General features: G+C 56.6%; 126 protein-coding genes, 1 tRNA gene and 4 pseudogenes (2 of these 131 cut by a window edge). 84 read left to right on the top strand and 47 right to left on the bottom strand.

What is annotated here, in order from left to right; genetic code table 11:
- Positions 1–1,495 carry the 3' portion of a RelA/SpoT family protein gene (locus tag H3L94_RS10515; protein WP_182121957.1) on the top strand. Its footprint begins 716 nt before the window's first position, so the window shows 1,495 of its 2,211 coding nt (coding positions 717–2,211); its start codon lies beyond the left edge, outside the window; it ends in the stop codon at positions 1,493–1,495.
- Positions 1,496–1,562: 67 nt separating this feature from the next.
- On the opposite strand, the gene H3L94_RS10510 is transcribed toward H3L94_RS10515, so the two are convergent.
- The 3 genes from H3L94_RS10510 to H3L94_RS10500 all read right to left on the bottom strand — a co-directional run bounded on the left by H3L94_RS10510 (position 1,563) and on the right by H3L94_RS10500 (position 4,118).
- Positions 1,563–1,904, bottom strand: coding sequence for a YbaB/EbfC family nucleoid-associated protein (locus H3L94_RS10510; protein WP_009119047.1), 342 nt, complete (start codon positions 1,902–1,904; stop codon positions 1,563–1,565).
- A gap of 76 nt (positions 1,905–1,980) precedes the next feature.
- On the bottom strand, positions 1,981–3,939 hold the full coding sequence (gene dnaX / locus H3L94_RS10505; protein ID WP_182121956.1) for a DNA polymerase III subunit gamma/tau: 1,959 nt from the start codon (positions 3,937–3,939) through the stop codon (positions 1,981–1,983).
- Between the two features lie 103 nt (positions 3,940–4,042).
- Positions 4,043–4,118: transfer RNA gene (locus H3L94_RS10500), tRNA-Asn, on the bottom strand.
- A 124-nt stretch (positions 4,119–4,242) separates the two neighbouring features.
- Between H3L94_RS10500 and H3L94_RS12795 the strand changes: the two genes are divergently transcribed.
- The 7 genes from H3L94_RS12795 (at position 4,243) to H3L94_RS10465 (ending at position 8,159) form a co-directional block, all read left to right on the top strand.
- Positions 4,243–4,635, top strand: a complete 393-nt coding sequence (locus tag H3L94_RS12795) for a type IV pilin protein (RefSeq protein WP_280525469.1) — start codon at positions 4,243–4,245, stop codon at positions 4,633–4,635.
- Positions 4,636–4,710: 75 nt separating this feature from the next.
- Positions 4,711–5,181 carry a type IV pilin protein gene (locus H3L94_RS10490; protein WP_009119050.1) on the top strand — a complete coding sequence of 157 codons (471 nt, stop codon included), beginning with the start codon at positions 4,711–4,713 and terminating at the stop codon, positions 5,179–5,181.
- Between the two features lie 96 nt (positions 5,182–5,277).
- The gene (locus H3L94_RS10485) at positions 5,278–5,592 is read left to right on the top strand and encodes a hypothetical protein (RefSeq protein ID WP_182121955.1); all 315 of its coding nucleotides are present in this window, start codon (positions 5,278–5,280) and stop codon (positions 5,590–5,592) included.
- 40 nt (positions 5,593–5,632) lie between these two features.
- Positions 5,633–6,406, top strand: coding sequence for an exodeoxyribonuclease III (locus tag H3L94_RS10480; protein ID WP_182121954.1), 774 nt, complete (start codon positions 5,633–5,635; stop codon positions 6,404–6,406).
- Between the two features lie 225 nt (positions 6,407–6,631).
- On the top strand, positions 6,632–6,829 hold the full coding sequence (locus H3L94_RS10475) for a DUF1737 domain-containing protein (protein WP_182121953.1): 198 nt from the start codon (positions 6,632–6,634) through the stop codon (positions 6,827–6,829).
- Positions 6,830–6,986: 157 nt separating this feature from the next.
- On the top strand, positions 6,987–7,415 hold the full coding sequence (gene yiaA, locus H3L94_RS10470; RefSeq protein WP_009119054.1) for an inner membrane protein YiaA: 429 nt from the start codon (positions 6,987–6,989) through the stop codon (positions 7,413–7,415).
- Between the two features lie 216 nt (positions 7,416–7,631).
- Entirely contained in the window at positions 7,632–8,159 is a 528-nt protein-coding gene (locus tag H3L94_RS10465) for an alpha/beta hydrolase (protein WP_182121952.1), read from the top strand.
- A gap of 93 nt (positions 8,160–8,252) precedes the next feature.
- On the opposite strand, the gene pyrI is transcribed toward H3L94_RS10465, so the two are convergent.
- Positions 8,253–8,711, bottom strand: a complete 459-nt coding sequence (pyrI, locus tag H3L94_RS10460; RefSeq protein ID WP_182121951.1) for an aspartate carbamoyltransferase regulatory subunit — start codon at positions 8,709–8,711, stop codon at positions 8,253–8,255.
- A gap of 52 nt (positions 8,712–8,763) precedes the next feature.
- On the opposite strand from pyrI, the gene H3L94_RS12690 reads away from it, so the two are divergent.
- A complete protein-coding gene (locus H3L94_RS12690) occupies positions 8,764–8,913 on the top strand; it encodes a lipoprotein signal peptidase (protein ID WP_083813989.1) in 150 nt (49 codons plus the stop codon).
- Between the two features lie 5 nt (positions 8,914–8,918).
- Here H3L94_RS12690 and H3L94_RS10455 read toward each other — a convergent pair whose 3' ends face one another.
- Positions 8,919–9,467, bottom strand: coding sequence for an acyl-CoA thioesterase (locus H3L94_RS10455; RefSeq protein ID WP_182121950.1), 549 nt, complete (start codon positions 9,465–9,467; stop codon positions 8,919–8,921).
- 4 nt (positions 9,468–9,471) lie between these two features.
- Positions 9,472–10,392 carry an aspartate carbamoyltransferase gene (gene pyrB, locus H3L94_RS10450; protein WP_182121949.1) on the bottom strand — a complete coding sequence of 307 codons (921 nt, stop codon included), beginning with the start codon at positions 10,390–10,392 and terminating at the stop codon, positions 9,472–9,474.
- Positions 10,393–10,599: 207 nt separating this feature from the next.
- Between pyrB and H3L94_RS10445 the strand changes: the two genes are divergently transcribed.
- Positions 10,600–12,132, top strand: a complete 1,533-nt coding sequence (locus tag H3L94_RS10445; RefSeq protein WP_182121948.1) for a helicase HerA-like domain-containing protein — start codon at positions 10,600–10,602, stop codon at positions 12,130–12,132.
- Positions 12,133–12,258: 126 nt separating this feature from the next.
- Here H3L94_RS10445 and H3L94_RS10440 read toward each other — a convergent pair whose 3' ends face one another.
- From H3L94_RS10440 to galU, 4 genes are all read right to left on the bottom strand, one after another.
- Entirely contained in the window at positions 12,259–12,489 is a 231-nt protein-coding gene (locus H3L94_RS10440; RefSeq protein ID WP_009119038.1) for a DUF2798 domain-containing protein, read from the bottom strand.
- Between the two features lie 195 nt (positions 12,490–12,684).
- Positions 12,685–13,536: an RNA polymerase sigma factor RpoH gene (rpoH, locus tag H3L94_RS10435; protein ID WP_040660859.1), complete on the bottom strand. Its 852-nt coding sequence runs from the start codon at positions 13,534–13,536 to the stop codon at positions 12,685–12,687.
- A 210-nt stretch (positions 13,537–13,746) separates the two neighbouring features.
- The gene (gene lnt, locus H3L94_RS10430; RefSeq protein WP_182121947.1) at positions 13,747–15,330 is read right to left on the bottom strand and encodes an apolipoprotein N-acyltransferase; all 1,584 of its coding nucleotides are present in this window, start codon (positions 15,328–15,330) and stop codon (positions 13,747–13,749) included.
- A 207-nt stretch (positions 15,331–15,537) separates the two neighbouring features.
- Positions 15,538–16,428 carry a UTP--glucose-1-phosphate uridylyltransferase GalU gene (galU, locus tag H3L94_RS10425; RefSeq protein ID WP_182121946.1) on the bottom strand — a complete coding sequence of 297 codons (891 nt, stop codon included), beginning with the start codon at positions 16,426–16,428 and terminating at the stop codon, positions 15,538–15,540.
- Positions 16,429–16,698: 270 nt separating this feature from the next.
- Between galU and rpsL the strand changes: the two genes are divergently transcribed.
- The 34 genes from rpsL to typA all read left to right on the top strand — a co-directional run bounded on the left by rpsL (position 16,699) and on the right by typA (position 37,014).
- Entirely contained in the window at positions 16,699–17,070 is a 372-nt protein-coding gene (rpsL, locus tag H3L94_RS10420; protein ID WP_002218431.1) for a 30S ribosomal protein S12, read from the top strand.
- Positions 17,071–17,198: 128 nt separating this feature from the next.
- Positions 17,199–17,669, top strand: coding sequence for a 30S ribosomal protein S7 (rpsG, locus tag H3L94_RS10415; protein ID WP_009119033.1), 471 nt, complete (start codon positions 17,199–17,201; stop codon positions 17,667–17,669).
- Between the two features lie 24 nt (positions 17,670–17,693).
- Positions 17,694–19,796, top strand: a complete 2,103-nt coding sequence (gene fusA, locus H3L94_RS10410; RefSeq protein ID WP_009119032.1) for an elongation factor G — start codon at positions 17,694–17,696, stop codon at positions 19,794–19,796.
- Positions 19,797–19,887: 91 nt separating this feature from the next.
- The gene (tuf, locus tag H3L94_RS10405) at positions 19,888–21,072 is read left to right on the top strand and encodes an elongation factor Tu (protein ID WP_182121945.1); all 1,185 of its coding nucleotides are present in this window, start codon (positions 19,888–19,890) and stop codon (positions 21,070–21,072) included.
- Positions 21,073–21,090: 18 nt separating this feature from the next.
- A complete protein-coding gene (rpsJ, locus tag H3L94_RS10400) occupies positions 21,091–21,402 on the top strand; it encodes a 30S ribosomal protein S10 (RefSeq protein WP_002642322.1) in 312 nt (103 codons plus the stop codon).
- A gap of 141 nt (positions 21,403–21,543) precedes the next feature.
- Positions 21,544–22,188, top strand: a complete 645-nt coding sequence (rplC, locus tag H3L94_RS10395) for a 50S ribosomal protein L3 (protein ID WP_182121944.1) — start codon at positions 21,544–21,546, stop codon at positions 22,186–22,188.
- Positions 22,188–22,808 (top strand): 50S ribosomal protein L4, encoded by a 621-nt coding sequence (gene rplD, locus H3L94_RS10390; protein ID WP_009119030.1) that lies wholly within the window; start codon positions 22,188–22,190, stop codon positions 22,806–22,808. The genes rplC and rplD overlap by 1 nt, the downstream gene beginning before the upstream one ends.
- Positions 22,805–23,119 carry a 50S ribosomal protein L23 gene (rplW, locus tag H3L94_RS10385; RefSeq protein WP_182121943.1) on the top strand — a complete coding sequence of 105 codons (315 nt, stop codon included), beginning with the start codon at positions 22,805–22,807 and terminating at the stop codon, positions 23,117–23,119. Before rplD ends, rplW begins: the two co-directional genes overlap by 4 nt.
- Before the next feature lie 5 nt (positions 23,120–23,124).
- Positions 23,125–23,958 carry a 50S ribosomal protein L2 gene (gene rplB, locus H3L94_RS10380; protein ID WP_009119028.1) on the top strand — a complete coding sequence of 278 codons (834 nt, stop codon included), beginning with the start codon at positions 23,125–23,127 and terminating at the stop codon, positions 23,956–23,958.
- 5 nt (positions 23,959–23,963) lie between these two features.
- A complete protein-coding gene (rpsS, locus tag H3L94_RS10375; RefSeq protein ID WP_009119027.1) occupies positions 23,964–24,242 on the top strand; it encodes a 30S ribosomal protein S19 in 279 nt (92 codons plus the stop codon).
- Between the two features lie 10 nt (positions 24,243–24,252).
- A complete protein-coding gene (rplV, locus tag H3L94_RS10370; RefSeq protein WP_009119026.1) occupies positions 24,253–24,582 on the top strand; it encodes a 50S ribosomal protein L22 in 330 nt (109 codons plus the stop codon).
- A 10-nt stretch (positions 24,583–24,592) separates the two neighbouring features.
- Positions 24,593–25,288 (top strand): 30S ribosomal protein S3, encoded by a 696-nt coding sequence (gene rpsC, locus H3L94_RS10365; protein WP_182121942.1) that lies wholly within the window; start codon positions 24,593–24,595, stop codon positions 25,286–25,288.
- A complete protein-coding gene (gene rplP / locus H3L94_RS10360; protein WP_040660254.1) occupies positions 25,272–25,688 on the top strand; it encodes a 50S ribosomal protein L16 in 417 nt (138 codons plus the stop codon). Before rpsC ends, rplP begins: the two co-directional genes overlap by 17 nt.
- The gene (gene rpmC, locus H3L94_RS10355; protein ID WP_182123160.1) at positions 25,688–25,879 is read left to right on the top strand and encodes a 50S ribosomal protein L29; all 192 of its coding nucleotides are present in this window, start codon (positions 25,688–25,690) and stop codon (positions 25,877–25,879) included. The genes rplP and rpmC overlap by 1 nt, the downstream gene beginning before the upstream one ends.
- Positions 25,879–26,142: a 30S ribosomal protein S17 gene (gene rpsQ, locus H3L94_RS10350; RefSeq protein ID WP_182121941.1), complete on the top strand. Its 264-nt coding sequence runs from the start codon at positions 25,879–25,881 to the stop codon at positions 26,140–26,142. Before rpmC ends, rpsQ begins: the two co-directional genes overlap by 1 nt.
- 222 nt (positions 26,143–26,364) lie before the next feature.
- A complete protein-coding gene (gene rplN / locus H3L94_RS10345) occupies positions 26,365–26,733 on the top strand; it encodes a 50S ribosomal protein L14 (RefSeq protein ID WP_040660252.1) in 369 nt (122 codons plus the stop codon).
- 10 nt (positions 26,734–26,743) lie between these two features.
- A complete protein-coding gene (rplX, locus tag H3L94_RS10340; RefSeq protein ID WP_009119021.1) occupies positions 26,744–27,067 on the top strand; it encodes a 50S ribosomal protein L24 in 324 nt (107 codons plus the stop codon).
- Positions 27,068–27,079: 12 nt separating this feature from the next.
- Positions 27,080–27,619 carry a 50S ribosomal protein L5 gene (gene rplE, locus H3L94_RS10335; protein WP_009119020.1) on the top strand — a complete coding sequence of 180 codons (540 nt, stop codon included), beginning with the start codon at positions 27,080–27,082 and terminating at the stop codon, positions 27,617–27,619.
- Between the two features lie 2 nt (positions 27,620–27,621).
- Positions 27,622–27,927 carry a 30S ribosomal protein S14 gene (gene rpsN / locus H3L94_RS10330; RefSeq protein WP_009119019.1) on the top strand — a complete coding sequence of 102 codons (306 nt, stop codon included), beginning with the start codon at positions 27,622–27,624 and terminating at the stop codon, positions 27,925–27,927.
- A gap of 13 nt (positions 27,928–27,940) precedes the next feature.
- Positions 27,941–28,333: a 30S ribosomal protein S8 gene (gene rpsH / locus H3L94_RS10325; RefSeq protein WP_009119018.1), complete on the top strand. Its 393-nt coding sequence runs from the start codon at positions 27,941–27,943 to the stop codon at positions 28,331–28,333.
- 15 nt (positions 28,334–28,348) lie between these two features.
- Positions 28,349–28,882, top strand: coding sequence for a 50S ribosomal protein L6 (gene rplF, locus H3L94_RS10320; RefSeq protein WP_040660250.1), 534 nt, complete (start codon positions 28,349–28,351; stop codon positions 28,880–28,882).
- A 17-nt stretch (positions 28,883–28,899) separates the two neighbouring features.
- Entirely contained in the window at positions 28,900–29,253 is a 354-nt protein-coding gene (gene rplR, locus H3L94_RS10315; RefSeq protein WP_009119016.1) for a 50S ribosomal protein L18, read from the top strand.
- Positions 29,254–29,285: 32 nt separating this feature from the next.
- The gene (gene rpsE / locus H3L94_RS10310) at positions 29,286–29,807 is read left to right on the top strand and encodes a 30S ribosomal protein S5 (RefSeq protein ID WP_009119015.1); all 522 of its coding nucleotides are present in this window, start codon (positions 29,286–29,288) and stop codon (positions 29,805–29,807) included.
- Complete coding sequence (gene rpmD / locus H3L94_RS10305; protein WP_040660248.1) at positions 29,800–29,985, top strand: 50S ribosomal protein L30; 186 nt, start codon at positions 29,800–29,802, stop codon at positions 29,983–29,985. Before rpsE ends, rpmD begins: the two co-directional genes overlap by 8 nt.
- A gap of 1 nt (position 29,986) precedes the next feature.
- A complete protein-coding gene (gene rplO, locus H3L94_RS10300) occupies positions 29,987–30,418 on the top strand; it encodes a 50S ribosomal protein L15 (RefSeq protein ID WP_182121940.1) in 432 nt (143 codons plus the stop codon).
- Between the two features lie 14 nt (positions 30,419–30,432).
- Positions 30,433–31,740 carry a preprotein translocase subunit SecY gene (gene secY / locus H3L94_RS10295; protein ID WP_182121939.1) on the top strand — a complete coding sequence of 436 codons (1,308 nt, stop codon included), beginning with the start codon at positions 30,433–30,435 and terminating at the stop codon, positions 31,738–31,740.
- A 26-nt stretch (positions 31,741–31,766) separates the two neighbouring features.
- Positions 31,767–31,985, top strand: a complete 219-nt coding sequence (infA, locus tag H3L94_RS10290; RefSeq protein WP_009119011.1) for a translation initiation factor IF-1 — start codon at positions 31,767–31,769, stop codon at positions 31,983–31,985.
- Between the two features lie 18 nt (positions 31,986–32,003).
- Positions 32,004–32,117, top strand: a complete 114-nt coding sequence (gene rpmJ / locus H3L94_RS10285) for a 50S ribosomal protein L36 (protein WP_003697674.1) — start codon at positions 32,004–32,006, stop codon at positions 32,115–32,117.
- A 72-nt stretch (positions 32,118–32,189) separates the two neighbouring features.
- The gene (gene rpsM, locus H3L94_RS10280; protein ID WP_009119010.1) at positions 32,190–32,552 is read left to right on the top strand and encodes a 30S ribosomal protein S13; all 363 of its coding nucleotides are present in this window, start codon (positions 32,190–32,192) and stop codon (positions 32,550–32,552) included.
- A 23-nt stretch (positions 32,553–32,575) separates the two neighbouring features.
- Complete coding sequence (gene rpsK, locus H3L94_RS10275; RefSeq protein WP_002216249.1) at positions 32,576–32,971, top strand: 30S ribosomal protein S11; 396 nt, start codon at positions 32,576–32,578, stop codon at positions 32,969–32,971.
- An 18-nt stretch (positions 32,972–32,989) separates the two neighbouring features.
- Positions 32,990–33,610: a 30S ribosomal protein S4 gene (gene rpsD, locus H3L94_RS10270; RefSeq protein ID WP_040660241.1), complete on the top strand. Its 621-nt coding sequence runs from the start codon at positions 32,990–32,992 to the stop codon at positions 33,608–33,610.
- Positions 33,611–33,637: 27 nt separating this feature from the next.
- Positions 33,638–34,621: a DNA-directed RNA polymerase subunit alpha gene (locus tag H3L94_RS10265; RefSeq protein ID WP_040660239.1), complete on the top strand. Its 984-nt coding sequence runs from the start codon at positions 33,638–33,640 to the stop codon at positions 34,619–34,621.
- A gap of 25 nt (positions 34,622–34,646) precedes the next feature.
- Positions 34,647–35,036 carry a 50S ribosomal protein L17 gene (gene rplQ / locus H3L94_RS10260; RefSeq protein WP_040660237.1) on the top strand — a complete coding sequence of 130 codons (390 nt, stop codon included), beginning with the start codon at positions 34,647–34,649 and terminating at the stop codon, positions 35,034–35,036.
- 169 nt (positions 35,037–35,205) lie between these two features.
- Positions 35,206–37,014, top strand: a complete 1,809-nt coding sequence (typA, locus tag H3L94_RS10255) for a translational GTPase TypA (RefSeq protein ID WP_009119006.1) — start codon at positions 35,206–35,208, stop codon at positions 37,012–37,014.
- 231 nt (positions 37,015–37,245) lie between these two features.
- Here the strand turns inward: typA and argA are convergent, their stop codons facing one another.
- The 3 genes from argA to prmA all read right to left on the bottom strand — a co-directional run bounded on the left by argA (position 37,246) and on the right by prmA (position 40,567).
- A complete protein-coding gene (argA, locus tag H3L94_RS10250; protein ID WP_182121938.1) occupies positions 37,246–38,565 on the bottom strand; it encodes an amino-acid N-acetyltransferase in 1,320 nt (439 codons plus the stop codon).
- A 1-nt stretch (position 38,566) separates the two neighbouring features.
- Positions 38,567–39,568, bottom strand: coding sequence for a zinc ribbon domain-containing protein (locus H3L94_RS10245; protein WP_182121937.1), 1,002 nt, complete (start codon positions 39,566–39,568; stop codon positions 38,567–38,569).
- A gap of 105 nt (positions 39,569–39,673) precedes the next feature.
- Positions 39,674–40,567: a 50S ribosomal protein L11 methyltransferase gene (gene prmA, locus H3L94_RS10240; protein WP_040660235.1), complete on the bottom strand. Its 894-nt coding sequence runs from the start codon at positions 40,565–40,567 to the stop codon at positions 39,674–39,676.
- A gap of 107 nt (positions 40,568–40,674) precedes the next feature.
- Here prmA and H3L94_RS12685 point away from each other — a divergent pair, with 107 nt between their 5' ends.
- From H3L94_RS12685 to H3L94_RS12680, 3 genes and pseudogenes are all read left to right on the top strand, one after another.
- Positions 40,675–40,845, top strand: a complete 171-nt coding sequence (locus H3L94_RS12685) for a lipoprotein signal peptidase (RefSeq protein WP_244958753.1) — start codon at positions 40,675–40,677, stop codon at positions 40,843–40,845.
- Between the two features lie 95 nt (positions 40,846–40,940).
- Positions 40,941–41,528: an RDD family protein gene (locus H3L94_RS10235; protein ID WP_182121936.1), complete on the top strand. Its 588-nt coding sequence runs from the start codon at positions 40,941–40,943 to the stop codon at positions 41,526–41,528.
- Positions 41,494–41,688: pseudogene (locus H3L94_RS12680) on the top strand (hypothetical protein); the annotation flags it as partial. The gene H3L94_RS10235 and the pseudogene H3L94_RS12680, both read left to right, overlap by 35 nt.
- A 23-nt stretch (positions 41,689–41,711) precedes the next feature.
- Here the strand turns inward: H3L94_RS12680 and hflX are convergent.
- On the bottom strand, positions 41,712–42,917 hold the full coding sequence (gene hflX / locus H3L94_RS10230) for a GTPase HflX (RefSeq protein WP_182121935.1): 1,206 nt from the start codon (positions 42,915–42,917) through the stop codon (positions 41,712–41,714).
- Positions 42,918–43,064: 147 nt separating this feature from the next.
- On the opposite strand from hflX, the gene H3L94_RS10225 reads away from it, so the two are divergent.
- Entirely contained in the window at positions 43,065–43,499 is a 435-nt protein-coding gene (locus tag H3L94_RS10225) for a PaaI family thioesterase (RefSeq protein WP_182121934.1), read from the top strand.
- Positions 43,500–43,638: 139 nt separating this feature from the next.
- Entirely contained in the window at positions 43,639–43,902 is a 264-nt protein-coding gene (gene rpsT, locus H3L94_RS10220) for a 30S ribosomal protein S20 (protein ID WP_009118998.1), read from the top strand.
- Between the two features lie 87 nt (positions 43,903–43,989).
- Here the strand turns inward: rpsT and H3L94_RS10215 are convergent, their stop codons facing one another.
- Positions 43,990–44,655: a glutathione S-transferase gene (locus H3L94_RS10215; RefSeq protein WP_182121933.1), complete on the bottom strand. Its 666-nt coding sequence runs from the start codon at positions 44,653–44,655 to the stop codon at positions 43,990–43,992.
- A gap of 12 nt (positions 44,656–44,667) precedes the next feature.
- Here H3L94_RS10215 and H3L94_RS12675 point away from each other — a divergent pair, with 12 nt between their 5' ends.
- Positions 44,668–44,850: a lipoprotein signal peptidase gene (locus tag H3L94_RS12675; protein ID WP_244958900.1), complete on the top strand. Its 183-nt coding sequence runs from the start codon at positions 44,668–44,670 to the stop codon at positions 44,848–44,850.
- Positions 44,851–45,227: 377 nt separating this feature from the next.
- Here the strand turns inward: H3L94_RS12675 and grxD are convergent, their stop codons facing one another.
- From grxD to murI, 5 genes are all read right to left on the bottom strand, one after another.
- Positions 45,228–45,539: a Grx4 family monothiol glutaredoxin gene (gene grxD, locus H3L94_RS10210; protein WP_182121932.1), complete on the bottom strand. Its 312-nt coding sequence runs from the start codon at positions 45,537–45,539 to the stop codon at positions 45,228–45,230.
- Between the two features lie 26 nt (positions 45,540–45,565).
- Entirely contained in the window at positions 45,566–46,834 is a 1,269-nt protein-coding gene (locus H3L94_RS10205; protein WP_182121931.1) for an RsmB/NOP family class I SAM-dependent RNA methyltransferase, read from the bottom strand.
- 233 nt (positions 46,835–47,067) lie between these two features.
- Complete coding sequence (locus tag H3L94_RS10200) at positions 47,068–47,757, bottom strand: DUF3108 domain-containing protein (RefSeq protein WP_182121930.1); 690 nt, start codon at positions 47,755–47,757, stop codon at positions 47,068–47,070.
- A 161-nt stretch (positions 47,758–47,918) separates the two neighbouring features.
- Positions 47,919–48,545, bottom strand: coding sequence for a phosphoribosylglycinamide formyltransferase (gene purN / locus H3L94_RS10195; protein WP_182121929.1), 627 nt, complete (start codon positions 48,543–48,545; stop codon positions 47,919–47,921).
- 43 nt (positions 48,546–48,588) lie between these two features.
- Entirely contained in the window at positions 48,589–49,404 is an 816-nt protein-coding gene (murI, locus tag H3L94_RS10190) for a glutamate racemase (RefSeq protein WP_182121928.1), read from the bottom strand.
- Positions 49,405–49,464: 60 nt separating this feature from the next.
- On the opposite strand from murI, the pseudogene H3L94_RS13095 reads away from it, so the two are divergent.
- Positions 49,465–49,677: pseudogene (locus tag H3L94_RS13095) on the top strand (hypothetical protein); the annotation flags it as partial.
- Positions 49,678–49,701: 24 nt separating this feature from the next.
- Here the strand turns inward: H3L94_RS13095 and H3L94_RS10185 are convergent.
- The 10 genes and pseudogenes from H3L94_RS10185 to ribF form a co-directional block, all read right to left on the bottom strand.
- Positions 49,702–50,568, bottom strand: coding sequence for a DUF808 domain-containing protein (locus H3L94_RS10185; RefSeq protein ID WP_182121927.1), 867 nt, complete (start codon positions 50,566–50,568; stop codon positions 49,702–49,704).
- Between the two features lie 52 nt (positions 50,569–50,620).
- Positions 50,621–51,202 carry a methyltransferase family protein gene (locus H3L94_RS10180; RefSeq protein WP_182121926.1) on the bottom strand — a complete coding sequence of 194 codons (582 nt, stop codon included), beginning with the start codon at positions 51,200–51,202 and terminating at the stop codon, positions 50,621–50,623.
- Between the two features lie 82 nt (positions 51,203–51,284).
- The gene (gene gluQRS, locus H3L94_RS10175; RefSeq protein WP_182121925.1) at positions 51,285–52,190 is read right to left on the bottom strand and encodes a tRNA glutamyl-Q(34) synthetase GluQRS; all 906 of its coding nucleotides are present in this window, start codon (positions 52,188–52,190) and stop codon (positions 51,285–51,287) included.
- Between the two features lie 3 nt (positions 52,191–52,193).
- Positions 52,194–52,424, bottom strand: a complete 231-nt coding sequence (locus tag H3L94_RS12895) for a hypothetical protein (RefSeq protein ID WP_342355410.1) — start codon at positions 52,422–52,424, stop codon at positions 52,194–52,196.
- Between the two features lie 25 nt (positions 52,425–52,449).
- Positions 52,450–53,061 (bottom strand): uracil-DNA glycosylase, encoded by a 612-nt coding sequence (locus H3L94_RS12670; protein ID WP_244958898.1) that lies wholly within the window; start codon positions 53,059–53,061, stop codon positions 52,450–52,452.
- 293 nt (positions 53,062–53,354) lie between these two features.
- A pseudogene (locus H3L94_RS10170) lies at positions 53,355–53,439 on the bottom strand (uracil-DNA glycosylase family protein); the annotation flags it as partial.
- The gene (gene rimI / locus H3L94_RS10165) at positions 53,433–53,876 is read right to left on the bottom strand and encodes a ribosomal protein S18-alanine N-acetyltransferase (RefSeq protein ID WP_182121924.1); all 444 of its coding nucleotides are present in this window, start codon (positions 53,874–53,876) and stop codon (positions 53,433–53,435) included. The gene rimI and the pseudogene H3L94_RS10170, both read right to left, overlap by 7 nt.
- A complete protein-coding gene (gene tsaB, locus H3L94_RS10160; RefSeq protein WP_182121923.1) occupies positions 53,873–54,559 on the bottom strand; it encodes a tRNA (adenosine(37)-N6)-threonylcarbamoyltransferase complex dimerization subunit type 1 TsaB in 687 nt (228 codons plus the stop codon). Before tsaB ends, rimI begins: the two co-directional genes overlap by 4 nt.
- A 34-nt stretch (positions 54,560–54,593) precedes the next feature.
- Positions 54,594–55,226: a uracil phosphoribosyltransferase gene (gene upp / locus H3L94_RS10155; RefSeq protein WP_182121922.1), complete on the bottom strand. Its 633-nt coding sequence runs from the start codon at positions 55,224–55,226 to the stop codon at positions 54,594–54,596.
- 170 nt (positions 55,227–55,396) lie between these two features.
- Positions 55,397–56,326, bottom strand: a complete 930-nt coding sequence (gene ribF / locus H3L94_RS10150; RefSeq protein ID WP_182121921.1) for a bifunctional riboflavin kinase/FAD synthetase — start codon at positions 56,324–56,326, stop codon at positions 55,397–55,399.
- On the opposite strand from ribF, the gene H3L94_RS10145 reads away from it, so the two are divergent.
- From H3L94_RS10145 to ftsZ, 11 genes are all read left to right on the top strand, one after another.
- Positions 56,303–56,560: a hypothetical protein gene (locus H3L94_RS10145; RefSeq protein ID WP_182121920.1), complete on the top strand. Its 258-nt coding sequence runs from the start codon at positions 56,303–56,305 to the stop codon at positions 56,558–56,560. The genes ribF and H3L94_RS10145 overlap by 24 nt on opposite strands.
- Before the next feature lie 53 nt (positions 56,561–56,613).
- The gene (locus tag H3L94_RS10140; RefSeq protein WP_009118981.1) at positions 56,614–57,378 is read left to right on the top strand and encodes an amino acid ABC transporter permease; all 765 of its coding nucleotides are present in this window, start codon (positions 56,614–56,616) and stop codon (positions 57,376–57,378) included.
- A gap of 123 nt (positions 57,379–57,501) precedes the next feature.
- Complete coding sequence (locus tag H3L94_RS10135; RefSeq protein ID WP_182121919.1) at positions 57,502–58,338, top strand: 23S rRNA (adenine(2030)-N(6))-methyltransferase RlmJ; 837 nt, start codon at positions 57,502–57,504, stop codon at positions 58,336–58,338.
- Between the two features lie 55 nt (positions 58,339–58,393).
- Entirely contained in the window at positions 58,394–59,020 is a 627-nt protein-coding gene (locus H3L94_RS10130; protein WP_182121918.1) for a DUF2459 domain-containing protein, read from the top strand.
- A gap of 172 nt (positions 59,021–59,192) precedes the next feature.
- A complete protein-coding gene (gene murC / locus H3L94_RS10125) occupies positions 59,193–60,599 on the top strand; it encodes a UDP-N-acetylmuramate--L-alanine ligase (RefSeq protein WP_182121917.1) in 1,407 nt (468 codons plus the stop codon).
- Positions 60,596–61,627 (top strand): hypothetical protein, encoded by a 1,032-nt coding sequence (locus H3L94_RS10120; protein ID WP_182121916.1) that lies wholly within the window; start codon positions 60,596–60,598, stop codon positions 61,625–61,627. The genes murC and H3L94_RS10120 overlap by 4 nt, the downstream gene beginning before the upstream one ends.
- Before the next feature lie 231 nt (positions 61,628–61,858).
- A complete protein-coding gene (locus H3L94_RS10115) occupies positions 61,859–62,863 on the top strand; it encodes a hypothetical protein (RefSeq protein WP_182121915.1) in 1,005 nt (334 codons plus the stop codon).
- Positions 62,864–63,177: 314 nt separating this feature from the next.
- A complete protein-coding gene (locus H3L94_RS10110; RefSeq protein ID WP_182123159.1) occupies positions 63,178–64,089 on the top strand; it encodes a D-alanine--D-alanine ligase in 912 nt (303 codons plus the stop codon).
- Positions 64,073–64,843 carry a cell division protein FtsQ/DivIB gene (locus H3L94_RS10105; protein WP_182121914.1) on the top strand — a complete coding sequence of 257 codons (771 nt, stop codon included), beginning with the start codon at positions 64,073–64,075 and terminating at the stop codon, positions 64,841–64,843. The genes H3L94_RS10110 and H3L94_RS10105 overlap by 17 nt, the downstream gene beginning before the upstream one ends.
- A 69-nt stretch (positions 64,844–64,912) precedes the next feature.
- Positions 64,913–66,145: a cell division protein FtsA gene (ftsA, locus tag H3L94_RS10100; RefSeq protein ID WP_009118973.1), complete on the top strand. Its 1,233-nt coding sequence runs from the start codon at positions 64,913–64,915 to the stop codon at positions 66,143–66,145.
- A 101-nt stretch (positions 66,146–66,246) separates the two neighbouring features.
- Positions 66,247–67,419, top strand: a complete 1,173-nt coding sequence (gene ftsZ, locus H3L94_RS10095; protein WP_182121913.1) for a cell division protein FtsZ — start codon at positions 66,247–66,249, stop codon at positions 67,417–67,419.
- 118 nt (positions 67,420–67,537) lie between these two features.
- On the opposite strand, the pseudogene H3L94_RS12665 reads toward ftsZ, so the two are convergent.
- Positions 67,538–67,711: pseudogene (locus tag H3L94_RS12665) on the bottom strand (lipoprotein signal peptidase); the annotation flags it as partial.
- Between the two features lie 147 nt (positions 67,712–67,858).
- Between H3L94_RS12665 and parC the strand changes: the two are divergent.
- The 7 genes from parC to H3L94_RS10060 all read left to right on the top strand — a co-directional run bounded on the left by parC (position 67,859) and on the right by H3L94_RS10060 (position 75,868).
- Complete coding sequence (gene parC, locus H3L94_RS10090; RefSeq protein WP_182121912.1) at positions 67,859–70,162, top strand: DNA topoisomerase IV subunit A; 2,304 nt, start codon at positions 67,859–67,861, stop codon at positions 70,160–70,162.
- Entirely contained in the window at positions 70,159–71,757 is a 1,599-nt protein-coding gene (locus H3L94_RS10085) for a two-component system sensor histidine kinase NtrB (RefSeq protein ID WP_182121911.1), read from the top strand. The genes parC and H3L94_RS10085 overlap by 4 nt, the downstream gene beginning before the upstream one ends.
- Entirely contained in the window at positions 71,750–73,309 is a 1,560-nt protein-coding gene (locus tag H3L94_RS10080; protein ID WP_182121910.1) for a sigma-54-dependent transcriptional regulator, read from the top strand. The genes H3L94_RS10085 and H3L94_RS10080 overlap by 8 nt, the downstream gene beginning before the upstream one ends.
- A 63-nt stretch (positions 73,310–73,372) precedes the next feature.
- Positions 73,373–74,125, top strand: a complete 753-nt coding sequence (locus tag H3L94_RS10075) for a class I SAM-dependent methyltransferase (protein WP_182121909.1) — start codon at positions 73,373–73,375, stop codon at positions 74,123–74,125.
- 2 nt (positions 74,126–74,127) lie between these two features.
- Entirely contained in the window at positions 74,128–74,571 is a 444-nt protein-coding gene (locus H3L94_RS10070; RefSeq protein WP_182121908.1) for a hypothetical protein, read from the top strand.
- 5 nt (positions 74,572–74,576) lie between these two features.
- Positions 74,577–75,467, top strand: coding sequence for an NUDIX hydrolase (locus H3L94_RS10065; RefSeq protein ID WP_182121907.1), 891 nt, complete (start codon positions 74,577–74,579; stop codon positions 75,465–75,467).
- Positions 75,468–75,577: 110 nt separating this feature from the next.
- The gene (locus H3L94_RS10060) at positions 75,578–75,868 is read left to right on the top strand and encodes a hypothetical protein (protein ID WP_009119767.1); all 291 of its coding nucleotides are present in this window, start codon (positions 75,578–75,580) and stop codon (positions 75,866–75,868) included.
- A gap of 151 nt (positions 75,869–76,019) precedes the next feature.
- Here the strand turns inward: H3L94_RS10060 and H3L94_RS10055 are convergent, their stop codons facing one another.
- Positions 76,020–77,276, bottom strand: coding sequence for a D-amino acid dehydrogenase (locus H3L94_RS10055; protein ID WP_182121906.1), 1,257 nt, complete (start codon positions 77,274–77,276; stop codon positions 76,020–76,022).
- A gap of 134 nt (positions 77,277–77,410) precedes the next feature.
- Here H3L94_RS10055 and H3L94_RS10050 point away from each other — a divergent pair, with 134 nt between their 5' ends.
- Positions 77,411–77,878, top strand: coding sequence for a winged helix-turn-helix transcriptional regulator (locus H3L94_RS10050; protein ID WP_156787046.1), 468 nt, complete (start codon positions 77,411–77,413; stop codon positions 77,876–77,878).
- Positions 77,879–77,966: 88 nt separating this feature from the next.
- Here the strand turns inward: H3L94_RS10050 and H3L94_RS10045 are convergent, their stop codons facing one another.
- Positions 77,967–78,800, bottom strand: a complete 834-nt coding sequence (locus H3L94_RS10045; protein ID WP_182121905.1) for a DNA ligase — start codon at positions 78,798–78,800, stop codon at positions 77,967–77,969.
- A 32-nt stretch (positions 78,801–78,832) separates the two neighbouring features.
- The gene (gene bioH, locus H3L94_RS10040; protein ID WP_182121904.1) at positions 78,833–79,591 is read right to left on the bottom strand and encodes a pimeloyl-ACP methyl ester esterase BioH; all 759 of its coding nucleotides are present in this window, start codon (positions 79,589–79,591) and stop codon (positions 78,833–78,835) included.
- Between bioH and H3L94_RS10035 the strand changes: the two genes are divergently transcribed.
- The 3 genes from H3L94_RS10035 (at position 79,590) to H3L94_RS10025 (ending at position 81,752) form a co-directional block, all read left to right on the top strand.
- A complete protein-coding gene (locus H3L94_RS10035) occupies positions 79,590–80,312 on the top strand; it encodes a ComFC family protein (RefSeq protein ID WP_182121903.1) in 723 nt (240 codons plus the stop codon). The genes bioH and H3L94_RS10035 overlap by 2 nt on opposite strands.
- Before the next feature lie 130 nt (positions 80,313–80,442).
- The gene (gene trmL / locus H3L94_RS10030; protein WP_182121902.1) at positions 80,443–80,907 is read left to right on the top strand and encodes a tRNA (uridine(34)/cytosine(34)/5-carboxymethylaminomethyluridine(34)-2'-O)-methyltransferase TrmL; all 465 of its coding nucleotides are present in this window, start codon (positions 80,443–80,445) and stop codon (positions 80,905–80,907) included.
- 41 nt (positions 80,908–80,948) lie between these two features.
- Positions 80,949–81,752, top strand: coding sequence for a septal ring lytic transglycosylase RlpA family protein (locus tag H3L94_RS10025; RefSeq protein WP_009118940.1), 804 nt, complete (start codon positions 80,949–80,951; stop codon positions 81,750–81,752).
- 97 nt (positions 81,753–81,849) lie between these two features.
- Here the strand turns inward: H3L94_RS10025 and H3L94_RS10020 are convergent, their stop codons facing one another.
- The 3 genes from H3L94_RS10020 to metK all read right to left on the bottom strand — a co-directional run bounded on the left by H3L94_RS10020 (position 81,850) and on the right by metK (position 85,079).
- Positions 81,850–82,590 carry a beta-ketoacyl-ACP reductase gene (locus H3L94_RS10020; RefSeq protein WP_182121901.1) on the bottom strand — a complete coding sequence of 247 codons (741 nt, stop codon included), beginning with the start codon at positions 82,588–82,590 and terminating at the stop codon, positions 81,850–81,852.
- 70 nt (positions 82,591–82,660) lie between these two features.
- Positions 82,661–83,734, bottom strand: coding sequence for an AI-2E family transporter (locus tag H3L94_RS10015; RefSeq protein WP_182121900.1), 1,074 nt, complete (start codon positions 83,732–83,734; stop codon positions 82,661–82,663).
- Positions 83,735–83,909: 175 nt separating this feature from the next.
- Positions 83,910–85,079: a methionine adenosyltransferase gene (metK, locus tag H3L94_RS10010; protein WP_182123158.1), complete on the bottom strand. Its 1,170-nt coding sequence runs from the start codon at positions 85,077–85,079 to the stop codon at positions 83,910–83,912.
- A gap of 3 nt (positions 85,080–85,082) precedes the next feature.
- On the opposite strand from metK, the gene H3L94_RS12660 reads away from it, so the two are divergent.
- The 7 genes from H3L94_RS12660 to H3L94_RS09980 all read left to right on the top strand — a co-directional run bounded on the left by H3L94_RS12660 (position 85,083) and on the right by H3L94_RS09980 (position 94,654).
- Positions 85,083–85,334, top strand: a complete 252-nt coding sequence (locus H3L94_RS12660) for a hypothetical protein (RefSeq protein ID WP_425325919.1) — start codon at positions 85,083–85,085, stop codon at positions 85,332–85,334.
- Between the two features lie 62 nt (positions 85,335–85,396).
- Positions 85,397–86,284 (top strand): lysophospholipid acyltransferase family protein, encoded by an 888-nt coding sequence (locus tag H3L94_RS10005; RefSeq protein ID WP_182121899.1) that lies wholly within the window; start codon positions 85,397–85,399, stop codon positions 86,282–86,284.
- Between the two features lie 302 nt (positions 86,285–86,586).
- Positions 86,587–87,984, top strand: coding sequence for an ATP-dependent RNA helicase HrpA (hrpA, locus tag H3L94_RS10000; RefSeq protein ID WP_182121898.1), 1,398 nt, complete (start codon positions 86,587–86,589; stop codon positions 87,982–87,984).
- Between the two features lie 85 nt (positions 87,985–88,069).
- Positions 88,070–88,480 carry an SRPBCC family protein gene (locus tag H3L94_RS09995; RefSeq protein WP_085417670.1) on the top strand — a complete coding sequence of 137 codons (411 nt, stop codon included), beginning with the start codon at positions 88,070–88,072 and terminating at the stop codon, positions 88,478–88,480.
- Positions 88,481–88,665: 185 nt separating this feature from the next.
- Positions 88,666–91,533, top strand: coding sequence for a DUF3418 domain-containing protein (locus H3L94_RS09990; RefSeq protein ID WP_182121897.1), 2,868 nt, complete (start codon positions 88,666–88,668; stop codon positions 91,531–91,533).
- 60 nt (positions 91,534–91,593) lie between these two features.
- Positions 91,594–93,216: an ATP-binding protein gene (locus tag H3L94_RS09985; RefSeq protein WP_220457305.1), complete on the top strand. Its 1,623-nt coding sequence runs from the start codon at positions 91,594–91,596 to the stop codon at positions 93,214–93,216.
- Between the two features lie 895 nt (positions 93,217–94,111).
- Positions 94,112–94,654 carry a carboxymuconolactone decarboxylase family protein gene (locus H3L94_RS09980; RefSeq protein WP_182121896.1) on the top strand — a complete coding sequence of 181 codons (543 nt, stop codon included), beginning with the start codon at positions 94,112–94,114 and terminating at the stop codon, positions 94,652–94,654.
- 262 nt (positions 94,655–94,916) lie between these two features.
- On the opposite strand, the gene efeB is transcribed toward H3L94_RS09980, so the two are convergent.
- The 9 genes from efeB to H3L94_RS09935 all read right to left on the bottom strand — a co-directional run bounded on the left by efeB (position 94,917) and on the right by H3L94_RS09935 (position 107,026).
- A complete protein-coding gene (gene efeB / locus H3L94_RS09975; protein ID WP_182121895.1) occupies positions 94,917–96,209 on the bottom strand; it encodes an iron uptake transporter deferrochelatase/peroxidase subunit in 1,293 nt (430 codons plus the stop codon).
- 117 nt (positions 96,210–96,326) lie between these two features.
- Positions 96,327–97,493 (bottom strand): iron uptake system protein EfeO, encoded by a 1,167-nt coding sequence (efeO, locus tag H3L94_RS09970; RefSeq protein WP_182121894.1) that lies wholly within the window; start codon positions 97,491–97,493, stop codon positions 96,327–96,329.
- A 13-nt stretch (positions 97,494–97,506) separates the two neighbouring features.
- Entirely contained in the window at positions 97,507–98,364 is an 858-nt protein-coding gene (gene efeU, locus H3L94_RS09965; RefSeq protein WP_182121893.1) for an iron uptake transporter permease EfeU, read from the bottom strand.
- A gap of 303 nt (positions 98,365–98,667) precedes the next feature.
- The gene (locus tag H3L94_RS09960; RefSeq protein ID WP_182121892.1) at positions 98,668–100,122 is read right to left on the bottom strand and encodes an alanine/glycine:cation symporter family protein; all 1,455 of its coding nucleotides are present in this window, start codon (positions 100,120–100,122) and stop codon (positions 98,668–98,670) included.
- Between the two features lie 214 nt (positions 100,123–100,336).
- On the bottom strand, positions 100,337–100,492 hold the full coding sequence (rpmG, locus tag H3L94_RS09955; RefSeq protein ID WP_009117634.1) for a 50S ribosomal protein L33: 156 nt from the start codon (positions 100,490–100,492) through the stop codon (positions 100,337–100,339).
- A gap of 31 nt (positions 100,493–100,523) precedes the next feature.
- Positions 100,524–100,757: a 50S ribosomal protein L28 gene (gene rpmB / locus H3L94_RS09950; RefSeq protein ID WP_040660207.1), complete on the bottom strand. Its 234-nt coding sequence runs from the start codon at positions 100,755–100,757 to the stop codon at positions 100,524–100,526.
- 286 nt (positions 100,758–101,043) lie between these two features.
- Positions 101,044–102,465: an efflux transporter outer membrane subunit gene (locus tag H3L94_RS09945; protein WP_182121891.1), complete on the bottom strand. Its 1,422-nt coding sequence runs from the start codon at positions 102,463–102,465 to the stop codon at positions 101,044–101,046.
- 121 nt (positions 102,466–102,586) lie between these two features.
- Positions 102,587–105,796: an efflux RND transporter permease subunit gene (locus H3L94_RS09940; RefSeq protein WP_182121890.1), complete on the bottom strand. Its 3,210-nt coding sequence runs from the start codon at positions 105,794–105,796 to the stop codon at positions 102,587–102,589.
- A gap of 12 nt (positions 105,797–105,808) precedes the next feature.
- Positions 105,809–107,026 carry an efflux RND transporter periplasmic adaptor subunit gene (locus tag H3L94_RS09935; RefSeq protein WP_182121889.1) on the bottom strand — a complete coding sequence of 406 codons (1,218 nt, stop codon included), beginning with the start codon at positions 107,024–107,026 and terminating at the stop codon, positions 105,809–105,811.
- A 302-nt stretch (positions 107,027–107,328) separates the two neighbouring features.
- Between H3L94_RS09935 and mtrR the strand changes: the two genes are divergently transcribed.
- Together mtrR and H3L94_RS12655 are read left to right on the top strand one after the other, a co-directional pair.
- A complete protein-coding gene (gene mtrR, locus H3L94_RS09930) occupies positions 107,329–107,982 on the top strand; it encodes a multidrug efflux system transcriptional repressor MtrR (RefSeq protein ID WP_182121888.1) in 654 nt (217 codons plus the stop codon).
- A gap of 19 nt (positions 107,983–108,001) precedes the next feature.
- Entirely contained in the window at positions 108,002–108,181 is a 180-nt protein-coding gene (locus H3L94_RS12655) for a lipoprotein signal peptidase (RefSeq protein WP_244958896.1), read from the top strand.
- A gap of 62 nt (positions 108,182–108,243) precedes the next feature.
- Here H3L94_RS12655 and H3L94_RS09925 read toward each other — a convergent pair whose 3' ends face one another.
- Positions 108,244–108,450 carry a (2Fe-2S)-binding protein gene (locus H3L94_RS09925; RefSeq protein WP_009118919.1) on the bottom strand — a complete coding sequence of 69 codons (207 nt, stop codon included), beginning with the start codon at positions 108,448–108,450 and terminating at the stop codon, positions 108,244–108,246.
- Between the two features lie 170 nt (positions 108,451–108,620).
- Here H3L94_RS09925 and lspA point away from each other — a divergent pair, with 170 nt between their 5' ends.
- Positions 108,621–109,133, top strand: a complete 513-nt coding sequence (gene lspA / locus H3L94_RS09920; protein ID WP_182121887.1) for a signal peptidase II — start codon at positions 108,621–108,623, stop codon at positions 109,131–109,133.
- 22 nt (positions 109,134–109,155) lie between these two features.
- On the top strand, positions 109,156–109,461 hold the beginning of the coding sequence (ispH, locus tag H3L94_RS09915) for a 4-hydroxy-3-methylbut-2-enyl diphosphate reductase (protein ID WP_182121886.1). 624 nt of this gene lie beyond the right edge of the window; 306 of the gene's 930 nt are visible here — the first part of the coding sequence; its start codon is at positions 109,156–109,158; its stop codon lies off the right edge, out of view.

The raw sequence follows: 109,461 nt of genomic DNA, 5'->3' as shown, positions 1-109,461 counted from the left end.
CCTCCAACAGCTGCGCAGCGAGCTCGAGTGCTACGGCATCCGCCACTACGACGTGGCCGGCCGCCCGAAACACATCTACTCCATCTACCGCAAGATGGAAAAGAAAAAACTTGATTTCGACGGCCTCTACGACATCCGCGCCGTGCGCATTCTGATGGACAGCATTCCCGAGTGCTACACCACACTCGGCCTGGTGCACAGCCTGTGGCAACCCGTGCCCGGCGAATTCGACGACTACATCGCCAATCCCAAAGGCAACGGCTACAAAAGCCTGCATACCGTCATCGTCGGCCCCGAAGACAAAGGCGTGGAAGTGCAAATCCGCACCTTTGAAATGCACCAATTCAACGAATTCGGCGTCGCCGCCCACTGGCGCTACAAAGAAGGCGGCAAGGGCGACGCCGCCTACGAGCAGAAAATCGCCTGGCTGCGCCAGCTGCTCGACTGGCGCGAAAACATGGCCGAAAGCGGCAAGGAAGACCTCGCCGCCGCCTTCCAAACCGAGCTGTTCAACGACACCATCTACGTGCTCACTCCGCACGGCAAAGTGCTTTCCTTGCCCGCCGGTGCCACTCCCATCGATTTCGCCTACGCCCTGCACAGCAGCCTCGGCGACCGCTGCCGCGGCGCCAAAGTGGACGGCCAAATCGTGCCGCTGTCCACCCCGCTGGAAAACGGCCAGCGCGTGGAAATCATCGCCGCCAAAGACGGCACACCCTCCGTCAACTGGCTGTATGAAGGCTGGGTGAAAAGCAACCGCGCCATCAGCAAAATCCGCGCCTACATCCGCCAGCAAAACGCCGAAAGCATCCGCGAACAAGGCCGCCTGCAGCTCGACAAAACCCTAGCCAAAATCCAGCCCAAACCCAATTTGCAGGCATTGAGCGAAAAAGTCGGCTACAAAAAACCCGACGAGCTCTACACCGCCATCGCCCAAGGCGAAGTGACGCCGCGCGCCATCCAGAAAGCCTGCGGCCTGCTCAATGAGCCGCCGCCCGCTCCAGTGAGCGAACACAGCATCGTCAAGCGCTCCAAAATCAAAGCCGGCAACAAAAACGGCATCCTCATCGACGGCGAAGACGGCCTGCTCACCACCTTGGCCAAATGCTGCAAACCCGCCCCGCCCGACGACATCGTCGGCTTCGTCACCCGCGGCCGCGGCATTTCCGTGCACCGCAGCAGCTGTTCGGCCTTCCGCCACTTGGCCGCCCAAGCGCCCGATAAGGTCTTGGCCGCTGCTTGGGCCGGCCTGCAGGAAGGCCAAGTGTTTGCCGTCGATATCGAAATCCGCGCCCAAGACCGCGGCGGCCTGCTGCGCGACGTTTCCGAGGCCCTCGCCCGCCACAAACTCAACGTGACCGCGGTACAAACCCAATCGCGCGACCTCGAGGCCAGCATGCGCTTCACCCTGGAAGTGCGCCAAGTCAACGATCTGCCGCGTGTGCTGGCCAGCCTGGCCGAAGTGAAAGGCGTGATGAGCGTGTCCCGCCTTTAATGCCCGAAGCAAGGCCCTCAGCTCGCGCCCGTCCTCCTTTCAGGTAGCCTTTGCCGTCTCCATCCGATTACTTGAAGAAATCGCCCATGCCCGGCGGCAAACCCATGCCTTGGGTAACTTGCGCCATGTGCGCCTGAGTGGCGCCTTCCACCTTGCGCGCAGCATCGTTGAAAGCGGCAGCGATCAGGTCTTCCAGCATTTCTTTATCGGAAACGGCATCGGCAGCCAAAGCGTCGTCGATGTGGATGCGTTTGATCTGGTGGTGGCAGGTGAGGGTGATTTTCACCATGCCGCCGCCGGCTTCGCCTTCCACTTCGATATTGGCCAATTCGGCTTGCGCCTGTTTCATTTTTTCCTGCATTTTTTGCGCCTGCTGCATCAGGCCGCCCAGTCCGGCTTTGCCAAACATATGCTGACTCCTATGGATGTTGAATGGAATAAATAATGGGGAAGGGTATCTTCCGCGTTTTGTCTATCAAGCGGCCTTAGGGCGCGCTATTTTCGTGCAATTCTAAAGTATCGGGCAACCAGCGTGCGCCGAATAATGACAGAATATCCTGTGCTGCGGCATCCGCTTCCAGCGCCGCTTGCGCACGGTGGCGGTTTTCGGCCTGAATTCTGACTTGGCGCATGGCCGGGGTTTCTTCATACCGCCCCTCCTGCCAATCACACAAACGGATGTGTACCGGCCGCCCGTAGGCTTCGCTTAGTCTGTGCTCAATGCGCTGTATTTGTTCGCGTCCGCCAACCGCTTGGCCGGCTTCGGCCACCGCCAGCTGCAACAGACCGGTTTCGGCGTCAAAGCCGACAAAAGCCATGTGGCGGGCGGGCATTTGGGCGGCGCCGATTTTGCGCGCCAAAATAGAAACTATGGCATGCCAGTTGCTTGAATGGAGTTCCGGCAGCTGCAAAGCGGTAAAGTCGCCAACCGGTTCTTCGTCCGCTTCCATGTCGGCTTGTTCGGCTTGCAGCGGCACTGCTTCGGCAAACGGTGCCTCGGAAGGTTCGGCAGACAAACTATCTTGAACCGGCGGTAACGATGGTTTATCCGTCTCGGCCGGCATCGGCGCAGATTCGAACTCGCGCGGAATGTGTCTGTCCTCATCGTGCAACCACGGCGGCGTATCGTTTTCAGGTAGCCTTTCGGCTTCCGCCTCAACGGCAATGGGAACCGCAACAACTTCTACTTCAGCAGAAGCAGACGGGGATTCCGCTTCCTTAACCGCTACAACGGTTGACATCGCTTCTGCCGGCGGCAGAGGTGATTGGGTCGCTTCGCCAAGTGCCGACGCCGGTGCCGCGAACACAGGCTGATGCAATTCGGTGCCGTGGATTTCGCCGTCCGCCGGACAGGCCTCGGCAGCCAGCGGCGAAAACGCCAACATGCGCAACAAGGTCATCACGAAACCGGCGTATTCGTCGGGCGCGAGCGGCAAATCCTGCTTGCCGTGAATTGCACATTGGTAATACAGCTGAATCTGTTCCCCGCTCAAATGCGCGCCCAAGCGGCTCAAAGCGGCGTGTTCCGGGTCGTGCAGCAAGGTAGCCGGCACGGTTTTCCACAGCGCCAAGCGTTGCAACAGCAGGGCCAACTCGCCCAAAGCATTGTCGAAACCGATGGCGCGCGCGGCCATATCCTGCGCTTGGGCAATCAGGGCGGCGCCGTCTTGGGCAATCAGGGCCTGCAGCAGTTGGTACAGATACTGCTTGTCCACCGCGCCGATCATCTGCCGCACATCGGCTTCGCCCACCTGGCCGGAGCCCATGGCAATCGCCTGATCCAGCAGGCTTAAGGCATCGCGCATCGAGCCGGCGGCCGCCCGCCCCAACAGTGCCAAAGCTGGAGGTTCGTAGGCAATCTCTTCGCTGTCGAGCACATGCGCCAAATGGTCGGACACCTGTTGGGCGGTCATGTTGCGCAAGACAAACTGCAGGCAGCGGCTGAGCACGGTAACCGGCACCTTGTGCGGATCGGTAGTCGCCAAAATGAATTTCACATGCTCGGGCGGCTCTTCCAGAGTTTTCAGCATGGCGTTGAAAGCCGATTTGGACAACATGTGCACTTCGTCAATAATATAGACTTTGTATTTGCCGGCCGTGGGCGCGTATTGCGCGTTTTCCAGCACTTCGCGGATGTTGTCGATGCCGGTGTTGGAAGCGGCGTCGATTTCCAGCAAATCGACAAAGCGGCCTTGGTCGATATCGAGACAGCTTTGGCAGACGCCGCAAGGCTCGCCGTGCTGCGGCGCGGCGCAGTTGAGGCTCTTGGCCAAGATGCGGGCGATGGTGGTTTTCCCCACCCCGCGCGTACCGGTGAGCAGGTAGGCATGGTGCAGGCGGCCTTTGTCCAACGCGTTTTGCAGGGCCTTGACCACATGCTCCTGACCGACCAAATCGGCAAAAGTTTTCGGACGCCATTTGCGGGCAAGCACTTGATAAGCCATCGGCAGGCTACCTGAAAGACAGTTTGAAAGGCGGCGATTTTAGCATTTTTCCCCCGCCGCCACAGACAAAATAAAACCCCCGCCAAGGCAGGGGTTCGGTATCTGGCTCCCCGACCTGGGCTCGAACCAGGGACCTGCGGATTAACAGTCCGTCGCTCTACCGACTGAGCTATCGGGGAATGGGCCGGTATTATAAATGAAACCGCCCAGCGGTCAAGCCTTGCATGTGCCGGGCCGCATCGGCATCAATGCTATAATTTTCTTGTCGCCCCTCGCTGGGCCAATCTGATTTAAGGTTGATTTATGAACACTTCAAACATGCGTGGTTTTACCCTGATCGAACTGATGATTACCATTGTCATTTTAGCGATCTTGGCCTCCATGGCTTACCCCAGCTACGATTCTTTCGTCCGCAAAGCGCGAATGGAAGAAGCCAAATCCAGCATCATGACCACGGCCAAAGAGATGGAGCGCTATTATTCCCGCAACCGCACCTTCACCAACGCCCCCGATCCGGCCGATACCGACTATTTCGACATCGCCTTTGCCGCCAGTAGTCCCCAAGACAGCAGCTACGAAATCATCGCCACGCCCAAAGCGAACCATGTCCGCGAAGACAAAGCCATTTCCTATAACAGCATCGGCATTTTGGTCCGCTGCGACAAAGCCACCATGAGAAACTGCGAACACTACTGAGCAACTATTCAATTCGCGCCGAAAGCCGTTTATACTGAAACCTCCTCCACCGGCACAGACAACAGGAGCAACAGCATGAACGGCTTATCTTTTTCCCGAAAATCCGGCTTCACGCTCACCGAGCTGCTGATCACGATTGCCGTATTGGCCATTCTGGCCGCCATCGCCTATCCCAGCTACCAGTCTTTCGTGCGCAAATCCCGCCTGGAAGAGGCCAACGCCGCCCTCTTGGAAAACAGCCGCTTTATGGAACGCTTCTACAGCCGCCAGCGCAGCTTCAAAGCCAACTCCACCACCTGGCCGGCGCTGCCGGTAACGCAAACCGGCCACTTCTGCATCAAATTTCAAGGCAATGCCCGCGGCGTCCTGGGCGACAAATACACCATCAAAGCCGTCGCTTTCGACCCACAATATGAGCCCCGCGTGCTGTTGATCAACCAAGACCAAAGCGTGCGCGTGTGCGAAAGCAGCCGCAGCCGCTGCGACAGCCGTGACACCTTTTCCGGCGGCAGCGGCATAGACCGCAACTGCACCCTGTTGCATTAACACCGGCCGCCAACCAACCGACACTTTGCCACATCAGAACACCGGGCAATCGGCTATAATCCCCCCCCCTTTTTTTTTCAACTTTCAGGTAGCCCCATGGATCTCACCGAACTGCTGGCCGGCAAAATCGCCAATGCCGACTGCCTGCGCCTGATCGAGCGCGACCGCGCCGGCTTCAGCGCCGCAGAAACCGAGTTGCTGGCCGAAATACTGCGTGAGCACAGCTTCGACGTGGTGCAGCAGCAGGCCCTTGCCCAAGCCGTTTCCCAACAGGCCCGCTTCGATCCCGACGCCCTACACTACGAAGAAGACGACGAAGACACCACCGCCATCTGCCCGCACTGTCTCAACCCGCCGGTGCCGCCCCTGCGCGACTATCTCATGTGGCGCCAGCAGCAGGCACGCAGCTGAGCGCCCACACAGGCTACCTGAACCCGATTTGGAATCCCCCATGCGCATTATTTCCGCCAACCTCAACGGCATCCGCTCCGCCTACAAAAAAGGCTTCCACGATTACCTCGCCGAGGCCGGGGCCGACATCGTTTGCGTCCAAGAACTCAAAGCCCAAGAGGCCGACCTCTCCGCCGATATGCAACGCCCGCACGGCATGCACGGCGTGTGGCACTGCGCCGAAAAACGCGGTTACAGCGGCGTAGCCGTTTACAGCAAACGCCAACCCGACCAAGTACAAATCGGCATGGGCATCCCCGAATTCGATGCCGAAGGCCGCTTCGTGCGCACCGACTTCGGCAAGCTGTCCGTGATTTCCCTCTACCTGCCCTCCGGCAGCAGCGCGGAAGAGCGCCAGCAGGTGAAATACCGTTTTCTCGACGCTTTCTACCCCATGCTGCACGACATGAAACACAGCGGGCGCGACATCGTGGTGTGTGGCGACTGGAACATCGCCCACCAAAACATCGACCTGAAAAACTGGAAAGGCAACCTGAAAAACTCAGGTTTCCTGCCCGAAGAGCGCGCATGGCTCGGCAAAGTGATTGCCGAGCTCGGCTGGGTGGACATGTGGCGCACCCTCTACCCCGAAGTGCCCGGCTACACCTGGTGGAGCAACCGCGGCCAAGCCTATGCCAAAGACGTGGGCTGGCGCATCGACTACCACATGGTTACCCCCGAACTGGCCGCAAATGCCCGCAGCGCCCATGTGTATAAAGAGCAGAAATTTTCCGACCACGCCCCGCTGGTGGTGGATTACGATTACCCGTTCTAGGGTCTGTTGACATTTGGCTGATGCAGCGGTTTTTGAGTGGCAATTTTCGCATACCAGGTTCACTCGAAGAGGGCGGTTTGACACGCTGCGCTAGTCAAACCAGCCAGCGCAGCAAGATTAAACATCTTGCGCGCATTTTGGCCGCAGTAGGCGGAGATTTACGCCAGAAATACCGCCATCATACCCATTGTCAACAGACCCTAATCCCCGCAAGGAAAACACAATATGCAGGTTTACCGCTACCTAACCGGCCCCGATGACGCCTCTTTCTGCGCCCGCGTCAGCGCCACCCTGCAAAACGGCTGGCAGCTGTACGGCAGCCCGACCTTGTCTTTCAACGGCGAACGCATCATTTGCGGACAAGCCATTGTGAAAGAAGTCGGCGACGCTTACCAACCCGACCGGCCGCTGGATACCTATTGACGACGCACCCAACAAGCGGCCGGCGCAGGGCGCCGAGAACACACAACGCAAAATGGCACGGCAGGCCTGATTGGCCAAAGCCCCGGGCTAGCTGAAACCCCACCTCCGGCTTTGCCTGCCGCCCACACCCAATGTCTACACCCAAGGAGAATCTGTCATGAACCGTCGTCCGCGCCCCACTCTGCGTCCGCCCACGCCCGCCTACGTCATCGCCTCGTGGGCGGCACTGGCCATCGGCATGCTGGCTTATCTGATCGGCCTGTGGCGCGCCGAGATGCAGCTCAACGAAAAAGGCTACTATCTGGCCGTGCTGCTGTTCGGCCTCTATGCCGCCGTCAGTCTGCAAAAAACCGTGCGCGACCGCGAAGAAAACCTGCCGGTTTCCGCCCTCTATTTCAACATCAGCTGGTTCGCCCTGGCAGCCGCCATCTGCCTGCTCGGCATCGGCCTGTTCAATGCCGAACTCCTGCCCAGCGAAAAGGGCTTTTACCTGATGTCCTACACTCTAAGCCTGTTTGCCGTGGTGACCGTACAGAAAAACACCCGCGACTTGGCCGCCGCTCCCCGCTTTGCCGACGACGATTAACTAACTGAAACTTTTGCAACCCCCAGATACGGATGACGCTCAAGGCGTAGCAGCACAGCGGGTGCAAACGCCGGAAATGCCCGTGGGGCGGCCACATTCCAAGCTAAGCGAGTACGCCACCCCCACGGAGCAACGCACCAGGCAAAAATGTGCCGCAGATGATAACGATGCAAGCAAGCCCTCAGGCTACCTGAAACCACCTTCCCGTCTTTCCTCATGCCCACCGACGACCTTACCCTGTTTCTGCTGCGCGATGCCGACGAACCCGAGATGTGGATCGACCGTTGGGCCGTCAGTTACCCTTTGGTGCAGACGCTGGCCTGCCGTCGCAGCGACGGCATTGCCCTGTGGCAACGGCAGGTGCAGCAGGCTTGGGACGGCATTTCCGGCCAAGTGATGGCGGTGGCGCACGGCGCCGGCGTGTCGGCGCTGATGGCCTGGCAGTACCGCAGCAGCCTGCTCGACCAGCGGCGCATCCGCGGCATGATTCTGGTGTCGCCGCTGCCCGATGCCTGCCCCGACGATGCCGAACACACTTTCCTGCGCAGCCGCGCCAACTGCCCCGCCGCCTTGGTCTTGGGCCGCGCCGGCAGCAGCCCGCGTGGTACCGAAACTTGGGCCGCCGACGCGGCCGCCCGTTGGGGCGCCCGCCTGCTGCACGCCCCCCAGCCGGGTCGGCTGAATACGCCGCTGCACGGCTGGCAGTGGGGCATGAAGCTGATGCAGGAAATGCTGCTGGCGTAATTTTCCTGCTCCATTGCTTCCCGCCGAAACATTTTCAGGTAGCCCGAGGGCTACCTGAAAATGTTTTTAGTGTCCGTTTAAGGCGTGTCGAATCTATGCTTCGGCCACCGATTCGCGGGCATAGGTTTTTTCGCAGTAATGGCATTTCAGCTTGGTCTGCCCGCTGCCCTGGCGCACATAGAAACGGCTTTTTACCGGCTCGCCGTGGCTGGCGCAGTTTGGGTTGGGGCAGCGGAACACTTCGCTGATGGTGTCCGGCAGCTTGAGGTGCATTTTGCGCACCACTTCGAACTGTTTAATCACGTTCACCGTGGCCTCGGGCGCAAACAATGCCAGCCGGTTGGCGGTGTGGTCGTCCATCTGCACGCCGGTGATTTTGATGATGTCTTTTTGGCCGTGGCGGCCGCTGGGCAGGTTGAAGCCCACGGTGACCGCGTTGCCGTAGTGCAGCAGTTTGAATTGGCGCAGAATCGCCAGCGCCAAACCGGCGGGGATGTGGTCGATCACGGTGCCATCTTTAATCGCTTCGACACTCAGTTTTTGCATGCTCATGGTGTGCTTATCCTTGTGGTATTGGGTAAGGCTTTCAGGTAGCCTGAGACCTTTGCAAAACCCTCATCTGCGGCGCATTTCTGCGTTGTGCGCTGCTCGCTCACTTGCCTATCTATATGATATGTCTGCGTTCGCTGCGCTGCTACGCCTTGAACTGCATCCACATCTGCGGGTTTTGCAAAGGTCTCAGCCTGGCCGGTAGCCGGTTTAGCCGAAACGCTGTTGGGCGCGTTGCAAAAGCTGCTTCATCAGCGCGGTGCTGTCGTCCAAAAGGCCGTCGATGCCGGCCGGAGGCGGGGTGAAGGTCAGCCCCACCGTATTCAGCAGTTCGTCCACATCCAGCGTGCTGCCGCGGCGGACGGCGCGCAGCTCGATCACGGCCACGGCATACAGTTTGCCGTGCCGCTCGATGGTCTGCTCGACAAACAGACTCTGGCCGCGGCGCGCCACCAATTGCGTGTGCACGTTGAAGGTTTGCAGCGGGCCGAGCGAGCGGCGGTACACAATGGCGGTGTTGAGCACCGGCGCCATGATGCCGTTTTTCAGGGCGTATTTGAGAAAACCGGAACGGATGTTCAAATCCCAACGCGCCAGCTCCATATAGTTCAGGTAGCGGCTGTTGTTCATGTGCAGGTTTTCGTCCAAATCCAGCGGCCATACAAAAAAGCGGTGGCTCAAGGGCGTGCCCAACTCACGGATGCGCGGGTGGAAAAAGCTGCGCAGCCACAACCAGATTTTCAGAATCAGCAAGCCCATCGGTTTACACCTCCGGATTCAGAATCAGCGACAAAATCGCCTGCCGCGCAAACACGCCGTTGGTGGCCTGCTGGAAATAATAGGCATAGGGCGTGGCATCGACATCGGGATGGATTTCGTCCACCCGCGGCAGCGGATGCAGCACCCGCAGATTCGGTTTGGCGCCGGCCAGCATGGCGGCGTTCAGGTTGAACTTGCCTTGGATTTTGGCGAACTCTTGCTCGTCGAAGCGTTCGCGCTGCACCCGCGTCATGTAAAGAATATCGGCCCACTCCACCGCAGCTTCCAACGTGGGCAGCACTGCATAGCGGCAGCCGGCTTCGTCGAGTTCTTCGGTGATGTATTCGGGCATCGCCAAACTAGGCGGCGACACAAAGGCGAATTCGCAGCCCCAGCGCTTCATCGCCTGCGCCAGCGAATGCACGGTGCGGCCGTATTTCAAATCGCCGGCCATGGCGATTTTCAAACCCTGCAAGGTGCCTTGTGTTTCGTAAATGGTCACCAAATCGAGCAGGGTTTGGCTGGGGTGCTGGTTGGTGCCGTCGCCGGCATTGATCACCGGCACGGCGGAAAATTCCGACAACACGCGGGCGGCGCCGTCTTTAGGATGGCGCACCACAATCGCATCGGTGTAGCTGCTGATGATGCGGGCGGTGTCGGCCAGCGTTTCGCCTTTCTTGGCGCTGGTATTGGCGCCGTCGGCAAAACCGATCACCTTGCCGCCCAGTCGCTGCACTGCGGTTTCAAACGACAAACGGGTGCGGGTGGAGGGCTCGAAAAAGCAGGAACCGATCAGGCGGCCTTCCAGCAGATGCGCCTGCGGCTCGGCTTTGAGGCGCAAAGCGGTTTGCAGCAGGCACTCGAGCTGTTCGTTGCTCAAATCGGGAATCGAAATCAGATGTTGGCCATAAAGCGGATTGGGCATGGCAAAACCTTTTCGGCAGTCAAACAAAACGGGCGGCATTATCCGCTGTTTGCCGCCGAAAGGCTACCTGAAAGCCCGCCGATGGCATTACAATAAGCAGCCGCCGACTTGTGCGCCGCACCGTCTTAAGCCGCTGATTGCGCGGCAACAGTTTCCCCTTTTTCAGGCCGCGCATCCTGCCGCCGGCCGACCACAAGGAGTCTTGTCATGACCCGTTTCACCATCGCCAAAACCGCCGCCGGCCTGCACAGCCTAGACCTGCTGGGCAAAATGGCCAACCGCCACGGCCTGATTGCCGGCGCCACCGGCACCGGCAAAACCGTGACCCTGCGCAAAATGGCCGAAAGCTTCAGCGCCGCCGGCATCCCCGTGTTTCTGGCCGACGTGAAAGGCGATTTGTCGGGTATGGCAGAAGCCGGCGACGGCCAAGGCAAAGTGGGCGAACGCATGGCCGAATTCGGCATCGAAGCCGCAGGCTACCTGAAAGGCTTTCCCGTGCGCTTTTGGGATGTTTACGGCGAAACCGGCATCCCCGTGCGCGTTACCGTTTCCGAAATGGGCCCCATGCTGCTGGCCCGCCTGATGAACCTCAACGACACCCAAGAGGGCCTGCTCAATTTGGTGTTCAAAGTGGCCGACGACAAGAGCTGGCATCTGATCGACCTCAAAGACCTGCGCGGCATCCTGCAGCACGTCAGCGACAACGCCAAAGATTACCGCGCCCGCTACGGAAATGTTTCCGCCGCCAGCGTCGGTGCCATCCAGCGCCAGCTGCTGCAGCTGGAAAGCGAAGGCGCGGACCACTTCTTCGGCGAGCCGGAAATCAACCTGCAAGACTGGCTGCAAACCGAAGGCGGCCAAGGCGTGATCAACATTTTGAACGCCGAAAAACTGATGCGCTCGCCGCGCCTCTACAGCGCCTTTCTGCTGTGGTTTTTGGCCGAACTGTTTGAAACCCTGCCCGAAGTGGGCGATTTGGCACAGCCCAAATTCGTCATGTTTTTCGACGAAGCCCATCTCTTGTTCGACAACGCCGCCAAAGTGCTGGTGGAGCAAGTAGAACAAGTGGTGCGCCTGATCCGCTCCAAAGGCGTGGGCGTGTATTTCGTTACCCAAAACCCGCTCGACCTGCCCGACACCATTCTCGGCCAACTCGGCAACCGCGTGCAGCACGCCCTGCGCGCCTTCACCCCGCGCGACCAAAAAGCCGTGCGCGCCGCCGCCGACACCTTCCGCAGCAACCCCGATTTAAACGTCAGCGCAGCGATTACCGAATTGGGCGTGGGCGAGGCACTGGTGTCTTTTCTTGATGAAAAAGGCATGCCGGGCATCGTAGAACGCGCCTTTGTCTTGCCGCCGCAATCCCAACTGTCGCCGCTGAGTGCCGATGCGCGCAACCAGCGTTTCCAAAACGACATCCTCTACCGCCATTACCGTGACGTGGTGGACAACTTCTCTGCCTACGAAGCCCTGCAGCAACTGGCTGCCGAACAGGCCGCCGCCGAGCAGGCGGCACAAGCCGCCAAGACGCAGCAAAGCACCGCCGCCGCCACACAAACCAAACCGGCGGCCGGCGGCATAGTCGACGGCTTTCTCGGCGGCCTGTTCGGCGGCCGCAAACGCGCCAACCAAGGCGTGGGCTACAACATCGCCGACTCAGTGGGCGACCAGATCAACAAGCAGGTTACCCGTGCCATTTCCCGCAGCGTAATGGGCGTGATCCGCAACATCATCAAATAACGTGCTAAAGGGTACCGTCAGCTAGCCTGCGGATGTGTTTGCGGTCGAAAGGTTGGTGCAGCAGTTTTCGGCTTCGTAAGTCGGCTTTGCCACCGCGAGAAAATCTGCAGTTGTAGTAGAAGCTGTCTAGCTCTCTACGGTGGCATTGACCAATTTAACCACCAAAGGGCGAACGGCCAGCAGGCTGCAAAACGCAATCGGCCAAGTGATCAAATAAGATTTCAACAGGCGCATGGGATAGCCTGCATCTATCCCTGTGTTCAGAACCAGCAACACACTGCTGACGATGAGTACCATAATGGCCGATGCATAAAATGAAAATGCAATGCCTGCCCATTTTTTGGGGAGTTTGTTCATAAAGAATTCCTGAATGGATAGCACAAAATTTTGAATGGCTGCGGGCAATGAAAATCAAGGAAGCCCCTTTGCATTGCAGCAATATTAACAGATGCAACGGTTACCCGGGCTACCTGAAAACCGTGCAATCAATCATCCCCCAATATTTAAAATATTGGGGGATGATTTTTGTATGGCTAAACGGATTGTTTAAGCTTACTCATCTTCCGTGAGGAAGCCGCGCAGCTTCTGCATGGCTTTGACTTCGATTTGGCGGATGCGTTCTGCCGATACGCCGTATTCCGCCGCCAGCTCGTGAAGCGTGAGGCCGCCATCATCCTGCAACCAACGGCTTTCCACGATGCGGCGACTGCGGTCGTCGAGTTGGGCCAGCGCATTTTGCAAGCCTTCTGTTTGCAGCAGGTGATGGGCTTTTTGGGCGATTTGCTGGGTGGGCTCGTTGTGGTTGTCGGCCAGCCAATCGATGGGGGCGTAGCTGTCCTCATCGTCGCTGTTGTCGGCCAGCAGAGCCACATCTTTACCGGTCATGCGTTGTTCCATTTCCAGCACTTCGCTCATTTTTACGCCCAAATCGTCAGCGATGGTTTGCGCTTCTTCCGGAGACAGGGCGCTCAGGCTTTTGCGCATGCTGCGCAGATTGAAAAACAGTTTGCGTTGCGGCTTGGTGGTGGCCACGCGCACCATGCGCCAGTTGCGCAAAATGAATTCATGGATTTCGGCTTTGATCCAGTGTACGGCGAAAGAAAACAGACGTGCGCCGCGACCGGGTTCGTAGCGTTTGACTGCTTTCATCAGGCCGATGTTGCCTTCTTGGATCAGATCGGCTTGATTCAAGCCGTAGCCATCGTAGCCACGCGCAATCGATACGACAACGCGCAGATGGGAAAGAATCAGCTGCTTAGCTGCTTCTAAGTCGCCCTGCTGCTGACGCACGGCGAGAGAGTGTTCTTCTTCGGGGGTGAGTAGAGGAATGCTGTTTACGGTGTGAATGTACTGCTCCAAGCTGCCGTGGCCACTGGGTACGGGCAAAGCAAAGGCGGTGTTCAGAGTCATATATACTGCTTCCTTCTTGTTTGTGATGTGGTTCGGTGGATGCCGAACGGGGCATTCTAACACCATTTCCACGAAGCCATATTAAACACCAAAACCCTGTGAGCTTGGTTTATCAATAGGTAAAATTTTGTATTTTTATAAATACTATTTATTTTTTAAATTTGATTGAATCACTCGGGAATTTGGGATGATGGTGGGTGTGCCCTAGTTGAACGGCTGGTTTGGCTTATTCGATGGTGCCGCTTGCTTTCGCCCAAGCAGGAGCAGCGTAAGGGCGAGGGCCAAGCAGAAGCCGATGAAAGGCAGCGAGCCACCCATGCGCATAAAAGGGGTCTGGCCTTGATAACCTTGGACGGTGCCTTCCAGCACCATGCGGGTGTCGGCTTTGGCGGCAGCGACGATGCGGCCTTGCGGGTTGATGATGGCAGTGGCGCCGGTGTTGGTGGCGCGTACCATGTAGCGGCCAAGCTCGAGGGCGCGGGTTTGTGATTGTTGTAGGTGCTGGAACATGGCGTTGGATCGGCCGTACCAAGCCATATTGCTGACGTTGGCCAACAGGCTGGATTGTTTGGCCGAGGCGATGAGTTCGTCGCCAAAACCGTCTTCGTAGCAGATATTGAAGGCGACTTTTTGCCCGGCCAGCTCCAAAGGAGCTTGACTGGTCCCGCCGCGGTCGAAGTCGGCCAAGGGCATGTTCATCATTTTATAGAGCGGCTCAGTCAGCGCGGGCAGGGGCTTGTATTCGCCGAAGGGCACCAAATGGTCTTTGGCATAGTAGGGAATGTCGTCCGGCCGGTCGGGATGGTAGTGGCTGAGGTTGAGTACGGCGTTCAGGTAGCCTGTGCGCTCGGCATTGTATTGTGCCATGCCGATGGCTAAGGCGCTGCCGTTGCGTTGGGCTTCGTAGGCAAATTGGTCGAGCACGCCCGGATGATGGGTTTGTAAATCCTGCCGCATAAGAGGGAGGGCGGTTTCAGGTAGGATGAGGATGTCCGCCTGTGTGCGGGCTACCTGTTCGTAGTAGTTTTGAATGGTGGCGGAGAGTTGTTCTGGCTGCCATTTCAGGGTTTGCGGTACATTGCCTTGGGCTAGGGCGACGCTGTTGCTGCTGCCGTCGGGCGTGGTGAATGCGGTGTGGCGCAACAACCAGCCGCCGCCGAAGAGCATGCCGAGCAGGAGTGTGTAGAAAAAGCGTTGACGCCAAAAATGGCTGCGCAGGCAAAGGAACAGCCAAGCGCCGGACAGGGCGCAACCCAAGGTAACCAAATGCAGGCCGCCGACAGGAGCGTAGCCGGCCAGAGGGGAGAAGTCGGCAATTTGGCTGTACCCCAAGGCACCCCAGCCGAAGCCGGTAAGGGCGCGTTCGCGGGCAAATTCGGTCAATGTCCATAATAGGGGCAGCAGCAGACCGATGCGCCAAGGGTGAGATAAGGCCGATTTTTCCAGTAGCCAAAAGCAGGCGGCGGGATAGAGGGCTAAGTAGGCGGGCAGCAGCAGGGTAAGGGGCAGGGCGTATAGGTTGGGCAGGCCGGAGACATCGTGCAGTGCGGTGTGTACCCAATAAAACTGGGCGGTATAGCCGATTAGACCGAAGAGGTAGGCGCTGCGGACGCTGATGGTCGGGTGTAGCTCGGTCAGGAAAATAAGGGCGGCCAACAGCAGGGGCATCAACCAAAACTGGTAGTAAGGAGCAAAAGCGAGCGGGGTGGCGGCGGCAATCAGAAACAATGACGGCCAATAAGCAAGCGGACGGCGGAAGCAATCATCCAAGCGGGCGGCTGGGCTCATGTTTTCAGGTAGCCTTTTCTGATGAAGGAAGATGAATTCCGATTTTTATAGATCATTCGGTGAGGTGTCGGATTTTTATCAAGATATCCGGAGGAACCGAAGCGTGGCTGTTCTGGGCTTTTTCTCTATAAATAAGGCCAGTTAACAAATAAGGCCAGTTAACCGTGCAGGATGAGCGGGAGGTTGGCCGCCTCCCGTTTGGATACTTTAAGCAGGGTCTGCGGTGTAAGACTTCAGTAAACCTCGGAAAGCTTCGGCGGTCTCCGAGTGTTTCAAGCCATAGGCCAATGTGGCTTCCAGGTAGCCCAGTTTGCTGCCGCAGTCGTAACGTTTGCCTTCAAAGGCATGTGCCAATACCGGCTCGTGCTCCAGCAACTTGGCAATGCCGTCGGTGAGTTGGATTTCGCCACCTGCTCCGCGACCGATGGTGGTGAGCAAGTCGAAAATGCGCGGCGTGAGTAAGTAACGGCCCACTACTGCCAGATTGGAAGGGGCTTCCTCCGGTTTGGGTTTTTCCACAATACTGCTGATGCGTTGGTGTTGTTGCCAAGAATGGACTTCCACGATGCCGTATGAGCCGGTTTGCGACGGTTCCACGGTTTCCACGCCCAAAACGCTGTTGCCGGTTTGTTGGTAAATTTCCACCATCTGACTGATGGCGCCCTGCGGGGCGTCGATCAAGTCGTCAGCCAAAATCACCGCAAAAGGTTCGTTGCCAACCGCTGCCTGTGCACACAATACCGCATGACCCAAACCGAGTGCTTCGGCCTGGCGGATATACATGCAGGTTACGCCCGCAGGCAGAATATCTTGGACATGTGCCAGCAAGGCGGTTTTATTGCGTTGCGCCAGCTCGCTTTCGAGTTCGTAAGCTTTATCGAAATGATCTTCAATGCTGCGTTTGTTACGGCCGGTTACGAAAATCAGCTCCGTGCAGCCGGCGGCCACGGCTTCTTCTACGGCATATTGAATCAGCGGCTTGTCAACAATCGGCAGCATCTCTTTAGGGCTGGCTTTGGTGGCGGGCAAAAACCGGGTGCCCATGCCGGCTACGGGGAAAACCGCTTTTTTAATATTTGGAAAAGCATTTGTCGGCATATGGATTCTCTAGTTTCGTTGATTTTAAGTGGTAACGGATGGCAAACTGGGCGCGGATTATAGCAGAAGGCTACCTGAAAAACTGTGCTGGATAAAACTAAAGATTGGTGAGTGGGTGCGGGCGGATGTGATGAGGTTTTGTGGTTAAAATACCGAGAAATCGACGTTTTTTGATTTCGTTCGTTGACCCACTCTTGCTTGGCGGCATATAATTCCGCTCTTGTCGGCATGGTGCCGGCAGAATATTTTAACTCAACAGGACGAGAAAATATGCCAACTATCAATCAATTGGTACGCAAAGGCCGTCAAAAGCCCGTGTACGTCAATAAAGTGCCCGCACTGGAAGCGTGCCCGCAAAAACGCGGCGTATGTACCCGTGTGTACACTACCACCCCTAAAAAGCCGAACTCTGCTTTGCGTAAAGTGTGCAAAGTTCGCCTGACCAACGGTTTTGAAGTGATTTCCTACATCGGCGGTGAAGGCCACAACCTGCAAGAACACAGCGTAGTGCTGATTCGCGGCGGTCGTGTGAAAGACTTGCCTGGTGTGCGTTACCATACCGTTCGCGGCTCTTTGGATACCGCTGGCGTGAAAGACCGTAAACAAGCCCGTTCCAAATACGGTGCCAAACGCCCCAAGTAAATTAAATAAACCATGGCACGTCGGCTTTACCGTTTAGCATGATGTAAATGTGCGGCCGAGTAAGTGAATGCTTGTGTATGGGCATTCATGGGGTTGCCCCAACTGAATAGATATTTTAAGGAATTAAAATGCCAAGACGTAGAGAAGTTCCCAAGCGCGATGTATTGCCGGATCCGAAATTCGGCAGCGTTGAATTGACCAAATTCATGAACGTGTTGATGATTGACGGTAAGAAATCCGTTGCTGAGCGCATTGTTTACGGTGCTTTGGAACAAATTGAAAAGAAAACCGGCAAAGCTGCCATTGAGGTGTTCAATGAGGCCATCGCCAATGCCAAGCCCGTTGTAGAAGTGAAGAGCCGCCGTGTCGGTGGTGCCAACTACCAAGTTCCTGTTGAGGTTCGTCCTTCACGCCGTTTGGCTTTGGCGATGCGTTGGGTGCGTGATGCGGCCCGTAAACGCGGTGAAAAATCCATGGATTTGCGTTTGGCTGGTGAGTTGATGGATGCGGCTGAAGGCCGTGGCGGCGCCATGAAGAAACGTGAAGAAGTACACCGTATGGCTGAAGCCAACAAAGCATTCTCACACTTCCGCTTCTAATCCATATTTAGAAAGGCGACCAAAATGGCTCGTAAAACCCCAATTAGCCTGTACCGCAATATCGGCATTTCTGCCCATATTGATGCGGGTAAAACCACTACTACCGAACGTATCCTGTTCTATACCGGTCTGACCCATAAACTGGGTGAGGTGCACGATGGTGCGGCCACCACCGACTACATGGAGCAAGAACAAGAGCGTGGTATTACCATTACTTCTGCTGCTGTTACCTCTTACTGGAAAGGTATGGCCGGTCAGTTCCCGGAGCACCGTTTCAACATCATTGATACTCCCGGACACGTTGACTTTACCGTGGAAGTAGAACGTTCTATGCGTGTTTTGGACGGTGCGGTTATGGTGTACTGCGCTGTAGGTGGTGTTCAACCCCAATCTGAAACCGTGTGGCGTCAAGCCAATAAATACCAAGTTCCCCGCTTGGCTTTCGTGAACAAGATGGATCGCCAAGGTGCCAACTTCTTCCGCGTGGTGGAGCAAATGAAAACGCGTCTGCGTGCCAATCCTGTGCCCATCGTGGTGCCGGTAGGTGCGGAAGACAGCTTTGAAGGCGTAGTTGACCTGCTGAAGATGAAAGCCATCATTTGGAATGAGGCCGATAAAGGCACCACTTTCGAATACGGCGATATCCCGGCTGATTTGGTGGCTACTGCCGAAGAGTGGCGTCAAAACATGATTGAAGCCGCTGCTGAAGCCAGCGAAGAGCTGATGGATAAATACCTGGGCGGCGACGAGCTGAGCGAAGAAGAGATCATCGCCGGCTTGCGCCAACGTACTTTGGCTGGCGAAATTCAGCCCATGTTGTGCGGCTCAGCTTTCAAAAACAAAGGTGTGCAACGTATGTTGGACGCGGTTGTTGAGCTGCTGCCTGCTCCTACTGATATTCCTCCGGTACAAGGCGAAACGCCCGATGGCGAAAAAGCCACCCGTGAGGCAGACGACAATGCAAAATTCTCTGCTTTGGCGTTCAAAATGCTCAACGACAAATACGTTGGCCAGTTGACCTTCATCCGTGTTTATTCAGGCGTAGTGAAATCCGGTGACAGCGTGATCAACTCGGTTAAAGGTACCCGTGAGCGCATCGGCCGTTTGGTGCAAATGACTGCGGCAGACCGTACCGAAATCGAAGAAGTGCGTGCCGGTGATATTGCCGCAGCCATCGGTTTGAAAGACGTGACCACCGGTGAAACCCTGTGTGCTGAAGATGCTCCCATTATTCTTGAGCGTATGGAGTTCCCTGAGCCGGTGATTCACGTGGCGGTAGAGCCGAAGACCAAAGCCGACCAAGAGAAAATGGGTATTGCTTTGAATCGCCTGGCGAAAGAAGACCCTTCTTTCCGCGTGCGTACCGATGAAGAATCCGGTCAAACCATTATTTCCGGTATGGGCGAACTGCACTTGGAAATTATTGTTGACCGTATGAAGCGTGAGTTTGGTGTGGATGCGAATGTAGGTGCGCCGCAAGTGGCTTACCGCGAAACCATCCGCAAAGAAGTGGAGTCCGAAGCCAAGCACGTGAAACAGTCTGGCGGTAAAGGTCAATACGGTCACGTGGTGATCAAAATGGAGCCTTTGGAGCCGGGTGGCGAAGGTTACGAATTTATCGATGAGATTAAAGGTGGTGTGATTCCGCGTGAATTCATCCCCTCTTGCGATAAAGGTATTCGCGATACCTTGCCGAACGGTATTGTTGCAGGCTACCCCGTGGTAGATGTGCGCGTTCGCTTGATCTTTGGTTCTTACCATGATGTGGACTCTTCTCAAATCGCCTTTGAATTGGCTGCTTCTATGGCCTTCAAAGAAGGTATGAAAAAAGCCAGCCCGGTTCTGTTGGAGCCGATCATGGCGGTTGAAGTGGAAACGCCTGAAGAGTATATGGGCGATGTGATGGGTGACTTGAACCGTCGTCGCGGCATCGTGCTGGGTATGGATGATGACGGTATTGGTGGCAAGAAAGTGCGTGCCGAGGTCCCGTTGGCTGAAATGTTTGGCTACTCTACCGACTTGCGCTCCGCCACCCAAGGCCGTGCCACTTACTCCATGGAGTTCAAGAAGTATGCGGAAGCGCCTGCACATGTTGCCGCCCAAGTGACCGAGGCGCGTAAAGGCTAATCGGTCGTCAGGCTACCTGAAAATGCCTGATGATATGATTTTCAGGTAGCCTTTGTTCTTTGTGATCTTTATTAAATGAAGGAATTAGCTCATGGCTAAGGAAAAATTCGAACGTAGCAAACCGCACGTAAACGTTGGCACCATTGGTCACGTTGACCATGGTAAAACCACCCTGACTGCGGCGTTGACCACCATTTTGGCCGAAAAATTCGGCGGTCAAGCCAAAGGTTACGACCAAATCGACAATGCCCCGGAAGAAAAAGCCCGCGGCATTACCATCAACACCTCTCACGTAGAATACGAAACCGAAACCCGCCACTACGCCCACGTAGACTGCCCGGGCCACGCCGACTACGTGAAAAACATGATTACCGGTGCCGCCCAAATGGATGGCGCCATCTTGGTGTGTTCTGCTGCCGACGGCCCCATGCCGCAAACCCGCGAACACATCCTGCTGGCCCGCCAAGTGGGCGTACCTTACATCATCGTGTTCATGAACAAATGCGACATGGTGGATGACGCCGAACTGCTGGAACTGGTGGAAATGGAAATCCGCGACCTGCTCTCCAGCTACGACTTCCCCGGCGACGACTGCCCGATCGTACAAGGTTCCGCCTTGCGCGCCCTTGAAGGCGATGCCGCTTATAAAGAAAAAATCTTTGAACTGGCCGCCGCCTTGGACAGCTACATCCCCACGCCCGAGCGTGCCGTAGACAAACCCTTCCTGCTGCCGATCGAAGACGTATTCTCCATCTCCGGTCGTGGTACCGTGGTAACCGGTCGTGTAGAGCGCGGCATCATCAACGTGGGTGACGAGATCGAAATCGTCGGTCTGAAAGACACCCAAAAAACCACCTGTACCGGCGTGGAAATGTTCCGCAAACTGCTGGACCAAGGCCAAGCAGGCGACAACGTCGGCGTACTGTTGCGCGGCACCAAACGTGAAGAAGTGGAGCGCGGTCAAGTATTGGCCAAACCCGGCACCATCACCCCGCACACCAAATTCAAAGCCGAAGTGTACGTATTGAGCAAAGAAGAAGGCGGCCGTCATACTCCGTTCTTCGCCAACTACCGTCCCCAATTCTACTTCCGCACCACCGACGTGACCGGTGCCGTGACCTTGGAAGAAGGCGTGGAAATGGTTATGCCCGGTGAAAACGTGACCATCAGCGTTGAGCTGATCGCCCCGATCGCCATGGAAGAAGGCTTGCGCTTTGCGATTCGCGAAGGCGGCCGTACCGTAGGCGCCGGCGTGGTTTCTTCTATCATCGCTTAATCAGAAGGATATTGATCTATGGCTAACCAAAAAATCCGTATTCGTCTGAAAGCGTATGACTACAGCTTGATTGATCGCTCTGCGCAAGAGATTGTCGAAACCGCCAAGCGTACCGGTGCGGTAGTAAAGGGACCGATCCCATTGCCGACTAAAATTGAGCGCTTCAATATTTTGCGTTCTCCGCACGTGAATAAAACCTCACGTGAGCAGTTAGAAATCCGAACTCATTTGCGTTTAATGGATATTGTGGATTGGACTGACAAGACCACCGACGCGCTGATGAAATTGGATTTGCCTGCTGGCGTGGATGTGGAAATTAAGGTGCAGTAACGGCTTGAAGGCATTTTTTTCTTGATTCTATTTAAGAAAATACTGTATAGTAACGGACTTGGCGTTTGCCAAGTCCGTTTTTGTCCAATGGTCAATCAATCGTAATTGACCCCTTGTTATATATTATATTAAGGAAAAATCATGACTTTAGGTCTGGTTGGGCGCAAAGTGGGCATGACCCGTATTTTTACTGAGCAAGGTGCTTCTGTGCCGGTAACTGTATTGGATATGTCTGCAAATCGCGTTACCCAAGTAAAGTCCAAAGATACTGATGGCTATTCTGCTGTTCAAGTTACCTTTGGCGAGAAAAAAGCTAACCGAATCGGTAAGGCTGAAGCTGGGCATTTTGCCAAAGCTGGTGTGGAAGCTGGTCGTGGTTTGCTTGAGTTTGCTCTGACTGAAGAAAAGTTGGGTGAATTAAAAGCAGGCGATCAAATTTCTGTGTCTATGTTTGAAGTGGGACAGCTGGTTGATGTGACCGGTACCTCTAAGGGTAAAGGCTTCTCTGGCACCATCAAGCGTCATAACTTTGGATCGCAACGTACTTCTCATGGTAACTCGCGCTCTCATCGGGTGCCGGGTTCGATTGGTATGGCTCAGGATCCTGGCCGCGTGTTTCCTGGTAAACGCATGGCTGGTCAGTATGGCAATACCAAAGCAACTGTTCAGTGCTTAGAGGTGGTCCGTGTTGATGTTGAGCGTAACTTGTTGCTGGTAAAAGGCGCAGTTCCTGGCGCGGCAAACAGTGATGTGATTGTGCGACCCAGCGTGAAGGTAGGTGCATAATGGAATTGAAAGTAATTGATGCTAAAGGCCAGGTTTCAGGTAGCCTGGATGCGTCTGATGCTTTGTTTGCGCGTGAGTACAATGAAGCACTGGTTCATCAGTTGGTTACTGCTTTCTTGGCAAATGCGCGGTCTGGTAATCGCGCGCAGTTGACTCGCGCTGAAGTTAAGCACTCTACGAAGAAGCCGTGGCGCCAAAAAGGTACTGGTCGCGCTAGATCTGGTATGACCTCCTCTCCTTTGTGGCGCAGCGGCGGTCGTGCGTTTCCTAATAAACCCGACGAAAACTTTACACAAAAAGTAAACCGGAAGATGTATCGAGCCGGGATGGCGAGCATCCTATCGCAATTGGTGCGAGATGAGCGTCTTTTTGTGGTGGAGAGCTTGTCTGCTGATACCCCTAAAACAAAAGCTTTTGCCGACCAAGTAAAAAATATGGGTTTAGATCAAGTGCTTTTTGTTACCAAACAGCTGGATGAGAATGTTTATCTCTCTTCGCGCAATTTGCCTAATGTATTGGTTTTGGAAGCTCAGCAAATTGATCCGTACAGTTTGTTACGTTACAAAAAAGTTGTGGTGACTAAAGAAGCTGTGGCTCAGCTGGAGGAGCAATGGGTATGAATCAAGAGCGTTTGATGAAAGTGATTTTGGCTCCTGTTGTGTCTGAAAAGAGCAATTTGCTGGCTGAAAAACGTAACCAAATGACTTTCAAAGTGTTGGCTAACGCAACAAAAGCTGAAATTAAGGCAGCTGTTGAATTGCTGTTTGGTGTAGAAGTTGCTTCTGTAACAACAACTACTACCAAGGGTAAAGTAAAGCGTTTTGGCCGCACTATGGGTCGTCGCAGTGATGTCAAAAAAGCCTATGTGAGCTTGGTTGCCGGTCAAGAATTAGACTTGGAAGCCGCTGCCGCAGCTGCTGATAAGGAATAAAGAGAATGGCTATTGTAAAAATGAAGCCAACCTCTGCTGGTCGTCGCGGCATGGTTCGCGTGACTACTGAAGGTTTGTATAAGGGTGCGCCTTATGCTGCATTGGTTGAAAAAAAGAATTCAACCGCGGGCCGCAATCACAACGGCCATATTACCACTCGCCATAAAGGCGGCGGTCATAAACATCATTATCGTGTAGTTGACTTTAAACGAAATAAGGACGGTATCCCGGCAAAAGTGGAGCGTATTGAATACGATCCGAACCGTACGGCTCATATCGCTTTGTTGTGCTATGCTGATGGTGAGCGTCGTTATATTATCGCTCCGCGTGGCATTAAAGTAGGTGCTGTCTTGGTTTCTGGTGCAGAATCCGCGATTAAAGCGGGTAATGCCTTACCGATTCGTAATATTCCGGTGGGTACGACTATCCATTGCATTGAAATGAAACCGGGGAAAGGTGCACAAATTGCCCGATCTGCTGGCGCCTCTGCAGTACTCTTGGCTAAAGAAGGCATTTATGCCCAAGTCCGTTTGCGTTCAGGTGAAGTACGTAAAATCCATATTAGCTGCCGTGCAACCATTGGCGAAGTTGGTAACGAAGAGCAGAGCTTGAAAAAAATTGGTAAAGCTGGTGCGAATCGTTGGCGCGGTATTCGACCGACTGTTCGTGGTGTCGTAATGAATCCGGTTGATCACCCCCATGGTGGTGGTGAGGGACGTACTGGTGAAGCTCGTGAGCCTGTGAGCCCATGGGGTACGCCGGCGAAAGGTTATCGTACCCGTAACAACAAGCGCACAGATAATATGATTGTTCGTCGTCGTTACTCTAATAAAGGTTAATTGGTATGGCTCGTTCACTTAAAAAAGGTCCTTATGTCGATCTGCACCTGCTGAAAAAAGTAGATGCTGCTCGTGCAAATAATGACAAGCGTCCGATTAAAACTTGGTCTCGACGCTCTACAATCCTGCCTGATTTCATTGGTTTGACTATTGCTGTTCATAATGGCCGTACTCATGTACCGGTTTTTATTAGCGATAATATGGTCGGCCATAAACTAGGCGAATTCTCATTAACCCGTACTTTTAAAGGCCATTTGGCTGATAAAAAAGCTAAAAAGAAATAAGGGATAAATTATGAGAGTATCTGCATCACATAAAAATGCCCGCATCTCTGCCCAAAAAGCCCGTTTGGTTGCAGATTTGATTCGAGGTAAAGATGTTGCCCAAGCTTTGAATATTTTGGCTTTCAGTCCCAAAAAAGGTGCGGAGCTGATTAAAAAAGTATTGGAGTCTGCGATTGCTAATGCTGAGCATAATGAAGGCGCTGATATTGATGAGCTGAAAGTTGTTACCATTTATGTTGACAAAGCAGCTTCATTAAAACGTTTTCAGGCTAGAGCTAAAGGCCGTGGCAATCGAATTGAAAAACAAACATGTCATATCAATTTGACAGTGGGCAACTAAAGGAAAAGCTATGGGACAAAAAATTCATCCGACAGGCTTTCGTTTGGCTGTCAATAAGGATTGGTCATCTAAATGGTTTGCTAAAAGCTCAGACTTTTCTGCTGTCTTGAAGCAAGATATTGATGTACGTAATTATTTGCGTAAACGTTTAACGAATGCTTCTGTTGGTCGTGTTGTTATTGAACGGCCTGCTAAGTCAGCAAAAATTACCATTTACTCTGCACGACCTGGTGTGGTGATTGGTAAAAAAGGTGAAGATATTGAGATTTTGAAGCATGATTTACAAGCTTTGATGGGTGTACCTGTTCATGTCAATATCGAAGAAATACGTAAACCGGAGTTAGATGCACAAATCATTGCTGACGGTATTGCTCAGCAACTTGAGAAGCGTGTGCAATTCCGACGTGCAATGAAACGTGCTATGCAAAACGCGATGCGTGTTGGTGCTAAAGGCATTAAGATTATGACCTCCGGACGCTTGAATGGTGCGGATATTGCGCGTAGCGAGTGGTACCGTGAGGGTCGTGTGCCGCTGCATACTTTACGTGCCAACGTAGATTATGCAACCAGTGAAGCACACACAACTTATGGTGTGATTGGCTTGAAAGTTTGGGTATATACAGGTGAGGGTAAGGAAATAGCCCTTGCCCGTACCGAACAAGAAAGTAAACGCAGAAAGGGTAGTCGAAATGCTGCAGCCAACTAGAATGAAATATCGAAAACAGCATAAAGGCCGTAATACAGGCATTGCTACACGTGGCAATGAAGTGAGCTTTGGCGATTTCGGTTTAAAAGCTGTTGGACGTGGCCGATTAACTGCCCGTCAAATTGAAGCTGCTCGTCGTGCCATGACTCGGCACATTAAACGTGGTGGTCGTATTTGGATCAGAGTGTTTCCAGATAAGCCTATCACGGAGAAACCCATTCAAGTTCGTATGGGTGGCGGGAAAGGTTCTGTTGAATACTATGTTGCTGAAATTAAACCCGGCAAAGTTTTGTATGAAATGGATGGTGTTCCAGAAACCCTAGCAAGAGAGGCTTTTGCATTAGCTGCTGCTAAGTTGCCTATTTCAACGGTATTTGTTGCGAAACAGGTAGGTAAATGATGAAAAGTAAGGAACTGAACAATAAGTCTGTAGAGCAGTTGCAAGCTGATTTACTCGATTTATTAAAAGCACAGTTTGGTTTACGTATGCAGCATGCTACTGGCCAGTTGACTCAAGTTAATGAATTGAAAAAGGTCCGTCGGGATATTGCTCGTATTAAAACCATATTAACTGAAAAAGGTGTGAAATAATGAGCGAATCAAAAAATGTTCGTATTTTGCAAGGTAAGGTTGTTAGCGATAAGATGGATAAAACCGTCACTGTTCTGATAGAGCGGAAGGTTAAGCATCCGTTGTATGGGAAAGTGATTCGTCGTTCTAGCAAGATTCACGCACATGATGAGCAAAATCAATTCTCAGCAGGTGATGTGGTCCTAGTAGAGGAGTCTCGGCCGCTTTCTAAAACCAAATCTTGGAAAGTAAAGGAATTGATTGAAAAAGCAAAAACTGTATAAATTGTACAACATTTAGCTTTTTTTGGAGGCGAAGCTTGCAGTCATCTCTAGATGGCTGTAAACTTCGTTTTTCAGCTTTCGATTCTAGAAAGTTTCTTCCTTCGGGACCAAGACTGGTTTACTGGAACCTGCTGTATCGGGTTTTAGGTTTGCTGATAGCCCATGCTGGTTATAAGCTGATCTAAAAGTGGTAAATTAAGTTGGATTTAAAAAGGTAAAATCATGATTCAAATGCAGACCATTTTGGATGTGGCTGACAATTCTGGTGCGCGACGAGTAATGTGCATCAAAGTTTTGGGTGGCTCTAAGCGTCGTTACGCGAATGTCGGTGATATTATTAAAGTTGCGGTTAAAGATGCTGCGCCTAGAGGCCGCGTAAAAAAAGGTGATGTCTATAATGCGGTGGTTGTTAGAACCGCTAAAGGTGTTCGTCGCCCGGATGGTGCTTTAATTAAATTTGATAATAATGCAGCCGTTTTATTAAATAATAAGCTTGAGCCTATGGGTAGTCGTATTTTTGGACCGGTTACTCGTGAGTTGCGTACAGAGCGATTCATGAAAATTGTTTCATTGGCTCCTGAAGTTTTGTAAAGGTTAGGGCATGAAGAAAATTATTAAAGGTGACCAGGTTGTTGTTATTGCTGGCAAAGATAAAGGTAAGCAAGGTCAGGTAATTCGGGTTTTAGGTGATAAGCTGATCGTTGATGGCGTAAATGTGGTTAGGAGGCATCAAAAACCTAATCCGATGCGTGGTGTAGAAGGAGGTATTGTTGAGAAGATGATGCCTTTGTCTATTTCAAATGTTGCGATTTTCAATCCTGAGTCCAAGAAAGCTGATCGAGTAGGCGTAAAGCTTGTTGAGTCCGAAGGCGAAGTAAAGCGTGTTCGTATATTCAAGTCTAATGGCGCTCAAATTGGTGTTTAAGAGGTGATAGGTATGGCGCGTTTAAATGAATTTTATAACAAAACTGTTGTTCCGGAATTGATGAAACAGTTTGGTTATAAGTCAATTATGGAAGTACCTCGTATAGAGAAAATTACTCTGAATATGGGTGTAGGGGAGGCGGTTGCGGATAAAAAAGTAATGGAGCATGCTGTTTCTGATTTGGAAAAAATTGCAGGGCAGAAGCCTGTTGTAACAGTTGCTCGTAAATCCATTGCGGGATTTAAAATCCGAGACAACTACCCGGTTGGTTGTAAAGTAACTTTGCGCCGCGCTCAGATGTTTGAATTTTTAGATCGCTTAATCACTATTGCATTGCCTAGGGTTCGTGATTTTCGCGGTGTAAATGGGAAAGCTTTTGATGGTCGTGGAAACTATAATATGGGTGTCCGTGAGCAAATTATTTTTCCTGAAATCGAATATGATAAAATCGATAACTTGCGTGGTTTGAATATTACAATCACTACTACTGCAAAAACAGATGAGGAAGCGAAAGCACTCTTGTCTTTGTTTAAGTTCCCTTTCAAAGGATAATTATGGCTAAGAAAGCACTTATTAATCGAGAAGCTAAGCGTGCTGCGTTGGCTAAAAAATATGCGAGTAAGCGCGCAGCAATTTTTGCTGTTATTAATGATGCTGCCGCTACTGATGAAGAGCGTTTTGAGGCCCGTTTGAAGCTGCAATCCATCCCCCGTAATGCTGCGCCAGTGCGTCAGCGTCGCCGTTGTGCTATTACTGGTCGCCCTCGCGGAACTTTCAGGAAGTTTGGTTTGGGCCGCATTAAGATTCGTGAAATCGCCATGCGTGGTGAGATTCCTGGTGTCATTAAAGCAAGCTGGTAATGGGAGAAATTAAATGAGTATGCATGATCCTATTTCCGATATGTTAACCCGTATCCGCAATGCACAGCGCGCGAATAAAGCTGTAGTTGCAATGCCCTCATCAAAACTGAAAAAAGCGATTGCTCAAGTTTTGAAAGAAGAAGGCTATGTAGAAGATTATACAATTTCTGCTGATGCGAAGCCTGTATTGGAAATTCAATTAAAATATTATTCTGGTAAGCCGGTTATTGATCAAATCAAGCGCGTTTCTCGTCCCGGTTTGCGTGTTTATAAGCCGTCTAATCAAATTCCGGCAGTAATGAATGGCTTGGGAATTGCGATTGTAAGCACTTCCCGGGGTGTGATGACTGATCGCAAAGCCCGGAGTGAAGGTGTTGGCGGTGAGTTGTTGTGCATTGTTGCCTAACCAGAAGGAATTGTTATGTCTCGCGTAGCAAAAAATCCAGTAATCGTTCCTGCTGGTGTGGAAATTAAATTTGGAGCGGAAGTATTAACTGTTAAAGGTAAAAATGGTGAGCTATCACTTCCTTTAAACGGTGATGTAAATATTGAACAAAGTGATGATAAATTACTTTTTTCTCCATCTTCTGATAGTAAGCAAGCCAATGCAATGTCTGGAACAATCCGTGCAATTATAGCGAATATGGTCAAAGGTGTTGCAGAAGGCTTTGAAAAGCGCCTTCAACTCATTGGGGTAGGTTATCGGGCTCAAGCACAGGGCTCTGTGTTGAACTTATCTTTAGGTTTTTCTCATCCGGTTGTGTATGAAATGCCTCAAGGTGTGAGTGTTCAAACCCCCAGTCAGACAGAAATTGTTCTTTTTGGTGCCGATAAACAGGCGGTTGGACAGGTAGCAGCTGAAATTCGTGCATTTCGCCCGCCTGAGCCTTACAAAGGCAAAGGTGTTCGCTATGTTGGCGAAGTTGTTGTAATGAAAGAAGCTAAGAAAAAATAATTGAGGCCCATATTTATATGAATAAGCATATGACTAGACTGCGTCGGGCGCGTAAAACTCGTTCGCGTATCGCAGCATTGAAAATGGTACGACTGTGTGTTTTCCGTACAAATAATCATATCTATGCACAAGTAATTAATGCAGAAGGTGATCGAGTATTGGCCTCCGCCTCAACATTGGAAGCTGAGGTTCGCTCTGTTATTAAATCTGGTAGTACTGTTGAAGCTGCGGCCATCATTGGTAAAAGAATTGCAGAAAAAGCGAAAAATGCTGGTATCGAAAGAGTTGCATTCGATCGATCTGGATTTCAGTATCACGGTCGTGTGAAGGCCTTGGCTGAAGCTGCCCGTGAAAATGGCTTGAGCTTTTAAAACTAAATAAAATTCTGGAGTCTTTAAATAAGATGGCAAAAAATGAAATGGAAGAGCGCGGCGATGGCCTGATTGAAAAAATGGTAGCTGTTAACCGCGTGACTAAAGTGGTGAAAGGTGGCCGAATTATGGCCTTTTCTGCACTGACTGTAGTTGGTGATGGAGATGGTCGAATTGGTATGGGTAAGGGTAAGTCTAAGGAAGTACCTGTTGCTGTACAAAAAGCAATGGATCAAGCACGGCGTTCAATGATTAAAATTCCATTAAAAAATGGAACAATTCATCATGAAGTAATAGGCAAGCATGGTGCAACTAGGGTATTTATGCAGCCTGCGAAAGAAGGTAGCGGGGTGAAAGCTGGTGGGCCTATGCGCTTAGTATTTGATGCGATGGGTATCCATAATATTTCTGCAAAAGTACACGGTTCAACCAACCCCTACAATATCGTTCGTGCAACTTTAGATGGTCTATCCAAACTTTATACTCCGGCTGAAATTGCAGCTAAACGTGGATTGGCTGTAGAAGATATTTTAGGAGTCAATGGCAATGACTGAGCAAAAAAAGATTAAAGTGACCTTGGTTAGAAGTTTGATTGGTACGATCAAAAGTCACCGTGCCTGTGTTAAGGGTTTAGGCTTAAGGCATCGTGAACATACCGTTGAAGTACTGGATACTCCCGAAAATCGGGGCATGATTAATAAGGTAAGCTACCTTTTGAAGGTGGAGGGATAAGATGTTTCTGAATAGTATTCAGTCAGCAGAAGGGGCTAAACATGCACGACGCAGGGTAGGTCGTGGCATTGGCAGCGGCTTAGGTAAAACAGGCGGCCGAGGCCATAAAGGTCAAAAAAGTCGTTCTGGTGGCTTCCATAAAGTTGGTTTTGAAGGGGGGCAGATGCCCTTGCAACGCCGTTTACCTAAGCGAGGCTTTAAATCATTGACTGCTGCATTTAATGCAGAGCTGAAGGTTTCAGATTTGAATGCTTTGGCGGTTAATGAAATTGATTTATTAACATTAAAGCAAGCCGGTTTGATTCCGAATAATGCTTTGAGTGTTAAATTAATTGCTGGTGGTGAAGCAAAACAGGCTTTTCAGTTAAGCGGTATCAAGTTGACTGCTGGAGCGAGAGAAGCGATCGAGTCCGCGGGCGGTAGTATTAAATAATTAGGGTAAGTAACGTGTTAGCAAAGCAATCTACATCAGGAGTGGCTAAATTAGGCGATTTAAGAAGCCGATTGCTATTTTTGCTTGGTGCACTCATTGTTTTTCGTATTGGGGCACATATACCAGTTCCTGGTGTAGATGCTGCTGCATTGGCTCAATTATTTCAAAATAGCAATAGTAACGCAGGTATTTTGGGTATGCTGAATATGTTTTCCGGAGGATCTTTGGAAAGATTCAGTCTGTTTGCTATTGGTATTATGCCTTATATTTCTGCTTCTATTATTATTCAGCTTGGTTCAGAAATTGTTCCTTCCTTGAAAGCTTTGAAGAAGGAGGGGGAATCTGGTCGGCGTGTTCTAACTAAATACACCAGATGGGCTACATTAGCTTTGGCTTTTGTGCAAAGCTTGTTTGCTACGGGTATTGTTTATCAGCAAGGTATTGTTTCAATTCCTAAATTGGAGTTTTTTGTTTCTGGTGTTGTGTGCTTGGTTACTGGGACTATGTTCTTAATGTGGCTAGGTGAACAGATAACAGAACGTGGAATTGGTAACGGAATTTCTTTGATTATTACGGCGGGAATTATTGCTACTTTGCCGAGTAGTATTGGTCAGTTATTTTCTATGACGGCGGATGGAACACTGCATTATTTGACTGCATTATTTATTGTGTTAGGTGCGCTACTTCTGATTTATGTAGTTGTCTATATTGAAAGTGCTCAAAGAAAGATTCCTATTCACCATGCTAAACGGCAAGTGGGTAATCGCATTGTTCAAGGTCAAACTACTCATATGCCTTTTAAGCTGAATATGGCTGGAGTTATCCCACCAATTTTCGCTTCCAGCATTATTTTGTTTCCGTCTCAGATCGTTAGCTGGGCGGGTGTATCCGGTGCTGATAATTGGATTACCAGATTGGCAGCGTATCTACAGCATGGTGAACCTCTGTATGTGATTATTTTTGCCGTTGCCATTATCTTTTTTTGCTATTTTTATACTGCTTTGGTATTCAGTCCAAGAGAAATGGCAGAAAATCTGAAGAAGAGTGGCGCTTTTGTTCCTGGTATTAGGCCTGGTGAGCAAACATCGCGATATCTAGAAAAAGTTGTTTTGCATCTGACTTTTTTTGGTGCACTCTATATAACTATTGTTTGTTTGATTCCTGAATTTGTAACTGGAATGTTGAGTATTCCTTTTTACCTTGGTGGTACTTCGCTGCTTATTTTGGTGGTGGTGACGATGGACTTTGGAACACAAATTGCCTCATATCGTATGAATCAACAATATGAACATTTGTTGCGTAAGTCTGCGGCAAGAAGATAATTAGATTAATTTAATTTAAGAGATTTATGGCTAAAGAAGATACTATTCAAATGCAGGGGGAGATTTTGGAGACTCTTCCTAATGCAACTTTTAAAGTAAAGTTGGAGAATGGTCATGAGGTGTTGGGGCATATTTCTGGTAAGATGCGTATGCACTATATCAGGATCTCTCCCGGTGATAAAGTTACTGTTGAGATGACGCCTTATGATTTATCGCGTGCGCGAATTGTTTTTCGAGCCCGTTAATTTTAAAAAGGAAATGAAATGCGTGTTCAACCATCTGTAAAGAAAATATGTCGTAATTGTAAAATTATCCGCCGAAATAGGGTGGTACGGGTAATTTGTACAGATCCGCGTCACAAGCAGCGTCAAGGTTGATGTATCAAATCGATTGGCCTAAGTTTAGTGATGATTTGTTAATTAATTGGTTGCCAAATTAAGGAATTAAGTATGGCTCGTATTGCAGGGGTAAATATCCCTAATCATGCACATATCGTTATTGGCCTGCAGGCTATTTACGGTATTGGTGCTACTCGTGCCAAGTTAATTTGCGAGGCTGCTGGTGTGAATGCCAGCACCAAAGTGAAAGACTTGGATGAATCACAATTGGATGCTTTACGTGAGCAGGTTTCTAAATATGAAGTTGAAGGTGACTTGCGCCGTGAAGTAACGATGAATATCAAGCGTCTGATGGATATGGGCTGCTATCGTGGCTTCCGTCATCGTCGTGGTTTGCCCTGTAGGGGACAGCGTACGAGAACCAATGCTCGTACTCGTAAAGGTCCGCGCAAGGCAATTGCAGGTAAAAAATAATTTCTTTCTTAAGGATTTAATTGATGGCTAAAGCAAACACAGCCTCGCGTGTACGTAAAAAAGTACGCAAAACCGTAAGTGAAGGTATTGTGCATGTTCATGCATCTTTCAACAATACCATTATTACCATCACTGACCGTCAAGGCAATGCATTATCTTGGGCTACCTCTGGCGGCGCTGGTTTTAAAGGTTCGCGTAAAAGTACACCGTTTGCTGCTCAAGTAGCAGCAGAAGCCGCTGGTAAAGTTGCCCAAGAGTATGGCGTGAAAAATTTGGAAGTTCGCATCAAAGGCCCTGGTCCTGGCCGAGAATCTTCTGTTCGTGCTCTCAATGCTCTTGGTTTCAAAATTACCAGTATTACAGACGTTACCCCGTTGCCTCATAACGGTTGCCGTCCGCCTAAGAAGCGTCGTATTTAATTTTTGGAGTAGTGAGATATGGCACGTTATATCGGTCCTAAATGTAAGTTATCGCGCCGTGAAGGTACGGATCTTTTTTTGAAGAGCGCTCGTCGTTCTTTGGAATCTAAATGTAAACTAGACAGTGCACCGGGACAGCATGGTGCACGCCGTGGCAGACTGTCTGATTATGGTCTGCAATTGCGTGAAAAACAAAAAATTCGTCGTATTTACGGCGTATTAGAGCGTCAATTCAGACGTTACTTTGCTGAGGCTGCCCGCCGTAAAGGCTCAACTGGTGAGCTGCTTTTGCAACTTTTAGAATCTCGTTTAGATAATGTGGTCTATCGGATGGGATTTGGTTCGACTCGTGCAGAGGCTCGTCAATTGGTCTCTCATAAAGCCATTTTGGTAAATGGCCAAGTAGTGAATATTCCTTCATTCCAAGTGAAGCCTGGTGATGTGGTATCTGTTCGTGAAAAAGCGAAAAAACAGGCACGCATCTTGGAGGCGATGAATTTGGCTACTCAAATCGGCTTGCCCGGCTGGGTGAGCGTAGACACCGATAAATTAGAGGGAACTTTCAAAAATATGCCTGATCGTGCTGAATTGTACGGCGATATTAATGAACAGTTAGTGGTTGAATTCTACTCGAAATAATCCATTAACTCAGTGAGGGACCGTTAAATGCAAAACAGCACTTCCGAATTCTTAAAGCCTCGTCAAATTGACGTCGAGGCCTTGTCTGCTACTCGTGCTAAGGTTTCAATGGAGCCTTTTGAACGTGGTTTCGGATACACATTAGGTAATGCTTTGCGGCGTATCTTACTGTCATCAATGAATGGTTTCGCACCCACAGAAGTATCTATTGAGGGTGTCTTGCATGAATACTCGACCCTTGATGGTGTTCAGGAGGATGTGGTTGATATTCTCCTGAACATTAAAGGAGTGGTATTTAAGTTGCTCGGTCGTGACTCTGTTCAGGTTGGTCTAAAAAAGAGCGGTGGCGGTATTGTGACTGCAGGTGATCTCGAGTTGCCGCACGATGTTGAAGTCATCAATCCTGATCATATTATTTGCCATTTGGCGGATAATGGAAAAATTGAGCTCTCCATTAAAGTGGAAAAAGGCCGTGGCTACCAGTCCGTTACTAATCGTACGCGTAAAGACGATTACAAGCAAATTGGCGCCATTCACCTGGATGCAAGTTTTTCGCCGATCAGCAGAGTCAGTTTTGATGTGGAACCTGCGCGTGTAGAACAGCGTACGGATTTAGACTGCTTGATTTTAGACATTGAAACCAATGGCTCGATTGATCCTGAAGAAGCTGTGCGTAGTGCGGCTCGTATCTTGATTGATCAGATGTCTATTTTTGCTGATCTACAGGGTACACCGGTTGAAGAGGTTGAAGAAAAAGCGCCACCGATTGATCCGATTCTGCTGCGTCCCGTTGATGACTTGGAATTGACCGTTCGCTCTGCGAATTGCTTGAAGGCAGAAGACATCTATTATATCGGTGATTTGATTCAGCGTACCGAAACTGAACTGTTGAAAACCCCCAATTTGGGTCGCAAATCTTTAAATGAAATCAAAGAAGTTTTGGCTTCGAAAGGTTTGACTTTGGGCTCCAAATTGGAAGCTTGGCCGCCTGCCGGTTTAGATAAGCTTTAAGAATTGATGATAAAAGGATAATGACATGCGTCATGGTAATGCTAACCGCAAATTGAATCGCACCAGCAGCCATCGTGCTGCCATGTTGCGTAACATGGCCAACTCTTTGTTGACCCATGAAACCATCGTAACCACTCTGCCGAAAGCAAAAGAGTTGCGTCGCGTTGTAGAGCCTCTGATTACTTTGGGTAAAAAGCCTTCTTTGGCCAACCGTCGTCTGGCGTTCAACCGTACTCGTGATCGTGATGTGGTTGTGAAGCTGTTTGATGAGCTGGGTGTACGTTTTGCAAACCGGAACGGCGGCTATGTGCGTATTTTGAAATACGGCTTCCGTAAAGGTGACAATGCGCCTTTGGCTTTGGTGCAGCTGACCGATTTGGCTGCCAGTACTGAAGAGTCTTCAGAGCAAAATTAATTTCGCCTAACGTTGAGAAGGCGCTGAAAAGGGTCGATTTGCTTCGGCCCTTTTTTTATAAAAGCCGAGATTGATCAGATGACGGTCGCGTCGGCGCGTTTTTGCTATTATCTTTGTCGGGTTGTTATAATCAACCAGTCTTTACCATTCAATTTGAATTCAATATCTTATGAAATCTATCCGTAATATCGCCATCATTGCCCACGTGGACCACGGCAAAACCACCTTGGTTGACCAATTGCTGCGCCAGTCAGGCACTTTCCGTGCCAACCAACAGGTTGACGAGCGGGTGATGGACAGCAATGACATCGAAAAAGAACGCGGCATTACCATTTTGGCCAAAAATACCGCCATCGAATATGAGGGCTACCACATCAATATCGTCGATACGCCCGGGCACGCCGACTTTGGCGGTGAAGTGGAACGGGTATTGGGCATGGTCGATTGCGTGGTCTTGCTGGTGGATGCTCAGGAAGGGCCGATGCCGCAGACTCGTTTTGTCACCAAAAAAGCTTTGGCCTTGGGCTTACGCCCCATTGTGGTGATTAACAAAATTGATAAGCCCAGCGCCCGTCCCAGCTGGGTGATTGATCAAACCTTTGAACTGTTTGATAAGCTGGGCGCCAGCGACGAGCAGCTGGATTTTCCCATTGTCTATGCTTCCGGCCTATCCGGTTTTGCCAAGCTGGAAGAGGGCGACGACAATCAAGACATGCGCCCGCTGTTTGACACCATTCTCAAACACACGCCGCCCCCTTCCGGCAGCGCCGATGAAACCCTGCAGCTGCAGATTTCCCAGCTGGATTACGACAACTATACCGGCCGCTTAGGCATCGGCCGCATCCTCAACGGCCGCATCAAGCCCGGTCAGGTGGTGGCGGTGATGAACCACGAGCAACAAGTAGCCCAAGGCCGCATCAACCAGCTGCTCGGTTTTAAAGGCTTGGAACGGGTGCCTTTGGAAGAAGCCGAAGCCGGTGACATCGTGATCATTTCCGGTATCGAGGACATCGGTATCGGTGTGACCATTAGCGACAAAGACAACCCCAAAGGTTTGCCTATGCTCAGCGTGGACGAGCCGACCTTGACCATGGACTTTATGGTCAACACCTCGCCCTTGGCCGGCACCGAAGGAAAATTTGTTACCTCGCGCCAAATCCGCGACCGTCTGCAAAAAGAATTGCTGACCAATGTGGCTTTGCGGGTGGAAGACACCGAAGACGCCGATATTTTCCGTGTGTCCGGCCGCGGCGAATTGCATCTGACCATTTTGTTGGAAAACATGCGGCGTGAAGGCTATGAGCTGGCGGTCGGCAAGCCGCGGGTGGTGTACCGCGAGATTGACGGCCAAAAATGCGAGCCCTATGAAAATCTGACGGTGGATGTGCCCGACGACAACCAAGGCGCGGTAATGGAAGAGCTGGGCCGCCGTCGTGGCGAGCTGACCAATATGGAAAGCGACGGCAACGGCCGCACCCGTTTGGAATACCACATTCCGGCCCGCGGTCTGATCGGTTTCCAGGGCGAGTTCATGACCATGACCCGCGGTGTCGGCTTGATGAGCCATGTATTTGACGATTATGCGCCGGTAAAACCGGACATGCCGGGCCGCCACAACGGCGTGTTGGTATCGCAGGAGCAGGGCGAGGCGGTGGCTTATGCTTTGTGGAATCTGGAAGACCGCGGCCGCATGTTTGTGTCGCCGGGCGAGAAGATTTACGAAGGCATGATCATCGGCATCCACAGCCGCGACAACGACTTGGTGGTAAATCCGCTTAAGGGCAAGAAACTCACCAATGTGCGCGCCAGCGGCACCGACGAGGCGGTGCGCCTGACCACGCCGATCAAGCTGACGTTGGAGAGCGCGGTGGAGTTTATCGACGATGACGAATTGGTGGAAATCACGCCCAAGTCCATTCGTTTGCGTAAGCGTTATCTGACTGAGCAGGAACGCCGCCGTCACTTCAAAAAAGACTGATTTACCTGCTGGATGCGGCATCAATACTGGAAAGGCTACCTGAAAAGATTCAGGTAGCCTTTTCTGATTCGGTATGTCTTCATCATGCTTGCGAAGTGATTTTTGAGGCAAGCTCCGCCCCACCGGGATTTCCGGCGGTCAAACTGGCTTCGCTCATATGCACATCTAGATTTGCCAAGATCTCAGCGTTACTTTTCACTTACGCTTGAATCTGTCCAGCCGGTGGGTGATTCAATGCAGCTCGCGCAGAAAAATATGCGAGCAACGGCCGTTTTCTTGGTATTGGCGGCGGCGTTCCTCCGGCAGGTCGGTAGGCGAGGCCGTACGGAAACCGCGTTCGAGAAACCATTCCCCGGTTTGGGTGGAAAGGGCGAACAGTTTGTGCAGTTGGCGGCTTTGTGCCTGTTGCACCACGTAATCGAGCAGCCGTTCGCCGCAGCCGCTGTCGCGTGCTTCGGGTGAGATGGCGAGGCAGGCCAGCTCGGCCGCCTGTGCTTCGGGATAGGTTTTCAAGGCGACGCAGCCGCAGAGGTGGCGGTCGTCTTCCAATACGCTGAATTCGCCGATGTGGTTTTCTAAATAACCGCGGCTGCGCGGCAGCAGAATGCCTTGTTCGGCCAGCGGGCGGGTGAGGCGGACGATGTCGGCGATGTCGCTGCTGCGGGCGGGGCGGATGTTGAGGAACTCGCCGCCGGCAATGGAGGTGCCGGCACCGTGGCGGGTAAACAGTTCACGGATCAGGCTGCCGTCTAGGCTACCTGAAACAATCTGACAGCGCTGCACATGGTGGCGTAGGGCGTTGAGGGCGGCTTGCAGCAGGCGTTGCTGTTCGGGCGGCACTTGCTGTTCGTTGAGTAGTTGGCGTGCTTCTTGGGCGGTGAGGTTGGTGAGCAGGCGGTTGCCGGTGTCGGTGATGCCGGGCTGGGGGGTGATGAACACCAGTTTTTCCGCCTGCAGGGCGATGGCGGCGGCTTCGGCGATATCTGTCATGCTGAGATTGAAGCTGCGGCCGCTGAGCGAGTGGCCGATGGGGCTGATTAAGACCACCGCACCGTCGTCAAGACAGTCTTGCAGGGCTTGGGTGTCGATTTTGCGTACTTGGCCGGTATAGCCCATGTCGATGCCGTCGAGTACGCCGTAAGGGCGGGCGGTGACGAAATTGCCGCTGACGATGCGTAGGCCGCGGCCGCGGCCGGGCAGGCTGGACAGCCCTAAAGAGAGGGCGGCTTCGAGATCGGTGCGCAGCACGCCGCATACTTGTTTGGTGCGCTGCAGGGTGGCGGCGTCGGTGATGCGGCGGTTGCGGTGGTAGCGCGGGGTGTCGCCGTCCGCTTCGGTTTGCGCGGTGATTTGGCAGCGGGTACCGTGTACCAACACCAAGCGCACGCCGAATCCGGCCAATAGGCCGATGTCGGCGGCGAGGGCGGTGAGGGTATTGCCGGTCAGCAGGGCGCTGCTGATGCCGATGACCACGGTTTTGCCGCGCAGGGCATGGATATAGGGAGCGGCTTCGCGGAAGTGTAGGATGAAATCGTCGGAGGCGGCCTGCATATCAGCGCATCATCAACAGATAATAAAACAGTTGGATAATCAGCACGGTGAGCGCGACCAAAGAAGCCAGCGTCCAGTTGAAATCGTGTTCTTGCCGGCTGACCGGCGGCGTGGGATCGATGGGCTGGCCACCGTCTGTGGGCTGGTCGATGACGGCAGGCAGCAGGCCGGCCGCTTGGGGCAAGTGGGCGGCGCCGTCTTTGCCGGATACCAGGTTGAACACCAGACTTTGCGCCTGAATGTGGATGTTTTGCGTGTGGCCGCCGGGTGCGGCCGGGGTATTTTGCTGAATGGTTTTCAGCAGAGAATCGATATTTGGCAGCGTGGCAGGGGGCGGAGCTTGGTTGCCGGTGCGCTGCAACAAGGCCTCGATGGTGGCCGCCGAATCGGTACGGACGGTCGTGGGGCTGGCCGGCTCCTGATACAACTGGAACGGCAAGGGCTGGCCGGTTTCATTGTCGATGGTCGCATTGCGTTGGAGCAGGGTGCGGATGTCGGGCGCTTCGGTTTGCTTATCGGTAAGCGATACCGGTTCGGTTTCGGTAGTTGCTGTTTTGCTGGCGGTTCCGGCAGCGGGTGCAGGCGTGGGTTCGGTTTTGACGGGCTCAACCGCAGGCCGCGGGGACGGAGCGGTGTCGGCCGGTGCGCTTGCGGTTGGTGCTTGGGGTGCGGGCGGAACGGAGGTTTGCTCTGCGGTGTTTGCGGGTTTGCCGGCTGATTGTTGGGCAGACTGCTGGGCCGCCAAGGCTTCGGAATGTTGCTTGAGACGGGCCAGTTTTTCGCGCAGGGGGATTTTGGCGTGCCGCAGATCGGTGGTGTCGGCAGCGGGAACGGCTTGCGGCGCAGGCGGGGGCGGTTCTGCCGCCGGCTTGGCTTTGCGCGCCACCATAAACGGATGACCGCACCAAGCGCATTCAACTTGGCCGTTGGCGGCTTTGATGTCGGCAACGGCGTAGCTGTTTTCGGTTTCGCATTTCGGGCATTTGAGCGGAACGGTCTTCATCGGCGTTGTGGGCGGTGGTTGGGTAGAGGGCATTGTAGGAAGGATTGGCGGCGGCTGTCATCTTTCAGGTAGCCTGATGCCGCCAAGTGTCGGTTTTGTGTTGGTTCAGCCGTCCTTGCGCGTGCCGCTCAGGCGTACCCAGCCGCCGTCGGCCACGGGCGGCGCCATGTCGAACCATTCGGCGTAGATGCCGCTCAATTCTTCGGCTTGATCTTCGAGGATGCCGGAGAGGACGATGCGGCCGCCGGGGCGGGTGCGGGCGGCCAGCATGCTGCCGATCATGCGCAGGGGGTTGGCCAGAATGTTGGCTACGACTACGTCGTAACGGCCTTCGGGCAGGGCGTCGGGCAGGAAAAAGCGGGCGGCCACTTGGTTTTGCTCGGCATTGTCGCGGCTGGCGCGGATGGCTTGCGCGTCGATGTCCACGCCGTCGGCAGCGGCGGCACCCAGTTTGAGGGCGGCGATGGCCAGAATGCCCGAGCCGCAGCCGTAGTCCAGCACCCGCTCGCCGCCTTGCAGCTGTTCGTCCAGCCATTGCAGGCAGAGGTGGGTGGTGGGGTGGCTGCCGGTGCCGAAGGCCAAGCCGGGATCCAGGCGCAGATTGACGGCGGCCTCGTCGGCGATGTCGTGCCAGGTGGGGACAATCCACAGCCGTTCGGAAATACGGATCGGGTCGAACTGGGCTTGGGTCAGGCGCACCCAGTCCTGCTCGGGCAATTCGTCGATGTGGTAGGGCGGCACCGGCATCCGGCAGTCGGCGGCGGCGGCTTGAACCACGGCGGCGACATCGGCATCTTGGGCAAACAGGGCGAGGATGCGGCTGCGTTGCCACAGCTGTTCGGTGGGTTCGCCCGGCTCGCCGAAAATGGCCTGCTCTTCGTCGGTGCCGGCGTAGGCGTCTTCAATAGCGGCGGATAGGGCGCCGTGGGTCATCAGGGCGTCGGAAAAGGCTTCGGCCACCCGTTCGCTCACGGGAATGGCGGCTTGTTGGTAAGACATGGCGTGATGGGGTTGGACAGTTTGTAAGAAGGCCGCCATTGTAGCGGAAAGCGCGCGGTCTGCGCAGGGAAACGGCGGTTCAGGTAGCCTTGGGCAGGCTGAGACCTTTGCACAACCCCCATCTGCGGCGCATTTCTGCGTTGTGTGCTGCTCGTTCGCTTAGCCTTGTAGATGATAGGTCTGTCCCGCAGGGATTCCTAGTGTTCTCGCTCGCTGCGCTGTTACGCCTTGAACTGCATCCACATCCGAGGGTTTTGCAAAGGTCTCAGGCTACCTGAAAAGAGCATGACTGCGGCGCAGAATACAGCGAAACGACCTGCGGCATCTGCCAACGGTTTACAATAAGCACAACAGGCAATGAAGGAGAACAGCCATGCAGGATTTTCGTTTGAGGAATGTGGGACGACGGCCGAAGCAGGAGCGCATGCCGCAAGCTGCGGCGCCGGAAACCCGCGGCGCCGGCTCGCTGGAAGACCAGTTGTTCGGCGCTGCCGAGGCACCGGCGGCGGGTGCGTGGGCCGTGCCGGAAGTGCTCGGTTTGGCCGGGCCGGTGCGACGGGTGCTGGCGGTGCTACTCAACGGCGTATTTTTTGTGTTGGTGGCGGTGGGGGTGGTGATGGTGGCCGTGATGTTTTCGCTACCGGTTGATGACCGGGCGACGGGGGTGCTGCTGGGGATAATTTGTGCGGTGTATTTTGGCGGTCAGGCGTTCTCTATGGCGCGCAGCGGGCAGAGCTGGGGCAAGCGCTTGTTGGGCGTGAAGGTGGTGGATGAGGTAAACAGACCGTTGGGTTGGGGGCGTTTGCTGTTTGGGCGGGAGCTGCTTTGGCTGCCGATTATGCTGTTGTTGCCGTTTTTGGGCTGGCTGGTGCCGCTGGTGTGCGTGGTGATGCTGTTTTCCGACCGGCGGCGCCAAACCTTGCAGGATAAGCTGGCGAAAACCGTGGTGGTGCGGGTGTAGGCTACCTGAAAGACTGAGACCTTTGCAAAACCCTCATCTGCGGCGCATTTCTGCGTTGTGCGCTGCTCGCTCGCTTGCCTATCTATCTGATATGTCTGCACTCACTGCGCTGCTACGCCTTGAACTGCATCCACATCTGAAGGTTTTGCAAAGGTCTCAGACTGGGTGTGCCGCCTCGGGTTTTCAGGTAGCCTGTTGCGTGGGCGCAGGCGTTTGCGCCCATTCGCCAAGGGCCTGCCGCAGTTCGTCCAAACCGCTGCCGGTGAGCACGGAAATGCCGACGGCTACGGCTTGGCCGGCGGCGTTGCGCAAGATGCCTTCACGGCGCAGTGCGGGCGGCAGCAGGTCGGTTTTGTTGTAAACCAGCAGTTGCGGCAGCCCGTCGGCGCCGATTTCGGCCAGCACGGTATTGACGTCTTGGATTTGGCGTTCGTGGTCGGGGTGGGAAACGTCCACCACGTGCAGCAGCACGTCGGCCAGTGCGGTTTCTTCCAAGGTGGCGGAGAAGGCGGCCACCAATTGGTGCGGCAGATCGCGCACGAAGCCCACGGTGTCGGTGAGGATGATGCTGGTGTCGGCATTGAGGTACAGCCGCCGCGCGGTGGTGTCGAGGGTGGCGAACAGCTGGTCTTTGGCCAGTACGTCGGCTTTGGTCAGGCGGTTGAACAGGCTGGATTTGCCGGCATTGGTGTAGCCGACGATGGCAAAGGTTTTCACCGCGTGGAAGCGGCCGTCGGGCGAAGTGGCGCCGGCTTTCAGGCGTGATTTGCGGCGGGTTTCGCGTTGTTTTTTGACCGCCTCGAGCTGGCGGCGCAGGGCGGTGATTTTGGTTTGGATCAGGCGGCGGTCGGTTTCGAGCTGGGTTTCGCCCGGCCCTTTGAGGCCGATGCCGCCTTTCTGGCTTTTCAGGTGGCCGTAACCGCGCACCAGCCGCCCGGAAAGGTGGGTAAGCTGCGCCAGTTCCACCTGCAGGCGGCCTTCCTGGCTGCGTGCGCGTTGGGCGAAAATCGCCAGAATCAGGCCCGCGCGGTCCAAGACGCGGCATTGCAGGATTTTTTCCAGATTGCGCTCCTGGGTGGGCGTGAGCTCGTGGTTGAATACGGCCAGCTCGATATTGTGCTGCCGAACGGCTTCGGCCAGTTCTTCCGCTTTACCGCTGCCCACAAACAGAGCGCTGTGGGCGCGGTCGCGTTTGGCGGTTTCGGTGTGCACCAGTTCGCCGCCAGTGGCCGCCACCAGTTCGGCGGCTTCCTGTAGGGCGGCGCGGAAGGCGTGTTCGCGGCTCTCGTTACTGCCGCTGAAACTGTCGGACAGCATCACGCCCGCCAGCATCACGCGTTCGGGGCGCTCCAGGGATTTGTCGAGTTGGAAAAGGATTCGGCGGGACATGGCTGACTGTGCAGAAAGGGAAAGGGCGTTTATTATAGCCCACTTGTTCCGTACTTCAGACCGTGGCCCGGGTTACCTGAAACGCTTGTTGGGCGCCCAAGTGGTGAACGGCTGCTGACGGATGCGCCGAAATGAAGAGGAGACACCATGACCGAAACCGATAAGCCTGTGCTGTTGCGGCATTTGAACGATTTATCCCGCCAAACCATGCTGGAATGGATGGGCATTGAATTCATTGATGTGGGAGAAGATTTTCTGCTGGCCAAAATGCCGGTTCGCCCGCAGGTGCACCAGCCCTACGGCCTCTTGCACGGCGGTGCCAGCGTGGCCTTGGGCGAAAGCGTGGGTTCGACGCTGTCGAACCATGTTTTGACCGACAGCGGCCTGATGGCGGTGGGCACCGACATCACCGCCCACCATCTGCGCCCGGTGTTTACCGGCACCGTGTACTGCCGTGCGGTATTGCGGCGCAAAGGCACAAGCGTGCATTACACCGAGATGGAGGTGACCGACGAGAAAGGGCGGCTGGTGTGCGCCATGAGCATGAGCAATATGGTGGTGGCGCGCAAACAGGCTACCTGAAACCAACCGCGCCGGCCGTCGGCGGTGGCGTTTTGGTGTCAGGCAAAGGCGGAAAACCGAATCCGCGCTTGCATTTAAAACCTGAAAACATTAGAATTCCGCGTTTGCAAATTTGACCTTATTCTTTAGGAGTGTTCTTATGGCCAATAGCGCACAAGCCCGTAAACGCGCCCGTCAGGCGCAAAAAAACCGCGCCCACAATGCCAGCCTGCGTACCGCTTTCCGTACTGCGGTGAAAAAAGTATTGAAAGTGGTGGAAACCGGCGATAAAGCCGCCGCCCAAGCCGAACTGCAAGCGGCCACCAAAGTGATGGACCGCATCGCCGACAAAGGCGTGTTCCACAAAAACAAAGCCGCCCGTCACAAAAGCCGCCTGTCTGCCAAAGTTAAAGCCATGGCCTAAGCCCTGTGCTCCGATGTAAAAAACCGAATCTGTGCCAGATTCGGTTTTTTGTTTGTCCGTATGCTTGGCGTATGCCGTTTGGCCCGGCTACAGGAATGCCAATTTGCCCAAACGTGCTTGCGCCCGCTGATAAGCAGGGTCGCTTTCGATGCGGGCAACATAGGCGGCGATATTCGGCAGCGCCAGCGGGGTGCGCGACAGGGCGGCCTGCAAGGGAAAGCTCATCATGATATCGGCGCCGCTGAGTTCGTCGCCGAGCAGCCAAGTGCGGCCGGCCAACTGTTGCTCGACAAACTCGAGATGCAGTTTCAGTTGCGGTTGTAAAAAGGCATCGCGCACACCGCCGGTGATTTTGCGGGCGACGGGTTTGGCGAAAAACGGCATTTTGCGCTCGTCGATTTTGCGGAAGACCAGCGACATCACCAATAAAGGCATCAGCGAGCCTTCCGCATAGTGCAGCCAAAACAGATAGTCGGGGTAGACGGGGCTGTCTGCGGACGGCTTGAGCGGGCGGTCTTGGCCGTAGCGTGCCAGCAGGTATTCCACAATTGCGCCGCTTTCGGCCAAGACCCGGCCGTTGTCGTCAATCAGGGGCGATTTGCCCAGCGGGTGGAGGGTTCGCAGCCGCTCGGGCGCGAGCGAAGTGGCGGCGTCCCGTTCGATGATTTCGGCTTGATAGGGCAGATTGAGCAGTTCGAGCAGCCAAGCGATGCGGTAGGCGCGGGATTGTTTGAGGGCGTACAGGGTAATCATGTGGTTCTCCGGGTGGGAACAGCGGGGCGGGCGCACGGGCTGAGACCTTTGCAAAACCCTCATCTGCGGCGCATTTCTGCATTGTGCGCTGCTCGCTCGCTTGCCTATCTAGATGATATGTCTACGCTCGCTGTGCTGCTGCGCCTTGAACTGCATCCACATCTGGGGGTTTTGCAAAGGTCTCGGGCTACCTGAAACCGCCGAAAACGGCGGCGGTGCCGGTGCAGACGAACGGTTTTCCTGCGTCACGTCTGCAGGCGAATGGGCTGGACCTGTGTAAAACCTGTAGATGCGAATGCGGTTCAAGGCCTGGCCGCGCAAGGAGTCTGGGCGCAAGGAATCTGCATGGGACACACAGAACAGCTAGATGGGCAAGCGGGTAGCGCCGCCAGGGCACCAACGCACAATGCAGAAATGTGCCACAGGTGGGGGGGTACAAAAGTTTCGGTTTTGCTGTTGTTGGCCAAAGTTGGCATATTGCGATGCACAAAAAGGGCCGGTGGTTTGACACACAGGCTACCTGAACATTTTCAGGTAGCCTGTGTGTTTTTCGGCGGAGCCGGCGGCACGTCTTATGCTTTGAGGGTTTCTTGCAATTCGCCGGCTTCGAACATTTCCATCATGATGTCGGAGCCGCCGAGAAATTCGCCGTTCACATACAGCTGCGGGATGGTGGGCCAGTTGGCGTATTCTTTGATGCCTTGGCGCACGGCGTCGTTTTCCAGCACGTTGACGGTCACGAAGTCGGTGCAGCCGGCGGCCTGCAGGATTTGCACGGCGCGGGCGGAAAAGCCGCATTGCGGAAATTGCTTGCTGCCTTTCATAAACAGCACCACGCGGTTTTCGGTAACGACTTTTTTGATTTCTTCTTGGATATTGCTCATGGTTGTCCTCGGGGTGTGGGAGGGTTTCAGGTAGCCTGACGCAGCAAAACGGCGGCAAAAAAGCCGTCGGTTTGATGTTCGGCGGGATTGGGGCGCAAATATACACCTGTCTGCGGCATTTGCGTATCCCCCTTGGGCAGTAGGGCGGGCAGGCTTTGCCAGCCGGGCTGATCGGCGAGGAAGCGTTCGATTTGGGCTTCGTTTTCGGCGGCCAGCATGCTGCAGGTGGCGTAAATCAGGGTGCCGCCGGGGCGGACGAGGCGGGCGGCGGCGGCGAGAATGCGCGCCTGCAGCGCCGCCAGCTCGGCCACGCTGTCGGGCGACTGGCGGTATTTGAGGTCGGGGTTGCGGCGCAGGGTGCCCAGGCCGGAGCAGGGGGCGTCCACCAGCACGCGGTCGGCTTTGCCGTAGAGGCGCGCGAGGCGGGAGTCTTGCTCGTGTTCGATACGCTGTAAATGGATTTGGCTGAGGCCGGCGCGCTGCAGACGGGGCTTGAGATTGGCCAGCCGTTTTTCGGCCACGTCGAAAGCATACAGGCGGCCGCTGTTTTTCATCATGGCCCCCATGGCCAGGGTTTTGCCGCCGGCGCCGGCGCAGAAATCAACCACGATTTCGTTGCGTTTGGCGCCGCTGACGAGGGCGAGCAGCTGGCTGCCTTCGTCTTGGATTTCGATGCTGCCGTCGAGAAAGAGCGGGTGGCGGCCGAAATCGGTTTTGTCGTGCAGGCGGATGCCCCACGGCGAATAGGGGGTGGCTTCGGCGGCCAGGCCTTCGTCGCGCAGTTGGGCCAGCACCTTGTCGCGTTTGGCTTTGAGGGTGTTGACGCGCAGGTCGAGCGGGGCGGCTTGGGCGGTGCTGCGGCCGAAAGCGAGGATGGCGTCGTCGTGCCAGCCGTCGCGGCGCAGGGTGTCGATCAGCCAGGCGGGCAGCTCGGCGGCGGTATTCAGGCTGTGCGCCGCTTGGGCGGCGGTGTCGGCCAAACGGGTCGGCAGGTGGGCGGCGTGATGCTCTGCGGCCCAGGCGGCGAGCTGTTCGGGGGCGGCCAAGGCGCCGAAGTAGGCGGCGGCCAAGGCGGTGTGTTCGGGATGGCGGCCGGCCTGCGGCAGGGCGGCTTGGATTTTCTGCCGGTGGCGGATGGCGGCGAATACGGTGTCGGCCACGGCCTGGCGTTCTTGGCGGCCGAGTTGTTTGTGTTCGCGGAAGTAGGCGGCCAGTACGGCATCGGCCGGCTGGCGGAAGGCGAGCACTTGGGGCAGAACGTCGGCGGCGTGGCGGAGAGTGCGGGGGGAAAGCATGGGTTTCAGGTAGCCTGAGGATGGGTGGGGCGGGCAGCAGAACGGGGCAAGACCTTTGCAAAACCCCCATCTGCGGCGCATTTCTGCGTTGTGAGCTGCTCGCTCGCTTGCCTATCTATGTGATATGTCTGCACTCGCTGCGCTGCTACGCCTTGAACTGCATCCACATCTGGAGGTTTTGCAATGGTCTCGGAGCGGCAGAGATGCGCGCCCCGATGGTGCCGGCAGGCGGCTTATTTGGGCTGGATGGTCACGCCGTCGATTTTGGCGCTGCGCAGTTTCAGCTCGTAGGTGGTGCCGTCGTCGGTGTATTTGATGCGGGCGGGAATGTTGGCGAAATCGGGGGCGAAGGAGTATTCGATGGTGTCGTCGCCGCGCTGCACGCGGAAGCGGTTGACCGGAATGCTGCCGCCGTTGATGGTGTAGCTGGCGGGGGAGAGGCGGGTCATGCCTTGTACGGTGTAGAGGCGTTTGCCGTTGGTGATGTTCAGATTGGCGGGCAATTGGCCGTTGTTGAGGGCGAGCTGCCAGGCGAGGGTGAAGAGGTCGAAGGTGGGGCCGTTCATGGGCTTGGTTTCGGTGGCGCCGGCTTTGCCGTAGCTCACGGTTTTGGCGCCGTAATTGAAGGTGGCGCCGGCATAGGGGCGGCCGCGGCGGATGTCGCTGTAGCTGGCGGGGCTGAGGCGGTTGCCGGAAATGCGGCCTTGGGAGGTGAAGCGCATTTTGTACATGGGGGCGTTGATGTCGGCCACCACGCGGTATTGGCTGCCGTTGCGCTCGAAGGTCATCACGGCGGGCACGCCGTAGGGGCCGACGTATTGCAGTTCGGCTTTTTGCGGGAAGGCGGTGTCGGCTTGGGCGGGGGCGGCAAAGGCGCAGGCCAGGGCGAACACGGGCAGGCTGCGGCGGAGGGTGGGGGTCATGGGGTCTCTTTCGGGAAAAACGGAATCAAACGGGCGCCAATGTAGCACGGCGGCGGGTTAAGTCGTTTAAAGTTCCGTTAGGGCGTGTCGGCGGGTTTTCAGGTAGCCTGTTGGTGGTTTGTGTGGTGCGGAACGGGCAGTGGCTACCTGAAAGCGGATGTTTAGGCCAGCAAAGGCTCGGCGGCGTCTGCGGGGCGTTGGTTGCGCACGCGTTTGCCTTCGATGTGCAGGCGGCCGGCCACAAAGTCGGCCACGGCTTGCGGCAGCAGGCGGTGTTCGACGGCCAGTACGCGCGCGGCGAGTGCGTCGGCGTTGTCGCCGTCCAATACGGGCACCACGCCTTGGGCGATGATGGGGCCGTTGTCGAGCTCGGCGGTGACGAAATGAATGGTGCAGCCGGCCACGCGGCAGCCTTCGTCTAAGGCGCGTTGGTGGGTGTGCAGGCCGGGGAAGGCGGGCAGCAGGGAGGGATGGATGTTGATCAGGCGGCCGGCGTAACGGGCGCAGAATTCGGGGGTGAGGATGCGCATGAAGCCGGCCAGCAGCACGAGGTCGGGCGCGTAGCCATCGATCAGTTGCATCATGGCTTGGTCGAAGGCGGCACGATCGGGGTAGTCGCGGTGGTTGAGGGCGGCGGTGGGGATGCCTTGTTCGGCGGCCCAGGCGAGGCCGGCGGCGTCGGGGCGGTTGGACAGCACGGCGGCGATGCGCGCACCGGGAATGGCGGCCTCTACCACGGCCTGCATATTGGAGCCGCGGCCGGAAATCAGGATGACGATGTTTTTCATGGTCGGACGCAAGGAAAGGGGTTTCAGGTAGCCTGAGGCGGCATCAGCCCAGGCGCATCATTTCGATTTGTTCGAGGCTGCGGCCCAAAAAGCGTTCGCCTATGGTTTGGAAGCGCAGCGGGATGTCGCTCACGTAAAAGCGGTAGTCGGCCGGGGCGGGGTCGGGATTGAGCAGGCCGGCGGCGGCCAGTGCCCGGGCGGCGGCTTCGGCGGTGGTGGTGGCGGAATCGACCAGTTGCAGGCGCGGGGCTTCCTGTTTGACCAAGGGCTTGAGCAGGGGATAGTGGGTGCAGCCCAGCACCAGGGTGTCGATGTCTTCGGCCAGCAGCGGTTTGAGGTATTCGCGCACGGTGAGGCGGGTGACTTCGTGATCGAGCCAGCCTTCTTCCACCAGCGGCACCAAGAGCGGGCAGGCTTGCGACTGCACGCGCGCCTGCGGGTTGTGGGCGTGGATGGCGCGGGCGTAGGCATTGCTGTTGACGGTGGTGCTTGTGGCGATGATGCCGATGTGGTGGTTGCGCGAGGTGGCCAGCGCTGCTTCGGCGCCGGCGGCAATCACGTCGAGCACGGGCATGGCGCCGGCCATTTGGCGCACGCGCTGCCCGGCCACGGCGGCGATGGTGTTGCAGGCAATCACCAGCGCCTTCACTTCGTTCTGCATCAGAAATTCGACGATTTGGGCGGTGAAGGTTTCGATGGTGCTGCGCGATTTGACGCCGTAGGGCACGCGGGCGGTGTCGCCGAAATAGACGATGTTTTCGTTGGGCAGGCGCTCCATCAGCGCGCGCACCACAGTGAGGCCGCCGACGCCGGAATCGAACACGCCGATGGGGCGTTGGGCCAAAGCAGATGAGGACATGGCGGTAAGGAGAAAATCAACAGGCGGCGGATTGTACCACTTCGCGGGTGTGGAAGCAGAATGCCGTCAGGCTACCTGAACGGGGTTTCAGGTAGCCTGAGACCTTTGCAAAACCCCCATCCGCGGCGCATTTCTGCGTTGTGCGCTGCTCGCTCACTTGCCTATCTAGATGATATGTCTGTCCCACAGGGATTCCTGACGTTCACGTTCGCTGCGCTGCTACGCCTTGAACTGCATCCACATCTGGGGGTTTTGCAAAGGTCTCAGCCTGACGGCAGACAGCGTGTGGAAGCGGCTTTAATGAGCGTCTTTTTTGCCGAACACTTTGATCAGCGGCAGCACCACGGCGCAAACCACGGCACCGACGGCGATGCCGGTGATTAGGGCGGCGAGGTGGCCCATCAGGCCGCTGTCCCATTGGTTGGCGTGCAGCCAGTGGTGCAATTGCGGCCAGTAGTGGGTAAAGATGCCGCCGCCCACCAAGAACATGGCCAGGGTGCCGATGATGCTGAGCGAGCGCATAAACCACGGCATAAAGAGGATGATGGCTTTGCCCACCGGCGCGGTGGCCGGGGTTTGCATCAGACGCAGGCCGAAATCGTCGGCTTTCACAATCAGCGCCACCATGCCGTACACCACAAAAGTGATGCCGATGCCCACGGCGGAGAGCACCAGGATTTTGGTGGTGAGCGTGGAGGCGGCCACCACGCCTAAGGCGATGATGATGATTTCGGCGGAAAGGATGAAATCGGTGCGGATGGCGCCCTTGATTTTGGCGTTTTCGTCGATCAATTCATCGGGTGTGCTGCCCTCGTGGGTTTCGTGGCGGTGTAGCAGCTTGTGCAGCAGCTTTTCCACGCCTTCGAAACAGAGGTAGGCGCCGCCGATCATCAGCAGCGGCACAATCAGGGCGGGTGCGAACACCGAGAGCAAAAGGGCGGCGGGAATCAGAATCAGCTTGTTGATAAACGAGCCTTTGGCCACCGCCCACACAATCGGCAATTCGCGTTCGGCGCTCACGCCGGTGACTTGGTTGGCATTGAGCGCCAAATCGTCGCCCACCACGCCGGCGGTTTTCTTGGCGGCCATTTTGGTCATCAGCGCCACGTCGTCGAGAACGGAGGCGATGTCGTCGAGCAGGGTAAAGAGGGAGGCGAAAGCCATGTGCGGTTCCTTATGAATATGGTGTGTGAAAGTGTGCTGAAGGAAGCGGATTTTAAATGATAAACGGGATCAGGCGGTATTTTACTTCGGCCTGATAGCGCCGGTAGCGCGGATGGGCCGACAGCAGGCGCTCTTCGTAATGGATGCGGCACAGCTCGAGGGCGTAATACACGGCGAAAGCGGCCAGATTGAAAGCGGAACAGTGGCCGAGCAGAAAGCCGGCGTGGGTCAGGAAGTAGCCCAAGTAAATCGGGTGGCGCACCAGCCGGTAGGGGCCGCCGACCACAATGCCGCGGCAGGCGGGCAGAATGCCGAAGCAGCGGCCCAGCCACAGCTTGGCATACATCTGCCACACAATGCCCATTCCCATCACGGCGGCCGAGACGGCGGGCGGCACCAGCGCGGTGCCCGGTTCCAGATGCACCCAAACGAAGTAGAACGACAGGGCGGCAATCACCGCCAGCGAGGCGGGGGCAAAGCTGCGCGTGGCGGTGGGCTTGGCCAGCAATACCAGGCTCAGGGTAAGGACTTCGCCGACCAGCAGAAGCAGCAATACCGCATCGCCGGTGCGCAGATAGGTTTGCCACACTTGGGCGGCAAACCAGGCAATGCCGGCGAGGGCGGACAGTTTCATCACGCTTTCCAGCAGCAGTGGGCGTGAGCGGAGGCGGCGGAGCAGGGTGGTAATGGGCGGTCTTTCTCTAGATTGAAGGGTTTCAGGTAGCCTGCCGGGCGGTGGTGTCGATGGAATGGGGCGGCACCCGTTCCATCTGCCAGTGGGCCACCGCCCAGGCGAGCAGGTCTTGCGGTTTGTCCACCGCCGGAGCGGGCGGCAGGCGTAGATAGGCGGCCACTTCGCGCAGCAGGGCTTCGCGGCGGTGCAGATCCAAAGCAGGGGCCAGGGTTTGTTTCGACCATTTCTGGCCGTGCCCGTTGGTGAGCAGCGGCAGGTGGGCGTAGGCGGGCTGGGGGTGGCCCAAACACTGTTGCAGATAAATCTGGCGCGGGGTGGAGACCAGCAGGTCTTGGCCGCGCACGATGTGGGTGATGCCCTGTTCGGCATCGTCGGCCACCACGGCAAGTTGGTAGGCCCAGAAACCGTCGGCGCGCAGGAGCACGAAATCGCCGATGTCGCGCGCTAAATTTTGCCGGTAGCGGCCGACAATGCGGTCGGCAAAGCCGATGTCGGCGTCGGGCACGCGCAGCCGCCAGGCCGGCGTTTTGCCTTTGTCGGCGGAGTCGGGCGGGCGGCGGAAGCAGCGGCCGTCGTACACCGGGCCGTCGGCGCCGGGGCGGGCGTGCGCTTGCCATTGTTTGCGGCTGCAATAGCAGGGATAGACCAGCTGCTTTTGGCGGAGGGTGTCGAGCGCGTTGCGGTAGAGGGCGTGGCGGCGGCTTTGGTAGGCCACTTCGCCGTCCCATTCGAAACCGAAAGCTTCCAAGGTGTGCAGGATGTGGTCGGCGGCGCCGGCCATTTCGCGCGGCGGGTCGAGGTCTTCCATGCGCAGCAGCCAGCGTCCGCCGTGGGCGCGGGCGTCGGCATAGGAGGCCAGTGCGGTGAGCAGCGAGCCGATGTGCAAGAGGCCGGTGGGGCTGGGGGCGAAACGTCCGATATAGCTCATGGGCTACCTGAAAGCCGGGTGGAAAGGTGGCGGATAAGATGAATGGCTGGGTGGGGCAAGGGGGGCTGTCGGAGCTGATTGCCGCCGGTTCGCAGGCTGAGACCTTTGCAAAACCCCCAGATGTGGATGCAGTTCAAGGCGTAGCAGCGCAGCGAGCGAAGACATATCATATAGATAGGCAAGCGAGCGAGCAGCGCACAACGCAGAAATGCGCCGCAGATGGGGGTTTTGCAAAGGTCTCAGGCTACCTGAAAAGCTTTCAGGTAGCCTGCGGGGCGTGGTCGAGTGTGCTGCGCAAGGCTTGCAACACCGGCCAGGCTTGGGCTTTCAGCAAGGGCTGACGCAGCAGCACGGCCGGATGCGGCAGGATGAAGCAGGGGGTGGGGCCGATGATTTGTTTCACCAGCCATTGCTGCACCTCATCGCGGAAGCCGTCGCCCAGCAGCAGCACGGCTTTCGGCTGCGCCCAAGCCCATTCCTGTTCCAGAAAGGCGGCGCAGGCCACTTGCTCTGCGGGCGAAGGTTTGAGCGAAATGCGCGGGGTGCAGCGCAGCCAGGCGGTGCGGAACACCGATGCCGCATCCAGCCCAATCGCGGCCAGCATATTGTCGAGCAGGCGGCTGTGGCTGCCGCTGAACAGTTGGCGGGTGTCGTCGTCGTGCAGGGAAGGATTGAGGCTGAGCGCCAAAACTTGGGCCGGTAGGGCGCCGTTGCCAGCCAGCGCCTGTTTGCGTTCGCTGTGCAGCTTGCAGGCGGTGCAGCCGGCCGCTTGTTGGCGCAGTTGAGCTAAGTCGGTGAAGGTGGCGGGCGTGCGGGCTGCCCACAGACGCTGGGCCGCTTGCAAGGCGGTTTCGGCCGGCGGTTCGGGCACGGCCCCGGCATGGCCGTCGGTTCGCTGGTCGAGATCGTTCAACAGGGCAGCGCCTTGCGGGCTGGTGCGGCGGCGGGGTGCCGCGTCTGTTGAAGAGGTGCGCGCGGCTTGGTTTGCCGGCTGTTGTTGCGGCGGCAGCGGCGTGTCGGGCGCGCTAACAGGCGCTTGTGCGGTATGTGCCGAAGCGGCGGGTATGCTTGCTGCCGGCGACAATGCGGCGGGCTGGGGTGCTGGGGCGGCGGGCGGGTTGCTTACCGCAACAGGCGAAGCTGGCGTTGGCGCAGCTGTGCCGGCCGGCCGCACATGCGCGCCGCGCTTGAGCCACATCGGGCCCAAGCCGAGGGCTTCGTGCAGGTGCAGATAGCGGCTGCTCAGCATGGTTTCTCCATCAGAATGGCTTCTTCGCGGCTGCCGTCGGGCAGCGGGTAGTAGTTCGGGCGGCGGCCGCATTCGCGGAAACCGTGGCGGCGGTAAAGCGCTTGTGCGGCCAAATTGCTGCGGCGCACTTCGAGCGTAATGCGGCGCACGCCTTGGGCGGCGGCCTGCGCAAATAGCTGTTGCAGCAGCAAGGAAGCCACGCCGCGGCGGCGCATGGCGGGGGCGGTGTCGATCAGATGCAGTTCGGCCTCGTCCACGATTTTCTGCCACACCATCAGCCCGGCCAGTTCGCGGCCGTGTTCGGCCAGCAGCACGGTTTCGTGGGCGTGTGCCAAACAGGCGGCAAACTGGCGGGCCGACCAGGGCGAGGGGTTGCAGAGGGCATCCAATTCGGCCAGGGCGGGGCAGTCGTCGGGGCGGGCGGCGCGGACAATCATTTGGCCGCCCGCCGCTCGGCCTGTTCTTTGGCGGTGAGCGCCACTTTGTCGCGCACATACAGCAGTTCGGCTTCGGCGGCGGCCACGGCCGGATAGCGGCCGCTTAGGGCGAGCCGGAGGAAGTCGGCGGCGGTGGGCATCTCGCTGCGGCCGGGGAAGGGCGGCGGCTCGGCCAGGGCGAAGGCGTTGCCGATGCCGCATACTTCGCGCCCATTCAGGCTTTCAGGTAGCCGGATGCCGTGGGCGGGGCCGACTTGGTAGGGGCTGTGGCGCTGTCCGTTTTCGGTGTCGTACCAGGCGTAAAACACTTCGTCCATGCGTGCGTCGGTGGCGGCCAGCACGGCGGGGCGACCGGGGCAGAGCGCGGCGGCGGCGTCCAGCGAGGGGATGCCGATTAAGGGCAAATCGAAGGGCGCGGCCAAGCCCTGCGCCACGCCGGCGCCGATGCGCAGGCCGGTAAAGGCGCCCGGCCCTTGGGCGTAAACTAAGGTGCCCAAGTCGGCGGCGCCGATGCCGGCTTGGGCCAGCAGGCCGGCGATGCGCGGCAGAATCTGTTCCGATTGGCGGTTGCCGGCTTCAAGGTGTTCGGCATACAGCTGCCCGTCTGCCTGCAGGGCGAGCGACAGATAGGCGGTGCCGGTATCGACGGCCAGAATGGGGCGGGAAAAATCGGGTTGGGGCATGGTGGATTGGGTTTCAGGTAGCCTTGGGGGCGGTTTAGTCTTGGCGGGTGCCGAAGATTTTGTCGCCGGCGTCGCCCAGGCCGGGGATGATGTAGCCGTCTTCATTGAGGTGGCTGTCGAGGGCGGCGGTGTAGATTTTGACGTCGGGATGGGCGTCGTTCACCAGTTTCATGCCTTCGGGCGCGGCCACCAATACGAGGGCGGTGATGTGGCGGCAGCCTTTTTTCTTCAGCAGATCAATGGTGGCGACCATGGAGCCGCCGGTGGCGAGCATGGGGTCGAGAATCAGCGCGGGGCGCTCGTCCATTTTGCTGACCAGTTTTTCGAAATACGACACGGGCTGCAGGGTTTCTTCGTCGCGCTGCAGGCCGACCACGCTGATTTTGGCGGTGGGAATCAGGTCGAGCACGCCGTCGAGCATGCCCAAGCCGGCGCGCAGAATCGGCACCACGGTAACGGTTTTGCCTTTGATCTGCTGGCCGGCGATGCTGCCGCACCAGCCTTCGATGTCGAGGTTTTCCAGCTCGAAGTCGCGGCTGGCTTCGTAGGCCATCAGGCGTGCCAGCTCTTTGGTGAGGGTGCGGAAGCGGTAGGTGCTGCATTCGGCTTCGCGCATGAGGGTGAGTTTGTGTTTGACCAAGGGGTGGTCGATCACGGTGATATTCATGCTGTCTCTCGCGGGGAAAGGGGGAAAACGGGCATTATTATAGCGGCAACGGCGGGGTTTCGGACGGGAAAGGCTACCTGAAAGCAGAAGGGGTTTCAGGTAGCCTTTTGTTGGCGGGCGGTGTGGGTTGTGTGCGCTCGCTTGTCTTTCATTTCAAAAGAGCAGGCGGCTTATGTGCGACTCCAGTTGCGGGCGGCGTCCATATCGGCCCAGATGTGCTGCTGTAAGGTTTCGAGGCTGTCGAACTTCTGCTCGTCGCGCAGTTTGTGCAGAAAGTCCACCCGCAGCCGGCTGCCGTAAATCTGGCCGTTGAAGTCGAAAAGGTGGACTTCCAGTTTTTGTTTGGCGCTGCCGGGAACGGTGGGGTTGAGGCCGAAGCTGGCCACGCCGCGGCGGCTGCCGAAGGGGCCGTGGGCTTCCACCACAAATACGCCGCTGAGCGGATAGTGGTGCGGCGGCAGATGGATGTTGGCGGTGGGGCAGCCGAGGGTGCGGCCGAGCTTGGCGCCGTGCATCACGCGGCCGCTGAGGGAATAGGGGTGGCCGAGCAGGGCGGCGGCATCGGCCAAGCGGCCCTGATGCAGCGCCTGGCGCACGGCGGTGCTGCTGGCGCGGATGTTTTCCACCATCACGGAAGGGGTGCGTTCGGTTACCATGTCGGCGCAGCTTTGCAGCAGGGTGAAATCGCCGCGGCGGCCGGCGCCGAAGCGGAAGTCGTCGCCGATGAGCAGGTAGCGGGTGTCGAGGCGGCGCAGCAGCAGTTGGCCGATGAAGTCTTCCGCGCTCAGCGCGGCCAGCGCCTGATTGAAACGCAGCACCCAAACCGCATCCAGGCAGCCGGTGTCGCGCAACAGGCGCAGTTTGTCGCGCAGCGGGCTGAGGCGGAAAGGCGGCGGGGTGTGGTTGCGGCGGCTGAAAAATTCCTGCGGCTGCGGTTCGAACACCACGGCCACGGCGGGCAGCCCGCGCGCCTGCGCTTCGTGTTTCAGGCGTTGGAAAATGTGGCGGTGGCCGAGGTGGACGCCGTCGAAATTGCCGATGGTGACGGCGCTGCCGTGCGGGTGCGGCCAAGGAGTGTGGTTGCCGAAGCGGATAATCATGGCAAAGTGGCGGGCAAAAAAGGGCGTATTGTAAACCCTGTGTGGAGGAGAAACCAGCTTTGGAGGGGTGGAGCATCTATTTTGCTGCGCCCGCACAATCATTTAGCGATCAGCGGGCTGCCGCAGAAATGGCTGCCTGCTGCCGAATTAGCCGTTGCAGTGCGTGGGTTTTCTTGTACAATAGCCGCCGATTTTTACAAAACTAAACGTGCAGGCCGTCTGCCGTCCGATTGAGCAGGCCCTTGGCCGTTGCCGATAAAACACAAAAAAACAAAGGAAACCCCATCATGATTGCAGAATTCTTCCAACAGAATTTCCCCATCATTTACGAATACCGCGAGATGTTCTTCAAGGGCGCGCTGACCGCCCTGGGCCTGACCGTGGTGGCGGTGGTGTTCGGCACCATTCTGGGCCTGATCAATGCCCTGATCCGGGTGATTAAAGTGGAGCAGGGCAATTTCTTTACCCGCGCGGTGGTGTGGGTGCTTAAGCAGCTGTCCTGGCTCTACCTCACCCTCTTTCGCGGCACGCCGCTGTTTATCCAGATTTTTATTTGGTACCACATTTGGTCGCCCTTTGTGGTGCACCCGCAGCACGGCCTGTTGATCAGCGGCGACACCGCGGCTTATCTGCGCCAGAACTATGCCGCCCTGATTGCCGGCGGTTTGGCTTTGTCGGTGAATGCCGGCGCCTACATCACCGAAATTTTCCGCGCCGGCATCCAGTCGATCGACCGCGGCCAAATGGAAGCGGCCCGCTCGCTGGGCATGAGCTATGTGCAGGCCATGCGCTACATCATCCTGCCGCAGGCAGTGCGCCGCATGCTGCCGCCGTTCGGCAACGAATTCATCACTCTGCTGAAAGACAGCTCGCTGGTGTCGGCCATTGCCGTGGCCGAGCTGGCCTATGTGGCGAAAAGCGCCTCCGGCCGCTACTCGGTGTATGAAGAGCCGTATTACTTCATCGCGCTGGTGTATCTGGTAATGATCATGGGCCTTACCGCGCTGCTCTCTTGGTTGGAGAAGAAATACAGCGTCAGCCACGAACGTTGATTTGGCCGAGCAAACAAACACAGGCTACCTGAAACCTTTCAGGTAGCCTGTGTTTTGCCCGCGCTTGGCGGCGGGCGGTTTCGGTTACAATCCGCTTTTCTTTCATTTTGCCGTTTCCCTGCCATGCTCAGCTACCGCCATGCCTTCCATGCCGGCAACCACGCCGATGTGCTCAAACACCTGACGCTGTTTTTGGTGTTGCGCTACTTCAATCAAAAAGACAAACCCTATTGGTATATCGACACCCACAGCGGTGCGGGTTTGTATGATTTGTCGGCGCCACAGGCGCAGAAAGTGGGTGAATACCGCGCGGGCATCGGCCGTTTGCGGGATGCCGCTGCGCTGCCCGAACCCTTGGTGGCGTTTTTAGCGTATGTGCAGGCGGTGTTGCCGCAGCCGGACACCTATTGCGGCTCGCCTTGGTTGGCCAAGCATTTGCTGCGCGAAAGCGACCGTTTGCGCCTGTTCGAGCTGCACCCGGCCGATGCCGCCTTGCTGAAGCAGAATATGGCCGGCGACCGCCGCATTGTGGTGCAGCAGGCCGATGGTTATGCCGGGCTGACCGCCTTGCTGCCGCCGCCTACGCGCCGCGCGGTGGTGCTGGTGGACCCGCCTTACGAACAGAAACAGGATTATGCACGGGTGGTGCAGGCTCTGCAGGCGGCGCGCAAGCGGTTTGCCAACGGCTGCTATTTGTTGTGGTATCCCTGTTTGTCGCGTGAGGAAAGTCTGAGCCTGCCGGCCGTGCTGCAAAAAAGCGGCGCGGAAAACTGGCTGCGGGCGGAGCTGTATGTGCATGCGCCGCGCGCCGACGGTTTCGGCATGCACGGCAGCGGCATGTGGGTGGTCAATCCGCCCTATGTGCTGCACGACCAACTGCAGGCGGCGCTGCCGGTGTTGGCCGAACGTTTGGCGCAAGATAACGGCGCACGCTATCTGCTGGAACGGCAGGCGGTGTGAAGCGGGGAGGGGTGTCATCTAGCCTTCGGCAGGCGGGCGGGTATCGGAGCGGAAGATGATTGGGCGCGTGTTCAAACGGATAGTGTTCGGTGTGTTGCTGTTGCCGCTGCTGTATGCGGCGGCGGCCGAGGTGTCGGCCTATATTACGGTGTCGGCGGCGGTGCCGGCGCCGGAGGTGGGCGAAGGGGAAACGGTGTATCTGCTCAGCAACGGCGTGCACATCAACATCGCCGTGCCGGTGCGCAACCGCCATTTCGACTGGGCAGGCTACCTGAAACAGCCGGCCTGGCGCGAACAGCCCTATGTGTATATCGGTTGGGGCAGCCGCACGTTTTATACCCAAGTGCCGCAATGGTCGGATTTGACGCCGCAAACCGCGTTGAAAGCCCTGGCTTTCGATGACAGTGCTTTGCAGGTATGGGCCGGCGAGGCGCCGCCGCCTTCCGCCGCCAGCCGGGCCATCCGCCTCAGCGCTGCGCAATACCGTTTGCTGGCGGCCGATTTGGCGGCGCAGTTCGACGGCACGCGCCCGCTGCGGGATTATCCCGATTTTTATCCGGCGCACGGACGCTACCAGCCTTGGCTGACCTGTAACGAATGGATGCGCCAACGGCTGTACCGCATCGGCGTGCCCGTGCCTTTGTGGTCGCCTTTCGACCGCCCGCTGCTGTCGGCACGTTAGGCGCGCGCCCGGCAGGCCGGGCAACAGGCTACCTGAAAAGGTTTTCAGGTAGCCTGTTTCGTGTAAATGCCAATTTACATTTCAAGCATGGCATATCCGCCATGCCGCCTTTACAATAACGGCTTTGTTTGCGGCCCGCTTGGGCGGCACCGTTGTCTGTTGGAAGTTACCCATGAAAAACCGCGTCAAACACATCCATTTCGTCGGCATCGGCGGTTCCGGCATGTGCGGCCTGGCCGAAGTGCTGCACAATCTGAACTACATCGTTTCCGGTTCCGACCAGTCTGAAAGCGCCGTCACGCGCCATTTGGCCGGTTTGGGCATCCGCGTGTTTGCCGGCCACGCCGCCGAACATATTGCCGGCGCCGATGTGGTGGTGACCTCCACCGCGGTGCAGCAGGACAACCCCGAAGTGGCCGCGGCGCTGGCGGCCAAGGTGCCGGTGATTCCGCGCGCGCTGATGTTGGCCGAGTTGATGCGTTTCCGCGAAGGCATTGCGATTGCGGGCACCCACGGCAAAACCACCACCACCAGTCTCACGGCCTCTATTCTAGCGGCAGGCGGTTTGGACCCCACTTTTGTGATTGGCGGCAAACTGACCGCCGCCGGCACCAATGCCCAGCTCGGCGGCGGCGAATACATCGTGGCCGAGGCCGACGAATCCGATGCTTCGTTTCTGTATCTGACGCCGGTGATGTCGGTGGTGACCAATATTGATACCGACCACATGGACACCTACGGCCACAGCGTGGACAAGCTGCACCAGGCCTTTGTGGAATTCATCCACCGTATGCCGTTTTACGGCAAGGCGTTTTTGTGCATCGACAGCGAACACGTGCGCGCCATTCTGCCGCAGGTGAAAAAGCCGTTCGCCACCTACGGTTTGGAAGACAGTGCCGATATTTATGCCACCGACGTGCGCAGCGAAGGCGCGCAGATGTGTTTCACCGTCCATGTGAAAGACGGCAGCGTGGCGCCGTTTGCGGTGCGCCTGAATTTCCCCGGCCGCCACAATGTGCTCAACGCCTTGGCGGCCATCGGCGTGGCTTTGGAATGCGAAGTGCCGGTGGAGGCGATTCAGCGCGGCTTGGCGGATTTCGGCGGCGTGGGCCGTCGTTTCCAAAGCTACGGCGACATCGCGCTGCCCGGAGGCGGCTCGGCTTTGGTGATCGACGATTACGGCCACCATCCGGTGGAAATGGCTGCCACACTGGCGGCCGCCCGCGGCGCGTATCCCGACAAACGCTTGGTGCTGGCCTTCCAACCGCACCGCTACACCCGTACCCGCGATTTGTTCGACGATTTCGTGAATGTGCTGAATACCGCCGACAGCGTGGTGCTGACCGATGTGTATGCCGCCGGCGAAGCCCCGATCCCGCATGCCGACAGCCCGGCTTTGGCTCAGGTGTTGCGCCATCAGCGCGGCAAGCTGGAAACCGTGTATTGCGGCGGCGTAAACGAGTTGGCGCCCACCCTGCTGCAGATTCTGAAAGACGGTGATCTGCTGTTGAACATGGGTGCGGGCAGCATCAACAAAGTGCCGCAGGCCCTGATTGATTTGAGCGGCCGCCCCAAATGAGCGATTTCCTGAGCCGGCGGCAGGCGGCGAGAGCCCGTGCGGCATCGTTTTGGCAGGCATGGCAGCAGGCCGGCGTGCCGTGGCATGCGCTCTCTGCCGGCGAGCTGGCCAGGGAAGGCAACCGTTTGCTGCACGGTTATTTTCCCGAGGTATCCCTGCAGGTTGCAGACGAAGATGCTGCCGGTCAAGCGTTTCAGGTAGCCTTAAGCAGCGCCAACAAGATTTCGCCGATGGCCGATGCCGTTTTATTGGCGGAAGAGGCGCCTCCCTTGCCTTTTGCGCTTCAGGCACTGCTGCTCCGCCGCCCGCCGGCCGGTTTGGCGCAGCGCCGCTCGGCCTTCGGCGGCGCAGATGTGCGCGGCAGCCAGCTTCAGGTAGCCTGCTCGGTGGGCGGCGGCGGCTTGCTGGTGTTGGCGGTGCGGGTGGAAAACGGTTTGCCGCCCACCCACCGCGGCCAGCATGTGGCGGTATGGCAACTGCTGGCCGATGCCTTGGGGCAGTGGGATTTGAATGTGAAAGTGGAGGCCATCGAGCTGGTGGCCGAGATGCCTGCCGGGGCGGTGCCGCTGGTCGAGTTGCCGGCGGTGTTTGACGCGATGTGGCGCCAAGATTTGGGCCGCAACGGGGTGTATCCGTGGGCCAAGCATGATTATTCTGTGTATGAAGGGCAAAGAGCGGGCGGTTTGCGGCCGCCGGTGCTGTTGCGTAACGAGTCTGCCGCCGCCCTGCTCGGCCGGGCCGATATGGCTTGGTGTGTCAGCCTCAGCTGCGAGGTATATGACGAGATGAGTTTGGCTTGGACGGCGGAAATCGAATCTGCTTTCGGTGCTGCGGTCGGCCGTGACGGGCAGGGCATTGTGACCACGGCGTACACCGATTTGGTGGAGGGCGCTTATCAGGTGTGCGGCATGGCATCGTCCCCGGAGGCGGCCTTGGCGGCAGCAGAGGAAATCGCCGATCGTTATGTGCGCCTGAATGCGAGTGCGGCCTGTGAGTTCGACCCTTCCTGGCGGCATTACCGTTTTTAAGTTTTGGCGTGTTTTTCTGGTATTGTCTATTGCCGTCTTGTCATATTTAATAGCCGTAACATCATCATTAATAAAAATAAAATTCAGAACCACATCAAGGTTGTCTGAAACTAAAGAAAAGCCGCCGTTTTGGCGGCCGATGCGATAGGAGAACGTAAGATGGAGGCACTAAGGAGATCGGTTGCCGGCCGACGGAAAGCTTGGCCGGCAGAACAGGGAGACGCAAGCCGCTTGGCGCAGTGGCAAGCCAATGCCCGGGCTTTTTGGTCGGATTGGCAGCAAGAGTCACCAGCCTGGCGCGGCATGGATGCCGGGTGCTTTGTACATGCCGCCAACACCGTTTTGCAGCGGCATTGCCGCCGGGTGCTGCTGGAATTGGAGGGGGAGGCAGACGGTTCGGATGATGCCTGTCTGGTATTCACCGCCAACGGAGACTTGGCGCATTTTCCGCAAGTGCAGGCCTTGTTGGATACCGCTCCGCCAACGGCTTACTGCGTGCGCGGCTTTCGTCGGCGTGCGGCCGGATCCGGCCGGGAGTTGCTTATCCGCATGGCCGGTTTGTCATTGGAAACGGCCGATATTTGGGTGCGCTGCACCGAACGCCGGGAACGGGTGGCTTTGCAAGTGGCGTTTGCGAAACACATAGATACCGCCATGTGGGCGCATGCCAAGAATATGACCTTGGTGCTGCTGGATCATGTGGTGGGTGAATGGGATGCGGCGGTGAAGATCGGTGCGGTGGATTTTTCTGCGGATCCTGCTGCCGATGCGGTGCCGCTTTACGGGCTGCCTGAACAGCTGGATGCCTTATGGCGCGGCTGGGGCCGCAACGGCCTGTATCCGCCACCCGCTTGGCGATATGCCGGCTATCGGGCTGAAGCGGACGAGACAGCCGGGCTGGATGCGGTGGACTTTGTGCGCAACGAATCAGCCGCTGCTTTGTTTGGTCGGGCAGACATGGCCTGGTGTGTATCGCTGTCTTGCCATTTGGACGACAAGGCGGCGGCCGAGAGCTTGACGCAAGCGTTTTATGCGGAGGCGCAAGTGCGGCAAAACGGCATTGGTACGCTGGAGCGGACTGATGCACATGGTCTGCGTACGGTGTATGCGGTAACGGCAGAGCCGGCAGCGCTGCTGGCGAAGGCCAGGGTGCTGTGCGCCCGCTTCAGGCGGATCGGTGCGGTGTGTGGCTGTGAATACGATCCGACTTGGGCGCACTACCGCATACTGTCCTAGGGCGTGCCGTCACCAAGCGTTGCGGCGGTATTTTTGGTTAAAACCGGCATCTGCCGCGTTATCGGCAGAGGATCAGCAATAGGCTGGCAAGGTGTCCGCTTTTATGCGCATTGCGCTTGGTATTTGAGGTCTTGTATCGGCAAACCGCCGCGCCAGAAGAAGATGCACAGGCTCTCAGGCGGCAGACTGGGACGGAGTCTGCTTCAGGTAGCCTTGCTTTGCGGCAGGCTGCCTGAAGTTAGGGCTTAGAGATTTAGATAAATTTAGGCAGATAAGTGTGGCTTGGCGTGCCGCAACGGATTGAGGAAGTGATGATGCAGGATTTCGGCAAAGTGGCGGTTTTGTACGGCGGTTTTTCCGCCGAGCGTGAAGTGTCGCTCAAAAGCGGGGCGGCGGTATTGGCGGCCTTACGCAGCAAAGGCGTGGATGCCCATGGCTTCGACCCCAAAGAGCAGGACATCTGGCAGCTGAAGGCGCAGGGCTTTCAGGTAGCCTTCAATGTGCTGCACGGCACTTACGGCGAAGACGGCACGGTGCAGGCGGTATTGGATGCCTTGGGCATTCCCTACACCGGTTGCGGCGTGGCGGCTTCCGCCTTGGGTATGGACAAATACCGCACCAAGCTGGTGTGGCTGGCTTTGGGTTTGCCGGTGCCGGAGTTTGCCGTGTTGCGCGAAGACAGCGACTTTGCCGCAGTCGAGCAGCAATTGGGCCTGCCCCTGTTTGTGAAGCCCTCTACTGAGGGCAGCAGCGTCGGCGTGGTGAAAGTGAAAGAAGCCGGCCGCCTGCCCGCCGTGTTGGATGAGGTGAAACATCTGCACGGCGAGATTTTGGCCGAGCGCTGCATCGACGGCGGCGAATACACTTGTGCCATATTGGGGCAGGAAGCGCTGCCGAGCATCCGCATCATTCCGGCCAACGAGTTTTACGATTACGAAGCCAAATACCACCGTGACGACACGGTGTACCAGTGCCCGAGCGATTTGGATGCCGATCAGGAAGCGGAAATCCGCCGCTTGGCCAAGGCCGCATTTGATGCGGTGGGCGGCAAAGGCTGGGGGCGGGTGGACTTTTTGAAAGACCGCAACGGCAAACTTTATCTGTTGGAAATCAATACCGTGCCCGGTATGACCGACCACAGCCTGGTGCCGAAGGCAGCGGCGCAGGCCGGTTGGGATTTTGCCGATTTATGCCTTGAAATTTTGCGCCATGCGACTGTGGGATAACGCCGGTGCGCTCAAGCGCATCAACAACGGCTTATATGTGCTGGTGGTGCTCAGCCTGTTGGCCGCGGCCGTGGTGTGGATGATGAATTCGCCGTATTTTCCGATCAAATCGGTTAAAATCGACGGCCAGCTGCAACGCTTGGATGCCGCCCAACTCCAGCAGACCGCTCAGCGGCACATCCGCGGCAATATTTTTAAAGCCGATTTGCATGCCGCGCGCGAGGCGTTTGAAGCCCTTCCTTGGGTGGCTGAAGTGGAGATCCGCCGTATGTGGCCGGATACCGTTCAGATCCAAGTAAGCGAGCGTCAGCCGGTGGCGCGGTGGGAAGGCGGCGGCTTGGTGGACAGTGAGGGCAGGGCCTTTGATGCGCCCACCGACGAGCCGTTTCCGGTGTTCTCGGGTGCCGCCGGGGCGCGCAAAATCATGGTGGAAGAATACGACCGCTTTCGCGCCATTTTGGAACCGACCGGCTTGAAAATCGAGCGTTTGGATTACGGGCAGCGCGCCGCACGCACCCTCACCCTGGACAACGGCTTGGTGTTGCGCTTGGGGCGTTTGGATGCGGAGAGCCGTTTGCGCCGTTTCGTACAGGCCTGGCATGAGGTGCTGCACAGCCGTGCCGACAGCGTGCGCTATGTGGACCTGCGTTATAAAGACGGGTTTGCTGTACGCTACCGTAGCGGTGAGGAAACGCCGGCGGTACCGGAGCAGGCGGCATCGGCCGCAAACCCACACGGCGATGCCGAGCCCTGAGGCGGCATCGGGCTTCAAGTGGCCTGAGCGGCAAACATAACGGATTAGTGGAAGTGGAATAGGAAAATTATGGCAAAAGAAAAACAGTTGGTGGGGGCGCTGGACATCGGTACTTCCAAGGTCATCGCGCTGATCGGCGAAGTGCAGGACGACAATGAAGTCCATATCATCGGTTTGGGGCAGGCCCCTTCGCACGGCCTGAAGGCGGGCATGGTGACCAATATCGACGCCACCGCCCAAGCGATTACCCAAGCGGTGGAGGAAGCGCAGTTGATGGCGGATTGCCAGATCGACAGCGTCATCACCGGTATTGCCGGCAACCACATCCGCAGCATGAATTCGCAAGGCGTGGTCAAAATCAAAGAGGGCGAAGTGATGCAGGCCGACATCGACCGCGCCATCGAAACCGCCAAGGCGGTTAATATTCCGCCGGACCACCAAATTCTACACACCGTGGTACAGGAATACATCATCGACAACCAGCCCGGCGTGAAAGAACCGATCGGCATGAGCGGCGTGCGTTTGGATACGCGCATCCACATTGTTACCGGTGCGGTGACGGCGATGCAGAATATCCAGAAATGCGTGGAACGCTGCGGCCTGCACATCGACAACATCATGCTGCAACCCTTGGCCAGCGGGCAGGCGGTGCTGACCGAAGACGAAAAAGAGTTGGGCGTGTGCGTGATCGACATCGGCGGCGGCACCACCGACATTGCGGTTTACACCAACGGCGCCATCCGCCACACCGCTGTGATTCCGGTGGCGGGCGATTTGATTACCAAGGACTTGGCCCAAGCCCTGCGCACCCCTTACAGCGCTGCCGAATACATCAAAATCCATCACGGCGTGGCCTTGGCCAGCGGCGAAGGTTTGGACGAAATGGTAGAGGTGCCCAGCGTGGGCGACCGCAGCCCGCGTCAGATTTCGCGCCGCGTATTGGCCAGCGTGATCGGTCCGCGGGTGGAGGAGATTTTGGAATTGACCCTGAACGAATTGCGCCGTTCCGGCTTTCCCGAAGAAGTGCTGACTTCCGGCGTGGTGCTGACCGGCGGCGCATCTTTGTTGTCCGGCGTGGTGGATTTGGCCGAGGAGGTGTTCAACCTGCCCGCCCGTATCGGCGTGCCGCAGGAAATGGGTGGCTTGTCGGAGCGCATCCGCAATCCGCGCTACGCCACCGCCATCGGCCTGCTGCAAACCGCGGTCGAGCAGCGCAACGTGCACGGCTACCATCTGAGCCGTCCGGAAACCGGTGATTCGATCTTCCGCCGGTTGATTGATCTGGTGAAAAACAATTTTTGATTTTCCGTAAAATTTCCACACAAATACAGGCCGGAACGATATAATGCGGGCGTTTTTACGTTTTCAGGTAGCCTTCGGCAAGGTGCAATAAGGAGTGTTCAATGCAATTGGTTTATGACGTTGTCGAATCGGCAACCAGCCCTGCGGTCATCAAAGTAATCGGAATCGGCGGCGGCGGCTGCAATGCCATCAACAATATGATTGACAACACCGTTCAAGGTGTCGAATTCATCAGTGCCAATACCGATGCCCAATCCCTGCAAGGCAACAAAGCCCCCAAGCGCATCCAGTTGGGCACCAACCTGACCAAAGGTTTGGGTGCGGGAGCCAACCCCGAAGTGGGCCGCAACGCGGCTTTGGAAGAGCGTGAAACCATCGCCGAAGCCATTCAAGGCGCCAATATGCTGTTCATCACCACCGGTATGGGCGGCGGCACCGGCACCGGCGCCGCTCCCGTGGTGGCCGAAATCGCCCGCGAAATGGGTATTCTTACCGTAGCGGTGGTCACCCGCCCCTTCGAGCACGAAGGCAAGCGCATCAATATCGCCAAAGAAGGCTTGGAAACCCTGAAAAACCAAGTGGATTCCTTGATTGTGATCCCCAACGACAAGCTGATGAGCGCTTTGGGCGAAGACGTGACCGTGCGCCAAGCCTTCCGCGCTGCCGACAATGTGCTGCGCAATGCGGTGGCCGGCATTACCGAAGTGGTGACCTGCCCCGGCATGATCAACTTGGACTTTGCCGACGTGAAAAACGTGATGGGCATCATGGGCATGGCGATGATGGGTTCCGGTCAGGCGCACGGCATCGACCGCGCCCGTTTGGCCACCGAGCAGGCGATTGCTAGCCCGCTGCTCGACAATGTGACTTTGGAGGGCGCGCGCGGCGTTTTGGTGAACATTACCACCGCGCCGGAATGCCTGACCATGAAAGAGTATAAGGAAATCATGTCGGTGGTGAGCGAGTATGCCCATCCCGATGCCGAACTGAAATACGGCACGGCGGAGGATGTCTCTATGGAAGAGGGCGAAATCCGTGTCACCATCATCGCCACCGGTTTGAAAGAACAGGGCGAGCATGCGCAACACAACAATCTGCGCATGGTGAAAGCCGCCCAAGCCACCGGCACCGATGGCGGATTCCCCGAAATCGACAGCGTGATCCGTTCCGGCCGCAGCGCCCGTACCCTGAACTTGGCCGCTGCCGATTTTGCCAACCAATCTGTGCTGGATGATTTTGAAATTCCTGCGGTCATCCGCCGTCAGGCCGACTAATGCCTGCTTGGGCTTGACCAACAAAAAACCTGCCGCTTGGGCAGGTTTTTTGTTGGTTGTCTGCTTTTGTTTTTCCACGTTCTAGGAATTTGAGAGAAAACGAATAGCAGACAGATAGAGACCTTTGCAAACCCCCCAGATGTGGATGCAGTTCAAGGCGTAGCAGCGCAGCGAGCGAAGACATATCACATAGATAGGCAAGCGAGTGAGCAGCACACAACGCAGAAATGCGCCGCAGATGGGGGTTTTGCAAAGGTCTCAGATAGGCAAGCGGGTAAGTACCCTGTGGCATAAACGTAGAGCGCAGAAATGCGCTGCAGATGCCGTTTGTGGGGAGTGTTGTGGGTGTGCACGGCGGCGCCATGCGCAGGCATCAGGCTACCTGAAACCGTATGCTTGCTTTACAATACGACGGTTTCAGTTTGTGAGTCATCATTTTATGTCTGAACACCTGAGTGCCGCCCTTGGCGGTGAGGATACGCTTCTGCTGGGTGAATATGCCGAGCGCGCTTATTTGGAGTATGCCATGAGCGTGGTGAAAGGCCGTGCCCTGCCGGATGTAGGCGACGGCCAGAAACCGGTGCAGCGGCGGATTCTCTATGCCATGCGCGATATGGGTTTGGTGAATGGCGCCAAACCGGTGAAATCCGCGCGCGTGGTGGGTGAAATCTTGGGTAAATACCACCCGCACGGCGATGCGTCCGCCTACGACGCCATGGTGCGGATGGCGCAAGACTTTACCCTGCGCTATCCGCTGATTGACGGCATCGGTAATTTCGGTTCGCGTGACGGCGACGGCGCGGCGGCCATGCGCTATACCGAGGCGCGGCTGACGCCGATTGCCGAACTGCTGCTCTCCGAAATCAATATGGGCACGGTGGATTTCGTGCCGAACTACGATGGCGCGTTTGAAGAGCCGGTGTCGCTGCCCGCCCGCCTGCCCATGGTGCTGCTGAACGGCGCTTCCGGTATTGCCGTCGGTTTGGCCACCGAAATTCCCTCACACAATCTCAACGAAGTCGGCCGTGCGGCGATCGCCTTATTGGAGCAGCCACAGCTGGCGGTGGTCGATTTAATGCAGTATGTGCCAGCGCCGGATTTTGCCGGCGGCGGCCACATCATCACCTCCGCCAAAGATTTGCGTCAAATTTACGAAACCGGTAAGGGCAGTGTGCGGGTACGGGCGCGTTATGAAATCGAAAAACTGGCACGCGGGCAATGGCGTCTGATTGTGGCCGAGCTGCCGCCGCATACCAGTGCACAGAAGATTCTGGCTGAAATTGAGGAGCAAACCAATCCCAAGCCCAAAGCCGGCAAGAAACAGTTGAGCCAAGAGCAGCTGAATACCAAAAAACTGCTGCTCGACCTGTTGGAAAAAGTGCGCGACGAGTCAGACGGCACGCACCCGGTGCGCTTGGTGTTCGAGCCGAAATCCGGCCGTATTGATCCGGAGGTATTCGCCCACACCCTGATGGCGCAAACCGGGCTGGAGGGCAATGTGCCGGTGAATTTGGTGATGATGGGCCTGGACAACCGGCCGGCGCAGAAAAATCTGAAAACCATTCTGCAGGAGTGGCTGGATTACCGCATCCGCACCGTCACGCGCCGCCTGCGGCACCGTTTAAGCCAGGTGGAAAAACGCATCCATATTTTGGAAGGCCGCATGATTGCCTTCCTGCACATCGACGACGTGATTCGGGTCATCCGCGAATCCGACGAGCCCAAACCTGATTTGATGGCCGCCTTCGGTCTCACCGAAATCCAAGCCGAAGACATTCTGGACATCCGTCTGCGTCAGTTGGCCCGCTTGGAAGGCTTCAAGCTGGAAAAAGAGCTGGCCGATTTGCGCGAAGAAGCAGGCTACCTGAACAGCGTATTGGGTGATGAAAACGAAAAACGCCGGCTCATTATCCAAGAAATGCAGGCCGATATGCAGCAGTTCGGCGACCCGCGCCGCACCTTGGTCGAAGAGGCCAGCCGTGCCGCGCTCACGCACACCACGGCCGACGAGCCGGTCACCCTGATTTTGTCGCACAAAGGCTGGATACGCAGCCGTGCGGGCCACAACCTCGATTTGAGCCAAACCGCTTTCAAAGAGGGCGACAGTCTCAGACAGGTGTTGGAAGGCCGCACCGTGCAGCCGGTGGTGGTGGTGGACGACTTGGGCCGCAGCTATACCGTGGACGCAGCCGAGATTCCCGGCGGACGGGGCGACGGCGTGCCGCTGGCCTCGCTGGTGGAATGGCAAAGCGGTGCCGAAGTGGCCGCTTTGCTCACCGGTACGCCGGAGCAGCTCTTCCTGATGGCCGGTAGCGGCGGCTACGGTTTCATCGTCAAGTTCGGCGATTTGATCAGCCGCATCAAAACGGGCAAAGAAGTGGTGAAACTGGAGGCGGGCGAGCGTCTGCTGCCGCCTCTGCCTTTACCGCCTTCGGCGCTGATCCGGCCCGAAAGCCGGCTGGTGTTGGCCACCGCGGAAAAACGCCTGTTGGCTTTTGCGGTGGGCGAATTGAAAGTGATGGCCAAGGGCCGCGGCCTGCAGCTGATCGGTTTGAACGAAGGCGACCGTTTGCAGGCGGCGGTTTTGGTGGAAACGCCGGAATTTGTGGCCCACATTACGGGCAAACGCGGTGCGGTTCGCCAAGAGCGGCTGCGGGTAGCCGATATTGAAAACAAACGCGGCCGTAAAGGCCGGCTGCTGGATATTTCAGGTAGCCTGAACGGGCTTGGGGAGGCGTCATGAACGCAACGGCGCCAACACAGGAAGACTGGGACCGCCAGCTGGAGCGTTTACCCGGCTTGATGAATATTGCCCGGGTCAGCCTGTTGTTATCGCTGGTCACTTTTCATGTGTTGGTCAGCACGTATGGCGACGAGATCGGCTTGAAGCTGCGCGCTCTGCCGTTGTTCAGCGCCCCGTTTTACCTATGGGCGGTGGTGTACGGCACGCTGATTTTGATCAGTCTGTTTGCCCCCAACTGGCAGCGTCAGGGCACCCAAATGCCGAATGCCCGGGCGGTGGCCGACATCACCATGATTGCGTGGCTGATGCACATCGGCGGCGGCGTGGGCAGCGGTTTGGGGATTTTGATTCTGCCGTTTTTGGTTACGTCCTGCCTGATGAGCTACGGACGTTACTCGCTGCTGTATGCGTCTTATGCGGTTATGTTGTTGCTGCTGAGCACCGGTATGCTGTATTGGCCGTTTAAAGACGACAGCGACGCTTCTTTTATGGTGCAGACCGTGGTGCTCAGCGGCAGCTGTTATCTGGTGGCGGTGCTGACTTCGTTCTCCGCCTCTTTCCTCAATAAGGCCACCAGCAGCCTGAGCCGGCACCGCCGCGCATTCGACCGGCTAAAAGGTCTGAACGAATTGGTGCTGAACCACGTGAACGAAGCGGTGGTGGTATTGGATGTCGGACAGCGGGTATGGTTGATGAACCGCCAGGCACAAAATTATTTTCCGTGGTTGCAGCGCGAGCAACAGGCGCCAGCCTTTGCGTGGCTGGTGCAGCGTTGGCAGCGCTATCCCAGCCGTGCTTTTGTGACCCGTACCGAAATCGACGGACAGGCGGTACAGATACGTGCCCGCCCCTTGGTACGCGAAGACGAATCGCTGCTGATGCTGTTCATCCGTTCGCAAAAAGACTTGGCTGCCGAGGCATTGTCCACCAAGCTGGCGGCTTTGGGCCAGCTGACGGCCAATCTGGCCCATGAAATCCGCAATCCGCTCTCCGCCATCCGCCAATCCAACGGGCTGCTTTCGGAAGACAACGACAATCCGCTTACCGCCAAGCTGCACGGCATCATCGACAACAACATCGCTCGCATCGATAAAATGCTGGAAGAAGTGTCGAGCTTGAACAAAAGCGACCGTTTGAATCCGGAAACCATCAATTTGATGGCCTTCTGGCTGGCGTTCAAAAACGAATTCCTATTGATCCGCCCCCAAGCCGCACCGTGTATCCGCTTTCATATGGAAAGCGGCGGTTCGCCTGTGAAAGTGCGTTTTGACAGCGCTCATTTGCAACAGATTTTGTGGAATCTGCTCAACAACGCCTGGCAGCATGGCAGCCAGCAAAAAGGCTCGATTACCGTATTGGTCAAACCGTTACAGGATCGGCATGCCGTTTCGTTGATGGTGATTGACGACGGCCCCGGCGTGCCGGCGGAAAATCAGGCCCAGCTGTTTGAGCCGTTTTTCACCACCCGTGCCGAAGGCACCGGCTTGGGTCTCTATGTGGCCCGCGAACTGGCGCACGCCAATTTGGGACAGTTGGATTACCATCCGGCCGTGAAAGGCTTCGAACTGATTTTGCCGAGGGAAAACGATGAATAAAAACAGCTTGCAAAAACCCGTTTTGGTGGTGGACGACGAGCAGGACATCCGCGATCTGATGGAAATGACGCTGATGAAAATGGGCTTGTCGGTAGAAACCGCCCACGGCGTGGCGGCCGCCAAACAATGGCTGGCCGAAAAGAAATTCTCCTTGGTGCTGACCGATATGCGGATGCCCGACGGCTCCGGTTTGGAAGTGGTGGAATACATCAACGAGCAGGCTTTGGATGTGCCGGTGGCGGTGATCACCGCTTTCGGCAATGCCGATCAGGCGGTGCAGGCCATCAAAGCCGGCGCCTTCGACTATCTGCAAAAACCGATCACGCTGGCCCAGCTGCGCACTTTGGTCAAGTCGGCGGTGAAAATCAACGAAGAAGACCGCCGCCCGCCCGCATCCGATCCCGAGCCGGAGCCATCTGCGGCAGAGGAGATTTTGCCGCCGCCGGCGCCGGCTCCCAAACGCGCGTCGCCGCAGCCTAAGGCCGCAGCGTCCGTTCCGCCGCCCGCGCCGCCGGCAGGGCAAAAGGACATTCCGCGCCTCATCGGCCATTCGCCGCAGATTGAAGAAGCCCGGCAGATGATCCGCAAGCTCGCCCACACCACGGTGCCGGTTTATATTTCCGGCGAATCCGGTTCCGGTAAAGAGCAGGCCGCGCGCAGCATTCACGAGCTGTCCGACCGCCGCGAGCAGCCTTTTGTGGCGGTCAACTGCGGGGCAATTCCGGAAAACCTGATGGAAAGCGAGTTTTTCGGCTACAAAAAAGGCAGCTTTACCGGCGCCGACCAAGACCGCTTGGGCTTTTTCCAGCACGCCCACGGCGGCACGCTGTTTCTCGACGAAGTGGCCGATCTGCCGCTGCACATGCAGGTGAAGCTGCTGCGGGCGATTCAGGAAAAAGCCGTGCGCCGCATCGGCGATGCGCAGGAAGTGAAGGTGGACGTGCGCATCATTTCCGCCACCCATAAAGATTTGGCCGCCTTGGTGGCCAAAGGTGCTTTCCGCCAAGACTTGTTTTACCGTCTCAACGTGGTGTCGCTCACCATGCCGCCTTTGCGCGAAATGCGCGAAGACCTGCCCAAGCTGATCATGCAGCTCTTGCGCAAACACCGCCAGGGCGGCGACTACCAGCTGACTCAGGCCGCCAAGCAGGCCCTACTGCAATACAGCTATCCCGGCAACTTCCGCGAGCTGGAAAACATTCTCGAGCGCGCGGTGGCTTTGGCGGTCAACCAAACCATCGACGCACAAGACCTGCAGCTCACCAGTTCGCCGCTATTGCAGGAAGAGGACGACTGGGGCAGCGCCTTGGCCGCCGCCAACGGCGGGGCCGAGGAAGCCGTGCCGGCGGCCGAGGCGGGCGAAGCGGTGGGCGGCTTGGCCGACTTCGTGCTGGGGCGCACCCAGATTCAAGACTATCTTGACGATGTCGAACGCGCCATCATTGAGCAGGCGCTGCAGAAAACCCGTTACAACCGCACTCAGGCCGCGAAACTGCTCGGCATCAGCTTCCGCTCCATGCGCTACCGCATGGAACGCCTGAACATCGAATAATGCCCTTCGCCTTGGTTTCCCGCTTTTCAGGTAGCCTCAGGCTACCTGAAAGCCAATAACGCCATGATTCCCCTCTATATACTGATTGACGAACCGCTGCCCGACTATGCCTGCCACCCTGATTTGCAGTGTGTGACCGCCGAGCCGCAGGCGGGCGTGTACCTGCTGTGGGACACCGACGGCATGGCTTTGGCCAAAGCCGGCGAAAAAGGGCGGGTGCGGGTGGATTTCACCGCCGGTGCCGCCCGCCACCGCCGCGTGCAGGGCGGCGGCGAGTTGTTGGCCAAAGCGGTCAACCACCGCACCCGCCCGCAGGTGTGGGACGTCACCGGCGGCTTGGGGCGCGACAGTTTCGTGCTGGCCGGCTTGGGTTTGTCGGTGCGTGTATTCGAACGGCACCCTGCCGTGTATTGCCTGCTGGCCGACGGTTTGGCGCGGGCGCGGCAGCACCCCGATACGGCGGCAATCGCCGCCCGCATTAGCCTGCATGCGGCCGATGCGGCGGCCGCCATGCCGCATTTGGCCGAACATTCCGGCCGCCCCGAGGTGGTGTATCTCGATCCGATGTATCCCGAACGGCAAAAATCGGCAGCGGTGAAAAAAGAGATGGCGTATTTTCACGAGCTGGTGGGAACGGCGCAGGACGATGCGGCTTTGTTGGACGCGGCTTTGGCGGTGGCCGGCAAACGGGTGGTGGTGAAGCGCCCGCGTTTGGGCGAAACCTTGTGCGGCCGGCAGCCGGATTACCAATACAGCGGCAAATCCACCCGTTTCGATGTGTACCGGCCGCTGATGCTTGGCGGCGAGGAGGCGTAACCATGTGGCGGATGGCAGTGGGGTTGCTGCGTTTGGCGGCGGCATGGCTTGTGTTGGGGCTGGTGTCTTGGCTGCAATTCCGCTGGGCGTGGAACGGTTTGCTGGGCGGCAACGAATCGATCGCCTGCGCCAGCTGCCGTTTTGCCGACGATATACGGCTGTGGGCAGCCATCGTGGCCTTGCCCTTGGGCGTTTTGTTTGTCTGGCTGCCCGAGCGGCCGGGGTTTTGGCTGCTGCGTGGATTGCTGCTGTTGGCGGCGTGGGCGTGGGTGAACGACGCTTTGCTGTTTGATCGTATGTGGGGCGTGTTCCTGCCCGCCGAGCGCTTGGCCTACCAGTTGCACCACTCCGCTTTGCCCGCCCTGCTGCTGTCTGTGGCGCTGATGCTTGTGTGGCGGGTCGGCCGGAAAGTATTGTCTGCCCGTTTCCCTTTGTTGTTCAGGTAGCCCGAATGAGCCGAATGCCCCATTTCCCGATTCCGTTTGATGCCCAGGCCTGCACCGCTTTGCTTGAATTGTTGCAACAGCGTTTTGCCGTAGATGAAGCCGCCTGTGTGCCGCTGTATCTCAACTGCCTGCCTTTGGGCTACCTGAAAGAGCCTTGGCTGTCTTATGTGCTGGCCGACTGGCCGCACCGCTTGGCGCACCGTCAAGACGGCGTTTGGCTGGCGGCCGACGATTGGCTGATGCTGGCCGATGCGTTGCAGAATATGGCTCACGGCTGGCACAGCTTGGGCTACCTGAACGGCTGGCGCAACGAGAGGTTTGCGGTGGAAGACAGTAAGGGCCGGGCCCTGTTTGCGTTGGAACGGGCGGCATTCCGGCCGCTGGGTTTGTGCAGCCGCGCCGTGCACATCAACGGTTTGGCCGAAACCGAACAGGGCTGGTGTTTCTGGATTGCCCGCCGCAGCCCGTTTAAAGCGGTGGACCCCGATAAGCTCGACAATTTGGTGGGTGGCGGATTGGCTGCTGGCGAGCGCATTGAAGATGCTTTGCGGCGCGAAGGATTTGAGGAAGCCGGCCTGCCCGAAGAACACTTGGCTGGTGCCGCCGAGCAAAGCCGCGTGCTCAGCCTGCGCGCGGTGCCGCGCGGCCTGCACCGCGAATGGCTGCATGTGTTCGATGTGGTGTTGCCCGCCGGTTGGGTGCCGGAAAACCAAGACGGCGAAGTGGCCGAATTTATGCTGCTGCCCCCGCCGGCAGTGCTGGAAGCCATGCTCGCGGGCCGTTTTATGAACGATGCGCTGCTGGCCACGCTGGATGCCTGCCTGCGCTACGGCTTGGTGCCGGCCGATACGCCGCTGGCCGATTGGCTGCGCCGCCGCCGTGAGCAGGCCGGCTGAAGGCATTTGCGGGAATGCAAAATTGTGTCCGCCTGCTTGCCCCGCGCCGGGGGCTATAGTAGAGTGCTCCACGTCTGCCGTCCGGCAGGCACACACCGAAAGGAATTGTTATGAACATCAAACCGACCGCAGCCCTGATGCTGGCTTTGGCCCTGCCTGCCGCCGCTTGGGCCGCAGACGAAGTGAAGATTGCTACCGACACTTCGGGCCTGCCTGCGGAAATGGTGCAAAACATCGCCCACTCTTCCAAATCCATGGGCGTGAAAGAGCCGATGAATGTCAGCCTGAAAACCGAAAACGGCACCCGCTATGCGGTGGTGTCCGGCAGCTCCGCCACCACTTGCCGCGTGAAGCTGTCCAACGCCAACCCGCCCACCATGCTGGGTTTGTCCTGCCGCTGACCGGCACCGCTTCTCAGCCCAAACAGGCTACCTGAAACCTTTCAGGTAGCCTGATTTGTTGCGGGCGGCATACAGATACAGTAGGAGTGATTGGCCGTTGCAATAAAGCCCCGCCTGCATGCTGCGGCGGGGCTTTGGCGCGTTTTGCCGATCAGGCGTAGCGGATAAGCGACAAATCGCTGGTTTCGATTTCGGGCTTCACTTCGCCCACCAGGTCGGCGGTAATTTTGCCCGAACCCAAACCCATGGTCCAACCCAGCGTGCCGTGGCCGGTGTTGGTGAACAGGTTGGTGAAGCGGGTGGCGCCGATAATCGGCGTGCTGTCGGGCGTCATCGGGCGCAGGCCGCTCCAGAAGGTGGCGGCGCCCACGTTGCCGCAGCCGGGGAACAGCTCGTTTACCACCAGCTCCAGCGTTTCGCGGCGTTTGGGCGAGAGCTGGATGCGGTAGCCGGACAGCTCGGCCATGCCGCCCACGCGGATGCGTTCGTCGAAGCGGGTGATGGCCACTTTGTAGGTTTCGTCGATGATGGTGGACACCGGCGAGCGGGATTCGTCGCTCATCGGAATGGTGAGCGAGTAGCCTTTCACCGGATACACCGGCAGGCGGATGTCGAGCTGGGCCAAGAGCTGGCGGCTGAAGCTGCCTAAGGCGCAGACGTAGCGCTCGGCGCTGAAATGTTCGCCGCCGGCGGTGAGGCCGGTGATGCGGTTGCCTTGGGTGGCGATGTGCTGGATTTCGCGGCCGTAATGGAACACCACGCCGGCATCGGCACACATTTTGGCCAGGCGGGTGGTAAACAGGTGGCAGTCGCCGGTACCGTCGTTGGGCAGGTGCAGGCCGCCGGCAATCAGGTTGGCGGCTTGGGCCAGCGCCGGTTCTTTGGCGGCACAGGCGGCGGCACCTTCCAACAGCTCGAAGGGCACGCCGTAATCGCGCAACACCTGCATGTCTTTGGCGGCGGCATCGATTTGCTGCTGGGTGCGGAAGATTTGCAAAGTGCCTAGCTGGCGGCCTTCGTAGCCGATGCCGGTTTCCGCTTCCAGACGGGCGAGCATTTCGCGGCTGTATTCGGAAATGCGCACCATGCGGTCTTTATTGACGATATAGGCCGAGTCGGTGCAGTTTTGCAGCATCTGCCACAGCCATTGCAATTGGAACAGGCTGCCGTCGGGGCGCAGCAGCAGGGGGGAATGTTCTTTAAACAGCCATTTGGCGGCTTTTTGCGGAATGCCGGGGGCGGCCCAAGGCGTGGTGTAGCCGTAAGAGAGCTGGCCGGCGTTGGCGAAACTGGTTTCCAGTGCGGCGCCCTGTTCGCGCTCGATAACGGTAACTTCATGACCGGCCTGGCGCAGATACCAGGCGGTGGCGATGCCGGTGATGCCGGCGCCCATGACGATGACCTGCATGCGTTCTCCTTTGTTTTGTATGTTAGTGAATTGCGCAAGTCTAATGCTTTTCAGGTAGCCTTTTTCACTTTATTGATGTATTTTTAAAATGAAATATTCTGAAAATTAACTTTTAAAAAGGGAAATTCAATATGCTGAAGCAGGCCGATAAGATAGACCGCAAAATTTTGAAGCTGTTGCAGGAAAACGGCCGCCTGAGCATGACCGAGCTGGCGGAGCGGGTGGGGCTGTCGGCCACGCCGGTAACGGAGCGGGTGCGGCGGCTGGAGCGCGACGGCTACATCACGGGCTACCACGCCCGCTTGAACCCCGCCCGATTGGGTTACGGCCTGTTGGTGTTTGTGGAAATCAAGCTGCATTCCAAATCTGGCGATATTTTTGAGGAGTTCCGCCGCGAGGTGCTGAAAATTCCGCAGATTCTGGAATGCCATTTGGTGTCGGGCGAATACGATTATCTGCTTAAAGTGCGCCTGCCGGATATGTCGGCCTACCGCGATATGCTGGGCAAAATCCTGCTCCAGCTGCCTTCGGCGGTGGAGAGCCGCAGTTATGTGGTGATGGAGGAGGTGCGGGAAGGCGGGCTGCTGACCTGGGGGGAATAGGTTTGGGAGCGTGCCGGAGCGGGCAGGACGGTTTCAGGTAGCCTGAAAGGCAGGAGGGCAGCAGGCTACCTGAAAGCGGAAGGCGGTCTTATTCGGTCGGCCGTTGGCGCACGAAGGTGGCGAAACGCGGGGTGCCGTGGCGGGTAAAGCCGCGGTAGCGGTAGGTAATCGTGCTGCCGATGGGCGGTGGATGGGCACGGTCGTGGCGGCTGAAGCCGGAGCCGATGCGGAAGCGGCCGTGCCGGTTTTCGCAGGAAAGTGCGCCGAGCAGGCCTTCGTAACGGCCGCGCCCGGGGTGGTGCGCCACCACGCGGCATTCGGCGTCGTGCTCGCTTTTCATTTTTAGGACCAGCGGGCTGCGGCCGCGCGGATAAGGGGCGTGGGGATGGCGCAGAATCAGCCCTTCGCCGCCGCCGGCTTCAATGCGCTGCAACAGGGCGTGGGCGGCGGCGGCATCGGCCACCGGTATTTGTTCGATCAGGCGGATGCGGGTGTTCGGATGGTTTTTCAGGTAGCCCGAGAGGGCGGATAGGCGTTGCAGCAGGCCGCCTTCGGCGTCGGGCACGTCGAAGACGTGGTAGCGGATGGTCTGCCAGGCTTCGGGACGGTGGCCGCGGACGGCGGCGGAGGTGTGCTCGAAACGGCCGCGGCCGGCGTAGAGTTCGCCGTCCAGCGCGTAGGGCGGGAAGCCGCGGGTAAACCAGCCCGGTGCGGGCAGGATGTGGCCACCGCGGCTGATGAGGTATTGTCCGTTCCAAAAGGCGCGTACGCCGTCGAGTTTTTCGCTGGCCAGCCAGCCGCGGATGTCTTGGCTGCGGTATTCCTGCGCCAGCATCATGTCGGCGGGGCGGACGTTTTCGGCGGCAGCGGGTGCGGTAAAGAGAAACAGCAGACAGCACAGTCGGAAGAACAGGGATTTCATGGCACGGCTCCTGTGAACGGGTGGGGAAAGGGCTACCTGAAAGCAGGCGGCTGATCGGTTTGCAGCAGGAAGTTTCGGTAGTGTGCGGCGAATTCGTCTGCGTGGCTGAGGAAGGGGGCGTGGACGGCGCCGGGAATCAGCTGCAGCCGGCTGCGGGGCAGGTGTTGTTGCAGGTATTCGCCCATGCGCGGCGGGGTGAGGGTGTCTTTGTCGCCGAACAGCAGCAGGGTGGGGCAGCGGATCTGCGCCAACAGGGGGCGGGCGTCGGCCTGGGAGAGGGCGTTTAAGGCATCGGCCAAGGCCGGCGGGGCGGAGGCGGCGGTGAGTTTGGCGAGCACGGCTTCCTGCAAATCGGTGTGGTGCTTGCTGTAGAGAAATTGCAACTGGATGAATTGGCGGATATATTTGGCGTAATCCTGCTGAAACAGCGGCAGCATTTTGCCCAAGGCGGGCTGGTTGAGCCCGGCCGGGTAATCGGGCGCGGCCTGCAGTTTGGCAAAAGAGGCGGTGAGGCAGAGGCTGAGTACTTTGTGCGGATGCCGTGCGGCCAGATGCAGCGCAATCAGGCCGCCGAGCGACCAGCCGAGCAGGTGGACGGCAGTGGGCATTTGCGCGGCGTATTGATCGGCAATGATGTCGATGTCGAAACGGCCGTCATAAGTGGCGCCACCGTGACCGGGCAGGTTGGGGCAGACCACGGCGGCCGGTTGCAGGCGTTCGGCCAGCGGGTCGAACACATGGCGGTTGGCGGCCCAGCCGTGCAGCAGCCAAATGGGAGGGGTATCGGACATGGCTTGGCTTTCTCAATGGTGCCGTCGGCTCAAACAGGCCGCAGGCGGACAAAACTGCTGTGCATTATGCCATGCGCCGAGCGGAACGCAGGCGGTTTGCGCCGCCTGCAGCGCGGATGTGGACACGCTGCGGCTGGAGGCGGGGCGGCATTGCCCTTTGTGCGGCGTACCTTCGGCCTGGGGCACGCCCTGCGGCGCCTGCCAGCGCAAACCGCCGCCGCAGCAATATTTGCGGGCATCGTTCCGTTACGCGCCGCCGTTGAGCAATCTGTTGTATGCCTATAAATTTCTGGGGCAGAACCATTTGTACGCGGTGTTGGCCGAATGGATGCTGGCTGACATACCGGCATGGCCGGACGGCGGGGCGCCCGATGCGGTGTTGGCGGTGCCTTTGAGTCGGCAGCGCCTGCACCGGCGCGGTTTCAACCAAAGCGCCCTGCTGGCGGCCGCGGTGGCCGGTCAGCTGCAACTGCCGCTGCTGCCGCCTTCCGTGGTGCGCCGGCGGCACCGTGCGGCGCAAAGCACGCTGCCGAAAGCGCTGCGCCGGCGTAATGTGAGCGGGGTGTTTCAGGTAGCCGATTCCGAAGCGGTAAAGGGGCGTAAACTGCTGTTAATCGATGATGTTATTACCACCGGCGCAACACTGGCCGAATTGTCGCAAACCCTGATGCGCTCTGGCGCGGCGGCGGTTTACTGCTGGGTGCTGGCGCGGCCGGATTGAAAAAAAATTGACGCGGGCGGCCGGTGTGCGGCATCATGCGCCCCGTTGCTAAGCGGCTGATTTATTGTGAATCAGCCTTTTTTATTGGAATGAAAAAGCGCCTCAGGCTACCTGAACGGCAGATTTGACCATGTTTACCGTCGTTTTGTATCAGCCGGAAATTCCGCCCAACACAGGCAATATCATCCGCCTGTGCGCCAACAGCGGGGCAGACCTGCACTTGGTGAAACCGCTCGGCTTTCCGCTCGATTCCGCCAAAATGAAGCGGGCCGGATTGGACTATCACGAGTTCGCCAGCCTCACGGTACACGAAACCTTTGCCGACTGCTTGGCCGCTTTGTCGGGCAAACGCATTTTTGCGCTCACCACCAAAGGCCGCACCCGCCCCGACCGGGCCGCTTTCCGGCCCGGCGACGTGTTTTTGTTCGGCCCGGAAACCCGTGGCCTGCCGGCCGACATCCTCGACAGCCTGCCGGCGGAGCAAAAACTCAGGCTGCCGATGAAAGCCGGCAGCCGCAGCATGAACCTTTCCAATACCGTGGCCGTGATGCTGTACGAAGCATGGCGGCAAAACGATTACGCAGGTGGCGAATAAAACCACCCGCTCACAGCAACACACATCCCTACCACTCAAGAATGGAGCCCGTTTTGGCGAAACTGAAAAACGCATTTTTTATCGGTATGACCACCTGCATCGGTCTGTTTAGCAGCCTGATGAACACTGCTTCGGCAGAATCCTCAGGCAACCAGGCCAGACTCACCGCCCCGGTGTATCACGGCAACTCGGCCAATCTGCATCCCAGCGCCGTTGCCAAACCCGAAAGACTGCATCGTTCAGCCAACCGAAGCTATCAAGTGCGTGGCGTGCGCTATACCCCCGCCACCCGAGTTCAAGCCTTTACCCAAACCGGCCGCGCTTCTTGGTATGGCCGCCAATTCCACGGCCGTCTCACCGCCTCCGGCGAGCGTTACGACATGAACCTGATGACCGCCGCCCACAAAACCCTGCCGATTCCCAGCTACGCCCGCGTGACCAATTTGTCCAACGGCAAAAGCGTGGTGGTGCGCATCAACGACCGCGGCCCCTTCCACGGCAGCCGTGTGATCGACGTTTCCAAAGCCGCCGCCCAGAGCCTCGGCTTCATCAACAGCGGCACCGCCAATGTGCGTATCGAGCAAATCGTGCCTGAGCAACAACAGCAGGCCGCCGCGCCGGCGCGCGAAGCCGGCAGTATTTACGTGAATCTGCGCCGCTTCGACAACCGTGCCGACGCGCAAAGCTATCTGGAAGCAACCACCCGCCAGCTGCGCCACATGAACAATACCGCGCAACAGCTGCTGCTGGTGCCGCAGGACAGCGGCTTCGTGGTGCGCCTCGGCCCCTTCCAGCAGCAAGACCAGGCCGACCGCCTGAAACAGACCGTACTGGCTTCGGCTTAAGCCCGTCTGTACTTATCGGCGGCAGGATCGCCCGCACATACGAAAGGCTACCTGAAACAGTTTTCAGGTAGCCTTTTGCTGTGGGAGGCCGTTTGGCTTACAGGGTTAAGCCGCCGGTTACTTCCAATGCTGCGCCGTTGATGTAGCTGGCTTCGTCGCTGGCGAGGAAGGCGTACACATTGGCGATTTCGCTCGGGTCGGCCAGGCGTTTCATCGGCACTTTATCGGCCATGGCGGCCAATACTTTTTCCGGCATGTCTTTCAGGATGGGGGTGGACACGAAGCCGGGGCACACGGCGTTGACGCGGATGCCTTTTTTGCCCAGCTCGCGCGACCAGGTTTTCACGAAACCGATGACGCCGAATTTGGTGGCGGCGTAATTGGTTTGGCCGAAGTTGCCGTACACGCCGACAACGGAGCTGGCGTTCAGAATCACACCGCTGCCTTGGGCCACCATGGTGTCCACCAGCGCGCGGGCCATGTTGTAGGTGCCTTTCAGGTTGATGTCCACCACCTTGTCAAACTGCTCTTCGGTCATTTTCACCAACTGGGCGTCCATCACGATGCCGGCGTTGTTGACCAAGGTGTCGATGCGGCCGTGTTTGGCCAACACGGCGTCGCGCATGGCATGGATTTGTTCTTTATTGGTTACGTCTACCACGTAGCCGTCGGCTTTGCCGCCTTTGTCGGTAATGGCTTTCACCGCAGCATCGATGCCGGCCTGGTTCAGGTCGCACACAATCACGGTGGCGCCTTCGGCGGCGAATTTCTCGGCAGTGGCCAAACCGATGCCGCTGGCGGCGCCGGTAATCACGGCTACTTTGTTTGCTAAACGCATGAATGATCTCCTTCAAATAAAGTCAAGATGAGGTGGGTGGAATGCAGGCCGACCAAAGCGGCTGCGCCTATTATTTTTCCCGCCGGTAAAAACGGCTGTTCAGGTAGGCATTGGCGCCTTCGCGCAGCAAGACCAGCACAACCGCCGCCAAAGGCAGGGCCAGGAGCATGCCGACGAAACCGAATAGGCTGCCGAAGGCCATCAAGGCGAAAATCACCCAAAACGGCGACAGGCCGATGCTCTCGCCCACGATTTTCGGGGTGATGAAAAAGCTTTCCAAAAACTGGCCGACGGCAAACACGCCCCACACCATCAGCAGGCCCTGCCAAGAGGCGAATTGCAGCAGGGCGGCCATGGTGGCCAAGAGCAGGCCGGTGAAAGCGCCCAGATAGGGCACGAATACCAGGAGGCCGGCCACCATGCCGATGGCGAAGCCGGAATCGAGGCCGGTGAACATCAGGCCGAGGCCGTAGATCAGGCCCATGATCAGCATCACAGTGAGCTGGCCGCGCATGAATTGGCCCAGCACGCTGTCCATGCTGCGGGTGATGCGGGTGTAGGTTTCGATGTAGCGGCGGGGCACCATCAGCTTGATGCCGAAATTCCAGCGGGTCCAGTCGAGCAGGAAGTAGTAAAGCAGGAAGGGCAGCAGAAACACATTGCTGATTAAGGCCACCAGATTGCCGCTTTGCTGCACCAGGGTGGGCATAGCTTTCGATAAGGTGGCCTGGATGTTGCCCAAATTGTCTTGAAACCAAGAGGCGGCAAATTCCTGATCCAATACCCAGTCGGTATTCAGGTGGCCGTTGATCCACGGCAGCGCCTTGTCTTGAACGAAAGAGAACAGCACCGGCAGCCGCGCCACCAGATTGCCGAACTGCTGGATCAGCATCGGCACCACGATCAGGAGCAAGGCCAGTAAGACGAGCAGGGCGAACACCATCACCAGCATGGCGGCTATGCCGCGCTTGATGCCGCGGTCACGCAGTTTTTCCACCAGCGGATTGAGGATGTAGGCCAATACCGCGGCGGTTACAAAAGGGGTGAGGATGTCGCGCATATAGCCGACGGCCAAGCCGATAACCAGCAGCAGGCCGAAGCCGAACAGCCAAGGCATCCAAGGACGTTTTTTTGCCTGATACATTTACGCTATCTTCGATTGTTGCAGCGCGGCATTATCACGCGGAACGGAGCAAAAAACAAATATTTCTCAATTGTTTCGACAGGCGGTTTGGCGTTTGCTTTCAGGTAGCCTGCCAACAAAGCGACCCGCCTCGCTGTTAGAGAGCGGGCGGGTCGTGCGCAGGGCGGTGCTTGGATCACAAGCCGGCGGCGGCTTTCAGGCCGGCGGCTTTGTCGGTGCGCTCCCAGGTGAATTCCGGCTCTTCGCGGCCGAAATGGCCGTAGGCGGCGGTTTTGCTGTAAATCGGCCGTTGCAGGTCGAGCATCTGGATGATGCCTTTGGGGCGCAGGTCGAAATGCTGGCGCACCAAGGCGATCAGCGCGGCTTCGTCCAGCTTGCCGGTGCCGAAGGTGTCGATGGCGATCGAGGTGGGCTCGGCGATGCCGATGGCGTAGGAAATCTGAATCTGGCATTGGTCGGCCAGGCCGGCGGCGACGATGTTTTTGGCCACGTAGCGGCAGGCGTAGGCGGCAGAGCGGTCCACTTTGGTGGGGTCTTTGCCGGAGAAAGCGCCGCCGCCGTGCGGGGCGGCACCGCCGTAGGTATCGACGATGATTTTACGGCCGGTGAGGCCGCAGTCGCCCTGCGGACCGCCGATGACAAAGCGGCCGGTGGGGTTGATCAGGTATTTGGTGTCTTCGGTGAGCATCTCGGCGGGCAGCACCGGGCGGATGATGTGTTCCATCACCGCCGCGCACAAGTCTTCGTGGCTGATGTCGGGATCATGCTGGGTGGAGAGCACCACGGTGTCGATGCGTTTGACTTTGCCGGTGTCGGCGTCGTACACGCAGGTGAGCTGGGCTTTGGCGTCGGGGCGCAGCCAGGGCAGGCGGCCGTCTTTGCGCACTTCGCTCTGGCGCTGCATCAGGCGGTGGGCGTAGTAAATGGCAAACGGCATCAGCGTGGGGGTTTCGTCGCAGGCGTAGCCGAACATCAGGCCCTGGTCGCCGGCGCCCATGTCCAAATCCAAACCTTCGCCTTCGTTCACGCCTTGGGCGATGTCGGGCGACTGCTCGTCGTAGCACACCATCACCGCGCAGCCGTCGGCGTCGAAACCCAGCTCGGAGGCGTTGTAGCCGATGCGGCGGATGGTGTCGCGGGCGACCTGAATATAGTTGACGTGCGCCCGGGTGGTGACTTCGCCGGCCAGCACGCACAGGCCGGTGTTCACCAGGGTTTCGGCGGCCACGCGCGCGGCGGGGTCTTGGCTGAGGATGGCATCGAGAATGGCATCGGAAATTTGGTCGGCCACTTTGTCGGGATGGCCTTCGGAAACCGATTCGGAAGTAAACAGATATTCGCTCATGGCATGACTTTCGCTGATAAACATCAATATGGCCGGCTGTTCGGGCCGAGACCTTTGCAAAACCCCCATCTGCGGCCCATTTCTGCGTTGTGCGCTGCTCGCTCGCTTGCCTATCTATATGATATGTCTGCACTCGCTGCGCTGCTACGCCTTGAACTGCATCCACATCTGGGGGTTTTGCAAAGGTCTCGGGCCGATAAACGGGGCAGGGCGGCGTGGATGAGGCTACCTGAAAAGCCGTTCGGTTTCAGGTAGCCTGTTGGATGGTGGGGAATTTCCATTACAATGGCGCCTCTTCATGAGTGGTCGCCTGTGTGATGCAAACCCTGATTTTTTTATTGTGCCGTTTTCTTTCTGCGCTGCCTTTGCGCGTGCTGCACATCTTGGGCAGCATCGCCGGCCGCCTGTTTTACTGGCTGTCGCCGGCCGACCGGCGGCGGGTGCGCCGCCATCTGCAAGCGGCCGGGATTATAGCAGATAAGGCCATGGTCCAATCGGTTTTTCGGGAAACCGCCCGCGGCGCGCTGGAGTTGCCCGTTGCCTTTTTCCGCCCGCCCGCCGACATTGCCGCCTTGTTTCGCGAAGTGCACGGCTGGGAGCATGTGCAAGCCGCCCTCGATGCCGGCGAAGGCCTGCTGCTGATTACCCCGCATTTGGGCAGTTACGACTTGGCCGGCCGCTACCTCAGCCACCGCCTGCCGTTTCCGCTGACCGCCATGTATAAGCCGCCCAAAATCAAAGCGCTGGATGCCGTGATGCAGGCCGGCCGGGTGCGCGACAAAGGCCGCACCGCACCCACCAATATGCAGGGCGTCAAACAGATTATCCAAGCCCTACGCAAAGGTGAGGCCACCATTGTGTTGCCCGACCACGTGCCCGATGAAAATGGCGACGGCGTGTGGGTGCCGTTTTTCGGTCGCTACGCCTACACCATGACGCTGGCGGCCAAGCTGGCACAGGTAAAAAACGTGCGTACCCTGTTTTTCTGCGGCCGGCGTCTGCCGCACAGCGAAGGTTTCGCCCTCCACATCGAGCCTTTGCAGGGCAGCCTCAACGGGGACAAACACCACGATGCCGAAATCATCAACCGCAATGTGGAAGCCTGGGTGCGCCGTTTCCCCGCGCAATATCTGTTTGCTTACAACCGTTACAAACACCCTGCCGGCGCCCCGCATCGTCCGACCGACGAAGGGCAGGCTACCTGAAAACCGCAACAGGTTTCAGGTAGCCTGAGACCTTTGCAAACCCTCCATCTGCGGCGCATTTCTGCGTTGTGCGCTGCTCGCTCGTTTGCCTATCTGTCTGATATGTCTGCACTCGCTGCGCTGCTACGCCTTGAACTGCATCCACATCTGGGGGGGTGCAAAGGTCTCGGCCTGCTTGCATGGCTCAAGTGTTGTCGGCAGCAAGTTATCTGATGGCCCCAATCAAGGCTACCTGAAACGGTTTTTCAGGTAGCCTGTGTTATCATGCCCGCCTTTGTTTTACCTAGACTTTTACACGCACCATGCAGCAGCCCGACTTTACCCAAACGCTCTCCCGCGATCGCCATTTCTTGCAAAACGCCTTCAAAAACCCCAAACGCTTCGGCGGCATCGAAGCCGTGCAGAAAAAATACCAAAAATCGCACGACACGTTTTTAAAACGCCAAGCCGCGCTGCCCAAGCCGCAGTATGACGGCACGCTGCCGGTGCACGATCGTTTGGACGACATCAAAACCACCATTCAAAACAACCAAGTAACCATTATTTGCGGCGAAACCGGTTCGGGCAAAACCACCCAGCTCCCGAAAATCTGCTTGGAGCTGGGGCGCGGCACGGCGGGTTTGATCGGGCACACGCAGCCGCGGCGGTTGGCGGCGCGCTCGGTAGCAGAGCGGATTGCCGAAGAATTGGGCGGCAACATCGGTCAAACCGTCGGCTACAAAGTGCGTTTCAACGACAACACCTCGCGCGATGCCTATGTGAAGCTGATGACCGACGGCATCCTGCTCGCCGAAACGCAAACCGACCGCTATCTCACCGCTTACGACACGATTATTATCGACGAAGCGCACGAACGCAGCCTCAACATCGACTTTCTGCTCGGCTACCTGAAACAGCTTCTGCCGCGCCGCCCCGATTTGAAAGTCATCATCACCTCGGCCACCATTGATGCCGAACGCTTTTCCAAACATTTCAACAACGCGCCGGTGCTGGAAGTGAGCGGCCGCACCTTCCCCGTCGACATTCTCTACCGCCCGCTGCATTCGCAAGACGAAGACGAAGCGGAAATCGAGTTGACCGACGCGATTGTCGATGCCGCCGACGAACTGGCGCGGCTGGGCGACGGCGATATTCTGGTGTTCCTGCCCGGCGAGCGCGAAATCCGCGAGGCCGCCGAAGCCCTGCGCAAATCGCCACTGCGCCGTGATGACGAAATCCTGCCACTGTTTGCCCGCTTGTCGAACGCCGAACAGCACAAAATTTTCCACCCCAGCGGCAGCAAACGGCGCATCGTGCTGGCGACCAACGTGGCCGAAACCTCGCTCACCGTGCCGGGCATCAAATATGTGATCGACACCGGCTTGGCACGGGTAAAACGCTATTCTGCGCGCGCCAAAGTGGAGCAGCTTCATGTAGAAAAAATCTCCCAAGCCGCCGCGCGCCAGCGTTCCGGCCGCTGCGGCCGCGTATCCGCCGGCGTAGCCGTGCGCCTGTACAGCGAAGACGATTTCAACACCCGCCCGGCCTTTACCGACCCCGAAATCATCCGCAGCAATCTGGCCGCAGTCATCCTGCGCATGGCCGCGTTGAAACTGGGCGATGTGGCCGCTTTCCCGTTTCTGGAAGCGCCCGACCAGCGTTATATTAATGACGGTTTTCAGGTGTTGTTGGAGTTGGGGGCGGTGGAAGAGGCCGTCTGAAAATGCTTCAGACAGTAAAATGTAGCATGGTTATATTTGTTATAGTAATGAAAAAAAATTAAATCGTTATGAAAAGGATAACAGTATGGCGACTGCTAATATAAAGGTTACTCTTCTATGCCCAATTGAAAAAGTGTGGAATAAGGTAACTGATTTAAATGATTTTGCTTGGCGGAGTGATTTAATAAGTATAAGAATTATAGATGAGAATAAATTTGTGGAAATTTCTAAAGATGGAACTGAAACATATTTTAAAGTTACAGAATGTATTCAAAATCAAAGTTGGGCATTTGAAATAGAAAATGAAAATATCAAAGGAAATTGGACAGGGAAATTTTATTCTCATGGAGATAGAACAACTTTAGATTTTACCGAAAATATTGTGTCTAAAAAATTCATATTTAAGCTTTTTGTAGGGTTATATTTGAGGAAGCAACAGCAATTGTATTTTAAAGATTTAAAGAAAGCATTAAATTGTGAAGAAGCTAGCTCATAGTCGCGTGTAACTTGGGTTGCAAACCCAATAAAATTAGAGGCTGCCTGAAAGGTTGGGTTTTCAACCCAATCCACATACCGGAAATATCTGAGCCGGCACAACACATTACATAAGTCAGGCATTCATGTCCGACAACATTCAGAAATACAACGCAATGTGAGGCATAAATGCCCGATCTACGAATTATGCAAGATACGAAAGCCAACACAAAAAGCCTGCTTGAACCCCGCAACCGTTACCGCCTAACCAAACTCGGCGAACAAATGGCGCGGCTGCCCATCGACCCGAAGGTTGCCCGCATTCTGCTGGCGGCGCAAAAGCACGACTGTATGGCGGAAATACTTGTTATCGTGTCCGCCCTATCGATTCAAGACCCGCGCGAGCGGCCGCTCGAAACCCGCGAGGCGGCGAATAAGGCGCACGAACGCTTTACCGACAAGCAGTCCGATTTCCTCGCCTACCTCAATATTTGGGACAGCTTCCAGCGCGAGCGCGACAAAGGTTTGTCTAACAAGCAACTGGTGCAATGGTGCCGCCAATATTTCCTTTCCCACCTGCGGATGCGCGAGTGGCGCGAACTGCACCACCAGCTTGCCGACATTGCCGTGGAAATGGGTTTGACCACCAAAGAGCAGGCTTTCAGACGGCCTCCTGCACAACCGCAATTGCCGTCTGCGACCGCAGGAAGTCCCTTGGGGAAAAACACCGGCGATCAAGATTTATCAGCCAAACTCAAACAAAAACAACTGGATAAAAAACAGCGTCGCGCCCACATCCGTGCCGCTAAAGAAGCGGGCTACGAACAAATCCACCGCGCCCTGCTGACCGGCCTGATTGCCAATGTCGGCATGAAATCGCCCGACGGCCATGACTACACCGGCGCGCGCGGCGCGCACTTTCATTTGTTCCCCGCCTCCGCCCTGTTCAAGTCCAAACCCAAGTGGGTAATGGCGGCCGAACTCACCGAAACCACCCGCCTTTATGCCCGCGATGTCGCCGCCATCCAGCCCGAATGGATCGAACAGGAAGCCCCGCACCTCGTGCGCTACCATTATTTCGAGCCGCATTGGGAGCAGAAACGCGGCGAAGTCGTCGCCAGCGAACGCGTTACCCTCTATGGGCTTACCGTGCTGCCGCGCCGCCCAGTCGCCTACGGCAAAGTCGCCCCCGAAGAAGCCCGCGAAATTTTTATCCGCGGCGCATTGGTGGCGCAGGAATGCAATCTTCAGACGGCCTTTTTTATCCACAACAAAAAACTGATTAAAGAAATCAGTGAGTTGGAACACAAGTCGCGCAAGCAGGACGTGTTGGTGGACGAAGAAGCCTTGTTTGAGTTTTACAATCAGCGTTTACCGCAGTTTTACGAGCCGTCTGAAAAGGTAGGTCGGGCCTCCTTGCCCGACAACATAGGCCTGTCTGAAAACGTAGGTCGGATTCTTGAATCCGACAACACGATAAAAACAAAGGCAGATACGATACCGGATACCAATATCCGACCCACTCAAAATCCCCCCGTTTCAGACGGCCTTTCAGGTAGCCCGCATCACACAGGCCGTCTGAAAAACCCATTGCCCCTTGCCGACATTCGCACCTTCCAAAGCTGGCTCAAAACCGCCGAGCGCGACAACCCGCGCCTGCTGTTTCTCACCCGCGAAGACCTCATGCAGCACGCCGCCGCGCACATCACCGAAGCCCAGTTCCCCCACCATTGGCAAAACAGCGACGGCAAATTCAAACTCAGCTACCGCTTCGAGCCGCACCACCCACTCGACGGCGTAACCCTTACCCTGCCGCTCACCGTGCTCAACCGCCTCCACGCCCCCGCGCTCGAATGGCTCGTGCCTGGCATGTTGCGCGAAAAATTGCAACTGCTTATCAAAGCCCTGCCCAAACAAATCCGCCGCATCTGCGTGCCCGTGCCCGACTTCATCACACAATTTTTAGAAAGCAATCCCAACCGCCAAGAGCCGATCATCCCCCAGCTTGCCCGCTTTATCGCCAAAACCGCCGGCAACATGCGCCTGCTCGAGCAAATCAACCAAGACGAATGGAGCGCGTTCAAACTGCCCGAGCATTGCTATTTCAACCTACGCATCATCGATGACGGCGGCCAAGAGCTTGCCACCGGCCGCGATTTAGCCAAACTCCAACAAGAGCTCGGCCAAGCCGCCGCCGTAACCTTCCGCGACAACACCCAAGAATTCGAGCGCGACAACCTCACCAACTGGGACATCGGCACGCTACCTGAAAGCATCAAATTCGCCCGCGGCAAACAACAGCTCACCGGCTATCTCGGCCTGCAAAAAGAAAAAAACAACACCATCGCCCTGCGCCTGTTCGACACCCCCGAAGCCGCCGAACAAGCCCACCGGCAAGGCGTGATCACTCTTATGCAGCTCCAGCTCAAAGAGCACATGAAAGATCTCAACAAAGGCATACAAGGCTTTACCCAAGCCGCTATGCTGCTCAAACACATCAGCGCCGACACCCTGCGCGACGACCTCACCGCCGCCATCTGCGACCGCGCCTTTATCGGCGACGACGAGTTGCCCCGCAGTGAAAAAGCCTTCAAAGAACAAATCAAACGCGCCCGCAGCCGCCTGCCCGCCGTCAAAGAAGCCATGAGCCGCTACCTGCAAGACACCGCCGCCGCCTACGCTGAACTCAACGGCAAACTCGGCAAACACCCGCTCACCCACCTGCTGCGCGAACGCACCCAAACCCTGCTGTCCGCCGGATTCGCCGGCCGCACCCTCTGGAGCCAATGGCCGCGCCTACCCGTCTACCTCAAAGCCATGACCCTGCGCATGGAAAAATACAGTACCAACCCCGCCCGCGACCAAGCGCGCGAAGCCGATATTCAGGAATTGGAACAGATGTGGCGGGAAAAAGTAGAATCGCTGGCCAAACAAAACCAACCCGTTTCAGACGGCCTGAAAGCATTTCAATGGCAGATGGAAGAACTGCGCGTATCGCTGTTTGCACAGGAGTTGAAGACACCGTATCCGGTGTCGGTGAAGAGGTTGATGAAGGAATGGGAAAATGTCAAATAAACACTGACAACTCTTTTAAAGGTAGAATCTCATGAATTTAAAATCACTAGGAGAATACCTATGAACAAATTAGAAACGAAAATTACTCATTCGGGAGTACAAAATCATTTCAAAAATACAGAGCCTGAACAAGCTATAATTGAGCTAGCTTGGAACGGTTTCGATGCCAAAGCTAAAAATGTTGATATTATTTTAACTAGAAGTAAACTGGATGGTTTACAGGCAGTAACAGTGCTTGATGATGGGATTGGTATCGATATAGATAACATTCAGGACAATTTTGGTAAATTTAATGATTCTTCCAAAAAAGACAATGTTGAACAACATGGGTCTCGTGGTAGAGGACGCTTGGCTTTTCATAAGCTTGCAAACAAGGCTGATTGGTACACCAAGAATAAATTTGGTAAGCAAGCTAGGATTAGCATTAATAGTATCGATCTTATCCAATGTCCTTGGATTGAATTACAAGACACTACTCAACATTTATCTTTAAAAAATAAAAATACTGGAACATGTGTTGAATTGAATGAAATATTTCCGAGAGTTAGTATAGACGACAAACAATTAATAGAGAAACTATCTATTGAGTTTGGTTGGTTCCTTGCGCTACATGATACGCATACCCTAAAGCTTGGCTCTAATGTAATTAAAGCGCCTTCGCATGAATTATTTACTCATCAAATCTTAATTGATGGACATAAATTTGAGGTTAAACTTTTTTTATGGGATAAGAAGCCTACATCAGAGAAGTCATATATTTACCTTTTGAATAGTTACGATAAAGTTGTTTATAAAAAGTTGAGTAGTTTTAATAAAAAACCTGACTTTTACATCAGTATATATATTATTTCAAAATGGGCTGATAACTTCTCGACTCACGGTAATGATTTATTATCAGAAAAACCTATTTACACTCCATTGTCAGAGACATGGAAAAAAGTAGAGAGTGAATGTACTGAATTTACAAGGAAAATATACAATGATTTTCTAAAATCTATTGTTGAGGAAAAAATTGCCCAATTTGAAAAGAATGGTATCTTTCCCGACTATAAAGATATTTTGAGTATTGAACAAAAAGAATGGCGTAAAGAAAACACTAAACAGTTAGTACGTGAATTATATTTGGCAGATCCTAAAATTTTCAGTAATTTAAACAAAAAGCAGCAAAAAATTATCATTCAATTACTTGATAGATTATCTATTTCAAATGAAAATGATGGATTAATTGATATTATTGAAAATGTTTTAAACTTAGATCAAGAGAATACTAAAAAACTAGCGCAACAAATTTCCAAATCTAAACTAGAGCATATTATTAGCACAATAGAAATTTTGCAACGTAGAGAAAATGTTGTTCATAAGTTAAGAGAAATTATGAATATTCATTATAAAGAAGTTTTGGAAACTCCTGACCTTCAAGGAATTATAGAAAATAATACCTGGTTGTTTGGAAATGCCTATGAAACTATTGGGGCAGAAGAAGATAATTTTACAAAAAATGCTTATTCTTTGAGGAATACGGTGCCAGATATTTTTAGGAAAGTAACTCAAGAGGATTTAGATGGTGAAAATCTTGATACAGAAGAACTAGAAGGAATTCAAAGGCAAGTAGATTTATTTTTAGCACGAAAGGTTCCATTTGTATCGCCAACAGGAAAAAAATTTTTAGATGTATTATTATAGAAATTAAGCGCCCCTCAATTGCTTTAAACTATACTCATCTAAGACAGTTAGATGACTATAAAAGGATACTACAAAATCACCCTGAATTTAGTAGTGAAAATTTATATTTTGAGTTAATTCTTATTGGTAGAAAAATATCAAGCTCAGATACTGAAATTCGTGGACGCATTAATTCTTTAAAAAATAAATTAGAGCCTGGGTTGGTAACGGATGATGATAGATTTAAGTGCTATGTAAAAAATTGGTATTCATTATTAGATGAATTTGATTTAATAAATGGTTATTTATTAGAAAATCTCAAAACTCGACGAGAAAATCTTGGTAATTTTTCTGCAAAAGACCTAATTACAGATTTACATCAACAATCCCTATAATACAGCCAGCGTAGCCTGTATGTAGCGTGTGTGCCATCGGCACGCACGCGTTGTTTGCACTTCTTATAATCGCGTGCGTGGCTTACGCCACACACCCTACCAGTCATGATGCGGCAATTGATCTGTGGGTGGTGTTGAAAAAGGTCGGGTTGTTTACACTTTTTATGCTAAACAGCTTTTGTTTTTTGCGGAAATGATTGTTTCGTGATTTTTGAGCATTATCAAGAACTACGCGGCTTCGCCGTGCCTATCGGCATTCTTGACAACCCTCAAAAATCCCAAAATGGGTCTTCATGCAAAAAACAAAAAGTGTAAACAACGCTGTTAATTTCTACAGTTTTAAGGCCGTCTGAAAACACTTTCCATCAGCTTTTCAGACGGCCTTGTCTTACCTGCAATCTAAGCAGATACCGCTGCCAAGATATAATTTTTCCTTTGTTCGATATTGCTTACGGTTATTTCAGTCTTTCAGGTAGCCTTGCTAGAATGGCTTTTTAATTGAAAAAACCGGAGAGGAAATCATGGCCCGTTTAACTGTGCATAGTGTCGAATCCGCACCTGAGGCGGCAAAAGGTCGTGTGGAAACGGCTCTGAAAAACAACGGCTTTTTGCCGAACCTGATTGGCGTATTGGCCAATGCGCCGGCGGCCTTGGCGATGTATCAGGAAGTGGGTGCATTAAATGCCACCACCAGCCTGACTGCGGGCGAGCGAGAGGTGGTGCAGATTACGGCGGCGGTGCTGAATGAGTGTGGTTTCTGCAAAGCAGGGCATACTGCTTTGAGTACGAAAAAGAATTTGCTCGACCCGCAAGCGATTGAGGCTTTGCGCAATACGCAGGCCTTGGCAGACCCCAAGCTCAACCGCTTGGCCTTGTTTACCCAAGCAGTAATGGCAAACAAAGGCAATGTGGGCGATGCCGAGTTGCAGGCGTTTTTTGATGCGGGGTATAACGAGCAACAGGCTTTGGAAGTGGTGTTGGGCGTGGCGTTGGCCACTTTGTGCAATTATGCGAATAATCTGGCACGCACGGAAATCAACGAGCAATTGCAACCTTTTGCTTGATCAAGTTGTTGGGTTGTTTGAAGAGGCCGTCTGAAAGATTTTTTTCAGACGGCCTTATCTTTGAGTGGGCGAAACGGGGCGTGCGCTCAGCGCTTCGAATAAGTTGGATCAGTGCTTTCAGGTAGCCTGAAACGTGAAATCCATGCCCCGCAGAGGTTTAACCAGCGATTGCGGGCACTGTGCTCCGCTTGGTATGGATTTTCATCCCGCTCTGGTGAACGCAGGGCGGGACGTGTTTGGCCATCGGTTTGCCGTTGCCGGCTTAGCGTACTAAGGCCAGCAGTTCTTGGCCGAGAAAGCCGCCTTTGGCAACACCGGGCAGGGTGAAGAAATAGCCGCCGCCGAAGGGGCTGATGTATTCCTCCAAAGGTTCGAAATCGAGCAGTTTTTGCACAAAGATAAAGCCGTCGCTCAGGTTGGCCTGATAGCAGATAAACACCAAGCCCACATCGAGCTGGCCGGATTTGGCGAGGCCGCGCGAGTAGTTGAAGGGGCGGCGGAACAGTTGGTGGCGCTTGAGGAATTCAGGATCGCGCGGGTTGGCCAGGCGCATGTGACTGTCTTTGGGAATCACCCCGCCGGCAGGGTCTTTGCCGTAGTCGGGGGCGTCGTGCTCGTATTTCATGCCCAAGGGGGCACCGCTGTATTTTTCGCGGCCGAAAATGGTTTCCTGCTCCTGCAGCGGGGTGCGGTCCCAAAATTCGACGAAGTGGCGGATCAGGCGCACGGCCTGGTAGCTGCCGTTTTTGGCCCAGGCTGGTTCGTCCAAGCTGTTTTCCGCCACACCGGTCCACACAACCGCATCGGCGGTTTCGGAGCGGCTCACGTCGGGATTGGCCGAGCCGTCGTGGAAGCCGAGCAGGTTGCGGGCGGCGGAGCCGGGCGGCGATTTGGGCAGAAAGCCGTCGATGCACCAGCGGATCACAGCCAGTTGGGCGGTGTTTTTGATGATGTCGCGCAGGGCGTTTTGGCAGGTTTCGGGGGTGAAGGCGCAGATTTGCAGGCTGATGTCGCCGTCGCACCACTCGGCGGCCAGTTTGTCGTTGGGAAAACTTTTCATTTCCTGCAGGTGTTTGGGCTTGTGCGCCGCCAAGCCGTAACGCTCGTCAAATAATGAGGCGCCCACGCTGAGGGTAACGGTTAGTCCGTCGGGGCGGATGATTTTGCCGAGGATGCCGCTGCCGGCCGGCGGCAGTTTGGCGTCGCCGTCTTGCAGCTCGCCGCCTTGGCTGAGGAATTCGATGCGGGCGGTGAGGGTGCGGAACAGGGTTTCCAATTCTTTCGGGGTGTTGGCCAGCACGTCGAATGCGGCCATGATGCCGAATTGTTGGTGGGGCGTGGTGATGCCGGCCTGATGGGTGCCGTAGCAGTCGTAGCGGTGGGGGGAGTGTTCGCTGTTGCGGGCGTCGCCGACGGGTGTGGCCGAATGCTGGGTGGTTTCGTCACGCTCGCGCGGCCACATCAAGCCGCCGGCCGCGCCGATGGCGGCGCCGGCGCCAACGGCGGCAACGGTTTTGAAGAGTTGGCGTTTGGAGGGGGATTCGGGTGTGTTCATGGTGGTGTTGGCGTGAAAGAAAACAGCCAATCCGCTACGGGGAGGATTGGCCGGGTGGGGAGGATTTCAGGTAGCCTGATGGTGTCGGCCAGGCTACCTGAAAAGCGGGGGCACAGATTATTTCAATCCTAAGGTGCCGCGCAATTGGGCCAAATCTTCTGCCAAGGCGTTGATCGGCGCTTGTAAGGCTTTGCGGTCGGCTTCGCTCAATTTGTCGTAGGTGGCAAAGCCGTCGGCGGTTTTGTATTTGCCCAGCGTGTCGTTGACCGCTTTGAAGTTGGCGTCCACTTTGTCGAGCAGGGCTTGGTTTTTCTCGGCAATCAAGGGGCGGAACAAATCGACAATCTTCATGGCGCCTTCCACGTTGGCGTTGAAGTCGCTCAAGTCGGTGTGGCTGTAGCGGTCTTCTTCGCCGCTGATTTTGCTGCCGGCCACTTCCTCAATCAGCACGGCTGCACCGCCCACCACTTTGCTGGGCGGGAAGGTGAGGACGTCGATTTCGGCTTTCAGTTTTTTCACATCGCTTTCCAAACGGTCGGCAATGTCTTTCACGCCGTCGGTGGATTTTTCAATCCACAGGGCGTATTCGATGCGGTGGAAACCGGTGAATTCGGGGTCGGTGGGGCCGGCTTTGTAGTCGTCTTCGCGCGCGTCGATGGCCGGATCCAGCTCATTAAACAGCTCGGCAATCGGTTCGATGCGCTCGTAGTGGGTGCGGACATCGGCAAACATGGCTTTGGCTTTGTCGATTTCGCCGGCTTTCACCGCAGCCACGAAAGCGCCGGTTTTGCTGACCAGCTGTTCGGCCTCGGCCTGAACATAGGTTTTGTAGTCGGCCAAAGGTTGGGCCAGCTTTTCCATATCGGCTTCGCCGGCGGTTTGCTTGAAGCCGCTGTCGGTGACGGTCAGTTTGCCGCGCGGATTGTTGAGCAGGCCGCAGGTCATGGCGTATTCGCCGGGCAGCAGGGTAACCGTCATTTTGTCGGACAGGCCGGGGGCAATGTTTTCGCGCTCGTCCACCACCATCACGCCGTTGAGGATTTCCCACTCCAGCTTGCGGCCGCTGTTGTTTTTGATTTGGAACACCACTTCGCCGCTGGGCACGGTGAGTTCCATCGGCTCGCAGGCTTGGTCGTTTACGGCAATATTCACGCTGCCGTCGGCATTGGCGGCGGCGCCTGAGGCGGCCGGCGTTTCGGCGGGTTTTTCTGCGGCGGGCGGTTGGCAGGCGCTCAGGCCGAAGGCGGCCAGCACGGCCAAGGCGGTCAGATTCAGTGTTTTCATACAAACCTCATGTTTATCGGACAGGTTCAGGAGAGGCGGCCGCCGGGCGGCTGCCGCGTAAAAACAGGTATAAAACGGGAATCAGGTAGGCGAAGTACAGCACGAAATCGCTGAGCAGCGGGTGATGGGTATAGCCGAAAAAGCCGCCCAGCAACACGCCCAAGGGGCTGTCTTCGTGCAGATAGGCCGACCAATCCAGCGGCATCGGAGAAGACCAATCAAACGGGTTGACCTGCCAAAGATTCCAAACGCCGGCTTCATGCAGGGCGCGGAAGGCGCCGGCAAACAAACCGGCGGCCACAAAAATCAGGAACACGCCGGTCCAGCGGAAGAATTTGGCCAGATTGATGCGCATGCCGCCTTGATAAATCAGCCAGCCGATGACGACGGCCAGCACCAAGCCCCAAACCGCGCCTAGCGGCATATGCCAGCTTGGGCTTTGCTGGAAAACGGCGAGTAGGAAAAACACGCTTTCCAAACCTTCGCGCGCCACGGCCAAAAAGGCCATGCCCACCAAAGCCCAGCCGTGGCCGTTGCCGCGTTGCAAGGCGGTTTGAACCGACTGCTGCAGCTCTTGTTTCATGGAGCGGGCGGCTTTCTGCATCCATAAAATCATATAAGTGAGCAGGCCGACAGCCACTAAGCCGATCAGGCCGACCACCAATTCCTGCTGTTTCTGAGGGATTTCGCCGGTTTGACGGTGGATGACCCAGCCCAAACCAACACACAACAAAGCCGCCAGGCCCACGCCCAGCCAAACTTTGGGCATCAGGTGGGTGTAGCCGGAGTGCTTTAAAAAGCCGGCCACGATGCCGACAATCAAGGCAGCTTCTATGCCTTCGCGCAGGGTGATCAGTAGGGCGATCAGCATGGGCGGAGTCCTTGTGAACGAAGATTTGATTATAGAACTCTAAATATATTGAATGCAAATTATTTTCAAATGTATTACGGGCTTGAGCGATAAAAGCGATATGGATGAATCAGGATGAGCGGGAGCTGCGTTGCAACCGGCTGGGTGGTGACTGTGGCCGATAGATATCATGCCGGGCGCAGAAAACTGAGATGGTGCGGAGTCGGTGAAGCGGTGAGAAAGGGGGCCATGAGGTTTGTTTGCAAAAAAAAGGCTACCTGAAAAGCATGGGGGCTTTTCATGTAGCCTGTTGTACCGCAGGGTTTACCAAATATCGGATTTGATTTTGCGGTTTAGGCCGGGGTGTTCGGCAATTTTGAATTCCGGCGTTTTGCCGCGCTTGAGCTGGTTGCGGTAGTCGGTGAGCAGCAGCTTCACGTAGGGCGATAGCCAGAGGATGGCGATCAGGTTGATCAGCGCCATGATGCCCATCGACAAATCGGCCAAGTCCAGCACCAGGCCGAGCTCTTGGGCGGCGCCGAAGAACACCATGCCCAATACCAGCAGGCGGAAAATCAGCACCACGGTCGGGTTGTTGCGCATGAATTGCACATTGCTCTCGGCGTAAGCGTAGTTGCCGATGATGGTGGTGAAGGCGAACAGGAACAGCAAAACGGCCAGCAAATGCGGCGCGATGCTGCCGATTTGTTGTTGCAGGGCGGCTTGGGTGATTTGAGCGCCTTTGAGGGCCGGATCCAGATTGTCGGCCAGCAGGATGATGAAGGCCGAGCAGGAGCAGATAATCAGGGTGTCCACAAACACGCCCAGCATCTGAATCAGGCCTTGGCTGGCCGGATGTTTGGTGTCGGCGGCGGCGGCGGCGTTCGGGGCGGAACCCATGCCGGCTTCATTTGAATAAAGGCCGCGTTTGACACCGTTCATCATGGCAATCGAAATAAGGCCGCCCAAGAAGCCGGAGCCGACGGAGCGGAAGTCCAGCGCTTCGCTGACGATCAATTCGAATACGCGCGGTACTTCACCGATGTTGGTGATGATCACATACAAGGCGATCAACAGCCATAAGGCCGCCATAAACGGCACCAGGCCGGAGGCAATCTGCGCCACACGTTTGATGCCGCCGAAAATAATCGGCGCAGTGGCCAAAACCAGCAGGCCGCCCATCATGGGTTTGTCGATGCCCCAAGCCAGCTGGGCGGCATCGGCAATCACATTGGCCTGCAGGGCATTGAACACGAAACCGAAGGTGGCAATCAGGCTCAAAGAGAAGAGCACGGCCATCCATTTTTGTTTCAGGCCTTGGCTGATGTAATAGGCCGGGCCGCCGCGGAAACGGCCGGTTTCGGCGTCGCGCACTTTAAACAGCTGGGCCAGCGAGGATTCGGCAAAGGCCGAGCTCATGCCGACCAAGGCGGTGATCCACATCCAAAACACCGCGCCGGCGCCGGTCAGCCCCAGTTCGGGGTTGCGGGCGGAGGTGATGGCGATGGAGACGCCGACCACGTTGCCCATGCCGACGCGGCTGGCCAATCCGGTCACGAAGGCCTGAAACGGGGTAATGCTTTGGGCGCCTTTTTCGGCATGCCGTCCGCCCAGCATCTCGCGCACGCTGGGCGCAAACATGCGGATTTGCACGAAACCGGTGTAGAGGGTGAAAAAGAGGCCGGTGCCGATTAGCAGAATAATCAGCACTTCGTTCCATAGCAATCCGTTGAGCTTGTTGACTTGAGCGGTCAGCCACGGGATGAATTCGTCTGTCATCTAAAGGGGTCCTTTTGATTGTCTGTCATGCTGTGATGCTGTTGCGGGCCGTTGACTTGGGCCGTTTGGCGGCGATGCGGTCCACATGGTTTCAAACGGGCGGATTTTAATCCAATTTAATCGCTGCCTGCGTTTTCTTTACATAGGTGTAGGATGGGAAATCCGGCCGCGAAAAAGCCTCCGCATGGCGGAGGCTCGGTTGAATCCAAGAGGATTATTTCAATTTGGTTTCTTTGTACATCACGTGCTTACGGGCAACCGGATCGAATTTTTTGATTTCCAGTTTGCCGGGCATGGTGCGTTTGTTTTTGGTCGTGGTGTAGAAGTGACCGGTACCGGCAGATGATTCCAATTTGATTTTGTCGCGCATTGTTCTGTTTCCTTAGGGGCAAGGGTGAAAATTAAGCTTCGCCGCGAGCGCGCAGGTCAGCCAGAACGGCGTCGATGCCGACTTTGTCGATGGTGCGCAGGGCGGCATTGGAAATGCGCAGACGCACCCAGCGGTTTTCGCTTTCAACCCAAAAACGGCGTGTTTGCAGATTCGGCAAAAAACGACGTTTGGTTTTGTTGTTGGCGTGTGATACGTTGTGGCCGGACATCGGGCGCTTGCCGGTCACTTTGCAAACTCGTGCCATGGTTAATCTCCAAACTTCTAAAAAAGTAAAACGCGGTTTATACCATAAAAAACATATCGGATTCAAGCAGGCGACGATGAGGCTACCTGAAAACGCCATGGTGCGGCCGGAAATTGTTGCGTTTAACAAACAACGCCGTACGCCGAGCGTTTTCAGGTAGCCTGAGACCTGTGCAACACCGCCAGATGTGGATGCCGTGCAAGGCAAGCGAGCGAGCAGTAACCATAGGGCCTAAACGCACAAGGCAGAAATGCACCGCAGATGGGGGTTTTGCAAGGGTCTCAGCCTATTGGGCGCTTGGGGCGCTGCGCTGCTCGAGGCCGCCGCCCAAGGCTTTATACAGATCGGCCAGGTTTTCCAACATCTTCAGCCGGTTGCCCAACACGGCGTCGGCGGCGGCGTAGCTGCTGCGTTCGGCATCCAAAACATCGAGCGAGCTGGAAACGCCGTGGCGGTAGCGCAGGCGGATCAGGCGCAGTCGGTCGTTATAGGCTTTTTGGGTGTGCAGGTTGGCTTCATATTGCTGCTGCAGGGTTTCCCGCGCCACTAAGGCATTGGCAACGTCTTGGAAAGCCGATTGCACCGCTTTTTCGTAGGCGGCCACGGCGGAATGCTGGCGGATTTGAGCCACGTCTAAGCTGGCGCTCAGGCGGCCCCAGTTGAAGATGGGCAGGTGGATGGTGGGCGAGAAGGCCCAAGTGCGGTTGGCGCCGCTGAACAGATTGCCCAAATCGTTGCTGCCGGTGCCGATGCTGCCGGTGAGGCTGATGCTGGGGAAGAAGGCGGCGCGGGCAGCGCCGATGTTGGCGTTGGCTTGGCGCAGATTGTGCTCGGCGGCGCGGATGTCGGGGCGGTTTTGCATCACTTCGGAGACCAGTCCGGCGGGCAGGCGGCTGATGCGGAATTGGCGCGACAAGGGCAAGCCGGCCGGCAGATGATCGGGCAGCGGGCGGTTGATCAGCACCACCAAGGCGTTGCGCGCCTGTTCGCGCGCCCGCACGGCGGCGGCATGGTCGGCCTTGGCCGATTCGATGAGGGCTTCCATTTCGCGCAGATTCACGGCGGAAATCACGCCGGCGCGGTGTTGCAGCTGATAGAGGCGGTAGCTTTCCTGGCGGCTTTGCAGCACCTGTTCGGTCAGCTTGATGGATTCTTCGGCATAGCGTTCGTTGAAATAGGCTTTGGCCACGGCGGCCACCAGACTCAACTGGGCGGCATCGCGGGCGGCTTGGCTGCTGAAATAACCTTGCAGGGCGGCCTGATTGTTGCTGCGGGCTTTGCCGAACAGGTCGAGTTCGTAGGCGGCCACGCCCAGGCCGACGGAATAGGAGGCGGCGATATAGGATTGGCCGCTGGGGCTGAGGTCTTGCGCGATGCGCGCGCGGTTGCCGGCTGCGGTGGCGTTGAGGCCGGGCAGGGAGGCGGAGCGGGTGATGGCGTATTGGGCGCGGACGGCTTCGGTGTTCAGCGCGGCCATGCGCAAGTCGGGGTTGTTGGCCAGTGCCAGCTCGATCAGGCTGTGGAGACGCGGGTCGGCGAAGTAGTCGGCCCAGCCGACGGCGGCAGCCGGTGTTTGGCCGGCGGCGTAGTCGTAACGGAAGGTGGCGGGCACCTCCACTTGGGGCTGTTGGTAATCGGGCGCCAGCGTGCAGGCCGAGAGAACGGCGGCAGCCAGGGCGGCGGATAAAGGAGCGGATAAGGTTTTCATAAATGCATTTCCGGGGGTTTCAGGTAGCCTCCATTCAGGGCGGGCTACCTGAAACCATAGGTGTTAAAGCTTTCAGGTAGCCTTTGGTATGCAGCGGAAGGCTACCTGAACAACCGTGGTTTTAATGTGGCCGGTGGGGCTGATCGGCGCTGGTGATGCCGTCGGTACGGGGCTTGCCCGGGAACAGCTTGCGCACCACCACATAAAACACCGGCACCAGGAATACCGACAGCAGGGTGCCGATGCTCATGCCCCAGAATACGGTGGTGCCGATGGCGCGTTGGCTGGCCGAGCTGGCGCCGGAGGCGAAGTACAGCGGCACCACGCCCAAGATGAAGGCGAAGGAAGTCATCAGAATCGGGCGGAAACGCAGGTGCGCCGCTTCTACCGCCGCTTCCAAGGCGCTTCTGCCTTGGGCCTGCAGGTCTTTGGCGAACTCAATAATCAGAATCGCGTTTTTCGCGCTCAAACCGATGACGGTAATCAGGCCGACTTGGAAATAGATGTCGTTGAGGTAGAAAATCGGAATGCCCAGTGTACCGTTGACGAGATTGCGGCCGGCCACGCCGAGCACGATGCCGAGGAAGCCCAAGGGCACCACGAGAATCACCGCCAAGGGCACCGACCAGCTCTCATACAGAGCCGCCAATACCAGGAAGACGGCCAAGATGGCGAAGGCGTACAGCAAAGTGGTTTGGGTGGAGCCTTTGGCCTGTTCGCGCGCCTGTCCTTTCCACTCCACGCTGTAACCGCCTTCCAGTTCGGCAGCCAGGCGTTCGATTTCCGCCATCGCGTCGCCGCTGGCGTAACCGCTGCCCACGCCGCTGCTCAAGGCCATGGCGGGGTAGCCGTTGAAGCGGGTGCTTTGCTCCATGCCGGTGGTCCACTCCGCCTTCATCACGGTGGACAAGGGCACGGCGGTGCCTTCGCCGTTGGGTACGGTCAGGGCCAGAATGCCTTCCGGCTGCATGCGGGTGGCCACGTCGGCCTGTACCATCACTTTCTGCAAACGGCCTTTATTGGGGAAGTCGTTGACATAGGCGCCGCCCAAGGCCGCTGCCAAGGTGGTGCGGATGGCCGCCATATTGATGCCTTGTGCGGCGGCCGCGTGGCGGTCGATTTCCAGTTTCAGCTGCGGCGAGTCTTCCAAGCCGGAGGCGCGGCTGTCGGTAAACATGGGGTTGCCGCGCATTTTGGCCAGCAGTTGGTTGCGGGCATTCAGCAGCGCGTCATGGCCGGAGTTGTTGCGGTCTTGCAGGTAAAACTCCAAGCCGCTGTTGCCCAATTCGCTGATGGGCGGCGGGTTGACGGCAATGGCAAAACCGTCTTTTACCGCGCCGCTCATCATCAGCTTGCCGGTGATGATGCGGGAAACAATCGAGGCTTCGCTGGCGATGCCGGGGCGGTCGTCCCAGTTTTTCAGCATCACGAAACCCATGGCCATATTTTGGCCGCTGCCGAAGAAGCTGAAGCCGGAAATGGTGATCATGTCCTGCACTTCGGGCGTGTCGCGCAGCACGCCTTCCACAGCCGCAATGGTGGCGTCGGTGCGCTCTTTGGAGGCGCCGGCCGGCAGCTGCATGCTGACCATGATGTAGCCTTGGTCTTCAGAAGGCAGGAAGGAAGTGGGGATGCGGGTGAACACAAACAGGCCGATGGCGGTCATCGCCACCCACAGCAGCATCATGCGGCCGCTGCGGCGCAACAGGCTTTGCACGCGGGTGGAGTAGCGCTGGGTCATGCGGTCGAATTTGCGGTTGAACCAGCCGAAAAAACCTTCAGTCATGCGCTTGAACCAGCCGAAGACGCCTTTTTTCTCTTCATGGTGGCCTTTGGGTATCGGCTTGAGCAGGGTGGCGCACAAGGCGGGGGTGAGCGTCAGCGCCAGGAAGGCGGAGAAGCCGATGGCAATCGCCATGGTGAGGGCGAACTGGCGGTAGATGTTGCCGGTGGCGCCGCTGAAAAAAGCCAGCGGGATAAACACCGATACCAGCACCGCGGTAATGCCGATCACGGCGCCGGAAATCTGCCCCATGGCTTTGCGGGTGGCCGGCAGCGGCGGCAGGCCTTCTTCGGCCATGATGCGCTCTACGTTTTCCACCACCACAATCGCATCGTCCACCACAATGCCGATCACCAGCACCATGGCAAACATGGTCAGCACATTGATCGACATCCCCAAGTAGTAGATGCCGGCAAAGGCGCCGAGCAGGGAGATCGGTACCACAATAGTGGGGATCAGGGTGTAGCGGATGTTTTGCAGGAAAATAAACATCACCGCGAATACCAACAGCATGGCTTCGCCCAAGGTGTACACCACTTTTTTGATGGAGATGTCCACAAAGGTGGAGGTGTCGTAGGGGGCCGACCATTTCATGTCGCCGGGGAAGAAGGCCTGCAGCTTTTCCATGCGCTCGCGCACCAGTTTGGCGGTGGCGGTGGCGTTGCCGCTGTTGGACAGCATCACGGCCACGCCCACCATCGGCCGGCCGTTGAGGCGGGTGCCCGAACTGTAGCTTTCGGAACCGATTTCCACCCGCGCCACATCGCGCAAATAAACATTGGCGCCGCTGCCGGTGCTTCTGAGTATAACGTTGCCGAATTCTTCAGGCGTACTGAGTTGGCCTTCCGCAGTGATGGTGGCGGTGATGGCCTGACCTTGGGCCGCCGGCAGAGAGCCGAGCGAGCCGGCGGAAATTTGGGCGTTTTGCGAACTGATGGCGGCGGAGACGTCGGCAAACGACAGATTGAAACTTTGCAGTTTGGCCGGATCCACCCATACCCGCATCGCGCGCTGGGCGGCAAACATGCGCACCGCGCCCACGCCTTCTAGGCGTTGCAGCTCCGGCACAATATTGCGCTGGGTGTAGTCGGCCATTTCGGACAAGTCTTGGCTTTCCGAAGAAATGGCCAAGACCATGAGAAAGTTGGAGCGCGATTTGGAAACGGTTACCCCATATTGCTGCACGGTGGCCGGCAAGGTGGACAGCACTTCGGACAGTTTGTTCTGCACATTCATTTGTGCAAAGTCTTCGTCCACATCAGGCTGGAAGGTGAGGGTAACCGAGCCGGAACCGCTGGAGTCGGCGGAGGTGGACATATAGTCCAGCCCTTCCACGCCGTTCATGCTGCGCTCGATGACCGCCAATACGCTGTCCTCCATCACTTGGGCAGACGCGCCGGGATAAGTGGCGTTCAGCGTGATGGTGGGGGCGGCCACCGAAGGATATTGGGACACCGGCAGTTTTTTGATGGCAAACACGCCGGCCAGAATGATGAAGATGGAAATCACCCAGGCGAACACCGGGCGGTCGATAAAGAATTTAGCCATGTGCCTGCCCCTTTATTTTGCGGCCGATGCGGCTTGGGCGTCGGAGGCGGGGGCTACCTGAAGCGCAGGTTCGGAGGCCGCGCCCACTTCTTGCGGCTGTACCTTTTCCGCGCCGAGCATGCCGGCAATCATGGTGCCGTTCACCACCACTTTGTCGCCGTCCTGCAGGCCGTCGGTCACAATCCAATGGCTGCCGTCTTGGCCGGAAATGGTGACCAGTTTCGGTTGCAGGCTGCCCTCGGCGTTGACCACCATCACGGTATCGGTTTTGCCGCGGGTAACCGCCTGTTGCGGCACTTTATAAGCACGGTTGATTTGCGCCTGCGGCAGGCTGGCGCGCACATACAGGCCGGGCAGCAGGATGTTGTCTTCGTTCGGCACTTCTACCCGCAAAGCCACTTGGCCGGTTTTTTGATCTACCGTGGGGTCGGCGAACAAGAGACGGCCTTTTTGCGGATACACGCTGCCGTCTTCCAGCAGGATGTCCACTTCCACCGCGCCGTTAACCGCCACCATGCGGCCTTCGGCGATTTCACGGCGCAGCTTCATGGTTTCGGCAGCCGATTGGGTGACATTCACATACATCGGATGGGTTTGCTGGATTCTGGCCAGTACGGTTGCCCCGCCGGCGGTGACCAAATTGCCTTCCGATACTTCGGAGCGGCCGATGTAGCCGGAAATCGGCGCGGTGATGCGGGCATGGTTCACATTGACCCGCGCCGAGCGGATGGCGGCACGGGCAGCGCTCACATTGGCTTCGGCCGCCCGTTTGGCGGCCACGGCGGCGTCATATTCCTGTTTGCTGATGGCATCCGCCTCTACCAGCGGGCGGTAACGGGCCAGGTCGGCATTGGCTTTGGCCAGCGCCGCTTCGGCGGAGGACAGCTGTGCGCGGGCGCTTTCCAAACCGGCGGCATAGGCGGCATCATCCAATTGGTACAACACTTGGCCGGCCTGCACATGGCTGCCTTCCTGGAACAGGCGGCGCAAAATAATGCCGCTGACTTGGGCGCGGACTTCCGAAGAGCGGTGCGGTTCCAAGCGGCCCGGCAATTCGGTGCGGACGGTGATGTCTTCGGCCTTAACGGTGGTCACGCCGACCACCGGCGGTTTTTTCTCGCCCTGCTGCGCCTTTTTATCGCCGCCGCAGGCCGCCAAAGTCAGCGCGGCGGCCACGGCCAAAATGTGCCAACGCACAGCGGATTGTCCAAACGGTTTGATGTATGCCATGTTTGATTACCTTGTTGATGTCAGTTGTTCCGCAACAGTTCGGATTGGAAAGATTTGCCGGTCAGGCTACCTGAAAAAGGTGCGGCCAAACCGGTTTAGGCCGCCCCGGGCGGTTCGGGGCAGCCGTTTGAAAAATCAAGCCGGCGCATTATACATACAACGATGTATGCTTTGCCACGCCAATTCTTCAGGTGTGGCAGCGGCGCGACGGCGCGTTGGCCGTTTGGGCGAAACGGTTTGGACAAGGCAGGCTGTGCATGACACAATTCCGTGAACCACTACCAAACGAGTTTGGCACAGCCATGAGAAAAACCAAAATCGAAGCCCAAAAAACGCGCCAGCACCTGCTGAAAGCAGCATTAGATACCTTCTATTTGCGCGGCATGACGCGTTCTTCTTTGAACGAGATTGCGCAAAATGCCGGTGTCACCCGAGGCGCGCTCTATTGGCACTTCAAGAATAAAGAAGATTTGTTCGAGAGTCTCTTTCAGCAGATGTTTACCGAGATTTCCGCCCAATTGGCCGAAGACATCGAGCGCGGCTCGCCGGATATTTGGCAAAGCTGGGAAGAGGCCACCATCAATATTTTCGTGCGTTTGGAGTCGGACGAAGTATTCCGAAAATTCTGCAACGTGTTGCATACCAAATGCGAATATACCGAGCAGAACCATTCCATCGTCAAAATCATGCGCAGTTACCAAGACATGTGGCAGCGCCAACTTTGCCAAGTGCTGGAACTGAGTTTGGCACAGAAAAAGCTGCCGGAAAATTTGGACCGCCGTTTGGCCGTCACTTATATGATGTCGGTTATCGTCGGGCTGATTGATATTTGGATGAATATGCCCGAGCAGTTTTCCGTCAGCCAAACCGCACCGCGCATCATCCGTTCGGCCATGGCTTCTTTGCAGAGCAGCCCTGAGTTTTTGTTGCCGGAGAAGGGGAAAAAAAGCAGTTGAGCGGACGGCTTGCTGTGGGCTGAGACCTTTGCAAAACCCCCATCTGCGGCGCATTTCTGCGTTGTGCGCTGCTCGTTCGCTTACCTATCTATATGATATGTCTGCACTTACTGCGCTGCTACGCCTTGAACTGCATCCACATCTGGGGGTTTTGCAAAGGTCTCAAGCTGTCAATGTGGCGCGCCGCCTGTCGGTTTAACAGGCGGCGCGCTTATTTTTGCTTGCAAGCGGTTAAATGCTGCTGCCGGCCATCGGGCCGGGTCAGCGTTGGAGATTGATGCTGCCGCCGGCGTTCAGCTGGCCGTCGGCATGGTTGGCATTCAGGTAAGAGGAGGCCAAATCGGCGCAGCAGCCGCAACAGGTGGCCACGCCCAAGCTGTTTTGCAGGTCGTTCAAGGTGGTGGCGCCGGCGGCCACGGTTTCCTGAATTTGGCGGTCGGTAATGGCGTTGCAGACACAGACGAACATGATCTTCTCCACAAAACCCGATGGACGGGCAAATAATTGAGAATAAATTTCGTTCCTGCATCATAATCAAAAATAAATTCGCGCGCAAGCCTCCTTGTTCCGGAGTGCCGGGCAGACCCGACCGACACTTTATAGTAGAATGCGCTTCCTTTTTTGGCGATACCGCATTCATGAGTCACTCCACCGTTTCCCGCCCGCCTTTGTGGCCGTATTTTGTTTTGGCCGTCTTGGCCGTTGCGGCCGACCAAATCACCAAAATCATGGTGTTGAACCATATTCCGTTTCAGGCGCGGCTGCCTGTGATTAACGGTTTCTTTGATTTGACCCACGTTTACAATCCCGGCGCGGCGTTCAGTTTTCTGGCCGATGCCGGCGGCTGGCAGAAATATTTTTTCACCGGCTTCGCCGTGGTTGTCTGCCTGTATTTGGGCCGCAATATTCTGAAGCGCGAGTTTCGCGGATGGTCTGCTTGGGCGGCGGCCATGATCATGGGCGGGGCCATCGGTAATGTGATCGACCGGCTGCTTTACGGCCATGTGGTCGATTTCCTGCTGGTGTATTGGCGCAACCATTATTACCCCGCCTTCAATATTGCCGACAGCTTTATCTGCGTCGGTGCCGCCCTGTTTGTGTGGGCCGGTGTCCAAGAGGCGCGTCGGGAAAAGCGGCAACAGGCTACCTGAAACACACACGGATCCGATATCAATGAGCAAAACCATTATCCTGGCCAATCCGCGCGGCTTTTGCGCCGGCGTGGACCGCGCCATCAATATTGTCGAGCGCGCGCTGGAGGAATACGGCGCGCCCATCTATGTGCGCCATGAAGTGGTACACAATAAATTTGTGGTGGACAATCTGCGCGAAAAAGGCGCGGTGTTCATTGAGGAATTGAGCGACGTGCCCGAAGGCGCCACCTTGATTTATTCCGCCCACGGCGTATCCAAAGCCGTGCAGCAGGAAGCCGCCGAACGCGGTTTCCGCGTGTTCGACGCCACCTGCCCGCTGGTCACC

Origin of the sequence: Neisseria shayeganii, from assembly GCF_014054965.1 — a bacterium.
GTDB lineage: Bacteria > Pseudomonadota > Gammaproteobacteria > Burkholderiales > Neisseriaceae > Eikenella > Eikenella shayeganii.
Note: the sequence above shows the minus strand (reverse complement) of the source record. Positions and strands in the feature narration are given on the sequence as shown.

Coding starts and splice junctions, on each gene's coding strand:
- rplE (WP_009119020.1), top strand. CDS start 27,080: ATGGCGCGTTTAAATGAATTTTATAACAAAACTGTTGTTCCGGAATTG.
- H3L94_RS09985 (WP_220457305.1), top strand. CDS start 91,594: ATGAACAAATTAGAAACGAAAATTACTCATTCGGGAGTACAAAATCAT.
- H3L94_RS12795 (WP_280525469.1), top strand. CDS start 4,243: ATGAACACTTCAAACATGCGTGGTTTTACCCTGATCGAACTGATGATT.
- H3L94_RS10065 (WP_182121907.1), top strand. CDS start 74,577: ATGAGCCGAATGCCCCATTTCCCGATTCCGTTTGATGCCCAGGCCTGC.
- H3L94_RS10225 (WP_182121934.1), top strand. CDS start 43,065: ATGACCGAAACCGATAAGCCTGTGCTGTTGCGGCATTTGAACGATTTA.
- infA (WP_009119011.1), top strand. CDS start 31,767: ATGGCTAAAGAAGATACTATTCAAATGCAGGGGGAGATTTTGGAGACT.
- rpsG (WP_009119033.1), top strand. CDS start 17,199: ATGCCAAGACGTAGAGAAGTTCCCAAGCGCGATGTATTGCCGGATCCG.
- H3L94_RS10060 (WP_009119767.1), top strand. CDS start 75,578: ATGAACATCAAACCGACCGCAGCCCTGATGCTGGCTTTGGCCCTGCCT.
- H3L94_RS10475 (WP_182121953.1), top strand. CDS start 6,632: ATGCAGGTTTACCGCTACCTAACCGGCCCCGATGACGCCTCTTTCTGC.
- H3L94_RS09990 (WP_182121897.1), top strand. CDS start 88,666: ATGCAAGATACGAAAGCCAACACAAAAAGCCTGCTTGAACCCCGCAAC.
- H3L94_RS10455 (WP_182121950.1), bottom strand. CDS start 9,467: ATGGGCTTGCTGATTCTGAAAATCTGGTTGTGGCTGCGCAGCTTTTTC.
- H3L94_RS10140 (WP_009118981.1), top strand. CDS start 56,614: ATGATTGCAGAATTCTTCCAACAGAATTTCCCCATCATTTACGAATAC.
- upp (WP_182121922.1), bottom strand. CDS start 55,226: ATGAATATCACCGTGATCGACCACCCCTTGGTCAAACACAAACTCACC.
- rplQ (WP_040660237.1), top strand. CDS start 34,647: ATGCGTCATGGTAATGCTAACCGCAAATTGAATCGCACCAGCAGCCAT.
- rplC (WP_182121944.1), top strand. CDS start 21,544: ATGACTTTAGGTCTGGTTGGGCGCAAAGTGGGCATGACCCGTATTTTT.
- H3L94_RS10005 (WP_182121899.1), top strand. CDS start 85,397: ATGCAAACCCTGATTTTTTTATTGTGCCGTTTTCTTTCTGCGCTGCCT.
- lnt (WP_182121947.1), bottom strand. CDS start 15,330: ATGAGCCCAGCCGCCCGCTTGGATGATTGCTTCCGCCGTCCGCTTGCT.
- rpmJ (WP_003697674.1), top strand. CDS start 32,004: ATGCGTGTTCAACCATCTGTAAAGAAAATATGTCGTAATTGTAAAATT.
- H3L94_RS10135 (WP_182121919.1), top strand. CDS start 57,502: ATGCTCAGCTACCGCCATGCCTTCCATGCCGGCAACCACGCCGATGTG.
- efeU (WP_182121893.1), bottom strand. CDS start 98,364: ATGCTGATCGCCCTACTGATCACCCTGCGCGAAGGCATAGAAGCTGCC.
- H3L94_RS10480 (WP_182121954.1), top strand. CDS start 5,633: ATGCGCATTATTTCCGCCAACCTCAACGGCATCCGCTCCGCCTACAAA.
- ftsZ (WP_182121913.1), top strand. CDS start 66,247: ATGCAATTGGTTTATGACGTTGTCGAATCGGCAACCAGCCCTGCGGTC.
- H3L94_RS10080 (WP_182121910.1), top strand. CDS start 71,750: ATGAATAAAAACAGCTTGCAAAAACCCGTTTTGGTGGTGGACGACGAG.
- rpmG (WP_009117634.1), bottom strand. CDS start 100,492: ATGCGCGACAAAATCAAATTGGAATCATCTGCCGGTACCGGTCACTTC.
- rplB (WP_009119028.1), top strand. CDS start 23,125: ATGGCTATTGTAAAAATGAAGCCAACCTCTGCTGGTCGTCGCGGCATG.
- parC (WP_182121912.1), top strand. CDS start 67,859: ATGTCTGAACACCTGAGTGCCGCCCTTGGCGGTGAGGATACGCTTCTG.
- rimI (WP_182121924.1), bottom strand. CDS start 53,876: ATGATTGTCCGCGCCGCCCGCCCCGACGACTGCCCCGCCCTGGCCGAA.
- rpmB (WP_040660207.1), bottom strand. CDS start 100,757: ATGGCACGAGTTTGCAAAGTGACCGGCAAGCGCCCGATGTCCGGCCAC.
- H3L94_RS12660 (WP_425325919.1), top strand. CDS start 85,083: ATGACTTTCGCTGATAAACATCAATATGGCCGGCTGTTCGGGCCGAGA.
- rpsT (WP_009118998.1), top strand. CDS start 43,639: ATGGCCAATAGCGCACAAGCCCGTAAACGCGCCCGTCAGGCGCAAAAA.
- rpsQ (WP_182121941.1), top strand. CDS start 25,879: ATGAGCGAATCAAAAAATGTTCGTATTTTGCAAGGTAAGGTTGTTAGC.
- rpmC (WP_182123160.1), top strand. CDS start 25,688: ATGAAAAGTAAGGAACTGAACAATAAGTCTGTAGAGCAGTTGCAAGCT.
- H3L94_RS10075 (WP_182121909.1), top strand. CDS start 73,373: ATGATTCCCCTCTATATACTGATTGACGAACCGCTGCCCGACTATGCC.
- rplX (WP_009119021.1), top strand. CDS start 26,744: ATGAAGAAAATTATTAAAGGTGACCAGGTTGTTGTTATTGCTGGCAAA.
- rplF (WP_040660250.1), top strand. CDS start 28,349: ATGTCTCGCGTAGCAAAAAATCCAGTAATCGTTCCTGCTGGTGTGGAA.
- argA (WP_182121938.1), bottom strand. CDS start 38,565: ATGCAGGCCGCCTCCGACGATTTCATCCTACACTTCCGCGAAGCCGCT.
- H3L94_RS10490 (WP_009119050.1), top strand. CDS start 4,711: ATGAACGGCTTATCTTTTTCCCGAAAATCCGGCTTCACGCTCACCGAG.
- rpmD (WP_040660248.1), top strand. CDS start 29,800: ATGACTGAGCAAAAAAAGATTAAAGTGACCTTGGTTAGAAGTTTGATT.
- rplN (WP_040660252.1), top strand. CDS start 26,365: ATGATTCAAATGCAGACCATTTTGGATGTGGCTGACAATTCTGGTGCG.
- pyrB (WP_182121949.1), bottom strand. CDS start 10,392: ATGCCCAATCCGCTTTATGGCCAACATCTGATTTCGATTCCCGATTTG.
- H3L94_RS10245 (WP_182121937.1), bottom strand. CDS start 39,568: ATGAAGACCGTTCCGCTCAAATGCCCGAAATGCGAAACCGAAAACAGC.
- rpsM (WP_009119010.1), top strand. CDS start 32,190: ATGGCTCGTATTGCAGGGGTAAATATCCCTAATCATGCACATATCGTT.
- murC (WP_182121917.1), top strand. CDS start 59,193: ATGAAAAACCGCGTCAAACACATCCATTTCGTCGGCATCGGCGGTTCC.
- H3L94_RS10445 (WP_182121948.1), top strand. CDS start 10,600: ATGACCCGTTTCACCATCGCCAAAACCGCCGCCGGCCTGCACAGCCTA.
- H3L94_RS10055 (WP_182121906.1), bottom strand. CDS start 77,276: ATGCAGGTCATCGTCATGGGCGCCGGCATCACCGGCATCGCCACCGCC.
- mtrR (WP_182121888.1), top strand. CDS start 107,329: ATGAGAAAAACCAAAATCGAAGCCCAAAAAACGCGCCAGCACCTGCTG.
- H3L94_RS09960 (WP_182121892.1), bottom strand. CDS start 100,122: ATGACAGACGAATTCATCCCGTGGCTGACCGCTCAAGTCAACAAGCTC.
- H3L94_RS09935 (WP_182121889.1), bottom strand. CDS start 107,026: ATGGCATACATCAAACCGTTTGGACAATCCGCTGTGCGTTGGCACATT.
- purN (WP_182121929.1), bottom strand. CDS start 48,545: ATGAAAAACATCGTCATCCTGATTTCCGGCCGCGGCTCCAATATGCAG.
- rplW (WP_182121943.1), top strand. CDS start 22,805: ATGAATCAAGAGCGTTTGATGAAAGTGATTTTGGCTCCTGTTGTGTCT.
- H3L94_RS10200 (WP_182121930.1), bottom strand. CDS start 47,757: ATGACCCCCACCCTCCGCCGCAGCCTGCCCGTGTTCGCCCTGGCCTGC.
- H3L94_RS10070 (WP_182121908.1), top strand. CDS start 74,128: ATGTGGCGGATGGCAGTGGGGTTGCTGCGTTTGGCGGCGGCATGGCTT.
- rpsE (WP_009119015.1), top strand. CDS start 29,286: ATGGCAAAAAATGAAATGGAAGAGCGCGGCGATGGCCTGATTGAAAAA.
- rpsL (WP_002218431.1), top strand. CDS start 16,699: ATGCCAACTATCAATCAATTGGTACGCAAAGGCCGTCAAAAGCCCGTG.
- yiaA (WP_009119054.1), top strand. CDS start 6,987: ATGAACCGTCGTCCGCGCCCCACTCTGCGTCCGCCCACGCCCGCCTAC.
- H3L94_RS09945 (WP_182121891.1), bottom strand. CDS start 102,465: ATGAAAACCTTATCCGCTCCTTTATCCGCCGCCCTGGCTGCCGCCGTT.
- H3L94_RS10120 (WP_182121916.1), top strand. CDS start 60,596: ATGAGCGATTTCCTGAGCCGGCGGCAGGCGGCGAGAGCCCGTGCGGCA.
- murI (WP_182121928.1), bottom strand. CDS start 49,404: ATGTCCTCATCTGCTTTGGCCCAACGCCCCATCGGCGTGTTCGATTCC.
- efeB (WP_182121895.1), bottom strand. CDS start 96,209: ATGAACACACCCGAATCCCCCTCCAAACGCCAACTCTTCAAAACCGTT.
- ftsA (WP_009118973.1), top strand. CDS start 64,913: ATGGCAAAAGAAAAACAGTTGGTGGGGGCGCTGGACATCGGTACTTCC.
- H3L94_RS10110 (WP_182123159.1), top strand. CDS start 63,178: ATGCAGGATTTCGGCAAAGTGGCGGTTTTGTACGGCGGTTTTTCCGCC.
- bioH (WP_182121904.1), bottom strand. CDS start 79,591: ATGTCCGATACCCCTCCCATTTGGCTGCTGCACGGCTGGGCCGCCAAC.
- galU (WP_182121946.1), bottom strand. CDS start 16,428: ATGCCGACAAATGCTTTTCCAAATATTAAAAAAGCGGTTTTCCCCGTA.
- lspA (WP_182121887.1), top strand. CDS start 108,621: ATGAGTCACTCCACCGTTTCCCGCCCGCCTTTGTGGCCGTATTTTGTT.
- H3L94_RS10265 (WP_040660239.1), top strand. CDS start 33,638: ATGCAAAACAGCACTTCCGAATTCTTAAAGCCTCGTCAAATTGACGTC.
- H3L94_RS10235 (WP_182121936.1), top strand. CDS start 40,941: ATGCAGGATTTTCGTTTGAGGAATGTGGGACGACGGCCGAAGCAGGAG.
- metK (WP_182123158.1), bottom strand. CDS start 85,079: ATGAGCGAATATCTGTTTACTTCCGAATCGGTTTCCGAAGGCCATCCC.
- dnaX (WP_182121956.1), bottom strand. CDS start 3,939: ATGGCTTATCAAGTGCTTGCCCGCAAATGGCGTCCGAAAACTTTTGCC.
- hflX (WP_182121935.1), bottom strand. CDS start 42,917: ATGTCCCGCCGAATCCTTTTCCAACTCGACAAATCCCTGGAGCGCCCC.
- trmL (WP_182121902.1), top strand. CDS start 80,443: ATGTTTACCGTCGTTTTGTATCAGCCGGAAATTCCGCCCAACACAGGC.
- rpsS (WP_009119027.1), top strand. CDS start 23,964: ATGGCTCGTTCACTTAAAAAAGGTCCTTATGTCGATCTGCACCTGCTG.
- H3L94_RS10085 (WP_182121911.1), top strand. CDS start 70,159: ATGAACGCAACGGCGCCAACACAGGAAGACTGGGACCGCCAGCTGGAG.
- rplR (WP_009119016.1), top strand. CDS start 28,900: ATGAATAAGCATATGACTAGACTGCGTCGGGCGCGTAAAACTCGTTCG.
- H3L94_RS10465 (WP_182121952.1), top strand. CDS start 7,632: ATGCCCACCGACGACCTTACCCTGTTTCTGCTGCGCGATGCCGACGAA.
- hrpA (WP_182121898.1), top strand. CDS start 86,587: ATGCAGCAGCCCGACTTTACCCAAACGCTCTCCCGCGATCGCCATTTC.
- H3L94_RS09925 (WP_009118919.1), bottom strand. CDS start 108,450: ATGTTCGTCTGTGTCTGCAACGCCATTACCGACCGCCAAATTCAGGAA.
- rpsD (WP_040660241.1), top strand. CDS start 32,990: ATGGCACGTTATATCGGTCCTAAATGTAAGTTATCGCGCCGTGAAGGT.
- H3L94_RS10105 (WP_182121914.1), top strand. CDS start 64,073: ATGCGACTGTGGGATAACGCCGGTGCGCTCAAGCGCATCAACAACGGC.
- rpsN (WP_009119019.1), top strand. CDS start 27,622: ATGGCTAAGAAAGCACTTATTAATCGAGAAGCTAAGCGTGCTGCGTTG.
- rplO (WP_182121940.1), top strand. CDS start 29,987: ATGTTTCTGAATAGTATTCAGTCAGCAGAAGGGGCTAAACATGCACGA.
- H3L94_RS10205 (WP_182121931.1), bottom strand. CDS start 46,834: ATGCTTTCCCCCCGCACTCTCCGCCACGCCGCCGACGTTCTGCCCCAA.
- H3L94_RS10440 (WP_009119038.1), bottom strand. CDS start 12,489: ATGAACAAACTCCCCAAAAAATGGGCAGGCATTGCATTTTCATTTTAT.
- H3L94_RS09995 (WP_085417670.1), top strand. CDS start 88,070: ATGGCGACTGCTAATATAAAGGTTACTCTTCTATGCCCAATTGAAAAA.
- rplD (WP_009119030.1), top strand. CDS start 22,188: ATGGAATTGAAAGTAATTGATGCTAAAGGCCAGGTTTCAGGTAGCCTG.
- fusA (WP_009119032.1), top strand. CDS start 17,694: ATGGCTCGTAAAACCCCAATTAGCCTGTACCGCAATATCGGCATTTCT.
- H3L94_RS10020 (WP_182121901.1), bottom strand. CDS start 82,590: ATGCGTTTAGCAAACAAAGTAGCCGTGATTACCGGCGCCGCCAGCGGC.
- grxD (WP_182121932.1), bottom strand. CDS start 45,539: ATGAGCAATATCCAAGAAGAAATCAAAAAAGTCGTTACCGAAAACCGC.
- prmA (WP_040660235.1), bottom strand. CDS start 40,567: ATGTCTTACCAACAAGCCGCCATTCCCGTGAGCGAACGGGTGGCCGAA.
- H3L94_RS10180 (WP_182121926.1), bottom strand. CDS start 51,202: ATGAAACTGTCCGCCCTCGCCGGCATTGCCTGGTTTGCCGCCCAAGTG.
- H3L94_RS10130 (WP_182121918.1), top strand. CDS start 58,394: ATGATTGGGCGCGTGTTCAAACGGATAGTGTTCGGTGTGTTGCTGTTG.
- H3L94_RS10485 (WP_182121955.1), top strand. CDS start 5,278: ATGGATCTCACCGAACTGCTGGCCGGCAAAATCGCCAATGCCGACTGC.
- H3L94_RS10045 (WP_182121905.1), bottom strand. CDS start 78,800: ATGAAATCCCTGTTCTTCCGACTGTGCTGTCTGCTGTTTCTCTTTACC.
- rpsK (WP_002216249.1), top strand. CDS start 32,576: ATGGCTAAAGCAAACACAGCCTCGCGTGTACGTAAAAAAGTACGCAAA.
- ribF (WP_182121921.1), bottom strand. CDS start 56,326: ATGATTATCCGCTTCGGCAACCACACTCCTTGGCCGCACCCGCACGGC.
- efeO (WP_182121894.1), bottom strand. CDS start 97,493: ATGAAAACACTGAATCTGACCGCCTTGGCCGTGCTGGCCGCCTTCGGC.
- rplP (WP_040660254.1), top strand. CDS start 25,272: ATGCTGCAGCCAACTAGAATGAAATATCGAAAACAGCATAAAGGCCGT.
- H3L94_RS09980 (WP_182121896.1), top strand. CDS start 94,112: ATGGCCCGTTTAACTGTGCATAGTGTCGAATCCGCACCTGAGGCGGCA.
- tuf (WP_182121945.1), top strand. CDS start 19,888: ATGGCTAAGGAAAAATTCGAACGTAGCAAACCGCACGTAAACGTTGGC.
- pyrI (WP_182121951.1), bottom strand. CDS start 8,711: ATGAGCATGCAAAAACTGAGTGTCGAAGCGATTAAAGATGGCACCGTG.
- typA (WP_009119006.1), top strand. CDS start 35,206: ATGAAATCTATCCGTAATATCGCCATCATTGCCCACGTGGACCACGGC.
- H3L94_RS10025 (WP_009118940.1), top strand. CDS start 80,949: ATGGAGCCCGTTTTGGCGAAACTGAAAAACGCATTTTTTATCGGTATG.
- H3L94_RS10185 (WP_182121927.1), bottom strand. CDS start 50,568: ATGGCTTTCGCCTCCCTCTTTACCCTGCTCGACGACATCGCCTCCGTT.
- gluQRS (WP_182121925.1), bottom strand. CDS start 52,190: ATGAGCTATATCGGACGTTTCGCCCCCAGCCCCACCGGCCTCTTGCAC.
- H3L94_RS09940 (WP_182121890.1), bottom strand. CDS start 105,796: ATGGCTAAATTCTTTATCGACCGCCCGGTGTTCGCCTGGGTGATTTCC.
- rplV (WP_009119026.1), top strand. CDS start 24,253: ATGAGAGTATCTGCATCACATAAAAATGCCCGCATCTCTGCCCAAAAA.
- H3L94_RS10215 (WP_182121933.1), bottom strand. CDS start 44,655: ATGATTACCCTGTACGCCCTCAAACAATCCCGCGCCTACCGCATCGCT.
- rpsJ (WP_002642322.1), top strand. CDS start 21,091: ATGGCTAACCAAAAAATCCGTATTCGTCTGAAAGCGTATGACTACAGC.
- rpsH (WP_009119018.1), top strand. CDS start 27,941: ATGAGTATGCATGATCCTATTTCCGATATGTTAACCCGTATCCGCAAT.
- H3L94_RS10035 (WP_182121903.1), top strand. CDS start 79,590: ATGGCTTGGCTTTCTCAATGGTGCCGTCGGCTCAAACAGGCCGCAGGC.
- H3L94_RS10510 (WP_009119047.1), bottom strand. CDS start 1,904: ATGTTTGGCAAAGCCGGACTGGGCGGCCTGATGCAGCAGGCGCAAAAA.
- rpsC (WP_182121942.1), top strand. CDS start 24,593: ATGGGACAAAAAATTCATCCGACAGGCTTTCGTTTGGCTGTCAATAAG.
- H3L94_RS10015 (WP_182121900.1), bottom strand. CDS start 83,734: ATGTATCAGGCAAAAAAACGTCCTTGGATGCCTTGGCTGTTCGGCTTC.
- tsaB (WP_182121923.1), bottom strand. CDS start 54,559: ATGCCCCAACCCGATTTTTCCCGCCCCATTCTGGCCGTCGATACCGGC.